At 62.7% G+C, this 110335-nt stretch carries 119 protein-coding genes, 4 tRNA genes and 2 pseudogenes (2 of these 125 cut by a window edge); 96 read left to right on the forward strand and 29 right to left on the reverse strand.

Features of this window, described 5'->3' with window-relative positions:
- The 8 genes from E6C48_RS06090 to E6C48_RS06125 form a co-directional block, all read left to right on the forward strand.
- Positions 1-156, forward strand: partial view of a CNNM domain-containing protein gene (locus E6C48_RS06090; protein WP_136355131.1) — the final stretch only. Its footprint begins 915 nt before the window's first position; 156 of the gene's 1071 nt are visible here — the last part of the coding sequence; its start codon lies off the left edge, out of view; the stop codon is at positions 154-156.
- Between the two features lie 253 nt (positions 157-409).
- Complete coding sequence (locus tag E6C48_RS06095; protein ID WP_136355133.1) at positions 410-949, forward strand: Chromate resistance protein ChrB; 540 nt, start codon at positions 410-412, stop codon at positions 947-949.
- A 15-nt stretch (positions 950-964) separates the two neighbouring features.
- The gene (locus E6C48_RS06100; RefSeq protein WP_136355135.1) at positions 965-1774 is read left to right on the forward strand and encodes an endonuclease/exonuclease/phosphatase family protein; all 810 of its coding nucleotides are present in this window, start codon (positions 965-967) and stop codon (positions 1772-1774) included.
- 166 nt (positions 1775-1940) lie between these two features.
- Complete coding sequence (locus E6C48_RS06105) at positions 1941-2534, forward strand: cation transporter (RefSeq protein ID WP_136355137.1); 594 nt, start codon at positions 1941-1943, stop codon at positions 2532-2534.
- Positions 2535-3278: 744 nt separating this feature from the next.
- A complete protein-coding gene (locus E6C48_RS06110) occupies positions 3279-3650 on the forward strand; it encodes a hypothetical protein (RefSeq protein ID WP_136355139.1) in 372 nt (123 codons plus the stop codon).
- A gap of 735 nt (positions 3651-4385) precedes the next feature.
- The gene (locus E6C48_RS06115; protein ID WP_230978681.1) at positions 4386-4874 is read left to right on the forward strand and encodes a hypothetical protein; all 489 of its coding nucleotides are present in this window, start codon (positions 4386-4388) and stop codon (positions 4872-4874) included.
- A gap of 50 nt (positions 4875-4924) precedes the next feature.
- Complete coding sequence (locus E6C48_RS06120) at positions 4925-6868, forward strand: AAA family ATPase (protein WP_136355141.1); 1944 nt, start codon at positions 4925-4927, stop codon at positions 6866-6868.
- Positions 6869-7113: 245 nt separating this feature from the next.
- Positions 7114-8121 (forward strand): hypothetical protein, encoded by a 1008-nt coding sequence (locus tag E6C48_RS06125; RefSeq protein WP_136355143.1) that lies wholly within the window; start codon positions 7114-7116, stop codon positions 8119-8121.
- 24 nt (positions 8122-8145) lie between these two features.
- Here the strand turns inward: E6C48_RS06125 and E6C48_RS06130 are convergent, their stop codons facing one another.
- Entirely contained in the window at positions 8146-8742 is a 597-nt protein-coding gene (locus tag E6C48_RS06130; protein WP_136355145.1) for a type II toxin-antitoxin system VapC family toxin, read from the reverse strand.
- Between the two features lie 404 nt (positions 8743-9146).
- On the opposite strand from E6C48_RS06130, the gene E6C48_RS06135 reads away from it, so the two are divergent.
- From E6C48_RS06135 to E6C48_RS06145, 3 genes are all read left to right on the forward strand, one after another.
- Entirely contained in the window at positions 9147-9881 is a 735-nt protein-coding gene (locus E6C48_RS06135) for a hypothetical protein (protein ID WP_136355147.1), read from the forward strand.
- A gap of 248 nt (positions 9882-10129) precedes the next feature.
- Complete coding sequence (locus E6C48_RS06140) at positions 10130-10657, forward strand: hypothetical protein (RefSeq protein WP_136355149.1); 528 nt, start codon at positions 10130-10132, stop codon at positions 10655-10657.
- Between the two features lie 630 nt (positions 10658-11287).
- Complete coding sequence (locus E6C48_RS06145) at positions 11288-12022, forward strand: hypothetical protein (RefSeq protein ID WP_136355151.1); 735 nt, start codon at positions 11288-11290, stop codon at positions 12020-12022.
- A gap of 70 nt (positions 12023-12092) precedes the next feature.
- On the opposite strand, the gene E6C48_RS06150 is transcribed toward E6C48_RS06145, so the two are convergent.
- On the reverse strand, positions 12093-12590 hold the full coding sequence (locus E6C48_RS06150) for a hypothetical protein (protein WP_136355153.1): 498 nt from the start codon (positions 12588-12590) through the stop codon (positions 12093-12095).
- Between the two features lie 98 nt (positions 12591-12688).
- A complete protein-coding gene (locus tag E6C48_RS06155; RefSeq protein ID WP_136355155.1) occupies positions 12689-13465 on the reverse strand; it encodes a metallophosphoesterase in 777 nt (258 codons plus the stop codon).
- Between the two features lie 355 nt (positions 13466-13820).
- Here E6C48_RS06155 and E6C48_RS06160 point away from each other — a divergent pair, with 355 nt between their 5' ends.
- From E6C48_RS06160 to E6C48_RS06185, 6 genes are all read left to right on the forward strand, one after another.
- Positions 13821-15497, forward strand: a complete 1677-nt coding sequence (locus E6C48_RS06160; protein WP_136355157.1) for a RecQ family ATP-dependent DNA helicase — start codon at positions 13821-13823, stop codon at positions 15495-15497.
- Positions 15498-15553: 56 nt separating this feature from the next.
- Positions 15554-16345: an NYN domain-containing protein gene (locus E6C48_RS06165; protein ID WP_136355160.1), complete on the forward strand. Its 792-nt coding sequence runs from the start codon at positions 15554-15556 to the stop codon at positions 16343-16345.
- Between the two features lie 697 nt (positions 16346-17042).
- A complete protein-coding gene (gene hxsB, locus E6C48_RS06170) occupies positions 17043-18452 on the forward strand; it encodes a His-Xaa-Ser system radical SAM maturase HxsB (RefSeq protein ID WP_136355910.1) in 1410 nt (469 codons plus the stop codon).
- Positions 18449-19558 carry a His-Xaa-Ser system radical SAM maturase HxsC gene (hxsC, locus tag E6C48_RS06175; RefSeq protein ID WP_136355162.1) on the forward strand — a complete coding sequence of 370 codons (1110 nt, stop codon included), beginning with the start codon at positions 18449-18451 and terminating at the stop codon, positions 19556-19558. Before hxsB ends, hxsC begins: the two co-directional genes overlap by 4 nt.
- On the forward strand, positions 19555-20115 hold the full coding sequence (hxsA, locus tag E6C48_RS06180; RefSeq protein WP_136355164.1) for a His-Xaa-Ser repeat protein HxsA: 561 nt from the start codon (positions 19555-19557) through the stop codon (positions 20113-20115). Before hxsC ends, hxsA begins: the two co-directional genes overlap by 4 nt.
- 84 nt (positions 20116-20199) lie before the next feature.
- Entirely contained in the window at positions 20200-21960 is a 1761-nt protein-coding gene (locus tag E6C48_RS06185) for a TOPRIM nucleotidyl transferase/hydrolase domain-containing protein (RefSeq protein WP_136355166.1), read from the forward strand.
- Between the two features lie 408 nt (positions 21961-22368).
- On the opposite strand, the gene E6C48_RS06190 is transcribed toward E6C48_RS06185, so the two are convergent.
- Positions 22369-24387, reverse strand: a complete 2019-nt coding sequence (locus E6C48_RS06190; protein ID WP_136355168.1) for an AAA family ATPase — start codon at positions 24385-24387, stop codon at positions 22369-22371.
- A 455-nt stretch (positions 24388-24842) separates the two neighbouring features.
- Here E6C48_RS06190 and E6C48_RS06195 point away from each other — a divergent pair, with 455 nt between their 5' ends.
- The 4 genes from E6C48_RS06195 to E6C48_RS06210 all read left to right on the forward strand — a co-directional run bounded on the left by E6C48_RS06195 (position 24843) and on the right by E6C48_RS06210 (position 27299).
- A complete protein-coding gene (locus tag E6C48_RS06195) occupies positions 24843-25556 on the forward strand; it encodes an HNH endonuclease (protein ID WP_136355170.1) in 714 nt (237 codons plus the stop codon).
- Positions 25543-25953, forward strand: coding sequence for a hypothetical protein (locus E6C48_RS06200; RefSeq protein ID WP_136355172.1), 411 nt, complete (start codon positions 25543-25545; stop codon positions 25951-25953). Before E6C48_RS06195 ends, E6C48_RS06200 begins: the two co-directional genes overlap by 14 nt.
- The gene (locus E6C48_RS06205; RefSeq protein ID WP_136355174.1) at positions 25950-26264 is read left to right on the forward strand and encodes a hypothetical protein; all 315 of its coding nucleotides are present in this window, start codon (positions 25950-25952) and stop codon (positions 26262-26264) included. Before E6C48_RS06200 ends, E6C48_RS06205 begins: the two co-directional genes overlap by 4 nt.
- Before the next feature lie 222 nt (positions 26265-26486).
- Positions 26487-27299, forward strand: a complete 813-nt coding sequence (locus E6C48_RS06210) for an HNH endonuclease (RefSeq protein WP_136355176.1) — start codon at positions 26487-26489, stop codon at positions 27297-27299.
- A 27-nt stretch (positions 27300-27326) separates the two neighbouring features.
- On the opposite strand, the pseudogene E6C48_RS06215 reads toward E6C48_RS06210, so the two are convergent.
- A pseudogene (locus tag E6C48_RS06215) lies at positions 27327-27593 on the reverse strand (ATP-binding protein); the annotation flags it as partial.
- Positions 27594-27875: 282 nt separating this feature from the next.
- Between E6C48_RS06215 and E6C48_RS06220 the strand changes: the two are divergent.
- From E6C48_RS06220 to E6C48_RS22495, 3 genes are all read left to right on the forward strand, one after another.
- Positions 27876-28127 carry a DUF982 domain-containing protein gene (locus tag E6C48_RS06220; protein ID WP_136355178.1) on the forward strand — a complete coding sequence of 84 codons (252 nt, stop codon included), beginning with the start codon at positions 27876-27878 and terminating at the stop codon, positions 28125-28127.
- Positions 28128-28247: 120 nt separating this feature from the next.
- Complete coding sequence (locus E6C48_RS22490) at positions 28248-28403, forward strand: hypothetical protein (protein WP_168734462.1); 156 nt, start codon at positions 28248-28250, stop codon at positions 28401-28403.
- 28 nt (positions 28404-28431) lie between these two features.
- Positions 28432-28605, forward strand: coding sequence for a hypothetical protein (locus E6C48_RS22495; RefSeq protein WP_168734463.1), 174 nt, complete (start codon positions 28432-28434; stop codon positions 28603-28605).
- A 141-nt stretch (positions 28606-28746) separates the two neighbouring features.
- Here the strand turns inward: E6C48_RS22495 and E6C48_RS06225 are convergent, their stop codons facing one another.
- Entirely contained in the window at positions 28747-29022 is a 276-nt protein-coding gene (locus E6C48_RS06225; protein ID WP_136355912.1) for a DUF1488 family protein, read from the reverse strand.
- Positions 29023-29075: 53 nt separating this feature from the next.
- Between E6C48_RS06225 and E6C48_RS22500 the strand changes: the two genes are divergently transcribed.
- Entirely contained in the window at positions 29076-29420 is a 345-nt protein-coding gene (locus E6C48_RS22500; RefSeq protein ID WP_168734464.1) for a hypothetical protein, read from the forward strand.
- Between the two features lie 53 nt (positions 29421-29473).
- Here E6C48_RS22500 and E6C48_RS06235 read toward each other — a convergent pair whose 3' ends face one another.
- Together E6C48_RS06235 and E6C48_RS06240 are read right to left on the reverse strand one after the other, a co-directional pair.
- Complete coding sequence (locus E6C48_RS06235; RefSeq protein ID WP_407940962.1) at positions 29474-29812, reverse strand: hypothetical protein; 339 nt, start codon at positions 29810-29812, stop codon at positions 29474-29476.
- A 14-nt stretch (positions 29813-29826) separates the two neighbouring features.
- Positions 29827-30090: a hypothetical protein gene (locus tag E6C48_RS06240; protein WP_136355185.1), complete on the reverse strand. Its 264-nt coding sequence runs from the start codon at positions 30088-30090 to the stop codon at positions 29827-29829.
- A gap of 466 nt (positions 30091-30556) precedes the next feature.
- On the opposite strand from E6C48_RS06240, the gene ftsZ reads away from it, so the two are divergent.
- From ftsZ to E6C48_RS06275, 6 genes are all read left to right on the forward strand, one after another.
- Positions 30557-31549, forward strand: a complete 993-nt coding sequence (ftsZ, locus tag E6C48_RS06245) for a cell division protein FtsZ (protein WP_136355187.1) — start codon at positions 30557-30559, stop codon at positions 31547-31549.
- Positions 31550-31558: 9 nt separating this feature from the next.
- Positions 31559-32311 carry an NYN domain-containing protein gene (locus E6C48_RS06250; RefSeq protein ID WP_136355189.1) on the forward strand — a complete coding sequence of 251 codons (753 nt, stop codon included), beginning with the start codon at positions 31559-31561 and terminating at the stop codon, positions 32309-32311.
- Between the two features lie 254 nt (positions 32312-32565).
- Positions 32566-32775: a cold-shock protein gene (locus tag E6C48_RS06255; protein WP_136355191.1), complete on the forward strand. Its 210-nt coding sequence runs from the start codon at positions 32566-32568 to the stop codon at positions 32773-32775.
- A 110-nt stretch (positions 32776-32885) separates the two neighbouring features.
- Positions 32886-33110, forward strand: coding sequence for a hypothetical protein (locus E6C48_RS06260; protein ID WP_136355194.1), 225 nt, complete (start codon positions 32886-32888; stop codon positions 33108-33110).
- 337 nt (positions 33111-33447) lie between these two features.
- Positions 33448-33708 (forward strand): DUF982 domain-containing protein, encoded by a 261-nt coding sequence (locus tag E6C48_RS06270; RefSeq protein WP_136355197.1) that lies wholly within the window; start codon positions 33448-33450, stop codon positions 33706-33708.
- Between the two features lie 57 nt (positions 33709-33765).
- Entirely contained in the window at positions 33766-34008 is a 243-nt protein-coding gene (locus E6C48_RS06275) for a hypothetical protein (protein WP_136355200.1), read from the forward strand.
- A gap of 155 nt (positions 34009-34163) precedes the next feature.
- On the opposite strand, the gene E6C48_RS06280 is transcribed toward E6C48_RS06275, so the two are convergent.
- The 4 genes from E6C48_RS06280 to E6C48_RS06295 form a co-directional block, all read right to left on the reverse strand.
- Positions 34164-34784, reverse strand: coding sequence for an NADPH-dependent F420 reductase (locus E6C48_RS06280; protein ID WP_136355202.1), 621 nt, complete (start codon positions 34782-34784; stop codon positions 34164-34166).
- Positions 34785-34834: 50 nt separating this feature from the next.
- Positions 34835-35776 (reverse strand): SDR family oxidoreductase, encoded by a 942-nt coding sequence (locus E6C48_RS06285; RefSeq protein ID WP_136355204.1) that lies wholly within the window; start codon positions 35774-35776, stop codon positions 34835-34837.
- A gap of 47 nt (positions 35777-35823) precedes the next feature.
- The gene (locus E6C48_RS06290) at positions 35824-36426 is read right to left on the reverse strand and encodes an NADPH-dependent F420 reductase (RefSeq protein WP_136355206.1); all 603 of its coding nucleotides are present in this window, start codon (positions 36424-36426) and stop codon (positions 35824-35826) included.
- A gap of 69 nt (positions 36427-36495) precedes the next feature.
- On the reverse strand, positions 36496-37230 hold the full coding sequence (locus tag E6C48_RS06295; RefSeq protein WP_136355914.1) for an SDR family NAD(P)-dependent oxidoreductase: 735 nt from the start codon (positions 37228-37230) through the stop codon (positions 36496-36498).
- Positions 37231-37498: 268 nt separating this feature from the next.
- Here E6C48_RS06295 and E6C48_RS06300 point away from each other — a divergent pair, with 268 nt between their 5' ends.
- Entirely contained in the window at positions 37499-38395 is an 897-nt protein-coding gene (locus tag E6C48_RS06300; protein ID WP_136355208.1) for a LysR family transcriptional regulator, read from the forward strand.
- A gap of 123 nt (positions 38396-38518) precedes the next feature.
- Here the strand turns inward: E6C48_RS06300 and E6C48_RS06305 are convergent, their stop codons facing one another.
- The 4 genes from E6C48_RS06305 to gpt form a co-directional block, all read right to left on the reverse strand.
- The gene (locus E6C48_RS06305; RefSeq protein WP_136355210.1) at positions 38519-40909 is read right to left on the reverse strand and encodes a hypothetical protein; all 2391 of its coding nucleotides are present in this window, start codon (positions 40907-40909) and stop codon (positions 38519-38521) included.
- A gap of 420 nt (positions 40910-41329) precedes the next feature.
- The gene (locus E6C48_RS06310; protein ID WP_136355212.1) at positions 41330-45136 is read right to left on the reverse strand and encodes a vitamin B12-dependent ribonucleotide reductase; all 3807 of its coding nucleotides are present in this window, start codon (positions 45134-45136) and stop codon (positions 41330-41332) included.
- 593 nt (positions 45137-45729) lie between these two features.
- Positions 45730-46191 carry an NUDIX hydrolase gene (locus E6C48_RS06315; protein WP_136355215.1) on the reverse strand — a complete coding sequence of 154 codons (462 nt, stop codon included), beginning with the start codon at positions 46189-46191 and terminating at the stop codon, positions 45730-45732.
- 210 nt (positions 46192-46401) lie between these two features.
- Entirely contained in the window at positions 46402-46899 is a 498-nt protein-coding gene (gpt, locus tag E6C48_RS06320; protein WP_136355217.1) for a xanthine phosphoribosyltransferase, read from the reverse strand.
- A 242-nt stretch (positions 46900-47141) separates the two neighbouring features.
- Between gpt and serS the strand changes: the two genes are divergently transcribed.
- The 4 genes from serS to E6C48_RS06340 all read left to right on the forward strand — a co-directional run bounded on the left by serS (position 47142) and on the right by E6C48_RS06340 (position 51558).
- Complete coding sequence (serS, locus tag E6C48_RS06325; RefSeq protein WP_136355219.1) at positions 47142-48464, forward strand: serine--tRNA ligase; 1323 nt, start codon at positions 47142-47144, stop codon at positions 48462-48464.
- Entirely contained in the window at positions 48464-49222 is a 759-nt protein-coding gene (surE, locus tag E6C48_RS06330) for a 5'/3'-nucleotidase SurE (protein ID WP_136355221.1), read from the forward strand. Before serS ends, surE begins: the two co-directional genes overlap by 1 nt.
- Complete coding sequence (locus E6C48_RS06335) at positions 49219-49878, forward strand: protein-L-isoaspartate(D-aspartate) O-methyltransferase (protein WP_136355223.1); 660 nt, start codon at positions 49219-49221, stop codon at positions 49876-49878. Before surE ends, E6C48_RS06335 begins: the two co-directional genes overlap by 4 nt.
- Before the next feature lie 132 nt (positions 49879-50010).
- Entirely contained in the window at positions 50011-51558 is a 1548-nt protein-coding gene (locus E6C48_RS06340; protein WP_136355225.1) for a peptidoglycan DD-metalloendopeptidase family protein, read from the forward strand.
- A 113-nt stretch (positions 51559-51671) separates the two neighbouring features.
- Here E6C48_RS06340 and E6C48_RS06345 read toward each other — a convergent pair whose 3' ends face one another.
- Positions 51672-52547, reverse strand: a complete 876-nt coding sequence (locus E6C48_RS06345) for an ATP-binding protein (protein ID WP_136355228.1) — start codon at positions 52545-52547, stop codon at positions 51672-51674.
- Between the two features lie 228 nt (positions 52548-52775).
- Between E6C48_RS06345 and yajC the strand changes: the two genes are divergently transcribed.
- The 4 genes from yajC to E6C48_RS06365 are packed head-to-tail and all read left to right on the forward strand — an operon-like array spanning position 52776 to position 56950.
- A complete protein-coding gene (yajC, locus tag E6C48_RS06350) occupies positions 52776-53111 on the forward strand; it encodes a preprotein translocase subunit YajC (RefSeq protein ID WP_136355230.1) in 336 nt (111 codons plus the stop codon).
- Positions 53112-53158: 47 nt separating this feature from the next.
- Positions 53159-55714, forward strand: a complete 2556-nt coding sequence (gene secDF / locus E6C48_RS06355) for a protein translocase subunit SecDF (protein WP_136355233.1) — start codon at positions 53159-53161, stop codon at positions 55712-55714.
- Positions 55714-56106, forward strand: a complete 393-nt coding sequence (locus E6C48_RS06360; protein ID WP_136355235.1) for an Mth938-like domain-containing protein — start codon at positions 55714-55716, stop codon at positions 56104-56106. Before secDF ends, E6C48_RS06360 begins: the two co-directional genes overlap by 1 nt.
- Before the next feature lies 1 nt (position 56107).
- Positions 56108-56950 (forward strand): phytoene/squalene synthase family protein, encoded by an 843-nt coding sequence (locus E6C48_RS06365; RefSeq protein WP_136355237.1) that lies wholly within the window; start codon positions 56108-56110, stop codon positions 56948-56950.
- A gap of 6 nt (positions 56951-56956) precedes the next feature.
- Here the strand turns inward: E6C48_RS06365 and trmFO are convergent, their stop codons facing one another.
- From trmFO to E6C48_RS06380, 3 genes are all read right to left on the reverse strand, one after another.
- Entirely contained in the window at positions 56957-58381 is a 1425-nt protein-coding gene (gene trmFO / locus E6C48_RS06370; RefSeq protein WP_136355239.1) for a methylenetetrahydrofolate--tRNA-(uracil(54)-C(5))-methyltransferase (FADH(2)-oxidizing) TrmFO, read from the reverse strand.
- Between the two features lie 525 nt (positions 58382-58906).
- A complete protein-coding gene (locus E6C48_RS06375; protein WP_136355241.1) occupies positions 58907-59050 on the reverse strand; it encodes a DUF1127 domain-containing protein in 144 nt (47 codons plus the stop codon).
- A 46-nt stretch (positions 59051-59096) separates the two neighbouring features.
- The gene (locus tag E6C48_RS06380) at positions 59097-59237 is read right to left on the reverse strand and encodes a DUF1127 domain-containing protein (protein ID WP_136355243.1); all 141 of its coding nucleotides are present in this window, start codon (positions 59235-59237) and stop codon (positions 59097-59099) included.
- A 240-nt stretch (positions 59238-59477) separates the two neighbouring features.
- On the opposite strand from E6C48_RS06380, the gene E6C48_RS06385 reads away from it, so the two are divergent.
- Both E6C48_RS06385 and E6C48_RS06390 read left to right on the forward strand, forming a co-directional pair.
- Positions 59478-60602: a DUF2157 domain-containing protein gene (locus E6C48_RS06385; protein WP_136355245.1), complete on the forward strand. Its 1125-nt coding sequence runs from the start codon at positions 59478-59480 to the stop codon at positions 60600-60602.
- A complete protein-coding gene (locus E6C48_RS06390) occupies positions 60599-61183 on the forward strand; it encodes a GDYXXLXY domain-containing protein (protein ID WP_136355247.1) in 585 nt (194 codons plus the stop codon). Before E6C48_RS06385 ends, E6C48_RS06390 begins: the two co-directional genes overlap by 4 nt.
- Positions 61184-61514: 331 nt before the next feature.
- Here the strand turns inward: E6C48_RS06390 and E6C48_RS06395 are convergent.
- Positions 61515-61590, reverse strand: a tRNA-Thr gene (locus E6C48_RS06395).
- Between the two features lie 150 nt (positions 61591-61740).
- Here E6C48_RS06395 and E6C48_RS22505 point away from each other — a divergent pair.
- Positions 61741-61908: a hypothetical protein gene (locus E6C48_RS22505; RefSeq protein WP_168734465.1), complete on the forward strand. Its 168-nt coding sequence runs from the start codon at positions 61741-61743 to the stop codon at positions 61906-61908.
- 20 nt (positions 61909-61928) lie between these two features.
- On the opposite strand, the gene bhcR is transcribed toward E6C48_RS22505, so the two are convergent.
- Complete coding sequence (bhcR, locus tag E6C48_RS06400; protein WP_136355249.1) at positions 61929-62747, reverse strand: HTH-type transcriptional regulator BhcR; 819 nt, start codon at positions 62745-62747, stop codon at positions 61929-61931.
- A 208-nt stretch (positions 62748-62955) separates the two neighbouring features.
- Here bhcR and gcl point away from each other — a divergent pair, with 208 nt between their 5' ends.
- From gcl to E6C48_RS06415, 3 genes and pseudogenes are all read left to right on the forward strand, one after another.
- Positions 62956-64737, forward strand: coding sequence for a glyoxylate carboligase (gene gcl, locus E6C48_RS06405; protein ID WP_136355251.1), 1782 nt, complete (start codon positions 62956-62958; stop codon positions 64735-64737).
- A 231-nt stretch (positions 64738-64968) separates the two neighbouring features.
- Positions 64969-65760, forward strand: coding sequence for a 2-oxo-tetronate isomerase (otnI, locus tag E6C48_RS06410; RefSeq protein WP_136355253.1), 792 nt, complete (start codon positions 64969-64971; stop codon positions 65758-65760).
- 144 nt (positions 65761-65904) lie between these two features.
- Positions 65905-66801: pseudogene (locus E6C48_RS06415) on the forward strand (2-hydroxy-3-oxopropionate reductase); the annotation flags it as partial.
- Positions 66802-66871: 70 nt separating this feature from the next.
- Here E6C48_RS06415 and E6C48_RS06420 read toward each other — a convergent pair.
- Positions 66872-67789 (reverse strand): TrmH family RNA methyltransferase, encoded by a 918-nt coding sequence (locus E6C48_RS06420; protein ID WP_136355257.1) that lies wholly within the window; start codon positions 67787-67789, stop codon positions 66872-66874.
- Between the two features lie 134 nt (positions 67790-67923).
- Between E6C48_RS06420 and E6C48_RS06425 the strand changes: the two genes are divergently transcribed.
- The 3 genes from E6C48_RS06425 to E6C48_RS06435 all read left to right on the forward strand — a co-directional run bounded on the left by E6C48_RS06425 (position 67924) and on the right by E6C48_RS06435 (position 68495).
- Entirely contained in the window at positions 67924-68091 is a 168-nt protein-coding gene (locus E6C48_RS06425) for a Thivi_2564 family membrane protein (protein ID WP_136355259.1), read from the forward strand.
- 149 nt (positions 68092-68240) lie between these two features.
- Positions 68241-68325: transfer RNA gene (locus E6C48_RS06430), tRNA-Tyr, on the forward strand.
- Positions 68326-68421: 96 nt separating this feature from the next.
- Positions 68422-68495: transfer RNA gene (locus E6C48_RS06435), tRNA-Gly, on the forward strand.
- 13 nt (positions 68496-68508) lie between these two features.
- On the opposite strand, the gene E6C48_RS06440 is transcribed toward E6C48_RS06435, so the two are convergent.
- Together E6C48_RS06440 and E6C48_RS06445 are read right to left on the reverse strand one after the other, a co-directional pair.
- Positions 68509-68898: a lysozyme inhibitor LprI family protein gene (locus E6C48_RS06440; RefSeq protein WP_136355261.1), complete on the reverse strand. Its 390-nt coding sequence runs from the start codon at positions 68896-68898 to the stop codon at positions 68509-68511.
- Positions 68899-68977: 79 nt separating this feature from the next.
- Positions 68978-69433, reverse strand: coding sequence for a YidB family protein (locus tag E6C48_RS06445; protein ID WP_136355264.1), 456 nt, complete (start codon positions 69431-69433; stop codon positions 68978-68980).
- Between the two features lie 140 nt (positions 69434-69573).
- Here E6C48_RS06445 and E6C48_RS06450 point away from each other — a divergent pair, with 140 nt between their 5' ends.
- From E6C48_RS06450 to E6C48_RS06510, 13 genes are all read left to right on the forward strand, one after another.
- Positions 69574-69828 (forward strand): GlsB/YeaQ/YmgE family stress response membrane protein, encoded by a 255-nt coding sequence (locus E6C48_RS06450; RefSeq protein WP_136355266.1) that lies wholly within the window; start codon positions 69574-69576, stop codon positions 69826-69828.
- 210 nt (positions 69829-70038) lie between these two features.
- Positions 70039-71214 (forward strand): elongation factor Tu, encoded by a 1176-nt coding sequence (gene tuf, locus E6C48_RS06455; RefSeq protein ID WP_136355268.1) that lies wholly within the window; start codon positions 70039-70041, stop codon positions 71212-71214.
- Between the two features lie 155 nt (positions 71215-71369).
- Positions 71370-71445 (forward strand) — tRNA-Trp (locus tag E6C48_RS06460).
- A 385-nt stretch (positions 71446-71830) separates the two neighbouring features.
- Positions 71831-72037, forward strand: a complete 207-nt coding sequence (gene secE / locus E6C48_RS06465) for a preprotein translocase subunit SecE (protein WP_136355270.1) — start codon at positions 71831-71833, stop codon at positions 72035-72037.
- Between the two features lie 28 nt (positions 72038-72065).
- Positions 72066-72605 carry a transcription termination/antitermination protein NusG gene (gene nusG, locus E6C48_RS06470; RefSeq protein ID WP_136355272.1) on the forward strand — a complete coding sequence of 180 codons (540 nt, stop codon included), beginning with the start codon at positions 72066-72068 and terminating at the stop codon, positions 72603-72605.
- Between the two features lie 167 nt (positions 72606-72772).
- Positions 72773-73201: a 50S ribosomal protein L11 gene (gene rplK, locus E6C48_RS06475; protein WP_136355274.1), complete on the forward strand. Its 429-nt coding sequence runs from the start codon at positions 72773-72775 to the stop codon at positions 73199-73201.
- Positions 73202-73206: 5 nt separating this feature from the next.
- Positions 73207-73905: a 50S ribosomal protein L1 gene (gene rplA / locus E6C48_RS06480; RefSeq protein WP_136355276.1), complete on the forward strand. Its 699-nt coding sequence runs from the start codon at positions 73207-73209 to the stop codon at positions 73903-73905.
- A 386-nt stretch (positions 73906-74291) separates the two neighbouring features.
- The gene (rplJ, locus tag E6C48_RS06485) at positions 74292-74810 is read left to right on the forward strand and encodes a 50S ribosomal protein L10 (RefSeq protein ID WP_136355278.1); all 519 of its coding nucleotides are present in this window, start codon (positions 74292-74294) and stop codon (positions 74808-74810) included.
- A 52-nt stretch (positions 74811-74862) separates the two neighbouring features.
- Positions 74863-75240 (forward strand): 50S ribosomal protein L7/L12, encoded by a 378-nt coding sequence (gene rplL / locus E6C48_RS06490; protein WP_136355280.1) that lies wholly within the window; start codon positions 74863-74865, stop codon positions 75238-75240.
- 338 nt (positions 75241-75578) lie between these two features.
- A complete protein-coding gene (gene rpoB / locus E6C48_RS06495) occupies positions 75579-79715 on the forward strand; it encodes a DNA-directed RNA polymerase subunit beta (RefSeq protein ID WP_136355282.1) in 4137 nt (1378 codons plus the stop codon).
- A gap of 126 nt (positions 79716-79841) precedes the next feature.
- Entirely contained in the window at positions 79842-84038 is a 4197-nt protein-coding gene (rpoC, locus tag E6C48_RS06500) for a DNA-directed RNA polymerase subunit beta' (RefSeq protein WP_136355284.1), read from the forward strand.
- Between the two features lie 150 nt (positions 84039-84188).
- Positions 84189-84959, forward strand: coding sequence for a 2OG-Fe(II) oxygenase (locus E6C48_RS06505; RefSeq protein WP_136355285.1), 771 nt, complete (start codon positions 84189-84191; stop codon positions 84957-84959).
- Between the two features lie 67 nt (positions 84960-85026).
- Positions 85027-85497 carry a methylated-DNA--[protein]-cysteine S-methyltransferase gene (locus E6C48_RS06510; protein WP_230978682.1) on the forward strand — a complete coding sequence of 157 codons (471 nt, stop codon included), beginning with the start codon at positions 85027-85029 and terminating at the stop codon, positions 85495-85497.
- Here E6C48_RS06510 and E6C48_RS06515 read toward each other — a convergent pair.
- Complete coding sequence (locus E6C48_RS06515) at positions 85488-86438, reverse strand: Gfo/Idh/MocA family protein (RefSeq protein ID WP_136355289.1); 951 nt, start codon at positions 86436-86438, stop codon at positions 85488-85490. The two genes, E6C48_RS06510 and E6C48_RS06515, sit on opposite strands and share 10 nt — an antisense overlap.
- A gap of 209 nt (positions 86439-86647) precedes the next feature.
- On the opposite strand from E6C48_RS06515, the gene E6C48_RS06520 reads away from it, so the two are divergent.
- The gene (locus E6C48_RS06520; protein WP_136355291.1) at positions 86648-86848 is read left to right on the forward strand and encodes a hypothetical protein; all 201 of its coding nucleotides are present in this window, start codon (positions 86648-86650) and stop codon (positions 86846-86848) included.
- Positions 86849-86956: 108 nt separating this feature from the next.
- Here the strand turns inward: E6C48_RS06520 and E6C48_RS06525 are convergent, their stop codons facing one another.
- The 3 genes from E6C48_RS06525 to E6C48_RS06535 are packed head-to-tail and all read right to left on the reverse strand — an operon-like array spanning position 86957 to position 88766.
- The gene (locus E6C48_RS06525) at positions 86957-88081 is read right to left on the reverse strand and encodes a PLP-dependent cysteine synthase family protein (protein ID WP_136355293.1); all 1125 of its coding nucleotides are present in this window, start codon (positions 88079-88081) and stop codon (positions 86957-86959) included.
- Positions 88078-88359 (reverse strand): transcriptional regulator, encoded by a 282-nt coding sequence (locus tag E6C48_RS06530; RefSeq protein WP_136355295.1) that lies wholly within the window; start codon positions 88357-88359, stop codon positions 88078-88080. Before E6C48_RS06530 ends, E6C48_RS06525 begins: the two co-directional genes overlap by 4 nt.
- Positions 88356-88766, reverse strand: coding sequence for a hypothetical protein (locus E6C48_RS06535; RefSeq protein WP_136355297.1), 411 nt, complete (start codon positions 88764-88766; stop codon positions 88356-88358). Before E6C48_RS06535 ends, E6C48_RS06530 begins: the two co-directional genes overlap by 4 nt.
- 68 nt (positions 88767-88834) lie before the next feature.
- On the opposite strand from E6C48_RS06535, the gene rpsL reads away from it, so the two are divergent.
- The 33 genes from rpsL to E6C48_RS06700 all read left to right on the forward strand — a co-directional run.
- Positions 88835-89206 (forward strand): 30S ribosomal protein S12, encoded by a 372-nt coding sequence (gene rpsL / locus E6C48_RS06540; protein ID WP_106775706.1) that lies wholly within the window; start codon positions 88835-88837, stop codon positions 89204-89206.
- A 65-nt stretch (positions 89207-89271) separates the two neighbouring features.
- The gene (gene rpsG / locus E6C48_RS06545) at positions 89272-89742 is read left to right on the forward strand and encodes a 30S ribosomal protein S7 (RefSeq protein WP_136355299.1); all 471 of its coding nucleotides are present in this window, start codon (positions 89272-89274) and stop codon (positions 89740-89742) included.
- A 30-nt stretch (positions 89743-89772) separates the two neighbouring features.
- The gene (fusA, locus tag E6C48_RS06550; protein ID WP_136355301.1) at positions 89773-91863 is read left to right on the forward strand and encodes an elongation factor G; all 2091 of its coding nucleotides are present in this window, start codon (positions 89773-89775) and stop codon (positions 91861-91863) included.
- 76 nt (positions 91864-91939) lie between these two features.
- Positions 91940-93115, forward strand: coding sequence for an elongation factor Tu (gene tuf, locus E6C48_RS06555; protein WP_136355268.1), 1176 nt, complete (start codon positions 91940-91942; stop codon positions 93113-93115).
- Between the two features lie 65 nt (positions 93116-93180).
- Positions 93181-93489 (forward strand): 30S ribosomal protein S10, encoded by a 309-nt coding sequence (rpsJ, locus tag E6C48_RS06560; RefSeq protein ID WP_006205468.1) that lies wholly within the window; start codon positions 93181-93183, stop codon positions 93487-93489.
- A gap of 105 nt (positions 93490-93594) precedes the next feature.
- Positions 93595-94308, forward strand: a complete 714-nt coding sequence (gene rplC, locus E6C48_RS06565) for a 50S ribosomal protein L3 (protein ID WP_136355303.1) — start codon at positions 93595-93597, stop codon at positions 94306-94308.
- Positions 94308-94928 carry a 50S ribosomal protein L4 gene (gene rplD, locus E6C48_RS06570; RefSeq protein ID WP_136355305.1) on the forward strand — a complete coding sequence of 207 codons (621 nt, stop codon included), beginning with the start codon at positions 94308-94310 and terminating at the stop codon, positions 94926-94928. The genes rplC and rplD overlap by 1 nt, the downstream gene beginning before the upstream one ends.
- Positions 94925-95218 (forward strand): 50S ribosomal protein L23, encoded by a 294-nt coding sequence (locus E6C48_RS06575; protein WP_136355307.1) that lies wholly within the window; start codon positions 94925-94927, stop codon positions 95216-95218. The genes rplD and E6C48_RS06575 overlap by 4 nt, the downstream gene beginning before the upstream one ends.
- 23 nt (positions 95219-95241) lie before the next feature.
- Positions 95242-96075 carry a 50S ribosomal protein L2 gene (rplB, locus tag E6C48_RS06580; protein WP_136355309.1) on the forward strand — a complete coding sequence of 278 codons (834 nt, stop codon included), beginning with the start codon at positions 95242-95244 and terminating at the stop codon, positions 96073-96075.
- A 15-nt stretch (positions 96076-96090) separates the two neighbouring features.
- A complete protein-coding gene (gene rpsS, locus E6C48_RS06585; protein ID WP_136355311.1) occupies positions 96091-96369 on the forward strand; it encodes a 30S ribosomal protein S19 in 279 nt (92 codons plus the stop codon).
- Positions 96370-96371: 2 nt separating this feature from the next.
- Positions 96372-96761 carry a 50S ribosomal protein L22 gene (rplV, locus tag E6C48_RS06590; RefSeq protein ID WP_136355313.1) on the forward strand — a complete coding sequence of 130 codons (390 nt, stop codon included), beginning with the start codon at positions 96372-96374 and terminating at the stop codon, positions 96759-96761.
- Positions 96761-97474 (forward strand): 30S ribosomal protein S3, encoded by a 714-nt coding sequence (gene rpsC / locus E6C48_RS06595; protein ID WP_136355315.1) that lies wholly within the window; start codon positions 96761-96763, stop codon positions 97472-97474. Before rplV ends, rpsC begins: the two co-directional genes overlap by 1 nt.
- 27 nt (positions 97475-97501) lie before the next feature.
- On the forward strand, positions 97502-97915 hold the full coding sequence (gene rplP / locus E6C48_RS06600; protein ID WP_136355317.1) for a 50S ribosomal protein L16: 414 nt from the start codon (positions 97502-97504) through the stop codon (positions 97913-97915).
- Between the two features lie 11 nt (positions 97916-97926).
- Positions 97927-98127 (forward strand): 50S ribosomal protein L29, encoded by a 201-nt coding sequence (gene rpmC, locus E6C48_RS06605; protein ID WP_136355319.1) that lies wholly within the window; start codon positions 97927-97929, stop codon positions 98125-98127.
- Between the two features lie 10 nt (positions 98128-98137).
- Positions 98138-98392 (forward strand): 30S ribosomal protein S17, encoded by a 255-nt coding sequence (gene rpsQ / locus E6C48_RS06610; protein ID WP_136355321.1) that lies wholly within the window; start codon positions 98138-98140, stop codon positions 98390-98392.
- A gap of 71 nt (positions 98393-98463) precedes the next feature.
- The gene (gene rplN, locus E6C48_RS06615) at positions 98464-98832 is read left to right on the forward strand and encodes a 50S ribosomal protein L14 (protein ID WP_024924768.1); all 369 of its coding nucleotides are present in this window, start codon (positions 98464-98466) and stop codon (positions 98830-98832) included.
- 12 nt (positions 98833-98844) lie between these two features.
- Positions 98845-99159 carry a 50S ribosomal protein L24 gene (rplX, locus tag E6C48_RS06620; RefSeq protein ID WP_136355323.1) on the forward strand — a complete coding sequence of 105 codons (315 nt, stop codon included), beginning with the start codon at positions 98845-98847 and terminating at the stop codon, positions 99157-99159.
- Positions 99152-99724 carry a 50S ribosomal protein L5 gene (gene rplE, locus E6C48_RS06625; RefSeq protein ID WP_136355325.1) on the forward strand — a complete coding sequence of 191 codons (573 nt, stop codon included), beginning with the start codon at positions 99152-99154 and terminating at the stop codon, positions 99722-99724. Before rplX ends, rplE begins: the two co-directional genes overlap by 8 nt.
- Before the next feature lie 27 nt (positions 99725-99751).
- Entirely contained in the window at positions 99752-100057 is a 306-nt protein-coding gene (gene rpsN / locus E6C48_RS06630) for a 30S ribosomal protein S14 (protein ID WP_136355327.1), read from the forward strand.
- A 12-nt stretch (positions 100058-100069) separates the two neighbouring features.
- A complete protein-coding gene (rpsH, locus tag E6C48_RS06635; protein ID WP_136355329.1) occupies positions 100070-100468 on the forward strand; it encodes a 30S ribosomal protein S8 in 399 nt (132 codons plus the stop codon).
- 37 nt (positions 100469-100505) lie between these two features.
- A complete protein-coding gene (gene rplF, locus E6C48_RS06640) occupies positions 100506-101039 on the forward strand; it encodes a 50S ribosomal protein L6 (RefSeq protein ID WP_136355331.1) in 534 nt (177 codons plus the stop codon).
- Between the two features lie 165 nt (positions 101040-101204).
- Positions 101205-101564, forward strand: a complete 360-nt coding sequence (gene rplR, locus E6C48_RS06645; protein ID WP_136355333.1) for a 50S ribosomal protein L18 — start codon at positions 101205-101207, stop codon at positions 101562-101564.
- 149 nt (positions 101565-101713) lie between these two features.
- Entirely contained in the window at positions 101714-102283 is a 570-nt protein-coding gene (gene rpsE, locus E6C48_RS06650) for a 30S ribosomal protein S5 (RefSeq protein ID WP_136355335.1), read from the forward strand.
- A gap of 18 nt (positions 102284-102301) precedes the next feature.
- A complete protein-coding gene (rpmD, locus tag E6C48_RS06655; RefSeq protein WP_136355337.1) occupies positions 102302-102499 on the forward strand; it encodes a 50S ribosomal protein L30 in 198 nt (65 codons plus the stop codon).
- Between the two features lie 21 nt (positions 102500-102520).
- Positions 102521-102994 (forward strand): 50S ribosomal protein L15, encoded by a 474-nt coding sequence (gene rplO / locus E6C48_RS06660; protein WP_136355339.1) that lies wholly within the window; start codon positions 102521-102523, stop codon positions 102992-102994.
- A gap of 253 nt (positions 102995-103247) precedes the next feature.
- Entirely contained in the window at positions 103248-104588 is a 1341-nt protein-coding gene (gene secY / locus E6C48_RS06665; protein ID WP_136355341.1) for a preprotein translocase subunit SecY, read from the forward strand.
- Complete coding sequence (locus E6C48_RS06670) at positions 104585-105169, forward strand: adenylate kinase (RefSeq protein ID WP_136355343.1); 585 nt, start codon at positions 104585-104587, stop codon at positions 105167-105169. Before secY ends, E6C48_RS06670 begins: the two co-directional genes overlap by 4 nt.
- 202 nt (positions 105170-105371) lie before the next feature.
- Entirely contained in the window at positions 105372-105740 is a 369-nt protein-coding gene (gene rpsM, locus E6C48_RS06675; RefSeq protein ID WP_136355345.1) for a 30S ribosomal protein S13, read from the forward strand.
- A 142-nt stretch (positions 105741-105882) separates the two neighbouring features.
- On the forward strand, positions 105883-106272 hold the full coding sequence (gene rpsK / locus E6C48_RS06680) for a 30S ribosomal protein S11 (protein ID WP_136355348.1): 390 nt from the start codon (positions 105883-105885) through the stop codon (positions 106270-106272).
- Positions 106273-106377: 105 nt separating this feature from the next.
- Positions 106378-107388, forward strand: a complete 1011-nt coding sequence (locus E6C48_RS06685) for a DNA-directed RNA polymerase subunit alpha (protein WP_136355351.1) — start codon at positions 106378-106380, stop codon at positions 107386-107388.
- A gap of 162 nt (positions 107389-107550) precedes the next feature.
- A complete protein-coding gene (gene rplQ, locus E6C48_RS06690) occupies positions 107551-107976 on the forward strand; it encodes a 50S ribosomal protein L17 (protein ID WP_136355353.1) in 426 nt (141 codons plus the stop codon).
- 184 nt (positions 107977-108160) lie between these two features.
- A complete protein-coding gene (gene phoA / locus E6C48_RS06695; RefSeq protein ID WP_136355354.1) occupies positions 108161-109615 on the forward strand; it encodes an alkaline phosphatase in 1455 nt (484 codons plus the stop codon).
- Positions 109616-109746: 131 nt separating this feature from the next.
- A protein-coding gene (locus E6C48_RS06700; protein ID WP_136355356.1) for a DegQ family serine endoprotease crosses the window boundary here: on the forward strand, positions 109747-110335 show its 5' end (the start). It continues 899 nt past the right edge of the window; only the first 589 of its 1488 coding nucleotides appear in the window; its start codon is at positions 109747-109749; its stop codon lies off the right edge, out of view.

Genomic DNA, 110335 nt, shown 5'->3' on the forward strand with positions numbered 1-110335 from the left:
ACGATCGAAGACCTTCTCGAGGCGCTCACAGGCCTCGACATCACTGACGAACCCGATGACGTCGCGGCGCAGAGGGAGACGGCGGAAACGGTGCGCCGGAAACGTGTGGCCAGGCTTCGCAGGCGGACAGGTCGGTGGGTCGACACGGACCAGTAGTCCATTCGTCCTGGATTCTATCGACTATTGATGCGTCACGTATGGGCCTCGCGGCGGCATGGGGATGGACTTGGCCCCCGCCGATTTTAGCTCTCCGCGCCTACGTAGATCTGTGTGGCGAGTTGCCGTTGACATCATGTCCCTCCATGCCCACCGGGATAGACCAGCCGTCGAAAAGCGAGATGACACATATCATCGATATTGCACGAATTGTATGGTTGACATGTAACGACTGTAACATCATAAATTCGCCATGGCGAACACATGGATCCTCCTCACGTACAAGGTTCCCTCGGAACCCGCCGCCAAGCGCATCGCGCTTTGGCGCAAGCTGAAGGGTATGGGAGCCATCTATCTCCAGAACGGCGTGTGCCTGCTGCCGAAGACGGACGACCATCTGCGTCGGCTGAAAATGCTGGAAAACGACGCCGTCGAGATGGGCGGCGAGGCTGTTCTCCTTGAGACGGGGCCACTTGATCGGGCGCAGGAGGAAAAAGTCGTCTCCCGCTTCAAGGCAGATCGTGACGAGCAATACCGCGAATTTCTGGCCAGGTGCGCGGACTTTGAAGCCGAGATCGCAAGGGAGACGGCCGACGAGCATTTCACCTATGCGGAGCTGGAAGAAAACGACGTCGATCTGAAGAAGCTTCAAGGCTGGCTCGACAAGATCAGCAAGCTTGATTTCTACGGCGCCACACTCGCTGCCGAAGCCGCCGAGCGCCTGAATGGCTGCGAGACCCTGCTCGACGCCTACGCCAAGCGTGTCTTCGACGCCCATGACGAAAACAACTGACAGGCGCGCGCTTCCATGACGCTGACCATTCTGACTTGGAATACGCTCTTCGGCGGCCGGGACGGCGCGGACGACCGACGCGCGCAAACGCAAATCAAGGTGATCTCGCGGATCAAGCCAGATGTCTTCCTAATGCAGGAAGCCAAAGGGTTCGACGCCGCGGGGGGAGCGTTGCTGCACGCGTTGGAAGCCCAGATCGGGATGCGCGGCTTTCTGGCCATCGCGCCGCGCACCGGGCAGAACTTGGCGATCTTCATCCGCGAGCCGCTGCGACCGCTCGCCTTCGAGGCGGACGGCGCAAATTTCCATCACGCCTTGGCGACTCTCAAGGTCGCGCTGCCCGGCTCGCATAGGCCGCTGACGCTCATCGGCGCGCATCTGTGCCCATACGGCCCGTCTGTTCGCTGTCGTGAGGCGGCCTATCTCGCCGTTCAAGCTGCTCCTGGCTCGTCTGCACTGCTGGCGGGCGATTTCAATTCGGCCTCGCCACACGACCCCGAACCGGAGGGCTTCGATGTGCTGCCTTCTCACCATCGCGCCCGTTACGTCGCCGACGATCTCAAAGGAGCCGACAGAGGCGTGCTCGCTCATCTGGAAGCGGCCGGGTGGGTCGATATCGGCCATGCGCTCGACAAGGCGATTACGCCGACCGTGCCAACGGCCGCTTTCACCGGCACCGAGTTCGCAAAGATGCGCTGCGACTATCTGCTCGCGACTGCAGCGCTCGCAGTCGGTGCGAAACGCTATGAAGTGATCCGCAACCCTGAAACGGACGCCGCATCCGATCACTATCCGGTTGTCGCCACGCTCGAGGTTCCGGCATGAACAGGGGAGCCTTACCATGTGACTGCCACCGCTGGTCGATTGAGTCGGCCGAGAACGGCGCCGGACATATTGTGGATAGGAAATATCCGGTGGCGACGCCACGCCCCCTGATGCCTCCTGAGTATGCCGATGCCAGGCCCCAGCGCTACAACCTGGGGAAGAATCCATGACCATAGAGATTGCTGGCCTGCGCCGCACCGTTCTGATCGTGGCGCTTCTCAACCTTGGCTATTTCGGGATCGAATTCGCGGTGGCGCTGACCATCGGCTCCGTCTCGCTGTTGGCTGACAGCGCCGACTTCTTCGAGGACGCCGCAGTTAATTTCCTGATCGTTGCCGCATTGGGGTGGAGCGTCGCGCGGCGGGCACAGGTGGGTATGCTGCTATCAGCCATCCTGCTCGCACCAGCGCTCGCCTTCCTGTGGACGCTCTGGCATAAATTCAACGCCCCGGTCCCGCCCGAGGCCATTCCGCTTACCGTCACGGGCCTTGGCGCTCTGGCAATCAACCTTGTCTCGGCGTTCCTGATCGCGAGCTATCGGCACCATGGAGGAAGCCTCGCGAAAGCGGCCTTCCTTTCGGCGCGCAACGACGCCCTCGCCAATGTGGCGATTATTGCAGCTGGCGTCATCACGCTTTACTGGCGCTCCGTCTGGCCGGACGTGATCGTAGGCTTTGGCGTCGCCATCATGAACCTCGACGCGGCTCGCGCTGTTTGGACTGCGGCACGCGAGGAGCATCGGCTGTCCAGGGCTCAATGAAGCATGGTCGATGGGATATGAAGTTGTCGTTTGCACCTCGGTCGGGGCATTCCCTTTTCCTGGGCGGGTGATCAAGATACCGACGAGCATGTTCGGCCTCGGAGGTTCGCTGCCGGGTCTGGCAGTTCTCGTCCAGAATGTAGGAGCATGTCCCGGCTCCAGCGGAGATGGCAGGAGATGAGACGAAGCCCCTGTCCGCCGCACGCCGATAACCGGAATTTCGGTTATCGGCGTGAAGCCGTTCGCTGCCTTCGAAGCGCAGCGCCCATGGAGCCTTTCGGCATGCGAGTGAAGTCCCGCTCGCTTTCCGCAAACAGGGTTGCGCCCGTGCCGCGCGCTTCCACCACGCCCGCCAGCCGCCGCGCCGCCGAAGAAATGGCGATGCCGATCCCATTCCCACAAGCAGCATTCGCGCCATGCCAGCGACGCTTTCCATTTGCGGAAAGCCTCGTGCTGCACCTCTTCGTAAGCTTGGTCTGCCCGTCAAACCGTGCTGGGGCGACGGGTTCTGCGGTGCAGTCCCTCTCGAACCCCGGGCATGTCGGCGGACTAAATTGAACTGGAAGAGTCCGGCCGCGTTGTGGGGGCTGAGAATAACAACCGCCGGAACCTCGACGAGAGATCGATCTGATCGCCGCCGTTCAAGCGAAACGGCCACCAGTTTGAGGTGACGGACGTCTCACGAGGCCATTGACGTCCGCGTACTGGCGCCCGACCCTGAAGCGTCAATGTGGGGTGAAAGTCATGAATACCTATGTACAGGCCGCCGTCGTGTTCAAGCAGAGCGAGGACAAGGAGTTGGCGGTCCTTTCCGGGCTGGCGAAAATGGGAAGCATCAGGGCACTCGATCACTCTATCCGTAACCGCTTCGCCTATCTGGAAACGTCGGCCTCGGAGGAGGTGAGGAAAGAGTTCGTCCACTGGCGAGAAGTCGCGCGAAAGGGAATGGCTATCGAAGCCGAATGGGGTCCCGGCGCACTGTTGGATCTCTCACATCCAGTATATGTGGAATTGCGGGAGAAGGGGCTAATGAACCCCCGCCATGTCCGCAATGCCGAGACTTATGCGTCAGCTCAGCAATCCGTTTCCTCGTCGTCACTCTCTCCGACCTCATGAAGAATCGATCGGGCTCTGGCTTGGTCGGTTCCATAGTAATACTGCTTTCGGTGTTCTCCTTCGTCGGAGGCAACCAGCCATATTCCATCTTCCACGTTGGGGTCCCCGCGGTCGTTTAGTGTCGCTACTAGATACAGGTGAACGGAATTAACTGCCTCCTGGAAGATTTCAACGTCATCGGCAACGTCAACAACAACATCGTCGTCCGGCATAGGATGCTCCATCAAAGGCTCTTACGCCGACGCCCTAAACATGAATCCTTTAGATCCTGTTAGGCGGCATGCCGTGAAGGCGTCTTCCCGCCGTCGACAAAGACCCGAAAGCGCTGTCTGCCTGAATGATTGTTGGATAGCTGTGAATTGACATTATCGAGACAGCGTCATCTGAAGGGTTGCCTCACCTAATAAAGCGTAGACCCGGCACCTCACTCACGTTGGATGCCTGTCATCTGCCCGAAACAATTGATGCGCTCTGCCATTCATTCGAAAACCCTATTGACGCCGAAGTTGATGTTCTCTATTCGTTCCACCAATGAAAACCGCGCACCTCATACGCTGACCGTTCCGCGCCCGAATCCGCCGGGCATGTTTGAACGCGTCCGTAGGTGCTTCCGTGTCTCTTCTCGAATCTCAAGCGAATGACATCCTGGCCGTTGTGCGCTCCCGCGCACAGGCGAACTCATTCTTGCCTAAGGGCACTGTCCGTTGCCAAGGACCGCCGGCGTTCCGGACGCAGTTGGCCAGGGACCTCGGTTGCCTTCTCGATGTCGACGACGAAGTCGATGCATGGTCGTGCCTGCCGGCCTCGCTAGGCGCTGGCGACAGCACGCATGTTCCCGATTTCCTTGTCCGGCGCGGTGACAGGCATTCATTGGTCGACGCCGGAACGCGCCCGGGTCACGCATGGCTCGAAGATGCCGCTCGCGAGTGCGGCTGTGGGTACGAGACCGTGACGTCCGTATCCATCCGTTCGGGTGCGCGCCTCGCCAACGCCCGTGACCTGCTGAGATACTCGAACTGGCAATGTCCTTTAGGCGACCGCGTCCGTCTGCTTGCTGCTCTCGACGAGGTCGGCTCAATGACGGTTGCCGAGTGTCTCCCCGCTTTCCGCGAGACGGCCGCTATAGCTGGGCTGTCGTCGCTGGTCTTGCATCGCTTCGTCACGGTGAATCTCGACGAGGCGAGGATTGGACCGGAAACCATGGTCAGGCGCTGCTGCGCCTGAGATCGCTGCCGCCGCATCAGGCAGGCTCAATTCTCGATACGGACGACACTATGGACAAGTACAAGCTCGTGGGCTTCCGCGGGGAGGGCGGCCAAAACTCTTTCCGCAGCCGGCTTCAGAGATCCTTCCCCCGTTTCCTGGCGTATTGCGGCATGATGCGCGCATGCCGATCGGTGCCACAATTCCGGAGGCGCAAATCGTACGCGATCGGCCTGTCGGTTCCAGGCGACGCCGATTTCGACATCTATAACGCGGCGGCCTCGTATGCGGCACATGGTCGGGCGATCGTTCATGGCGGTGACGACGATACTGAGATCGTTACCAGGAACGGGAGCCGCTGGACGAAAACGAGGGAGATGGAGCTTCTGGCGACGTCCGCCAAGCGCCATCGGGTCCTTGTCGTCGTCGACAAGGGGACCGGGTTTCCAGATTCCTTCCGGCTTGCCGCCGACGGTATCGTCGCAGTCGGGCCAATCCTGCCACGGCATGTCATTGCGGGAGCGAAACTCTGTCTGGGCGCCGATGTCACGCCCGAGCAGGCGGCGTTCATCGCGACCGTGCCGCTGGCCATCATCAGCGCGGCGATGAGGCCGGGCAGATCGATCTCGCATGCCGTCACCCTGATGAAGAAGGCTATTCAGCCGAAGCAGAAGGAGGTTTCCGGCCCCACGTTGGACGATCTCCACGGACTCGGCGAAGCGGGCGCATGGGGCAGGGAACTGGCGACGGATTTGGCCGACTGGCGCGCCGGGAGGATCGGCTGGGAGGACGTGGACAGGGGAGTCCTGCTGTCCGGGCCGCCGGGGACGGGCAAGACCACTTTCGCAGGCGCGTTGGCCAGGAGTTGCGGCGTCCGGCTCGTGCTGGGATCGCTCGCGCGCTGGCAGGCTAAAGGACACCTTGGCGACTTGCTCAAGGCCATGCGCGGGGCTTTCGACGAGGCCCGCGAGAATGCGCCCTCCATCATCTTCCTGGACGAGATCGACGCGGTGGGCGACCGTGAAAGATTCAATGGAGACAACGCTCAGTATTGCGTCGAAGTCGTTTCGGCGCTGCTCGAGTGCATCGACGGCGCCGAATCCCGCGAGGGGATCGTCATCGTTGGAGCTTGCAACCATCCGCATCGATTGGATGCCGCCCTGGTTCGTGCCGGCCGTCTCGACAGGCACGTCCGAATCTCTTTTCCAGACCAAGAGGGTCGAGAGGGAATCTTGCGCTGGCACCTCCAGGGATTGCTGCCCGATGCCGACCTCTCCGCAGTCGCTGTGGCGACGGAAGGTTGGAGCGGGGCCTCCCTGGAACAGCTCGTCCGGCAGGCGAGGCGTCGTGCACGCCGTGGGCGGCGGGAGATGGTCCTCGATGACCTCTCGGCGGAACTGCCGCGCCCTGTTGCCATTCCGGCGGAGATGCGGCGGCGGGCGGCCGTCCACGAAACTGGGCATGTCATCGTCGCGCTTGCACTTGCGTGCGGTGAACTCGTTTCGGTTTCGGTCGAGAGCGCCATCGTCCCGGATCCTCAACGGCTACAGAACGGGGGCGGCGCCTGTTTCAGGGACAAAAGTATCAAAGAACGGACCCACGACGAACTGCTCGACAGCATCGCGGTCCGGCTTGGCGGTATCGCCGCCGAGGAGGTTATCCTTGGACAGCGATCCGCAGGCGGCGGCGGGGGCAGGGGGTCCGACCTGCACACCGCGACGCTCTTGGCGCTCGCTTTCGAAGCCTCCTACGGCTTGGGTGAGGGCCTGGCCTATCTGGCAGGAGATGACGAAGAGGAATTGCTTGCGGCGCTGAAGCTCGACCGCTTCTTGCATGAGCGCGTCGACAGGATCCTGTTGGACCAACTTCGACGGGTTACAGAAATCATCGAACGGCAACGGCTGGACGTCGAGGGAGTTGCGGCGGCGCTCCTCGCGAAAGGAAGTCTCTCGGCTGGAGAGGTTCGGGAGATTGTTGCGGGCCAGTCGGGACTGCAGTTGGTGGAGCAGGGTTAAGAGATTCCGGCGAGATCTGCCATCGAGGAAATGTCTTTGATTGCTGCGGTCCCCCAGATGGAGACTTGGCTCCCAAGAGCAGCGAGCATTGCTTCATCAATCCTTATGGAATTGGGAAAACATTTCCCGGCGTTCTCGCGCATTCCTAAAGGAATTTCCCTTAACTCCTTCATAGGACAGTCAGTCTGACGCGAACCAGCATCGGCCGGGAAGCCGGCAACTACGCATACAGGGAGGTTGAATTGATGGACAATGTCGCACCGCTGAAGGAGGCAGAAGTGCAAGTCGCTGGCTCCTCGCCGCCAAGGGATGCTCGCTCAGAGGCAAGCCGCAGCGGCCGAAAGTCGGCTTCCACTACCGCCGCCGCGACGCCGGCGATCGATTACGCAGAGTTCGGAATTGTCGGTGACGCGATTCCTCTTTTCGAGGAAGCGCGGGAGATGTTCGCGTCTATTGGCCGGAAGAGGACCGACGAGGTTTTCGCCTGCGGGGAGGTGCTTTCCCGGGCCCGCGAACAAGCGCCAGGTCAGGAAGCGTTCGAACGGTGGTCGAAGCGTGCATGCGGGCTCACCAGGAGAGGCGCTGACAACTACATCGCCGTGCACAGGCGGCTGGCAGCACACCGGAAGCTTTTCGTCGAATGCAGCGTTCCCGCGGCTGCGATGTACACCTTGGCACATGCCGAACCCGAAGCCTTGGCATCGGTGGTGGCGGCCTATCAGGCGGGCGAGAGGCCAACGGTACGCGACATCAAAGTTTTGGTCGCCGGAGACGTTGCCCCCGCGAGACCGGAATTGGCGGATGTTTCAGGAGCTGACGGCCTGAAGGCTCTTGCACGCGAAAAATCACGGACAGCCATTCCGGTTCTCGTCGGACGCCTCCAGGCCATGCTCGCAGACGTCCACGAAGCGCTCGAGACTCACTTCGCAGGCAAAAAGGTGGCAAAGGGAGCGCTGATCCAGAAACTGGAACATCCAGCGAGGCGCGCCCGGGCAGAATTGCAAAGCGTGGCGCTGTTCGTCGAGCCTAATTCCTATGGGGATGAATGGAGGGTTCATCCATCGCAATTTCCGCACGGCAGCGGTTGGGCACGCGTTTCCAACATCCTGTTCACCGTCGGCGGACAGGAGAGCTGGCCCGACGCAAACAAGCTCGGCGCCTGGCTAGCCGACGAGGTTCGTCCCGCGCTCGAATTCGCGATCGGGGAAAAAGCTGCGAATGTCACGGCGGCGCAGGACGGAATAGAAGGGTAGGCGGATCAACGGCCTCGGCCGCGCTCAGGCGGCACGCCCGAATGGCTGCCAAGCGTCTGTCTGGTGATGGGGATATTTTCGCTCGGGGAGACGGCTGACATTGTTCCGGGGCCGTCTGCCGCCTGCAATAGGCCGGATGCTCCATTGATCCCTGGCGGGATCGTAGAGTCCCGGTAACCGGAAGTATCGGTTGATGACCAGGAAGTCCTTGGTGTTCATCGTCACCAGAGTGGCCCGGTGGACGATCGCGAATGCCGCCATTTCCAGATCCTGGCGAAGCTTGACCGTTTTGGCTTGGGGCGAATGGATCCATATGTCGTTGAGCTGCGGAACCGCAGTCATGCGCCCGTAGAGCATGGCGACGTCGACGTCAGTGGGGAGAGTGGGCATTGTTGATTTCACGAGAGCGTTGAGCCAATCTTGGAGTTCGACAGCCCTCGCAACGTTCCGCCGTTGAAGCAGCGATATGCCCCTCTGAATCTCGGTGACGCAGCCAACGGTAATGGCAAGCGATTCCTCCTGCCGGGCCATCCAGTTCACCACGTTTGCGTTCGGCCGTGGCTTTATCAGCTCGCTCACCACGTTAGTGTCCAGAATGTATAGTTCGATGCGTGGGCTCACGACGGACATCCGGCTATGATGGTGGAACAGGTTTACGCTGCGGCAGGTTAGGCAAAAGTCACCGGCGAAACGTTAAGGAGCCGCTTTGCGTGCGTACGAGAGGATTCGACATGAGCACCGGGAAACCCAGCGATCAGGACGCTTCGGAAGCCGGATCGGATTCATGGACTCTCTCCGAAGCGAAGGCTCGGGTCGCTGACCTGTTTGATGCAGCCGCGAATCGGGGGCCCCAAACGATCGTCGGCCCGGATCACGAGTTCCGGTTGGTCCTCACAAGGAGCCGCCGGACGCCTGAAGCCAAAGAGCTGCTGTTGAGCGGCGGCCGTCCCACAGAGCCAGGAAGACCAAGCGGCCGAAAGGAGTGATGGCGGCTTTCGGACTGGTTCAAACGAACGGATAGCAACGTGTCTATGCGATCAGCGTGGCGGCGGTGGCTAGGTCAGTTCGAGCAATCGCTTGACCAGCTTGCCATCTCAACAATCGATGTCAGTCATTTCGACGATGCGGAACGTCGCTCCGTTACGCTTGCACTGTTCGCGCGGTTTCGCGCAGAGCTTCGCGCAGCGTTGACGCTGGCGGACGCAGGCCATGACATGGCATTCCGATCCTATTGCCGATCCGCGATTGAGTGCGCTCTGCACCTCCTACATGGCGAAGCGCAAGGCAACTATCTTGAGCAGTTGCGGATGGACGACACGGTAAGCCGCCGCTCTCGAGCCAAGACCTTTCTTAAAAATTCCCACGGACGCCTCGCCGCGAATGCTACAGAGAGCCTTGAGAAATTTCTCCGCGACAGTGCCGGGGCGAAGGGCAAGCTTCTCATCTCTGAAATCGAAACCCCATTTCCACGCTTGAATCATGTCTACCGGGAGATTTCTGCTGATTCAGCCCATGTGACCTGGACATCGCTTCACCGTCAGGTGAATCAGACGAAGATCGGGTGGATCAGTGTGGAGGTCGAGGCGAAAGTCTCCGAGGACGAGATGGAAGAGTCCGCGTCCATTCTCGCGTTTTCGGGATTGGTGGCGACAAAATCGCTACTGGAAATCGTGCCTGAGCTTGATGAGCGATATGATCTTCAAGCAATTTTCGAGAGCTATAAGCCTGTCTACCTCGATGGAAAAGAGAAAAAGGAATAGCTTTCCGCAGAGAGCGAAAGAGAGGGATGAGACGAAAAAGATGATTCTATTTTCTTAAAAATGGAGAAATGGCATTGAATACTCGCTAACCTCCAAATGAATTATCCACTGTTCTGTTAAGGGGGATCTCGACTTTCTAGGGCTGCCTATGTATAGGGCCCCCATGTTCAAGAGCGCCTTTTCTTTCGCACGCATATGACCTCGCTATCGGCGAGAGACTTCATTCGTGCAAAGAAAGGAACAGAATCTTGGATATCACCGCTCGTATCAAGTTGGCCGTTGCCGCGCATGCGCGGCGTGACGACGCTTCCCCCACTGATTTCGATCTTCGCTTCCGCGACGGCATTGCAGCCGGCGGCTGGCATCTCGATGACGAAAGCCTGACGCGCGCAGGATACTACTGTACCTACGCTCGCAAGGCGACGATGGTCGTAGTCAGACCCGGAGCGCCTGCGATCCCCACCTTTTGGAAACCCGCCGTGTTCTTCCTTCCGGACGACCCGGCCCTGAAGCCTGAGATGGCATATGACGGCGATCCGCTGCTGCGCGGCTGCAAGGTCGTCCCGGTCAAGCCTGCTGTCGACACGCCAAGGTCAAAGCTCAAGCGCGAGGTTTTCGGGCACGTCAATCCGGCGCTGGATGCCCTGGCTAGCTTCCATGAACGGACCGGAAAACGCTGGGAGGTGCTCTACCTTCGCGAGCGCGACCGCTGTCGCAATGTGGGCGAGGCGTTCGACTGGTCCGAGATGCCTGTCGATCCGAGGACGCTCTCCTAGCGGTCCGATCTCGCGCAGCCGGCGCAGGCTCATTGCAACGCACAGAAACCAACGCGGCGTCCGGCGACATCGCGGTTGCCAGCGCGTGCCCCGACCGCGGGGAGCGCCGCCACTTCCAACCAAGAAAGGATACCAAGCGTGCCAAATTCGGAATCTTCCCCCAGCTCCGCACCCCGTTTGAGGAAGGCGCTGGTTCCCACCGACGACCAACCGGACTTCCCCGTCAGGTTTCCCGTCCGCCTTCCCGCAGACCTTGCCGAACGCCATTGTGTCGGGGGGGCGCCGTCTTTGTCGTCGACTATATTGTACGGCAGAACCCCGGCCACGACCGCGGCATTCTGCAGCTGAACATGCTGGGCCAGAGCGGGACGCCGTATCTCGTAACCAAAATCTGCTCTCCGGAAACCTGGCCTTGGCAGCGCGAACATGCGTTTCGCTTTCCTGGGGAGGCCGCGGCCGCACTTCTGCAGGAATGGGATCCGACTGGCCCGAAGGTCCAGCAGAACTAGGCGGCTCAATGCGCCACCGAAAGAGGTACCTCTCAGTGTCTCGTAGCCGGCGCCAGAACTATATTGAAACCAGGCCGATCGGCAGAGAGCTTGATCCGGCCCATCAACATAGGAAGCAGTCATGAATCGCAACGCCAGGCGTGCCGCGCAAGCGCAGACACGGACGAGAACCGTTGACCGTGTCACGGCCGTGCACGAAGCGGGGCATGCTGTCGGCCGGTTACTCACCGCCAAAGACATGGGCTTTTCTTTCGACGAGGCGGTGCACAGCATCGAAGTCGGAACCGGGCCTGACTGGCTCAGCTCCGATGCCAGGATTGTGCTGCACTCTCAGGCGATCTGCTACGGACCCGCCGTGTCACGGGAATTGCAGGCAGCGTATCAGCAGGCCTATCCGGGTCGTGAGCCGATTTCCGCGGACGAGCTCAACGCCCGGATGCTCGGCATCGGCACGGCCGAACAGCGAGCCGTTTCAGGGCGTGCGAAGATGGTTGTTACGTCCATGGGAGCGGCGGCCGAAGCGCGGCTGAGCGGTGCTCCGTGGGAGGTAGTTTTCTCAAGCGATGCCTGCCGCGCCGATCGAATGGATTTCAATCGCGAGGCGAGGCTCGTGGGGCTTGGCGATGGCGAGATGGCCGAAGCGCGGGCCGCCGTTGGCTCGATGGTGATCGGACTCGTGGCAATTCCGGACGTCTGGACCGCCATCGGTGCGATCGCCTCGGCGATTAAGGGAAGGCTTTCAGGGAAGCAGGTCGCCTCGCTGGCGGCGCCTTATATCGGCAAACTGCCGCCTGACTACCTTGACCGCCTTTCTCCGTCACGGGCAACCGAACTCTTGTATCGACGATCACTCTGAAATGGATTTCAACCGCCATCGAGTGGTTGAACGGGAAGTCAAGGCCACGGCGTAGGGAGGAACCTAAGCCTCATGCCGGCAAGTTGTCATAATCTCGTTCAAGAGCGACCAGGTCGTCTAACGCTTCGTCATATTCGTAGGCAACGCCGTCGAGCTTGACCCCGCCTTCGTCAGGTGGAAGAGGGGAGGCTCCCTCGGCATGAATCTCACAAGCAACGAAGAGGCGACCCGTGTCCCTCAGACTGCCTGGCCTGCCGCAGGTCTCGCAGTATCGGTAAGAACGCGAGTCGGCGAGAATCTCGGCCTTGTGCAGCGCAAGCCGAGCAGCATCTGACACAGACCGATCAGGCATCGCATCCATCCTCAGGCTTCCATACTTTTCGTAGACCCTTTCGAGGTGAAGGCGCGTTCCGGGCGGCAGGGCGGCTGAGACTTCGCCGAAATACTTGTCCAAAACCACTTCCCACCCCGGCCCGCACTCGAACCGCATCCGTACGGGAATCAGGTCGGGGTACTTTGTCTTCAAATTCGGGAAGTCTGTCATCGGGGCTCTGTCACCGGTTGCCATGGCGCGTCACTTCATAGCGGTACCAAACCTGAGGTGAAGGTTTAGTTCATGTCGACGTGGAGGCGGGCGGACGGAGCGGATGGATAGCATCGCCCATGTCAGTTTTCGCACCTCTCGTAGGCGAGTTCGTCTGCCGCTTCTCGCGTAACCTCAACACGTCCATTGGAGCTGACAGCAAACAGGAAGTGGAGAATGCGTTGATCCGCAGAAACGGCAAGGCAGGTAAGCCTGCCGGAAGCGTATGCCCAGGTATCGATGCCGATGCGGGTGCGTCTCGTCTCGGGCAGGCAGGTCGAGGTCGGTGTGTGGCCGTGGACGACGATATGGGATAGTTCGCCCTCGAACTCGAGGAAGGGCTCCCGGATCATCATCATGACCTTCGGATCCTGCTCCGCAATCGGGCGACTTGGATCGACACCCGCGTGAACATAGGCGAAGCGGTCGTCGACGATGATCGGTACGGATTCCCGCAGTACCTGGACGTGCCGGGCAAAGTTTCCCCTGAACGCGGCGGCGGTCTCGGAGATTTCGCCTTCAGTAAGTAGCCCGTAGGATTCCAGCGTTTCGTAACCACCGAGCCGTAGCAGCCACTTTTCGAATCTTGCCTCGTCGACCGCGTCCGACGTCATGAAATCCAGGAAGTAGGCATCATGATTGCCCCGGATCAGTCGCGACCGAGGCCATCTCTCCAACGTGTGGCAGACAAGGTCGAGCGCCCGCCGGCTCGATGGGCCGCGGTCGATGATGTCTCCGAGGAAGAGCACTCGCGGTTCACTGCCGGATGCGTCAGCCTCTCGGGCGATGGCGTTAAGCAACGGTGTAAGCAGGTCGGCGCGGCCGTGAACGTCGCCTATGGCGTAGGTGGTGTATGGCATCCCAGAAGTCCTTTCGGGACTCAGGTAGCGACGTCACGTTGTCGTTTGATTAAGGCGGGAGGAGGCGGTCAGATCGGTCTTGCTTGGACAGGCAACTTCAATTTGTTTTCGAGGGGCTGGGCTATGCCATGGGACTGATGTGGTGGCGAGCCACCATTGAAGTGATAGCTGCCGGATACGCTTGCTTGCGTCATGCGCCTGTACGATGCGAGACGCCGGAAATCTACAGGGTCGAGCGGCTCTCGTTTTGCAGCCAGTGTTTCCCGGATTCGCGGCGTTCGCGGTCGGTGGTCAGCCTTTCATAAACCTCTTCTGTTACTCCCGTGGTTTTCAGGGACGTGGGCGCAATAGGGAAATGAATCAGCAGCTCGCCACGGATCCGTGGCAGGAAACACGACGGCAAGTCCTTCAGCGTGACGACTACCGCTGCGTCTCGTGCTCGACCTCCGTGAAATCGGCCGAGGCCGACATCCATCACCTGTTGCCGAGGTCGATGGGCGGAACCGACGAACTCTCGAACCTCGTTACGCTTTGCGATGGCTGCCACGCCTCGCATCATCCGAATCTCGCCGGCGGCCTCGCAAGGCGGGTTATCGAAAGATGGGCGGTCAGGCTGGCGCGGTGGCTCGATACGGATGGCCAGGTCGCCGAGGGCGTCGGGAATTTCGGCCCGGCTCTCCGCCTTTTCGGACTGGACCGCTTTCGGCAAGGCCAGTTGCCGATCGTGCTCGCGGCCCTGTCCGGGAAATCGGTGCTGGTCGTCAGCCCGACCGGATCGGGAAAGACCCTCTGCTTCCAGCTCCCCGCCCTGCTTCGCCGGGGCATCACCGTGGTGGTTAGCCCACTCAAGACGCTGATGTTGGAGCAGGTGTCCGATCTTCTCGCGAAGAAGATCCCGGCCACGTTCGTCAACTCCGACCTCAGCGTCGAAGAGAAGCGGACCCGGTTTTCCCTCTTGGGGCGGGGCGCGATAAAGCTCCTCTATCTCGCTCCCGAACGTTTCTTTGTCCGGAGCGAGGACGAACGGACGCGACTGAAACAGACGAAGCCATCGTTCATCGTCGTGGACGAAGCCCATTGCGTCGACCAATGGGGCCGTGACTTCCGGCGGGAATACGGCCGCCTCAAGGAGGTCCGAGAGAAGCTCGGGTCACCGCCTGTCCTGGCGTTTACCGCGACGGCCGGACGCAAGATGCAACAGCGCATCCTGGCCTCCCTCGGCATCGAAAACGCCGAAGTCTTCGTGCGCGACGTCGACCGGCCGAACATCGCGCTCGTCAGGCAGAAATGCTCGCCCGAAAAGCGGCCTGACGAGATCGCGTCCCTTCTGCGGCTGCCGCAACTCCAGGGTCAGAAAGCCATGGTGTTCGTGCCGTCCACCAACGTCGGCGAGGAATTGCAGGCCGCGCTGCGGATTCTTGGGCTGGACGTGCCGCTCTACCATTCCAAGCTTGAGAGCGCATGGGAACGCCAGGAACTCGTCAAACGGTTCCTGGGGCAAAGCAGGCCGGCGGTCGACCGGATCATCTGCACGAACGCTTTCGGCATGGGTCTCGACGTTCCGAACGTCCGCCTCGTGATCCATTGGCAACAATCGGCTTCAATAGAAGACCAGTTGCAGGAATTCGGACGCGCCGGCAGGGACGGGAAACCCTCGGTGGCTGTGATGTTTCACAACGGCTCAAGCATTGGCCGCGACATTTCCCGTCTCCGCTTCATGGCAGAGAAGACGGTCGAGTCTGCGCAGGTTTCCATGTTGGAGCGCCCGCGGATGCTGGAGCAGCGCTATCATCAGATCGATCAGGTCGCCGAGCTGATGAAAACCCAGTCGTGTATTCGGACGGCCATCTCTGAATATTTCCAGGGACCGAAGACGATCAGGCGGCCTGGCCTTTCCGTGCGAATTCTCGATCGGGTGTTCGGCAGCAGGAATAAGCCGCAGCGGCCTCGGGCCTGCTGCGACTATTGCGACAAGGCGGAGATCAGGCGTCGGGGGACGGTCGGGTACGTGTCCAGAATACTGGGCCCATAGCTCGGCGTTGACACCTCGCGCGGTCGTGCGGATGCTGCCGCAGGTTGGAGAACGCAATGGCCTCAGATACCCGGTCGCGAAGACTCGCTGTCTTGATCGACGCCGACAACGCGTCGGCCAAAATTGCCGACGGCCTGTTTGAAGAGATCGCGAAGATCGGCGAGGCCAGCGTCCGCCGCATCTACGGCGACTTTTCGAGCTCGCGTTCGAAGGCCTGGGCCGATCTCCTTTCTAAACACGCCATAATCCCGCAGCAGCAGTTCGCCTATACGACAGGCAAGAACGCATCCGATATCACGCTAGTGATCGATGCGATGGACCTGCTCCACAGCGGACGCTTCGACGGGTTCTGCCTGGTCTCGTCCGACAGCGACTTCACGCGGCTCGCGGCCCGCATCCGCGAGCAGGGCATCGATGTATTCGGTTTCGGGGAGCAGAAAACCCCTGAGAGTTTCCGTCAGGCCTGTCGTCGATTCATCTATACCGAGAACTTGCTACCCTCCGCTCCCGCGAATGTCCCCGAAGCCGCTGCAGGTACGAAGCCTTTGCAGCAGCCCTCGGCGGCGGTGCCAATCATCCGGAGGGTCATCGCGCAAATGGAAAGCGAGGACGGCTGGGTTCCTCTGGGCGCCGTCGGTACCCAACTTGCCAACCTGGCTTCCGATTTCGATCCCCGCACGTTCGGTTTCCGCAAGCTGAGCGACCTTGTACGGAAAACGAACGCTTTCGACATCGAGCATCCTGAGGGCGGCAGCATGCGAATACGTATCAAGTCTCCTGCCAACAACCGTCCCTCGACGAAGAAGTCGTCGCGGCGCGGCCCAAGCACTGAAGGCACGGGTGGGTAATAATGCCATGACTGGCTACCTCGTGTTCCGGATATGGGAGCCGTTTAGGTCAGACTGGTTTGAAAGCCTTTGCGTAGACTTTCGAATTTGACCGAACACGTCGGACGTCTAATGGCAGATGAGGGGCACATGGGCTGGCGGGCGGACAAGGCATACGAAGAAGCGCAAGCAAAGGCCTTTCGAGAATGGAGGGCGTCCCTCAATCGAGTGGAATACTTTCGGTGGCAATGGGATCGTCACCGACACTTCTTGAGCGGGGTTGTCGCGGCCGGTATCGTCGTGTTGGTGATCTGGTGGCTGACGAAGACCTGACGACTAGCGCAAACTCTTTCATCCGAACAGCATCACGAGCGAAGCCCGGATATCCCAAAGTTCAGCATTGATTGTCCGAACTCACCGAGGCATGATCGCCGTGGGTTTGGGAAATGACAAAATTGTCTGACGATAACGAGTCAGGGCTCGTGGTGGAGGTTCCCTCACGGTTCCAAGAACACTTGGACGTGACGCTTGTTCGCCTCCAAGCGCTTTTCCCCGATTGCCAGTTCTCCCGGATTGACTGCACTATATTTGTGCAGGGATCAGAAAGCCGTTCGCAAGATCAAGTCCGCAGAACGATCCTCTACACCGTCTATCGAGAGAAAATCTACGCAGAAACTCTGGGCATGCGTCAGGCACTCGTCGAGGCGGTAACCGCGTGATGAAGGTCTGGCCACTGAAGTTCCGCGAGATGTCGGACGGGTCAATGTTGTTCGCCGATGACGCCGGCGGGTTCTTCAAGGCAGGTGACGACTTTCTGGACAGGTATGCCACCGACGGCCTGTCAGCCGATGACAGTTTGTTCCTGAAGGAAGGAAGCCATGGCTTCGAACGGGAGCGCGATCTTCCGTGGACGTCGTTCGCCTACAGATGGGCACGCCGCCAGTCCAGGCCTCGGAAAATGAACTACGTGATCCTGGTGCCGACGCTCCGGTGCAATCTGGCCTGCGGATACTGCCAGGTTTCCCGCGCGCCCGAGAAAGCGCGTGGATTCGACTGGTCGGACGAAACCTTGACGGGAGTCCTTTCGTTCCTCGGTGACTTGGAAGGACCCGACATCAAGGTCGAATTCCAGGGCGGCGAGCCGATGCTGCGCGTCGATCTGCTGGAAGCCGTTCGCGACTACTGCCGGGAAAAGTTTTCCCAATCCCAATTCGTCGTCTGCACGAATCTGCAGAAACTGGACGCGCGTGCCTGGGCTTTCCTGGATGCCGATGACACGTTCATCAGTACCTCGCTCGACGGTGACCGCCTGACGCACGAGCGCCAGCGTACCCATGACGGCGACGTAACCGACGCATTCTTCCGAAACCTCGAGGCTGTCGTCGCCCGGTATCCGGAAGGAAAGATTTCAGCGCTGCCCACAGTGGACGTTGCCAATCCGCCGGACCTCGACGCGCTGCTCGACAATTACGAGCGCTACGGCGTCCGGTCAGTCTATTTGCGTCCAATAAACCACCAGGGATTCGCGCGAAAATTCCATCAAGGCGACAACGTTGTCGCTCGCTGGAACCGCCTCCATTCGGGATTCATCGACCTGCTGATCGCCCGCAACCACCGGACCGGGCGCTTCATGGAGGAGTACTACTTCAGCCAGTGCCTGAAGCGCGTCCTCCGATTCGACGCCGACAACCATGTCGACATACGGAACCCGAACTTCTTCGCGTCGGACTACGTGGTCGTGGATCACGACGGCCGCTTCTACCCGACGGACGAAGCGCGGATGCTTTCCAGGATCGGGCGTATCGACCTCAGCATCGGCGACGTTGCGACGGGAATCGACCGGGCCAAGGTCGATGTCCTCAACTCCGGAGCGTTCAACCATTTCGATCCGGATTGCATTCACTGCGCCTATCAGCCGTTCTGCGGAACGGACGTCGTGGACGACATCTCCCGGTACGGCAGGGTCGACGTTCCGCGGCCGGACACATGGTTTTGCGGTCGACATCTGGCGCTCTTCGACAAGGTCTTCGAGATCCTATATCGCAATGACGCGCCGACGCGTGCCTCGCTGGCGGCCTGGCTCGGCGTCGCTGCCTGGGACGATGGCATGGCACCGGTGCATTCATGATACCGCTGCGCGTCAAGGTGGAGGTGAATGCTGAAGAGCCTTTCGTCGTTCGGCTTCGCTCCTTCGAGGCTGAGGAGCGGGAGCGAGAGCCAGAGCAATTGAATCATTTCGAGGTGTCGTTGGAGCGAGCCGATCCGGACGGAGCCGACTACGCGGGCGAGGGCGGTCCGATACGAGTCCTTGGGATCGATCCCTCCGAACTCGACGGCGACGTCTTGCTGGTGAATCCACGGCGAGGAACCGCCGACCGCCTCATTCGCAGCACCTCGCCGCACAACACCTTCCTGGTGACCGAGCGATGCGACCAGGTCTGCGTCATGTGCTCGCAACCACCTAAGAAGCACCACGTCGACCTGTTCACTTATTTCGAGACCGCAGCGCTGCTGGCGCCCGAAGGCGCAACGATCGGCATCTCGGGTGGGGAGCCGACGCTGTTCAAAGAGCGGCTTTTCACCTTCCTGAAGCGCGTGCTGGTTGCGCGTCCCGATCTCTTCTTCCATATCCTGACCAACGGCCAGCATTTCGAGGAAGACGATCGGTCCACGATGACTGGTCTCGACCAATCACGGATCGTTTGGGGCGTCCCGCTCTATTCGCACGACCCATCGGTCCACGATCAGGTCGTCGGCAAACAGGGCGCGCAGGAACGGCTCCTGGACAACCTTGCTTTCCTGTGCCGCGTGGGCGCCGCGGTCGAACTCAGAACCGTCCTGATGCAACCCAACGCACCCGGACTGCCCGAGCTTGCCAGGTTCATCACGGCGATGCTCCCGTTCATCCGGACATGGGCTGTGATGCAGACCGAGAACATCGGCTACGGCCGTATGAACTGGAAAACGCTGTTCTACGACAGTTCCGAAGGATTCGACGTGGTCGGGCGTGCAATCGACCTCGTGAGGAGCCGCGGGATTGACGCCCGGCTCTATAATTTCCCGCTCTGCACGGTGCCGGAAGCCTATCGCCATTTGGCTCCGGCCACGATTTCGGATTGGAAGCGGACGTACCGGGAAGAATGCGAAGGATGCTCGTTGAAGGCCGAATGCGGGGGATTCTTCGAGTGGCATCCGCGTGATCATGGCTACGGCAGATTGGGGGCTGTTCAATGAAGAAGCGGTTTTTCGCGATACCGTCTTTGCTTGCGGCAGGATTCCTGCCTGCTTACGCCCATGCCTATCCTACGAAACCAACACTGGACGGCGATCTCGGTAAAGCGAAGTCGCTTTTCGACATATTCAAGATGGACCACGTGTACACGCTGGCCGGGCATCGCAGTCATAGTTCACATAGCAGCCATAGCTCGCATTCGAGCCATCGCTCTTCTACGGGCGGCTATTCGCTTCCTTCGTCAACCTACAGGGCGCCGTCGACATCATCGCCCTTGTATAGCGCACCGTCGAATTCGGCGCCGACCTATCAGGCTCCCGTGGCGCCGAATCCCGCTCCCTTGAAGGTGCTCCCCGGAAACACGGATCGATTCAAGGAGATTGTCCTCGAAGTGCAGTTCGCGATGCTGGCATTCGGATACTATAATGGCGAGTTGGACGGGAAATTCAGCCCGGAGATGAGGGGAGGGCTCCAGCGGCTACAGACCGACTACGGTCTGAAGGTGACAGGAACAATCACGCCGGAGACGCTAGATGCGTTGAAGATTGAGGCGCGGTAGTTGTCGACACATGCATCGCAGAAGATGCGTATTACCGTCTCGAGGCGACATCGTTGCCGCGCCCCATCTGACCGACAAGTGTAGATGGATGCGATGACGACGGAATTGCTGGACATCCCTGCAAATGCCGGTCGCCTGCTTCTGGAGCGAGGTGGGACGTTTCTATGCCCCCTTTTGAAGGCAAACGACTTCGCCAGATACTGCACCGAGCGCGAGCACCCCATCACGCCCGAGCGCCTGCTTGCCTTTGAACGACTTCGGTTATTCTTCCCGATCTTCAGAATCGCTGCGCCGGAAGGCAAACGGATTCAACTGCATCTGCCACTTCGGGACGATACACCCTTTCGCGATGGGGCCATCGTCGACACAGCGAGTCGGCCCGAGTACCCCGTGCCGGACGATGTCCACAGCGGCGGGGAAGCCTACTATTCGATCTTCCAGATTTCGTCACTGACCTTTGTCCTTTCGCAATTCACAGCCAAAGTCTCCCTTGAAGGCTTCCTCGACGAGGTGAAACCAGAAGCGCAATGGACGTCGATAGGCCAGCAGTTAGGCGATGTGGTACGAGCAGGAGTCGATCAGGCGCGTAGGCACGCCTATCGACCTGCCGTTGATCTGCTCTGTCAGTTCATTTCGGATCGCTACTACCCGCATGTGCGCGGTAATCAGCGCAGTATCCTGTTCACTGAGGGGGGCTTCGTATTCGACGAATGGACTGTCCGCAACGCCCGTTCCTGGAGGTGGCACGAGTACGCCAGAAACTGGAGCCCTTGCGATGCAGAGACAGCCTTTGCCTTGACCCCGGCTAAACTACGTCACGCCTATGAAGGCTTGGCCATGCTGCAGTCGCGCGAAGATCCGATTGCTTCATGGCACCAACTCGTTCAGTTCATTGCTGTCGCCGAGCGCGACCGACTGAAGGGCGCGGCGCTTTGCGCCGAGACCATGCGCTATGGAGCGTTGATGCTGCGCCGACTGTACAAGGACCTCTATGGCGAAGACCTTCGCGTTCCCAACGAGGTCCACGGCACGGTGATCACGCACATTCCGGAACTCTCGGTACGCGACGATCCGCTGCGTTACCTAGAGTACGTGGTCAACCGCTATGATCTCAACCCGCGACCCAAGCTGACCTTGTTCGTGGAAGGTCCAAGCGAAGAGATCGCTGTCCGGCACATCTTTGAACGCTACTTCGGTGCGAACGCAGGCGTGCACGGTATCGAGATCATAGTGCTCGGTGGTGTCGATACGGCCACCGGCGGCAAGCAGGACCGCTACCGTGCCATCCTACGTCTCGTCGACTATCTCCATCATCATCAAACTTTCGCCTTCGTCGTCCTCGATACCGAAGGAACGGCCGTGCAACTCAAGCGCAGCACCAGAGAAGCGCTCTCGACCCTGCATCCCGGGCGCTATACGACACGGCCTGATTATGTCCATCTCTGGCGTGTTTCCTTCGAGTTCGACAATTTTTCGAATACCGAGATTGCCTATGCTCTCACCGCCATTTCGGGCGGTGGCGCGCGGTTCCGCAGTGCCGATATCGCGGCCTGCCGAAAGGACAAGGTACCCGGAGCGGCGCTCAAGAAACTTTACGCAAGTCGGCTGGGGTACAAGCCCGACAAGCTTGCGCTCGCGCGGATTCTCGTCGAGGCGATGCTGTCTCCGACCAGCCGTCGTAACGCAGCCAAGCGCCCCATCATGAAAGTGCTGGAGCGCATAACACGACTAGCCGCTTTCAACCCATTCCCTACCATGCAACAGTCCTGGGAATACAACCAGCGATCAAACTATCTCGGCAAACGGCGCGGCAAAAAGGTGCCTCTCAGAGATCTCGAAGGCTGAGGCGTTGGCTGTAGCACAAGCGCGCTCTTGAAATCCTCAAGGGTAAACTCACCTGCAATATGGCGGCGGTGAAGTCGTCGCACCGCTGCGAAGCGCTTGGACGAAGCATCCGGTTCATCACCTTCCGCTTTGCGCCCCCATCTCAGTCGTTCAGACTCTTCTTTTCGGTGCTCGGAAGCTGCCGTTCGACACGGCCGGTAACAATGGCCGGAGAGCAGGAGGCGATCGTTCTCTGCACGGGCGAAGGCATTCCGTCCCCACGTCTGGAGCGGATATTCATCCGTCGACCTAGCCCAAATCCAACTTGCGCCAGCGCATCAACGCTAGCGTAGAAATCCAATTGAATCACCCTTTCGAGATTCTACTACCCCCCAATCACCAGCCTCTCAAAGCGCGAAGACGCCGCCTCTACCTAAGCGCGGAATTGACCGCTTGGATCAGTTTTTTCCATTGTTCGCGTTCGTCCGATGCCAGGTCCTTTGCCGTATGATCTCGGGACCAGCGAACAAAAGCTTTTGCAAGACGATACTTCGAAAAACCCTTAATTTCGCTTTCGAATATGTCGACAAGCGGGCGATCTTTCTGCTTCGCCGCGACGGTAGCTACATCCCAGCCGCAGTGCGACTTGGCAACGTCAATCAGTGTTTCACGGAGCATATCTTCGACTTCCGCAGATTTGACGGGACTGACTAGGAAGTCCTTCGTCCGCATGATGCCCTTGTTGCCGAGCGTGTGAACAAGTGTGTCCTGTTTCGCGGCTTGGTCGCCTGCACTGTCGGAATCCAGGAGCGCCGCCACTTTGAAGCCCTGCGCGTGAAGGATCGTCGCGAAATACACGACCTTGCCAGCGGTGTTCGAAGGTACCAAGGCAATCTTCTCGTTTAGGTCGGCGTCGCCCGAGTCCCGCAGAAGCGCGGCAACGGCATCAACGTACCAGTAATCAGTAAGTCCCTCGAGGACGAGATTCTGCTTCTGCGTGAAGAGGCTCTGAGCGAGGTCGTAACCAAGTGCCTCCTGCAATGGCAGAAGAGCCGCAGGATCATTCGCGGTGACGGATGTGTGGACCTTGGTCCCCGTTTCCCTATTTGCCATCTCGACCACGCGGACAAGATCAAGCTCATCGGGGCCGACAAGGAAGGGCGAATGGGTCGAATAGATCGTCTGATTGTCCGCAGCCAGCCGCGAAATCGTTTTCCTGAATTCGCGCTGTTTTAGGGCGTGAAGACTCATGCCTGGTTCGTCGAGTAGGAGCACGGCGTTCTTGTGATCTCCTTCTGCTTCGGCGAAAAAGACCACGAAGAAGGAAACAAGCCACTGAAACCCCTCTGAGCGCTGGTCTAGCTCGACCTCGACCCCGAGATCGTCTTCAACCGTCACTTTTAGGTATTGACCGTCCGCGCGTAGACGTAGCTTCGCCGCCTCACCCTTGCTTTCATCGGGATTCCAAACCGACCTGATTTCGCGCGTGAGGCTGACTTCGGCTGCGTTGAGCTGGTACTGCCGCTTATCAAGCTTCTCCCGATAGGTTTCCATCGCCTCGGGATTGTTGGGATCGGGATCGGGCGCCGTCCCCATTTCGGATAGCTCGGCGGCAGTGAACCCAAGCAGATTCAGTAGGCAGACATTCCCGTAGTCAAATCGCTCTTCATCAAGTGTGCTGTTCGCGATCCTCGCCGCCAGTTGCTTTAGGTGGATCAGTGGGCGAACACGAAAATAATTGCTGAAGAGGACGAACACGGGAACGCGCTTCCGAAGCGCCTGAACCGCACTGTTGCGCGCGTCGCCGATGCCAATTGCGGCCTTGAGACTGTCGTAGCGGGCCTCTTCCTTCTCATTGCCTTCGTCAACGAAAGGAAGTACCGCGTCAAGCCAAGCTAGGAGCACCTTGGCTTTTTCGCCTAGTATTGGATCCCAAGTTTTCCAATCAGCCGTTATGACGTTCAGCTTTTCAGATGGCTTGCTCTCGGAGCTGCCCTCTGCTGCAGTAAATTGACTGTCAACGTGGGCTGCGAGCCGGAGCAAATCCTTGTTGATGTCTGCAAAGGACTTCCTTACGGGCGCTCCCTCCAGGCGATGCCCGGTCGAGTTGTCAAGATTCCGCCAAAGGACATAGCTTGCGTCTTTCATCCCCTCGGGAAGCAGGGCGCGCTCATCGTCATCAAGTTCGAATTCCGCTTCGACAACTTTTGTTTCGGCGGGATCGACCTCACCCGTTGTGATCTTGCTGTAGCGGGAGCGCGGATAGTCTCGCAGCGCACTGAGGGGCTTCACGCCGCTGGGCGGATTCAAGTGCTGGATCGCTTGCAAAAGCGCAGTCTTGCCCGCTTCGTTGGGGCCGACCAAAATCGTCTTGTTCTTGTCGATTTCGAACTCTTCGCTATCGACTATTGAGCGGTAGTTCTGAACGTGAATTTTCTTAATTCGCATGGTTGTCCTCCCACCGTGCCGCAGACTGCAGGCAATCAATTCTGACTGCAACACTACTTATGCTCGAAGCTCTGACGATGATGCATTATGTGCAGTATTGACCAAGGCGTGAATGGCACTGCACCGCGGCGTTGACTGGAATAACCAACGTCCGCCTTAGTCAGCAGGCGGCGTATCGCTCAAGAATTCGGAATGACCGCCTTTGACGGTCGGCTCCCGGAGGGTGGTGATCCACCATCGGCTCCGAACCGTCGGACGGCAAGACGCGCCTCCATGTCGACCATACAGCTATTGGTGATGCGCCAAAAGCGCCGTGTCGCTTGCGGCCTTTTGCAGGACTGGCTGGGCCTGAATCGACGGGTATTGACATAGTTGGTTGAAGCTCAAAACTATTGCGCAACTTGTTTCGAGAGCGGTTGTTCTCGAGTGTGAGACGTCGGGGACATATTTCGCCAATGGCAATAACGGAGAAATCCATCAAGCTTCTGTGGTCGAACGCAGCAGGCCGCTGCTCATTCGATGGTTGCCGCGTCCGCCTCTCTCAGAGGGAAGCCGAAGGCCGTGCGCCTTACACAATCGGTGAGATGGCCCACATTCGTGGGGACAAACCTAGCGCGAACCGGCATGATAGCTCCCAGATTACTGCAGAGCGCGACGACTACACTAACCTCATCCTACTTTGCCCCAACCACCACACCGAAATCGACAAGAAGCAGAATGAAGAGATCTTCACCGTCGAAATATTGCACGAGATGAAGACCAAGCACGAAAACTGGGTGGATCAGCGTACCGACACAGACGAGGCAACGGAGAGGCAAGCGCTTGCCAAGTCGATCTTGGTCCTCCTTGAGGAGAACCACCAAGCTTGGCAAGCCTATGGCCCCATGTCGGAGCTCGCCTTGAGCGAGCCTCACAACGATGAAGTCTTCTCCATCTGGGTCTCCGAGCGTCTGTCCACCATCGTGCCAAACAACCGGAAGATTACTGGTCTGCTCGAACGACACAGAGGTGTACTCGACCCTCACGACCAGAAGGACGTCTCGGCGTTTCTACTCCATTCGCGTAGCTACGAGAGGTGGGTCAACGACGAAATATCATATGCTGGCGTTCTGCGATTTCCCGCGGAGTTCGCCGATCGGATAAGGAGGGCAGCAAATGGCGGCTCGTAGCGACGTTTTCCCTTGGCCAAGCCATTATGGCCATTTTCGCTTTTTCGAAGAACGGATGAAGGGCCATGGCAGGGTCGCGAATCTTGCCTCCGCAGAATCCGGGGTTTACGAGCTAACGCGGGATACCGGGCAAGTCCTTCGTGTTTTCATCTGCGAATGCTACTCTTTCGGTGTCGCCCAGTTCATCGACGTGCAAAACCAGCTCGGTCATGTGGACGTCGTGATCATTAATTCCAATTGGTGCGGCTACACCAAGGATGCGCGGGAGCATTGCCGCGCTGCGCAAGTTGGTCTGTTCACCATCGCCGAGTTCATGGGGGCTCTGGGACAAGAGGACTTCTGGAACTATCAGACCCCGGCGGAACGCGAGCGCGAGAAGGCCGCGCGGCGCGGATGACGGAGAGCGTTCAAATCTACGGCTTCGGATCACGCTTTCATGGGAAGACGTCGGCGTACGACGTAGACCTCTTGATCGTTCATTCCGACGTCGACTCGGCGTCTTGCCACTTTGCGATCTATTGCAAGCAACTGCTGTCGGCGGCAGTTCTCAATGCCGACATCACAATGTTGTCCCGGGATGAGGAAGCCGACCTGCGGTTCATCACTCAATCGTGCGCCATGTCGCTCGGCCACGTCCGCTCTGGAACCGTAAAAGAGGATGTCGAACGGATCGGAATTATCATCGCCGATGGCGCGCATGCTCAATGACCGAAAAGCGTTGATGCAATGTAAGCGCTGTTTTCCTAGAACGTTGGCCCGTTTCGGACGCTGCGGTTGTGAATGAGGTGGCAAGAATGCGGTCTCATCGTGGACATTCAGCCAAAGTTTGCCTTTGCCGCAGAAGCGGACCTACCGTGAGTGATCTGGAATTTAGCGTAGCGCCTTGGCTCGGCCACTCGGATTACAAGAACTAGTTGCCGAGTTCAGAATATGTCAAAACACATGCGATGCATTTTTTGCAAGAACCCATCCTCTTCTTCGAGAAGCGTTGAGCATGTCATTCCTGAATCATTGGGAAACAAGCGGCACGTTTTACCGAGAGGCATCGTATGCGACGCTTGCAACAACTACTTTTCCAGAAAGGTCGAAAAACCGTTCCTGGATATGCCAGTCGTTCGGCAATTGCGTTTCCAGCAGGACCTTCAAAGCAAGCGCGGCAATCTCCCGTCGATAAGCGGATTGATAACACCGGACATACCGGCGCTGCTTACGCGATATCCAAAGTATGATTTTACGTCGGTCCAAGTGTCCGAATCGGACCTCGCTAGGATTCTCCAGGCTAAGGAGGGTACGATACTGTTTCCGCTGGCCGGAGATCTCCCCGACACGCCAGTTGTCTCGCGATTCTTGGCGAAGATCGCGCTGGAAGCGATGGCCTTGCGCCTTGTCGAGTACCCAGAAGGTATCGCCTACATTTGTGACGAGGTGCAATTCGATGTCCTGCGCGATCATGCCAGGAAGGGTTATGTCAGCCCTTGGCCCGTCCACGTCAGGACCATTTATCATCAAAATGGAAAGACTTTCGGGCCCGAGGGTAATGCAGAACAGATCGTTCACGAGTTCGATTTTCTTGTAACCGATCAAAGCGAATGGTTTTTCGTCCTAGCGATATTTGGGGTAGAGTTCTCGATCAACTTGGGCGGACCCGAAATTTCCGGCTATCGGCGTTGGCTTGAACAAACTGGCGGTCTTAGTCCACTGTACACCGAAAGGCATGGCGGCATGGCCGCGATGCCCAAATAGCAACGCCACCTCCGTTGGCGGACCAAACTACCAATCGAGAAACATTGCGATATCCGGATGTTCGTTCAAGGGGACAACGAACAGAGGGACACTGAGAGCTAACGCCGCACGATAGGCTGCAAGTGCTGACCGCTCCTGATGTTCAGCAAGCTCTTCATGCGATCGGGTCGGTCTCTTTCTGTGGGTGTCACATAAACGTCGCAACGCGATCTTTTCAACGTCATCGACCAGAACAACGAAGCGAGAAACATCGATCGCCGAAAAAACTGAAGGTGAAATTTCCACCAGGCCTTCAGATTTCAGTTCTACGCGGCATCGTTCCTACCATCGTTTCCGAATCAGGTTGCCCCGATATTCCCTTAATGGAATTTTCTCCTTGTAATAGCAAATGAGCTGTTCAGTGAAACGGCAGCTATCGTTTGATTGGCGCTGTAAGCGGTCGTTCCGCTGACGGCCCCGAAATTGTCAGATGCAATGTGCCTCGATGACGGTCGTAGTGACAATGGCGCTCGACCGCCCGGTGAGGATTGCAAGAGCCGAGCTCGCCTTTCTGTGCAATCGAGCATAGGGTGCGCGATGAACCGTAAAAAGTTCCAGGCCCCCGTGGTTGTCTATATCGCCGGTCCGACGGGCTTCACTCTCATCGAAACCATGCAACAGGCCTCGGATTTTCTGTTTGACCATTGGCCTGGAAACGACAGCTTGGCCTGGACCGACGCGATGAAGTGCTGCGCCGAAGAAGGTGCTGCCGATGATGCGAGTGTCGCATTCCTCGCCGCACTGAAGGGTGCTGGGATCAGTTACGATCGCACGGTCAAAATTTACTGACGACGGCCGCTCACAACCGCAGGCTGAGTTGCATGCGCTGGCGGGATCGGAACCCGCCGTTTCAATTTCTGCGGACATTCGCCTGATGAAGCATACCATCTATCCAAACGGAGGGCTCGAATGGCGATGAAGCCGAATTATCGATACGAGCGTAGTCAACGAGACAAGGCCAAGGCGGCCAAGAAAGAAGCGAAGCTTGCCGCGAAAGCAGCAAAAGACAAGCCCTCGTCCATGGCACAGGACGAAGCGCGGGAGCCCGCTGCCGACGAAGGCTGAAGCAGCGTAGAATGGCCTCGGAGTTGCAATGACGAAGCGCGAGACGGACGACTTCGAAATCGATGTGGAATGCCCTCGCTGCCATCATCAGGCAAAGACGCGCGTCGGCTGGATTCGTACGCACACGCAGCTGGAATGCCAGAATTGCGGCGACATCATCGACATCGAGAGCAGGAACTTCAGGTCGCACGAACAGCGCTAGGCTGTCAAAAGATACCGGCTTCTCCCGGGAGGCTGCGATCGCAATCCGGGCCCCCAATACCCGGTTGCTGTCCACCGAGATCGAGATGCTAGGCAGATGGACGTGAGCTGCGAGCCACGGCCTTCGCCGGAGGACGGTACATCAAGGCAAGTCGCCGACCGTTATGACGTAGTTAGTCTGCCGGCCGCGCGAATAGAGCTTGCGGGCAACCTCGTAAATCGAGGAGCGCGCCCGATCGAACGCGGCAAGACAGGCCGCCTCCGTTACCTCTGTCCTGCCCGTCCTGGCGCCGGTTCCTGCCAGCGCATCGGCTTCGATAAAGAATCGGACTTCGAACATGCCGTCGTGGCCGATAAAGCGGACCGCATTGCGTACTTCGTCGAAACTGCGGCTGGAATTGGGAAAGTCGAGCGTCACGGTTGACAAGCCGAGCCCTCCTGGCCGGGCAACCGGCGGGCCAGCGACCTACCATGCTCACGCCGACGGGCCTCGTTGCGACGATTGAGGTAAAGCATGCCTTCGGTGGCCCGACCAAGGCTCATGCCGGTCATGGCAAGGCCCTGGATTTTCGCCGGAATTCCCGTGAAGACGTGATAGATGCTCCAGGAACCGTCCCGTTCGACCCGACGACCATACTGGTAGTCGATGGAGTCATGACAGGTCGCTTCGCTCCTGCTTTCCCGCCTGGTATCTGCCGGGGCGTGCTGTCCGATTTCGTGAGCATTCATGGTGGCGTCCTTTTTCTGCAGACTGTCATCGGCGCGGACCGGCAAAAAAAGGCCGGGACTCGATCCCCACGGCTCATCAGTTCCTGACTTTGCCGTTCGACGTGTTGGCGGCGGGCCTGAGCTGGCTGCCCAAAGGGTTATCAGTCTTTGCCTGTTTCGGTTTCCGGATCTCGCGATTGCTGCGTTTTTGCCCCTTGGCCATGGCCGAACGTCCTTTCGAGCAGGGTTGTTTTTTCGCTATCCGGCGATTCCCGTACCGGTTCGAGGCTGTCCTGCGTGGTCACCCGCTCATAGCGCTCTGCATCGTTGCGGATGCGGTATTGAGGTGAATCACCCCTCGCAGGGAGCGTGCCGGTGATGTGGTAGATTTCCGCGGTCTTCGGGAATGTGCCGAAGCTACCCTTCAGTCGCACGGTCTGACCCACGGCATAAAGGTGGGTTGCAGCCTCGCGGCGGAGTGGGCGGGAATTACGGCGCATGAAACTTGTCGTAGTCATGATTGTTTTCGGTCCGGTTCCAGCGCGGCTTCGAGGAAAGCCGGATCGACCGGCACCATCTGCTGCGTGGTTGTCTTTACCGAGACGGCCGGTAGGTGAATGAAGGTAGCGACACGCCTCCAGGCGAGACTTGAACCGCTCTCGATAGGCTCTTCGTCGAGTTCGATGAGATAGTCGCCTGGCGGCTGCGGCGTATCAAACCCCGGCAGCGAAAACGCCGACAGGAAGCGAACGACCTTCTGCGTGGTGCGGTTGTCCATAGCTGCCACCCTTTCGGAGACGCTGCTGCCCGACCCGCAGACGCAGTCCGCCTGTCAGGTCCATACGCTGTCAGCGCGGCGTTCGTTTCCAGGCTTCGAGCAGACGCGGCCGACTGCGCCCGGTCGGCACAACCATATCGCTATCGAAAATTCGGAATAAACTGGCGGGTCTCTGACACCGCGCAAGCCAAATCGGCCAAATCAACGAGGTCTATCTATGCGCCTTAATTGAGTTGCAAACAAGGCGTTTCCGTTTTTGTTTTTCTCTTGAAGAGAATTCGCAGCTCAGCAGCCAAGGAAGACTTCAAGTATAGACACTTCGACATTGAGACCACTCGGAGGGCAGAGCCGCCGCTTGCGGGCGAGGCCTCGGTCTGGTTCCCTGCTTTCGGCGGGTGTTGTCCTGATTCGCAGCGCGTGGCGCCGGTCCCGGACCGGCAAGCGAGCCTCTGAGAGGAAGACGGCAATGAACGCCAGATCGGCAATCACCGAGATGAAGCCTAAGATCACCGTGATCGGGGTGGGCGGCGGCGGCGGCAATGCCGTCAACAACATGATCGCCGCCGGATTGCAGGGCGCGGAATTCCTTGTCGCCAACACCGATGCGCAGGCGCTTGCCATGTCCAAGGCATCGAAACTGATCCAACTGGGCGCCAGCGTCACGGAAGGGTTGGGAGCCGGCTCCATGCCGGATGTTGGCGATGCGGCCGCGCAGGAGTCGATCGACGAGATCATGGACCACCTTGCGGGAACGCATATGTGTTTCGTGACGGCCGGCATGGGCGGCGGAACCGGAACAGGCGCCGCTCCCGTTATCGCGCAGGCCGCGCGCCAAGCTGGCATTCTCACGGTCGCCGTAGTCACCAAGCCGTTCGTCTTCGAGGGCAAGCGGCGCATGCAGTCGGCCGAGGATGGCATCGAGCGGCTTCGCCAATGCGCGGATACGGTGATCGTCATCCCAAACCAGAACCTCTTCAGGGTCGCCGACGCCAGGACGACCTTCGCGGATGCCTTCGCCATGGCCGATCGTGTCCTCTACGCGGGCGTTGCCTGCATCACCGATCTCATCGTGAAGGAGGGATTGATCAATCTCGACTTCGCCGACGTGCGCGCAGTGATGCGCGACATGGGCCGGGCGATGATGGGGACGGGCGAGGCCTCGGGCGACGGCCGGGCAAAGGCGGCGGCCGAAGCGGCGATCGCAAACCCGCTTCTCGACGAGGCGTCGATGGGTGGGGCGAGAGGTGTGCTCGTCTCGATCTCGGGTGGGCCGGACATGACGCTGTTCGAGGTCGACGAGGCCGCGACCCGCGTCCGCGAGGAGGTCGATGCCGACGCCGACATCATCGTGGGCGCCATATTCGACGCGGCTCTGGAAGGAAGGTTCAGGGTCTCCGTCGTTGCGACGGGATTACGACAAAAGACGCAGGTGACCGAATTCGAACAGAGACTGGCCTAAGGAGCTGCGATGCTATCCGAACCCCGCTCGCCGCGCCTTGCCGTTCTCATCGATGCCGACAATGCCTCGGCCAAGATCGCCGACGGCCTGTTCGAAGAGATCGCCAAGATCGGCGAGGCCAGCGTCCGTCGCATTTACGGCGATTTTTCCAGCTCACGCTCGAAGGCCTGGGCCGACGTGCTATCGAGGCACGCGATCATTCCGCAGCAGCAATTCGCCTATACGACAGGCAAGAACGCGTCCGACATCACTCTGGTCATCGACGCGATGGATCTTCTTCACAGTGGTCGTTTCGACGGCTTCTGCCTGGTTTCCTCCGACAGCGATTTCACCCGGCTGGCCGCCCGCATCCGCGAGCAGGGCATCGACGTGTTCGGCTTCGGCGAGCAGAAGACGCCTGAGAGTTTTCGGCAGGCCTGTCGCAGGTTCGTCTATACCGAGAACCTTCTTGCATCCGCGCCGGCAAACGAGCCGGAGGCTGCACCGAGCGCAAAGCCGTTGCAGTCACCCTCCGCCGCCGTGCCGATCATCCGGAAAGTCATCGCTCAGATGGAAAGCGAGGACGGCTGGGTTCCGCTCGGTGCGGTTGGCACTCAGCTTGCCAATCTGGCCTCCGACTTCGATCCCCGCACCTTCGGCTTTCGCAAGCTGAGCGATCTCGTACGCAAGACCAACGCCTTCGAGATCGACCATCCTGAAGGAGGGATGCTGCGGATAAGGATCAAGCCGGAGGCCGCAAGAAACGGACGGCGGGGAGCGTGAGGGCCTGCGAAGGCGTAGAAATTCCTATTCCGCCGAGATGATCAGTGCTGAGGCAGCAAGTTTTATTCCAGACCCTTGCCTTGTTTCGAACACCGAATAGGTCTATGTTCTAAATATCGATCTTGGCTGTCGAACTTTGTTTCTGACGCGAGCTGCGTCTTCGGCGATCTTCTCCTATCAAAATCGATCTGAACCGTTTGTCACGCATCTTGCGCGGCAAGCAATTTTCTATGGATGATTGAAAGGAAATCGTCATGAATACTGGAACCGTGAAGTTCTTCAATTCGGCCAAGGGCTTCGGCTTCATCGAACTCGGCAATGGCCAGCCGGACGTGTTCGTCCACATCTCCGCCGTCGAGCGCGCCGGCATGCGCTCGCTCGCCGAGGGCCAGAAGCTCAGCTTCGACGTCGTGAAGGACGACCGCAACGGCAAGAGCGCGGCCGAGAACCTGCAGGCAGCATAACGATTGCGCTGGCCTTTGACCACGGATGTACTGGCACTGGCTGCAGAGCGCAGGTGAGAGAGGTCGGGCAAGCCCCGGCCTTTTTTCTTTTCATGATCGGAGACCCGCACATGCGACACCCCGAAATGCCGCAGGGGATATTCAAGCCGAAGCCGACCGCCATCGAAACGAAGCAGGACGCCACCACCAGGGCTGCCCGCCAGATCATCGACGGCGAAGCGGCCGTGCGGGAACAGAAGACCGAGCGGTTGAGGCTGGCCAGGCTGGCCAGCGAAGCGACAAACACGAACACACCGCCCACTCAGAGGCGGATAAACAGGCGCAAACACACCTAGCCGGATTGCACGGTACGATCACAGCAACGGGACAAAAGACGATCGCCGAATTCCAACAGGGAAGGATGATGACTATGCCTTCGACCTATTTCGCTTATCGGCACGCCATGACAAAATTCTGCGACATGCTGCTGGGAAAACCGCCTGTCGTGGCGAAACGCTTCAAACCCACCATGCTGGAAGCGCGGGCTGACGAAGCGCGGCGTCGCAGGCGGAACGATACCGACGGCTCGTCGCGCAGAGCGACCGAAACGAAGCGCAGACACTGGATGCACTGAGGCGTCCGATCCTCACGCGAGCGCGGAACGCGTATGTCGGAAATTCCGATAGGTCTACCATGAACAGCCAGAACTTCAGGGTGCCTTTGGTGATCTACGACGACCGAGCAGGCTTTAGCCTGATCTCGTCGGTGTCCCAGGCGGCTGATTTCCTGTTCGCCCATTGGGGAGAGCATGACAGCCCGGCGTGGTCCGACGCCATGAACTGCTGCTCGAGCGTCAAACTGGGGACCGCCACACCGGAGCAGGTCAGTTCCGCCTTCATCGCCGCAGTGACGGGCGCCGGGATCAGGATCGACTCCACGCTGCGCCTGTATTGACCTCGGCAATAGACCTTCTCGGCCTCAGATCGAGTGCCGTGCCGCCACGGAGCGTAGATGAACAACGTTGTCACCCTTCATGGCGAAAAACGCTGGAAGGCCGTCATCGACTATCGCACCGATGACGGGCCGAAGAGTGTTGAGCACTATTTCGAGGAGATTTCGGATCTCCATCTCATCATCGAGCACGGACCCGACTGGAATTTCCTCATCCGCTGTACGGTCACACTCAATCGACCCGACGATGGCGAAGAGCAGAACAGCACTGGAAAAGCGCTGCGACAAGAGCGGCTGTACTGACTTCCCAGCCTGATTGACGGGCCACTTTCCGCGTCACTTCTAGGGCGACCTTGCAGCGGCTGACGCGAACGTCTGCAACTCCAGCTTGGATGCCAAAACTTGACTGACCGCTCCCGGCCCCTGAGCGGTAGTGCCGCCAATGTCGTTTCGCCGATTCAGCCGATATCGAGGTTCAAGGTGAAGTCCCAGGTGCCGGCGCCATTCTTGGCCAGGCCGACCATCATCAGTCCGAGCGCCTCGAGTGTCTGGGCCATGTGCAGGCCGCCGACATCGAGCGGATGCAGCCCGAGACTTTCGAGGAAAGCCGAGACGCGCGCCTTCGCCTCCGCATCGTCGGCTGCGATGAACGCGTCGAGGTGTCCGCCCTTTGCAAGTACGTGACCGAAGATCGTGTTGAACGCCTTCACGACATGAGCGCCGGCGGGGAGGCCCTTGGCGGTCTCCTGCGCGCCAGAACTGCCATGGGGAGTGACGAGGCCCGAGAGGTCGGGGGCAACCGGGTTGGTAATGTCGATGATCACCTTGCCGTCGAGCGCTTCCCCAAAGTCGGTTACCACCGCCGCCGCGCTGCTGTATGGCACGGCCAGGATGACGATATCACCCGCTGGCACGACGCCGTAGGTCCCTGTGGTCGCCCCGGCTGCAAGTTGGTCGGCCAGCGCCCGCGCCTTGGCGGGGTCGCGAGTGATCACCTCAACGGTATGCCCGGCCTTGGCGATGCGGCCGGCGATCGCCGTGGCCATAGTTCCTGCACCGATGACGCTGATAGTGCTCATGTTCGGTCTCCTGGAGAAGTAGTGGAATGCTGTTCGCGGGCTCTGCGGGGTCAGCCGGCTGGAAAGTAGTGGCCGTTGTCCAGATCGGCGAGAAGGCCGGGCTGAGCGGGTTCCCAGCCGAGGGTCTGGCGGGTGTTGAGGTTGGACGCGGGAACGTCCAGCGTCACCAAATTCGCGAGGAACCCGAAGTGCGCCGGCAGCATCAGGACGTCTGCGGGAATGGGCACGGCGGGCAGGCCCAGACGGCTGCTAATGGCTTCGGCGATCTCGCGGAGTGAGATGCCCTCATCGCCGACCGCGTGCCAATATTTGCCGGCTGGGGCCTTCTCCAGCGTCAAGCGGAACAAGGCGGCGAGATCGCGAGCGTGCACGGCTGACCACCGGTTTGCGCCGTCTCCGGGGTAGCCGACGACGCCCTTCTCGTTCGCAAGCCCGATCAGCAGCGGGAGGAAGCCGGCATTGTCGGTCGCGCTGTGCATGACGGGAGGAATCCGCACGATCGAAGACCGCACGCCCCGTTCCGCAAGGCCGACCGCGGTGGTTTCCACGATGTTGCGTGCCCGCAAGGTCCCTTTGTACCCATCGCCGCCGGGAAGGGTCGGGTCGTCCTCGGTGGCTGGCCGGCCCAGGCCTTCCCATCCGGGCGAGCCAATGCTTCCCGAGACGACAAGCGGCTTTCCGGTCCCCGCCAGTGCCTCGCCGTACGCGAGCATGATCTGGACCTCCGCCGCAGCCACGGCGTCGATACCGCTGGACGCAAGCAGATCCTGCCTGTGCGCGACGTGGATGACCCCGTCGGAGTCCGCAGCCGCCGCCTTGAGCCCATCGAGATCTTCCAAGCTGCCGCGCCGAGCCTTCGCGCCAAGCGTGGTCACCCTGGCCGCGGACTCGTCCGAACGAGCCAGAGCGGCGACCTCGTGGCCGGCGGCGACGAGGTCGGAAATGATGTACGGACCGGAATGGCCGGTCCCCCCAGTGACGAAAACGCGCATGAAACTGCTCCTGTGGACGACGCGAGAAGTGGTGGTCCGGGACGTGCTCAGCCGTCGAACTTGACCAGGTCCTTGAAGATCAATTGACCCCATCTATTTCCGCGTGCCTGGACCAGCAGCCCACCTTCTGAAAGCCTGCCGAGTTTGATCGGTGCGAAACCGAGATTTTCCGCAAGCCCTGAAATCTCCACTGCCGCGGCATCATCATCGCTCGCCAGGAACACGACTCTCCTGCCACCAGGTACGGCCGGGTCCTGACCAAGGTCCGCAGCCGCCAAATGGTTGAAACCCTTGACCAGTCTTGCACCAGAGAAGGCCTGCGCAACGGCCTTTGAAGAAGGCTGTCCGTTCAGTTCCTCAGGGGGCACGCCGTAGGCATTGGTCACATCGACGATGGTCTTGCCCTGCCAGTTAGGAAGTGCCTTCGCCACATGCGGATGCTGTTCGAAACGGACGGCCAAAAAGATGATGTCCGCCTTGATGGCGTCCGCCAATTTTTTGGGAATGATCGTGAGACCGATCGCGTTTGCGGTGGATGCAAAGCTTTCGGGGTCGCGTGTCGTTGCAACGGATACTTCGATCCCGTTGCGGGCAAACGCCCTGGCCAGAGCCTGACCGATATTGCCGAAGCCGATGATTGCGTAGCTCATGTTATTTTCCTCGGTTACGGAGCCCTACGGACTCCAAATGGTTGACTGGAGCTTTCCCGGAGTGGCCCGTCAGATTTGCGCCAGTCCGCCGTCGACAGCGAGTTCGCTGGCGGTCATGAAGCTGCTGTCCGACGATGCGAGAAAGGCGGCCGCCGCTGCGATCTCCGCCGGATCGGCCATGCGCTGGAGCGGGTTCATCGAGGCGAAGGCCTTCAACCCCTCCTCGCCTATTGCTTCCTTCGCGAGTTCAGTCGCCGTCGGCCCGGGCGACAGCACGTTCACACGGATGCCGGTGCCCTTCATGTCCTCCGCCCAGGTCCGCGCCAAGTTGCGCACGGCCGCCTTGCTCGCGCTGTAGGCGCTGAACGCCGGGGCACCGGTGGTGCCGGCGCTCGACCCGGTCAGGATGATTGAACCACCCTGGCCCATCAGCGGTAGCGCCTTCTGGACCGTGAAGATCGTACCCTTCACATTGGTGTCGAAGGTTTCGTCAATGTGCTCGGCGGTGATCTCGCCGAGAGGAAGCAGGCTTCCCGCCCCGGCATTGGCGAAGACTATGTCGAGGGTTCCGCGTTCGGCCTTCACCGTTGCGTAGAGCCGGTCCAGGTCGGCCATATCCGAGACCGAGCCCTTCACCGCACGGGCATTGGGCCCGAGCTCGGCCAGGGCGGCGTCGAGCGCTTTCTGCCGGCGACCGAAGATGAAGACGAAGGCACCCTCCTCGACGAAGCGCTTCGCCGCGGCGAGGCCGATGCCGGTAGCGCCGCCCGTGATGACGGCAACCTTACCCTCAAGCTTTCCCATGACTTTCCCTTTCGTGGTGTCGGGACAGCATCCGTCCCCGAGAACCTCGAAATGGGTCCGCCGGCGTCCGTTGTTGAGTGCGGAAGCGCGCATATCGGTGGTGCGAAATCGATCCGGCCGGGCGACTGTCGCCAGCCGTGACGATCGCTATCCATCGCCCGGAATCGGGCCGCGCTCGTCGACATATGCTATAATGGCCGCCCTTGTTGCCATTCGGCGTGTTAGATGCAGGCTTTGAAGGGCGCACCCAGCGGTGCGGGATTGCACCATGATCGACTGGGACGACGTTCGCTACTTTCTTGCCGCCGCGCGTGGGGGGTCGGTCCGGGCTGCCGCCGAACGTCTCGGAGTGAATCACTCTACCGTGCTGCGACGCATCGCCCAGCTCGAGCAACGGCTGGGAGCGCAGATGTTCGAAAAGCTGCCATCGGGCTACCGCCTGACTTCTGCGGGCGAGGAGGTCCTCGAGTTCGCGGAGCAGATGGAAGCGTCATCACATTTGCTGGAGACGCGCGTCTTCGGCCGCGACCAGAGTGCACGCGGGCTTTTGCGGGTGACGCTTCCGCCGTTTCTCGCCACACACCTGCTCATGCCCGATCTCGCTGACTTCGCACGTCTGCATCCGGACATCGAGATGGAAATCCTGTCATCCGGCGAGGTGGCTAACCTGACCAACCGGGAGGCCGACGTCGCGATCCGCATTGTCGCCGACCGCAAGACCCTGCCGCTCAATCTTCACGGCCTGAAGGGACCGGAGCTGTTCAGCGGCGTCTACATGTCTCGCAATCGACTGGCCGCGTGGCGCGCGGGCGAGCCTGATCCCATCCGGTGGATCGTCATAGACGATCATGGAATTCCGGACTGGGCGCGCGAGGGAGAGGTTCACGCCACGGGAGTTCCGTTCAGGACCCCGGACGCCGAGGCTCAGATCGCTGCAGTGCAGCAAGGGATCGGGATGACGAAACTGCCGTGCTTCGTCGGAGATGCCGACCCCCTGCTGGTGAGGGTGCCGGGCATCAACGTACCCATGCATGGGACGCTCTGGCTGCTCACGCAGGGGGAAACACGCAAGACGAAGCGCGTGCGGCTCTTCACCGAGTTCGTATCCCGCAGGCTCGCCGCTTACGATCCACTGCTGTCGGGCCTATCCGTATCGCGCGACTGATGCCCGACGCTGGCGGCTTTATCCCAAGTCGCTCCCAAAAGCGTCGTTCCGCTTCCGGCCCCAATCAAGACCATTAACTGCACACATCTTACTTGTGGTACCGGAACACGAATCTGATCATGGCTAAGCCGCCTCCCAGACCTGGTTCAGAATCCGCGCAGCAAGCGCCGCCTTGTCCTGTGGCAGGAACCGACCATAGTGCTTGGCGACCATTTCGGGTGTGTCCTGGATCGCATAACTCGCCTGCTCGTAGGAGCCGGTCTTCTTCAGGATGTGAGTGGCCAGCACGTCGCGAATGTTGTGCGGTCCATGCGGCAGAAGGCCCTCAATGACTCCGCGCCCGGTGTAGGGATTGTAGATGCCGTAGCGCTGGATGATCAGTCGCCAAGCCTCGAAGAACGTATTCTGGTCATAGGCCGCCGATGTGCTGGTAACTTTTACGGTCTTGACGAAGAAGGTTCCCGGGTCGGAGGCGCCTTTGAGAAGGCGAGAGCGGTGACGTTCGACGTAGGCGTCGATATATCGGTAGAGGTCGCCGATGTCCGGCAGCACCAACCGGAAGGGCTTGTCGCCGAAATAGGAAGAGTTCGCGTTCTTGAAGGCGACCGATGGTATGAGCACCTCCCAGCCGCGATCCCGTTCGCTCCAGCGTAACTCGCCGACTTTCAGGTCCGCCAGTTGCCGTTCGGACATCGGCAGCTTCCCGCGCGGACAAATGAGTAATTGCCGAAGGTTCTTCTGCCGCAATCCGGTGTGGAGGCCGAACCGGATAAGGAGGAACGAGCGCACGGCCTCGGCGGCAGCCGAGGGATAGCGTCGTTCGTCCGGAAGCATGCGGATGATTTCGTCGGCGATCTTCCGGTATTCGCCGACCGGGCTGTCTGCCTCGAGGATGGGCATGATCGGTTCGAACGGGTCGCGGTGCACCTTCGCCACCCGCTGGATTTCCTTCACACGCCCGGTGCAATGCTTATGACAGATGTCGCAGGCGTCGTTCCAGTTCTCGCGAGCCGCGGCGATCTGGTCTTCCGAAACAAGGCCGGGAACAGCGATAAGGTGCTCGGCAAGCTCAGGATGCTGCCTGAGCCAGCCCGTCTCGACGCGGGTCAATGCCAACGCGATCCGCAGCATATCGACTTCCCAGGCTGTATAGAAGCCGCGACGCCGCTCGCGCCATCGCAGATACCAATCCCAGACTGATGGAAACACCAGCATCGCGAAGGTGAGCGATGCCGCCGGGATCCCGGGGCCACCGACAGCGCTTTTCGGCGGGGCCGCCAGCGCACCGAACAGGAGCCCGAAATGTTCGACTTTCTGGGCGGCTGTCTCTTCTCCCCAGACACCGACGCGCTGGTATCCGAATGCGGTCAGCGTCGTCGTCTTGAAGTCGAGAAGCTGGGCCATCTCTCCCCACAGCCGCTCTGGAGCGTCGATGACGGTATTGGTTGCGCCGGCGAAGTCGTCGTCATCGATGTCAACGACATCGGGTGGGCGTGATGCAGTTCCCGGGAAATTCGATCTGTCTAGAATCCCGGGGAAGCGGACGGCGTATCGATTTCGAAGGGCCAGCGCCTGAAAACGGCGGTAATCCGTGCCACCGGATACGATGACGCGCTGGACCCATTCCAGGATTTCTTCGCGTTCCTCGGGAGGACGTCGGTCGAAATCGTCAGGCAGATGCCAAGCAAGGCGGCGGCGCTGCGAAGGCGTGATGTCCGTCGGTCGGTGTCCGGTAGCGGCGCGGGCCGGGTGAGCCAGCTTCGCTTTGAAGTAGCCTTCGGGCAAACGATAGCGTCTTTCTATCCGGCCCAGAATCTCGAAGCTTGCGACCGAGCGCGGGGCCTTTGTTCCCTTGAGCCAGGTGAGCAAGGTCTTGCGGTCGAAGTTCTCCTCGGATCGGACGATCGCCCGATACAGCTGCCAGCAGCTGTCGCCGTGGCGCTCTATGTGAAGCTTCAGCGCGTCCGTGAAAGTGTCCGGTTCCTCCCACATGGTCCACAGAGGGTCCGGGAACTCAGCGATCGGTTTGGGTTTCATGCCCCGCTTGCGGCGAGGCGCTTCGCTGGCAGGGTCGGCGGCAGGAACAGTCTGTTTGGGTACGTGTTTTCGAGGAGCCTCGGGGGCAAGCGGCGGTTTGGACTCGGTTTCCCTGAAAGCCGAACGATGCCGTCGCGAAGTCGGCCTGACCCTGAGGTTGCGGTCGGCACCTCGCTTCCGGATTTCCTTGCGTTTCGCTGACCTGGAGCCGACGAAGCGGACTATGGCATCGATTGCTGGACCGAGAATGCTGCTCGCACGTTCGAGGGCCTCGACGGCGACGCCGCATTCCTTTGCGATCTCCGGCCAATCCGGCCGGCCGCCGTGTCTTGGAGGCAGCTGGCGGTTGGAGATCAACGAATGAAGATAGACACTAAGCCGTTCGAGTTCCCGCGGAGGAAAAACCTCGGCGACTCGCTGGCGGAGGAATCGATCGATCATGCGGGGAAACGATGCCCGCCCGGCACTTCTGGTCATTGTCGTCTCGTCTGGAAACAACGACCCTGTGCCGCTGCCGGCCAGCATCCGTAGCCGGTTACCGTCCCGGCGTCACCAGCCTATATCGCTGTTCCAAGAGCCTGTGAATAAGCTGCTTCCGAATAAGAAAGCCCGGGCCAGATTCATTGGCCCGGGCTCCTCGAACTAGATGTGAGCAAACTTCGTATGTCGAATGAGCAATCTATCTTGACGCTGAGCGAGATTCAGTGACGCGTCAGGAGAGGCGAGCGGCGCGTCGCGTGATGCGTTGCTCTCGTTGCGCCGCAAGCGCTGCATTTCTCTCACAACCTGTTTCTTCTTACCTTCTTACCTTCTCGGGAGCGGCCGCCTAGCCGCTCCAAGTACAAAACATTGGCTTGTAGGTACAAAACTTTGGGTGTTGCACCAGCGGTCGGCATACTATGAGCAGCCCGAGGTACTTCCGCACGTATCACACTTCTCGCACGTCCCGTTCCGCACCATCGTGAAATTATGGCACTCGGAGCATTCGTTGCCGGTGTAGCCTTGCATCAGCGACTGCTGCCGGCGGGTGGCGGCGAGCGTCTTGGCGGCGGCGGCGTCGGCTTCGGCCTTGTCGGTGAACAGCGCCGTGGTGGCGGACGGCTCGTTGCTTTCGAACAGGTCCGGCGGGCTGTCCTCCTCGATCTCCTCGGCCAGTTCCTTCGCCCGCTCCTCATAGTCGCGCTTGAAGGCGAGTGCGTCTTCCGCCGCCGGCTTCAGCGCCAGCACGTTGGAGCCGGAAAACGCCGCCGTGGGCGCTGCGCGGGCAGGGGTGGTGGTCCCGGAGGGACTCGAACCCCCGCCGAAGCCTTTCGGCTCGCCGGCCGCGCCCGACACCAGCTTCACCGGCGAGGCGCCGCGATAGAGGCCGCGCGAGAACGGCGTCGCCTTGCCTTCCGAAATGCCGCGGCCAAGTGCCGTCTTGTCGAGGTCCGACTGGTCGACATGGGCGAGGTCGTTGCGGCTGAGGTAGGAAACGGCCAGTTCGCGGAACACGTAGTCGAGGATCGACGTGGCGTTCTTGATCGCGTCGTTGCCGATGACCATGCCGGCCGGCTCGAACTTGGTGAAGGTGAAGGCCTCGACATATTCCTCCAGCGGCACGCCGTATTGCAGGCCGAGCGAGATGGCGATGGCGAAGTTGTTCATCATGGCGCGGAAGGCCGCACCTTCCTTGTGCATGTCGATGAAGATCTCGCCGAGCCGCCCGTCGTCGAACTCGCCGGTGCGCAGATACACCTTATGCCCGCCGATGACGGCCTTCTGGGTGTAGCCCTTGCGGCGGTTCGGCAGCTTCTCGCGGTCGCGGTAGAGCCGCTCGACGATGCGCTCGACGATCTTCTCCGTCACCTGCACCGCCTTGGCGGCGGCCGGTGCCGCGACCAGCGTCTCCAGCGCCTCGTCCTCGTCGTCCTCGTCGTCGGCGATCAGCGAGGCGTTGAGCGGCTGCGACAGCTTGGAGCCGTCGCGGTAGAGGGCGTTGGCCTTCAGCGCCAGCTTCCACGACAGCATGTAGGCGTTCTTGGCGTCCTCGACGGTCGCCTCGTTCGGCATGTTGATCGTCTTGGAAATGGCGCCCGAGATGAAGGGTTGGGCGGCCGCCATCATGCGGATGTGGCTCTCGACCGAAAGGTAGCGCTTGCCGATCTTGCCGCAGGGATTGGCGCAGTCGAACACCGGATAATGCTCTTCCTTCAGGAAGGGCGCGCCTTCCAGCGTCATCGCGCCGCAGACATGGATGTTGGCGGCCTCGATCTCCTTGCGGGTGAAGCCGAGCGCCGGCAGCATCTCGAAGGAGAAGTCGTTGAGCTGCTCGTCGGTGAAGCCGAGCGTCGTCTTCACCCAGTCGGCGCCGAGCGTCCACTGGTTGAACACGAACTTGATGTCGAAGGCCGACTTCAGCGCCGCGTTGAGCGCCGCGATCTTCTCGTCGGAAAAACCCTTGGCCTTGAGCGTCGAGGGGTTGATGGCCGGCGCCTGGTTCAGGTTGCCGTGGCCGACGGCATAGGCGTCGATCTCGGCGATCTGGCTTTCGGAATAGCCCAGCGTGCGCAGCGCCTCCGGCACCGCGGCGTTGATGATCTTGAAGTAGCCGCCGCCGGCCAGCTTCTTGAACTTCACCAGTGCGAAGTCGGGCTCGATGCCGGTTGTGTCGCAGTCCATGACCAGGCCGATCGTGCCGGTCGGCGCGATCACCGTCGCCTGCGCGTTGCGGTAGCCGTGCTCCTCGCCGAGCTCGATGGCGCGGTCCCAGGCGGCCTTGGCATGCTCGCCGAGTTCGGCCTGCTTCAGGTCGGCATGGACGAGCGGCACCGGATCGACCGACAGCTTCTCGTAGCCGGCCTTGTCGCCATAGGCGGCGCGGCGGTGGTTGCGCATGACGCGCAGCATGTTCGTGGCGTTGCGGTCATAGTCCGGGAAGGCGCCGAGCTCGGAAGCCATCTCGGCCGAGGTGGCGTAGGCCGTGCCGGTCATGATGGCGGTGAGCGCGGCGCAGATGGCGCGGCCCTCGTCCGAATCATAGGGGATGCCGGAGGTCATCAGCAGGCCGCCGATGTTGGCGTAGCCGAGGCCGAGCGTGCGGTAGTCGTAGGAGAGTTTTGCAATTTCCTTCGACGGGAACTGCGCCATCATGACGGAGACTTCGAGCACGATGGTCCACAGGCGAACGCTGTGCTCGTAGGCGGCGATGTCGAACGTGCCGTCGGCCTTGCGGTAGGGTAGCAGGTTGATCGAGGCGAGGTTACAGGCCGTGTCGTCAAGGAACATGTATTCCGAGCACGGGTTGGAGGCGCGGATGGCGCCGGCCGCCGCACAGGTGTGCCAGTCGTTCATCGTCGTGTTGAAGTGCAGGCCCGGATCGGCCGAGGCCCAGGCGGCGTAGCCGATCTTCTCCCACAGCTCGCGCGCCGGGATTTCCTTGTGCACCTTGCCGTCGATGCGGCGGATCAGCTTCCACGCCTCGTCCTTCTCGACGGCGCGCAGGAAGTCGTCCTTCAGCGAGACGGAGTTGTTCGAGTTCTGGCCCGAGACGGTGAGGTAGGCTTCCGAATCCCAGTCGGTGTCGTAGGTCGAGAACTGGATGGTTGTGTAGCCCTGGCGCGCGAACTGGATGACGCGCTGGACATAGTTCTCCGGCACAGCGTCCTTCTTGGCCGCCTTGATGGCGCGTTTGAGCGCGGTGTTGATGGCCGGGTCGAAGCAGTCGTCGTCGCTGCCTTCGCAGTTGACGCAGGCCTTCATGATGGCGTCGAGGTGCTTCTTGACGATCTTGGAGCCGGTGACGAGGGCGGCGACCTTCTGCTCCTCCTTCACCTTCCAGTCGATGAAGGCCTCGATGTCCGGGTGGTCGGCGTCGACGATGACCATCTTGGCGGCGCGGCGCGTCGTGCCGCCCGACTTGATGGCGCCGGCGGCACGGTCGCCGATCTTCAGGAAGCTCATCAGGCCGGAAGACTTGCCGCCGCCCGAAAGCCGCTCGCCTTCGCCGCGCAGGTGCGAGAAGTTGGAGCCGGTGCCGGAGCCGTATTTGAACAGGCGCGCCTCGCGCACCCACAGGTCCATGATGCCGCCCTCGTTGACGAGGTCGTCGCCGACGGACTGGATGAAGCAGGCATGCGGCTGCGGATGCTCGTAGGCCGACTTCGACTTGGTCAGCTTGCCGGTGAAGGGATCGACGTAGAAATGGCCCTGGCCGGGGCCGTCGATGCCATAGGCCCAGTGGAGGCCAGTGTTGAACCACTGCGGCGAGTTCGGCGCCACGCGCTGGGTGGCGAGCATGTAGGCAAGCTCGTCGCGGAAGGCCAGCGCGTCGTCCTCGCTCTTGAAGTAGCCGCCCTTCCAGCCCCAGTAGGTCCAGGTGCCGGACAGCCGGTCGAAGACCTGCCGCGCGTCGCGCTCGGAACCGTAGCGCTCGGCCTCGGGCAGCTTGGCAAGCTCGGCCTCGTCGGCCACCGAGCGCCACAGGAAGGAGGGGACGTCGTTCTCCTCGATCTTCTTCAGGCGCGCGGGCACGCCGGCCTTGCGGAAATACTTCTGCGCCAGGATGTCGGCGGCGACCTGGGAGAACTGCGCCGGCACGTCGATGTCGTCGAGGCGGAACACCACCGAACCGTCGGGATTCTTGATCTCCGACAGGGCCTTGCGGAATTCGATCTCCGCATAGGGAGATTGACCCGCCTTGGTGAAGTGCCGCTCGATGCGCATCGTCGTCGTGTCCCTTTGTCTATATATAGCGCTTTTTGCGGTGGATTTCCCGTCTTCCGTACCGCAAGGCGCAGGTCCGCCGTTCGCCGGATGTGCCAAGGCTCATCCGACCCTCCATTCGTGCCGGTTCCGGTGCCCTGGCCGTTCGGCGTTTCATCGCCTTTGCGGGGTAGGGCAAGGACCCGGCGGGTCCCTCAAAACTGAAAACTGTGCCCGACGTCATGTCGAAGCCGACTTACTTTATATGGTGTCGAACCTACCCGCAAACACTAAATATAGTGTTAACAGACAATTTATTCCAGTCCGACAATCCTCCTTTTCGCTGTCGCCAAGGCACCAAATCCCCACGCTCTCGCCGGCCTCGTGAAAGGGCGAAAATGCGGGAAAACGCACTGAAATCTGGAAAAAAGACCGGGCTCTGAACTTTCCGGTCGCGTCCTCAACAAGGGCGCGTGACCTATAAAAGGCGACTCGCCACGACTCGTCAAGGAGTCGTTTTTATCGAATTTGTGACCCCAACATATTGTGTGTCACGCATGTGGATAACGGGGATGGAATCTGCCCGCCGCGTCCGCCGGCGGATGGGCCTGGCTCTATGCCGCGAACGCTGCCGGATCGGCCGAGAATCGGGCGATGATCCGGCCGAGGTCCGGTTCCTTGACCATGCCGGCCGCTTCCGGCGCGCCGACCCAGCGCCGCTCGCGCTCGTGGCGTTCCTTCCACTTGTCGGCCATCGCGTCGACCTTGAGCGGAAACACCAGCACCTCGCACGGCACTTCTTCGCCCGAGGCGAGCCCCTTGGCGTAGAAATAGCGCCCGGCCTCGATGTGGGAAATGGTGCCGGTCAGCCCGGCTTCCTCAACAGCCTCGCGGGCGGCGGCTTCGCTGAGCGGCTCGCGCGCTTCCGGCCAGCCTTTCGGCAGCACCCAGCGCCCGGTGTCGCGGCTGGTGATCAGCAGGATCTCGACGCCTTTTCCATTCATGCGCCAGGGCAGGGCGGCGACTTGGAGCCGGCATGGGACCGAGCCGAACAGTTTGCGCACCCGCTCGGCCATCTGGCTTTGCTCTGCTGGCTGACTGTATGTCTGAGGTTCCCGCATGCGAGCTGCCCAGCCCGGAAAATGATTTGCCGTCTTACGAATCGTAGCCGCAATTATATGCAGAGAAAGTAAAAAATTGCACGAATCGCAGGCTTTTCGCAGCATAGGCGACAAGCGTCGCGCTTTTGCGACAGTTCCGTGACGTATCGGGGGTGCGTTGAGGATTTAGCCGGCGTGGTCGTCGGCGATCGGCTTCTGGTAGGTGAAGCCCATGTCCCACGGGAAGTAGATCCACGTGTCCTGGCTGACCTCGGTGACGAAGGTGTCGACCAGCGGCCGGCCTTTCGGCTTGGCGTAGACGGTGGCGAAATGCGCCTTCGGCAGCATGGCGCGCACCACGCCGGCGGTCTTGCCGGTGTCGGTCAGGTCGTCGATGATGAGCACGCCCGCGCCTTCGTCGGCCAGAAGGGCAGGGGTGATCTCCTTCAGCACCTGCATCTGCCCCTGGCTGGTGTAGTCGTGATAGGAGGCGACCGAGACGGTCTCGATGACGCGGATGCCGAGTTCGCGTGAGATAATGGCAGCCGGCACCAGCCCGCCGCGGGTAATGCACACGATCGCCTTCCACTGGCCGTTCTGGCCCGCCAGCCGCCACGCCAGCGCGCGCGCGTCGCGGTGAAACTGGTCCCAGGAAACGGGAAAGGCCTTTTCGGGAAGGGACATCGCTCGGCACTCCCGCGCGGACGCCGCGCGATCAGGTTGGGAATGCGGGCGGAATTAGCCGGAAAGGCAAGCGTTTGGCAAGGTGGCCGCTCGACGAAGCGCCGGCTTCGCATGCAGTTTTCCACTGCGGCGATGCCGGCTTGCGCTTCGCCTCCCGCGGTTGCGCCACGGAATGCTCTGGCTCTTGCATCGCCAGCCGTTGCGGTTTACCCCGCAGGGCGCCAATTCAGGACGGTTTTCTCATGCTCGACATCAAATGGATTCGCGAAAATCCGCAGGCTCTGGCCGACGCGCTGGCCAAGCGCCCGTCCTATGCTGCATCGGCGCAGTCCACCGTCGACGACGTGCTCGCCAAGGACGAGGCGCGCCGCGCGCATCTGGGCGAACTCCAGGCCAAGCAGGAGCGCCGCAACGCCGCCTCGAAGGAGATCGGCAATGCCATGCGCGACAAGAACATGGAGCTGGCCGAGACGCTGAAGGGCGAGGTCAACGAGATCAAGGCCTTCATCCAGAACGGCGAGGCGCGCGAGCGCGAGCTGGACAAGGCGCTGAACGACGCACTCTCCGTGCTGCCCAACGTGCCGCTGGACGACGTGCCGCTCGGCGCCGACGAGCATGACAATGTCGAGGTGCGCCGCTTCGGCGAGGCGCTGATCGCCGAACGCCAGCCGCGCATGGGCAACAAGCCGAAGGAGCATTTCGAGATCGGCGAGCGGCTGGGCATGATGGATTTCGAGCGCGCCGCGAAGCTTTCCGGCTCGCGCTTCACCGTGCTGTCCGGCAAGCTGGCGCGGCTGGAACGCGCGCTCGGCCAGTTCATGCTGGACACCCACACCACCGAGCACGGCTATACGGAAGTGCAGCCGCCGCTGATGGTACGCGAGGAGGCGCTCTACGGCACCGGGCAGTTGCCGAAGTTCGAGGAAGACCTGTTCTTCACGCCGCACGGCGAAAGCCAGCTCGGCCTCATCCCCACCGCGGAGGTCCCGCTCACCAACCTCGTGCGCGAGGAGATCACCGCGCACGACAAGCTTCCCCTGCGTTATACGGCGCTCACGCCGTGCTTCCGCTCCGAGGCCGGCTCGGCCGGGCGCGACACGCGCGGCATGCTGCGCCAGCACCAGTTCTATAAGGTCGAACTCGTTTCGATCACCGACCAGGAAAGCTCGCTCGCCGAGCACGAGCGCATGACCGAATGCGCCGAGGCGGTGCTGAAGAAGCTGGAACTGCCGTTCCGCACGGTGGCGCTGTGCACCGGCGACATGGGTTTCGGTGCGCAGAAGACCTACGACATCGAGGTCTGGCTGCCCGGCCAGAACAGCTATCGCGAGATTTCGTCCTGCTCGGTCTGCGGCGATTTCCAGGCGCGCCGCATGAACGCCCGCTACAAGGACAGGGACGGCAAGGGCAACCTCTTTGTCCATACGCTGAACGGCTCGGGCACCGCCGTTGGCCGCGCGTTGATCGCCGTCATGGAAAATTACCAGAACGAGGACGGCAGCGTAACCATTCCTGAAGCGCTGCGTCCTTACATGGGCGGTCTGGAAAAGATCGAAAAGAACTGATGCGTATTCTGCTCACCAACGACGACGGCATCCATGCCGAGGGCTTGGCCTCATTGGAGCGCGTCGCGCGCCAGCTTTCCGACGACGTCTGGGTGGTGGCGCCGGAAATGGACCAGTCGGGTTATGCCCACTCGCTGTCGCTGTCGGAGCCGCTCAGGCTGCGCCGGGTCGGCGAACGCCACTACGCCGTACGCGGCACGCCGACCGATTGCGTCATCATGGGCGCGAAGAAGGTCCTGCCCGGCATGCCGGACCTGATCCTGTCGGGCATCAATTCGGGCGCCAATCTCGCCGACGACGTGACCTATTCGGGCACGGTGGCGGGCGCCATGGAAGGCGCGCTGCTCGGCATCCGCTCCATCGCCGTCAGCCAGGCCTACACTTATGTCGGCGAGGACCGCCACGTGCCTTACGATACGGCGGAGGCGCTGGCGCCGGCGCTGCTCGACAGGCTGGTTTCGACGCCGCTGCCGGACGGCGTGCTGCTCAACGTCAATTTCCCCAACGTCGCGCCGGAAAAGGTCGCCGGCACCGTCGTCACCTCGCAGGGGCGGCTGGTCCACAGCCTGTGGCTGGACGAGCGCCGCGACGGCCGAGGCATTCCCTATTACTGGATGCGCTTCGGCCGCGAGCCGGCCGAGAGCAAGGCCGGTTCCGATCTGGAGGCGCTGCGCAACGGCTTCGTCTCGGTGACGCCGCTGCATCTCGACCTTACCGCCTATGAAGTGAAGGACCGCTTGGCCAAGGCGCTCTCATGAACCAGGGAACCACGATCGAGGATCGGGAGGGATTTGCCGCGTTGCTTCTGCGGCTGCGCGGCAAGGGCAGCGTGCCCAAGGCGCTGATCGCCGCCTTCGAGGCGACGCCGCGGCGCGGCTTCCTCGACGGGCTCTACCATTCGATCGCCTGGAGCGACCGCATGCTGCCGATCGAGTGCGGCGAGGCGATGGAGGGCGCCGACCTGCAGGCGGCGGTGATCGCCGCGCTGGCGCTGGAGCCGGGCAACCGCGTGCTGGAGATCGGCACCGGCTCGGGTTTCACCGCCGCCGTGATGGCGAGGCTGGCCGGGCGCGTGGTGACCATCGACCGCTACAAGACGCTGGTCGAACAGGCGAGGCAGCGCTTCGAGGCGCTGGGCATCGCCAATGTCGTCGCCCGCCAGGCCGACGGCGCCAACGGCTTGCCGAACGAAGGGCCGTTCGACCGCATCGTCGCCTGGGCGGCGTTCGACAGCCTGCCGCGCTTCCTGCTCGACCAGCTTTCCAGCGGCGGCACGGTGATCGCGCCGATCGGCCCGGAGGAGGGCGAGCAGGTGGTGGCCAAGCTGACCAAGGTCGGCTCGCGCTTCGAGCGCGAGGACATCGGCATCGTACGGCTGCAGCCGATCCTGCCCGGCGTCGCCGCCGTGATCTGACTAACAAGTCGCCGCCGTGATCCGGACAAAACTTTTAAGAAAATTTCGCTCGATTCCGGGCGTTTAACCGACCGGTAACATTAACGCGCTTTAATCATGCCCAGTCTGTACCGGGTATGCGGGTAAAGTGCGATGCGTTTCAGTGTCTTGAGGGTGAATGGACGCAATCTGGCGCGCGGCTGCGCCGTCTTGATGGTCGCCGGCGCGGTTTCGGGTTGCAGTTCGCAGGTGGCGCGGTTCAGCGACGGTCTCGATCCCGTCGCCACGGCCTCGACCCCCAACCAGCGCGCCATAATCGACAAGCAGCCGGCCGCCCAGCCTTATCCCGGCGATACCATCGCCGCCGCGCCCGTCGACGGCAGCTATTCCGAGTCGGTCAGCCGGTCCAGCATTCAGCCCGTCCAGGTCCAGGCGCTGCCGCCGGTCGCCGAGACCGCTCCGGCGGCGGCCAGGCAGGTCAAGGCCGCGGCGACGCAGAAGCTCGACAACACCGTCACCGGCACGGTCGCTCCCGCCAACACGCTGAAGCTGCCGGGCAAAGCCGAGGCGGCGAAGGTGGCTATCGAGGACGGCGAGCCGAAAGGCTGGTCGCGCGCCGGCGGCACCCAGATCACCGTCCGAGACGGCGAGACGGTCTACAACCTGTCGCGCCGCTACGGCGTGCCGGCCAACATCATCATGAAGACAAACGGCCTTGCTTCCGCCGACGGCCTGCAGGCCGGCCAGAAGCTGGTCATCCCGACCTATGTCTATTCGGCCAAGGCGCCGGTTTCCGCTCCCGACAACAATCCGAAGGTGGCGGACGCCAAGTCCTCCAGGGGCGTGAAATCCGATATTCCGGCCGAGAAGCTGCCTGTCCCGGTCAGCGCCCCGACCAAGGTCGCTGTGCTGCCGCAGCAGCCGAAGGTCAAGGACGGCAAGGCGCCGGCCCAGCTCGACGCCACGGCCGCCTCCGACACCAAGGCGAAACCCGTCAAGACGGCCGCTGCCGGCACCTATACGGTGCAGCAGGGCGACACGCTGTCGGCGATCGCCCGCAAGACCGGCGTCGGCGTCACCGCGCTGAAGCAGGCGAATGGCATGAACGACGGCCTGATCCGCATCGGCCAGACCTTGAAGCTGCCGGCCGCGGGCGCCGCCGCAACGACGGTCGCCGCCGCCGCACCCGCCAAGGTCGATCCGGTCAAGACCGGCTCCACGCCGCCGCCTGCCGAGGCGACGCCGAGCGAGAAGGTTGCCGCCTACACGCCGCCGAAGCAGGCCGCCAAGGTCATCAAGCAGGCAGAGAGCGAGGACGTCGACGCGCCTGATTCGACCGGCATCGGCAAAATGCGTTGGCCGGTCCGCGGCCGCGTCATCTCGGCTTTCGGCTCCGGCAAGGACGGCATCGATATCGCCGTGCCGGAAGGAACGCCGATCAAGGCGGCCGAGAATGGCGTCGTCATCTATGCCGGCGACGGCCTGAAGGAATTCGGCAACACGGTTCTGGTGCGCCATGACGACGGCCTCGTCACCGTCTACGGCCATGCCTCGTCGCTCGAGGTCAAGCGCGGCCAGAAGGTCAAGCGCGGCCAGGAGATCGCCCAGTCGGGCATGAGCGGCGACGCCAAATCGCCGCAACTGCACTTCGAGGTGCGCAAGAACTCGGCACCGGTCGATCCCCGCACCCTGCTGGAATAGAACAACAACAACCGTTGCGCAGCGCCTGACCTCCAGTCCGCTGCGCAGGCTTCGCCCGCCCTGCAAGGGGCGGGCCTTTTCGCTTCGTCAGCGGCGGAAAGGGCAGGGAGGTCTCAGCCCTGCAGCGCCTTGCCCAGGCGGCCGGCCAGGTCCTGCGTGAACTGCCAGGCGACGCGGCCGGAACGGCTGCCGCGCGTCGTCGCCCATTCGAGTGCTTCGGCGCGCAGGGCATCCGCATCGATCTCCAGCCCGTAATGCCGGACGTAGCCCGACACCATGTCGAGATAGTCGTCCTGCGAGCATTTGTGGAAGCCGAGCCAAAGGCCGAAACGGTCCGACAGCGACACTTTCTCCTCGACCGCCTCGGACGGGTTGATCGCGGTGGAGCGCTCGTTGTCGATCATGTCGCGCGGCAGAAGATGGCGGCGGTTGGAGGTGGCGTAGAAGATGACGTTCTGCGGCCGTCCCTCTACGCCGCCTTCAAGGGCTGCCTTCAGCGACTTGTAGGACGTGTCGTCGTGGTCGAACGACAGGTCGTCGCAAAACAGGATGAAGCGGAAGGGCGCGGCTTTCAGGATCGCCATCAGCTTCGGCAGCGTGTCGATGTCCTCGCGGTGGATCTCGATCAGCTTGAGCGGCGCTCCGTGTCTGCCCGAGGCGTTGATGGCCGCGTGCGCCGCCTTGACCAGCGAGGATTTGCCCATGCCGCGCGCGCCCCACAAAAGCACGTTGTTGGCCGCATAGCCGGCGGCGAAGCGCTCGGTGTTGTCGACGAGGATGTCGCGGACGTGGTCGACGCCACGGATCAGGTCGATGTCGACCCGGTTCACCCGTTTTACCGGTTCGAGGAAGCCGGTCTCGGCCTGCCAGACGAAGCAATCGGCCGCTTTGAGATCGGTGGCCGGAGGGGAGGGCGGTGCCAGCCGCTCGACGGCATGGATCAGCCGGTCGAGCTTTTCGGACAGCGCTTCAAGGCTTTTGTCTGACATCGTGCCACCCTCGTTCCGCATCGGCGGACAGTCCCTTCATCCGGATATGTACCGTACCGTACGGTTCTGTCACGGTGCCGCCGGTTTGGCAAGGGCGCTTGCAATCGGCGGGCAAACCCTCCACAAGCGTGCGGTAACACGCCGTAGACCGGTTGCAATAGACGCTTTACCGACTATATTCCGGCCAAATTTTCGGCCGGTAGCGGCTTTCCCTCGCAGGAGTTTTCGATGTTTGTCACACCGGCATACGCCCAGGGCGTCGGCGCCTCGCCTGATGTCTTCATCAGCATTCTGCCGTTCGTCCTCATCTTCGTCATCATGTATTTCCTCATCATCCGGCCGCAGCGCACGCAGATGAAGAAGCGCGGCGAGATGCTGGCGGCGATCCGTCGCGGCGACACGGTCGTCACCGGCGGCGGCCTCGTCGGCAAGGTGACCAAGGTGGTCGACGACAACGAGCTGGAAGTCGACATCGGCGGCGTCAAGGTGACGGCGCTGCGTTCCACCATCGCCGATGTGCGCGTCAAGGGCGAGCCGGTGGCGAACCAGAACGCCAAGAAATAACCGCAATATAGGCGGATCGCGCTCGGCGCGGCTGAACGGACACACGTATGCTTTATTTTTCGCGCTGGAAGACGATCGGGGTCTGGGCAGTGGTCCTGCTCGGCTTGCTGTTCGCCGCCCCGAATCTCTTTTCCCAGTCGGTGCTCGACAAGCTGCCGGACTGGCTGCCGAAGAAGCAGATGACGCTGGGCCTCGACCTCCAGGGCGGCTCGCACATCCTGCTCAAGATCGACCAGAACGACCTCATCAAGGACCGGCTGAACACCAGCCGTGACGAGATCCGCACGCTGCTGCGAGACGCCAAGATCGGCTATACCGGCCTGTCCGGCTCGGGCAGAGTCGTGCAGGTGCGCATTCGCGACACCAACCAGGTCGACGCCGCCAAGGAAGCGCTGAAGTCGCTCACCGCGCCGGTTTCGTCGGGCCTGTTCAGCGGCGGCTCCGTCACCGAAATGACGTTGGACGAGCCGGAGCCCGGCCTGCTGCGCTTCACCATGACGGATGCCGGCATCCAGTACCGCACCTCGACAGCACTGGCGCAGTCGATCGAGGTGGTCGGCCGCCGCGTCAACGAACTCGGCACCACCGAGCCGATCGTGCAGAGGCAGGGCAACGACCGCATCCTGGTTCAGGTGCCGGGCCTGCAGGACCCGAAGCGCCTCAAGGACATTCTCGGCCAGACCGCCAAGCTGACCTTCCAGATGGTCGACTCGTCGATGCCGGTACAGGACGCCATCAATGGTCGTCCGCCGGCAGGCTCGACGGTCATGTATTCCAAGGACGATCCGCCGGTCCCGTACCTTATCGAGAACCGGGTGATCGTCTCGGGCGAAAATCTCGTCGACGCGCAGGCGACGTTCGATTCGCGCACCAACGAGCCGGTCGTTTCCTTCCGATTCGATGGCAAGGGCGCGACGCGCTTCGGCCAGGCCACGCAGCAGAACGTCGGCAAGCTGTTTGCCATCATCCTCGACAACCACGTCATTTCGGCACCGCAGATCCGCGAGCCGATCCTCGGCGGCACCGGCCAGATTTCCGGCAACTTCACCCCGCAGAGCGCCAACGACCTCGCCGTGCTGCTGCGCGCCGGCGCCCTGCCGGCGACGCTGACCGTCATCGAGGAGCGCACCGTCGGTCCCGGCCTCGGTCAGGATTCGATCCAGGCCGGCAAGATGTCGGCCATCGTCGGCTCGGTTCTCGTCGTCGCCTTCATGGTCGGCGCCTACGGCTTCCTCGGCTGGCTCGCCAACCTGGCGCTGTTGGCGAACGTCGCCATGATCGTCGCCGTCCTGTCGCTCGTTGGCGCGACGCTCACGCTTCCGGGCATCGCCGGCATCGTGCTGACCATGGGCATGGCGGTCGATTCGAACGTGCTGATCTATGAACGCATCCGTGAGGAGCGACGGGATGGCCGCTCCGTCCTCCAGGCCTTCGACCTCGGCTTCCAGCGGGCGCTGGCGACCATCCTCGATTCCAACATCACCACGCTGATCGCGGCGGCGGTGCTGTTCTTCCTCGGTTCCGGCCCGGTCCGCGGCTTCGCCGTGACGCTGGCAGTCGGCATCCTGACCACCATCTTCACCGCCTTCACCCTGACCCGCTGGTTGTCGGCCGAGTGGCTGCGCCGCCGCCGCCCGAAGGAAGTGCCGAAGGGATATTTCCGGCTCGTTCCGGAAATCACCAGCATCCCCTTCATGCGGGTGCGCCTGCAGGTCTTCATCGTCTCCATCCTGCTGTGCGTCGCGTCGGTCGGGCTTCTGGCGACCAAGGGGCTGAATTTCGGCATCGACTTCACCGGCGGCACGCTGATCGAGGTGCGGGCGAAATCCGGTACCGTCGATGTCGGCGACATCCGCCAGCGGCTGTCGGCGGCCGGCGTCGGAGAAACCCAGGTCCAGGGCTTCGGCGACAAGAGCGATGCGCTGATCCGCATCGGCGCCGTCACCGACACCGGTGAAGGCGAGGGCGACGCCGTCGTCAAGAAGGCGCAGGACAGCCTGGCCTCCGACTACGACATCCGCCGCACCGAGCTGGTCGGGCCGACGGTCTCGGGCGAACTCGCCTGGGCCGCGATCATCGGCGTGCTCGCCGCCATGGGCGGCATCCTGATCTATGTCTGGGTTCGGTTCGAGTGGCAGTTCGCCATCGGCTCCATCGTGGCGACGATCAATGACATCACGCTGACGCTCGGCTTCCTTGTCGTCACGCAACTTCAGTTCGACCTGTCGACGGTGGCGGCGATCCTCACCATCGTCGGCTATTCGCTCAACGATACCGTCGTCATCTACGACCGTGTGCGCGAGAACCTGAGACGGTTCAAGAAGATGCCGCTCGGCCAGTTGCTCGACCTGTCGGACAACGAGATGCTGGCGCGCACGACGATGACGTCGGTGACGACCTTCCTGGCGCTGCTGTCGCTGTTCCTGCTCGGCGGCGAGGTCATCCGCTCCTTTGTCGCCTCCATGCTGTTCGGCGTCTTCATCGGCACCTTCTCGTCGATCTTCATTGCGGCGCCGGTGCTGATCCTGTTCCATCTCAGGCCGACGACACAGAAGGAGATGGTCGAGCAGGAGCGCGCGGCGCATCAACTGCCGGTCAAGTGATGGCCGGCAGCGGCATCGTCATCCGCGCGGCCCACTATCCGGGCCGCGCGCCGATCGAGGCCTACGGCAACGGCGGCTTCCGCTTCGCCGACATGTCGCATCGCGGCTCGCTGCTGTGCCTGCCTTCCGGCATCCATGGCTGGCAGCCGGCTGACCCCATCGCTTTGACGGCGGCCGACTTTGACAAGGTCGTCGCCGAAGCCGAGGGGATAGAAATCCTGCTGGTCGGCACCGGCGAGGAGATCCGGCCGCTTTCGAAGGAATTGCGCGCCGCCTTGAAGGAAGCGGGCATCGCCGCCGATCCGATGTCGACGGGTGCCGCCGTGCGCACCTACAACGTCCTTCTGGCCGAAGACCGCGCGGTCGCCGCCGCCTTCGTCGCCGTCGACTGACATGGCCGCGAACGGCAATCCGGTGGTCGGGGCGGTGCGAGCCGGCGATCCCGACCGTTATCTCTCGGCCCTTTACGCACCTGCCGACAAGCGCGAGGCGCTTTTTGCGCTCTACGCTTTCAATGCCGAGATCGCCGGCGTGCGCGACCGCATCCGCGAGGCGCTGCCGGGCGAGGTGCGGCTGCAATGGTGGCGCGACGTCATCGCGGCCGAGGGCGAGGAGGCCGGCGCCGGCCATCCGCTGGCCGAGGCGCTGCGCCGGGCGATCGCCGCATACGACCTGCCGAAGGAGGCCTTCGACAACTATCTCGAAGCCCGCATCTTCGACCTCTACGACGACCCGATGCCGTCGCGCACCGATCTCGAAGGCTATTGCGGCGAGACCGCTTCGGCGCTGATCCAACTGGCCGCGCTGGTTCTCGATCCGGCGGCGGCGCCGGGCGTCGCGGAGCTTGCCGGCCATGCCGGCTGCGCGCAGGCGGTCACTGGGCTGCTGCAGCTTTTGCCGCTGCACCGGTCACGCGGGCAATGCTACATTCCCGCCGATATCCTGGCGTCCGTCGGCTCCTCGCCGCAGGAATTCCTCACCGGCGACGGCGGTCCGAACGCCGCCCATGCGCTTGCGGCGATGATCGCGCTGGCACGCGATCATCTCGCCGCCTTCGAGCAGGGGGCCGGCGCCTTGCCGGAGAACCTGCGGCCGGCTTTCCTGCCGCTGGCGCTGACGCGCGCCATGCTCGGCCGGGTCGAGCGGGCGGGCGTGTCGGTTCTGCGGGAAAGCCCGCGCCTGCCTCACTGGCGCCGGCACTGGCTGTTGTTTCGCCGCGCCACGCGCGGCTGGTGAGGCGGATTATTCGGCCGCTGTAGCCTGCTGCTCCAGCCCCAGCCAGGCGCGGCAATCCGCCAGCGCGCGCGCCGTCATCGCCTTCTTCTTGGCGACGGCCTTATCCTTGCCGCGGAAACGGCCCTCGAAACCTTCCGGCTTGAGCTTCGTGCCGGCCGTCAGCGGCGGAAACAGACCGAAATTGACGTTCATCGGCTGGAAGGAGCGTTTGCCCGGCTCGTCGTCGGAAACGATGTGGCCGCCGGTGATGTGGCCGAGCAGGGCGCCGAAGGCGGTCGTCGCCGGCGGCGCGGCGAGCGGTTGGCCCAGCCGCGCGGCAGCGGCGAAGCGTCCGGCCAGGAGCCCGATGGCAGCGCTTTCGACATAGCCTTCGCAGCCGGTGATCTGGCCGGCGAAGCGAAGGCCGGGCCGCGACTTCAGTTGCAGCGTGCCGTCGAGCAGGGTGGGGGAGTTGATGTAGGTGTTGCGGTGCAGGCCACCAAGGCGCGCGAACTCGGCGTTCTCCAGCCCTGGAATGGTGCGGAAGACGCGCACCTGCTCGCCGTGCTTCAGCTTGGTCTGGAAGCCGACCATGTTGTAGAGGGTGCCCAGCGCATTGTCTTGGCGAAGCTGCACGACGGCGTAGGGTTTGGTTGCCGGATCGTGGGCGTTCGTCAGCCCCATCGGCTTCATCGGGCCGTGGCGCAGCGTTTCCACGCCGCGCTCGGCCATCACCTCGACGGGCAGGCAGCCGTCGAAATAGGGCGTTCCTTCCCACTGCTTGAACTCGGTCTTGCCGCCCTCCAGCAGCGCCCGCACGAAGGCCTCGTACTGCTCGCGGTTCATCGGGCAGTTGATGTAATCCTTGCCGGTGCCGCCGGGCCCGACCTTGTCGTAGCGCGACTGGAACCAGCAGGTGTCCATGTCGATCGTCTCGAAATGGACGATGGGCGCGATGGCGTCGAAGAAGGCCAGCGCGTCAGCGCCGGTCTCCGTGCGGATCGCCTCGGCCAGCGATGGTGCCGTCAGCGGGCCGGTGGCGACAATCGCCTGGTCCCATTCGGCCGGCGGCAGGCCGGTGACTTCCTCGCGTACGATCTTCACCAGCGGATGCGATTCGAGCTTCGCCGTCACGGCGGCCGAGAATCCGTCGCGGTCGACGGCGAGCGCGCCGCCCGCCGGCACCTGGTGCGCGTCGCCGCAGGCCATCACCAGCGAGTTGCCGAGCCGCATTTCGGCATGCAGCAGGCCGACCGCGTTGGTCTCGGCGTCGTCGGAGCGGAAGGAGTTGGAGCAGACCAGTTCGGCCAGCCCTTCGGTCTTGTGCGCGTCGGTGCCGCGCACCGGGCGCATTTCGTGCAGGATGACGGGCACGCCGCCAAGTGCTGCCTGCCATGCGGCTTCCGAGCCTGCCAGCCCGCCGCCGACGATATGGATGGGATCGATGCTCATGAGCGGGAGATAGTCCGTTGCCGCTGCCGATGCAATCGCCGGGCGTGTCCGGCCGACAGTGGAATATGCGTGAAGGGTCCCTGAAACGACAACACCCGCCGGGGGAGGAGGTCCGGCGGGTGTCGTTTTGCTGGTCGGTCTCAGGGAGGAGGAGGAGACCGACCTATTCGTCGTCGCCGGGGAGGAGGTCGGCTCTGACGAAATTCCTTTCGCCATTTGAAAGGGGGCGAAACCCTTTTCCGGCAACAACGCCCGCCGGGGGAGGAGGTCCGGCGGGCGCCGTTTCGGTGGCCAACCTCCGGGAGGAGGATGAAGGTTGGCCGTATTCGTCATCGCCGGGGAGGAGGTCGGCTTTGACGAAATTCCTTTCGCCATTTGAAAAGGGGCGAAACCCTTGTCCGGTAACAACGCCCGCCGGGGGAGGAGGTCCGGCGGGCGCCGTTTCGGTGACCAACCTTCGGGAGGAGGATGAAGGCTGGTCGTATTCGCCGGGGTCGGGGAGGAGGTCGACCCTGACGAAATTCCTTAGGCTATCGCCTTGCGGGCGACGGTCCTGATCTCGTCACGCAGGATGCCGAGATCATGAAGCTGGCGGTTCGACAGGCGATCCAGTTCGGTCACCGTGTCGCGATAAGCGCGCCAGTTACGGTAATTGCGGATCAGGTTCATCGTTCGTCTCTCAGCTAACTGCCAGGATCGTCGAGGATCCGGTAAATCAGGCGGCCTTGCGGGCCACGAAAGGGATGTCGCCGCGGCTGATGCCGAGATCGCTCAGTTCACGGTTGCTCAGGCGGCTCAGCTCGGAAACGGTGTCCCGGTAGCGGCGCCAGTTGCGGTAGTTGCGGATCAGGTTCATGGTACTAACTCGTTTCGTCTTTGGTTCGGATCGGTTCGTCTGTTTGTGTGACCCGAAGATAGGTGCGCCCATATCGATTTAAAAGCGCCATTGGTGCATGGCAGCAATGCGTTTTGTGCAATGCAATATGGCTACCCTTTGGCGCTTTCGTCACAAAGAAACCCGAATCGGAAAGTGCCGTCGCGTCAACGATTTACACCCGTCCTCTGGTAATTCGACTAAATTTATAGGAAAGACCTCATGGCCAGTTATTCGACCAGGGTCAGGCAGGACATTGCACGCTGGGCAGAAAACGGGCTGATCGACGCCGCGACGGCCGATGTGCTGGCAAGGGACGTCGAGGCCGACGATCGCCGTTCCCTCAGCTTCGGCTCCATCCTGGCGATGATGGCGGCACTTCTGTTCGGCGCCGCGATCCTCATCTTCGTCGCCGCCAATTGGGAGGCGATTCCGCGGCTGGCGCGGGTGGTCGCGCTGTTCGCCGTCATCCTCGCCGGCTATGTCGGCGGCGCGGTCGTCAAGACGCGCGGCCATCCGGCCATCGGCGAGGCGCTGTGGATCGTGGCGGCTGCGGCGTTCGGCGGCGCCATCGCGCTCGTCGGGCAGATGTATCATCTCGCCGGCGACGAATCGTCGGCCGTGCTGACATGGTGTGCCGGCACCGCGCTTGCCGCCGCCATGCTGCGTTCCAGCCCGCTGACGGTGGCGGCGGTAGGCATCGCCGTCGGCTGGCTTTTCCTGATCTTGTTCCATGGCTTCAATCTGTTTGAGTCGACCGAATTCCCGCATTTCTTCGTCGCTATCGTCGCGGCGCTGTTCCTCCTGTCTTATTGGACCCGCAGCCAACCGACGCGTCACCTCGTGCTGTTGTCGCTCATTCTCTATACGGCACTGGTCGTGGCCGATCACAATCTGATCGGAATAGCACTGGCATTGGCGGCGGTATCTGCGGTCTGCTTCGCGGCCGGGGCACTGGCGCCCGGGCCTGTCGATCGCGTCGTGCAAATTGGCGGCCGCCTGCCATTGCACGGACTGATCGGCTTCCTGACCGGAATGCTCATGCTGCAGTTCGATGCAGCCGATGACGCGGGGGGCAATTTCGCCATCGTTTCGGCCGTAGCGCTTGCCGGCATTGCCGCTGCGGTCGTGCTGGCGGGGCGCGAGAGCAGGGGGCTGCGCTGGATCGCTTATCTCGGCTTCGCCTTCGAACTTCTCATGATCTATGTCGTGACCATGCAAAGCATGCTGGGCACCGCCGGCTTCTTCCTCGCCGCCGCCGTCATCCTGGGCCTGCTGGCCTTCATCATCATCCGTATCGAGAAGCGGATGAAACCGGCCATGATCGAAGGAGCAGTGACGCCATGAGCGGCAAACGCCTGATCGCGGCGGCACTTGCAGTCGCAATTCTCCAGATCGGTTTCCTCAGCTGGATCATCGCCGGCCGAGCGGCGATCCTGCGCAACGGTCAGGAAGTCTTGCTCAAGGTCGAACCGGTCGACCCTCGCGACCTGCTGCGCGGCGACTATGTCGTCCTTGGCTACGAAATCTCGAATATTCCCGTAAAGCTGATCGCCAATATCCCGGAGGGCAAGCAATCCAGCGACGAACAGTCCCTGGTCGTACGTGTCAAGAAGGGCATAGATGGCTACTGGCACCCGGAAACCGCCTGGCTCGATGCCGCCCCGGTGCCGACCGGAACCGACGAGGTCGATATCGTCGGCCGTATCGGCCCGGGCTGGGATTTGCGCGAAAGCGCCACGACGACGGTCTCGCCATACTACGGCATCGAGCGCTTCTACCTGCCTGAAGGCGAGGGGCAGGCAATCCAGAACGACATGCGCGTACGGCCTTTCGGCGTGAAGATGGCGGTGACGAAGAACGGCAAGGCACAGATCAAGGCGCTGATGGACGGCGACACGATGCTGTTCGAGGAACCGCTTTACTGAACACAAGGGCTCAATGCCCCGCTCCGCGTTCAGCGGCGGAGCAGGGCATGATGCGCGACGAACAGGCTGCGGTTATTTCGCCGAATCTTCCAGTTCAAGCCTCAATGCGCGAAGCCGCGCAGTCTTGCGCTCGCGTTCGCGTTTCTCGGAAAGGATAAATTCCCTGGCAATCCTGTCGGCTCTGACGTGCCTGTCTTCCGGTTTCTCCCGATGTATTGGCGTGGTCATTTCTGTTCTCCATGTTGCATTATCAACATGGTGATTTTTCTTGCGAATTAAAGCCAAGGCGACGAAAGGTCGCCCCATGCGATGCCTGTATCTGTCTTTGAAATGGTGCCCTCGGCAGGGATCGAACCCGCGACCTTCGGTTTACAAAACCGCTGCTCTACCAGCTGAGCTACAAGGGCACAGCCTCCGGTTAGCACATCTGCCACGGCAGTAAAGACAATTGTCGGAAAGGGAGGGCGTCAATCCGGCCGGAGATTGCCGCCTCCTCTCAAAAAAGGCTGCATCCTTCCTAAATACAAGAAAAGGACGTCGTGCTTGGAGGTCGATCCATGATCCGGCTCGTGGCCGTGGCATTGATTGCCGTTTTCGTCTGGGCGCTGCTGGTCAAGCTGGTTGCCGTCATCCGGCGCGGCAACATCGACTGGACAGGCGTCACCGCCTTCGTCGGCTTTGTCGTTCTGGCCTTCTGGCTGCGCCATGTGACCGGCATCGGCTGATGAAAGCGGCCGGACAGCCGTCAGGGACGCTTGCCGCCGATCATGGCGGTGATCTCGTCGGCCGCCGCCGCGACGCGCGGCCCGATCTCGCCGAGCCGCTCGGGCGTCACGCGCACCGTCGGCCCGGAGACGGAGATACCGCCCACCGGTTCGCCGAATTCGTTGAAGATGGCCGCCGCCACGCAGCGCATGCCCTCGTTGCGCTCCTCGTCGTCGACCGACCAGCCGCGGCCGCGGATCTCGGCGAGATTGCCGGCCAGAGCGGGCAGGGTAGACAGCGTCTTCGTCGTAAAAGCCTCCAGTCCGGCCTTGCGGGCAATGGCCGCCACCCGGTCCGGCTCCAGATGCGCCAGCACCGCCTTGCCGATGCCCGACGCATGGAAGGGGCTGCGCGTGCCCGGTCGGAAGAAGGCGCGGATCGCCTGGTGCGTCTCCACCTGGCTGACGAAGACGACGCAATCGTCCTCCGCGACGCCGAGATTGGCCGTCTCGCCGGTCTTTTCCATCAGGTCCTGCATGACGATGCGGGCGCGGTCCACCAGCTTGCGGCTGCGCAGGAAGGCCGAGCCCATGCGGTAGGTTTCCACGCCGATGGACCAGAGCTGGCCGGTCTTGTCGAACTCGACCATGCCGTGGTTTTCCAGCGTGGTCAGCATCCGGTAGGCGGTCGGGGCAGGGACCCCCGATGCATTGGCGATCTCGCTGAGCGACAGGCCGGCACCCTCCGCGACGATGGCGAGGATGCGCAAAGCCCGGTCGAGAGACTGCACGGAAGCCGTTTCCTGCGGGGCATTGAAGGCGCGCGGGCGGCCGCGCTGGCGCTTTTCGGTCTGGTCCATGGCGGCAGTCTCGCCGAACGGCCGCAAAAGGCAATGAAAAAATTTTCCGTAATTTTTCCGTGGTGTAAATTGAAAAACAGAAAATCGATGAAAATCAAAGCATAATGAGAAAAATACAATAATGAAAAAATATTTTGAAAAAATTGAAAAATAGCCTGCCTGCTGGCACATTGCAGCCATCAACAGACAACCGGCAGGAGGCTGGATCATGGCCAGGATGCGCGCCGTCGACGCGGCAGTTCTCGTTCTCGAAAAGGAAGGCATCACCTGCGGCTTCGGCGTGCCGGGAGCTGCCATCAACGGGCTTTACTCGGCGCTGAAGGCGAGGGGCACCATCCGCCACGTCCTCGCCCGCCACGTCGAGGCCGCCTCGCACATGGCCGAGGGTTACACCCGCGCCGCACCCGGCAATATCGGCCTGTGCATCGGCACGTCCGGTCCGGCCGGCACCGACATGATCACCGGGCTTTATTCGGCTGCCGCCGACTCCATTCCGATCCTGTGCATCACCGGTCAGGCGCCCCGCGCGCGGCTGAACAAGGAAGACTTCCAGGCGGTCGACATCGCGGCCATCGCCTCGCCGGTCGCCAAGTGGGCCGTCACCGTCATGGAGCCCTATCTGGTGCCGATGGCGTTGCAAAAGGCCTTCCACCTGATGCGCTCCTCGCGTCCCGGCCCGGTGCTGATTGACCTGCCGGTCGACGTCCAGCTTGCCGAGATCGAGTTCGACATCGACGCCTACGAGCCGCTCGCCGCCTTCAAGCCGGCGATGACGAAGGCGCAGGCCGAAAAGGCGCTGGCCATGCTCAACGCGGCCGAAAAGCCGCTGATCGTCGCCGGCGGCGGCATCATCAACGCCGATGCGTCCGACCTTTTGATCGAGTTCGCCGAGATCACCGGCGTCCCGGTCATCCCGACGCTGATGGGCTGGGGCTCGATCCCTGACGACCACCGGCTGATGGCCGGCATGTGCGGGCTGCAGACCTCGCACCGCTACGGCAACGCCACCATGCTGGCGTCCGATTTCGTGCTCGGCATCGGCAATCGCTGGGCCAACCGCCACACCGGTTCCGTCGACACCTACACGAGGGGGAAAAAGTTCGTTCACGTCGACATCGAGCCGACGCAGATCGGCCGCGTCTTCGCCCCCGACCTCGGCGTCGTTTCCGACGCGGGCGCGGCGCTGAAGATCCTGCTCGACGTCGCCACCGAATGGAAGACGGCCGGCAAGCTGCGCGACTGGTCCGGCTGGGCCAGGGAGTGCGCCGCGCGCAAGAAGACGATGAAACGCAAGACGCACTTCGATCAGGTTCCGATGAAGCCGCAGCGCGTCTATGAGGAGATGAACAAGGCCTTCCCGCGCGACACCACCTATGTCTCGACCATCGGGCTCAGCCAGATCGCCGGCGCGCAGTTCCTGCACGTCTACAAGCCGCGCAACTGGATTAACTGCGGTCAGGCCGGCCCGCTCGGCTGGACGCTGCCGGCGGCGCTCGGCGTGCGCGCCGCACGGCCGGACGCCAACATCGTGGCGCTTTCGGGCGACTACGACTTCCAGTTCATGATCGAGGAACTGGCCGCCGGCGCGCAGCACAAGCTGCCCTACATCCACGTCGTCGTGAACAACGCCTATCTCGGCCTGATCCGCCAGTCGCAGCGCGGCTTCTCGATGGACTACGAGGTCTCGCTGGCCTTCGAGAACGTCAACACGGTCGGCCATTCCGAAGTCGGTTACGGCGTCGACCACGTCGCGGTCGCCGAGGCGATGGGCTGCAAGGCGGTGCGCGTGCGCCGTCCGGAGGACTGCGCGGCCGGGCTTGCCGAGGCGAAGCGCCTGATGGAGGAGTATCAGGTTCCGGTCGTCGTCGAGTTCATCCTGGAGCGTGTCACCAACATCTCTATGGGAACCGAGATCGACAACATCACCGAGTTCGAGGATCTTGCCGAAAAGAACGAGGACGCGCCGACGGCCATCGTGCTGCTCGATTGACATTTTGCCGTGCGTCCTTCGAGGCTCGCTCCGCTCGCACCTCAGGATGAGGACTGTCGGAGCGAAACTCGGAGGCGCAAGAATACGGCAGACTTGTAAGCTCGAGACGGTTGCAACCTCTCGCCTTGGGGCACAGCACGACTTTCCTCATCCTGAGGTGCGAGCGGAGCGAGCCTCGAAGGACGCACACGGACAAGCCGCACCGTCGATGCGGCACTATGGAGATCATCGATGCCGAAATTTTCAGCCAATCTTTCCATGCTCTTCCAGGAGCACGACTTCCTTGACCGCTTCGATGCCGCCGCCCGCGCCGGCTTCAAGGGCGTCGAATATCTCGGTCCTTACGACCACACGCCCGACGAGGTGGCCGCGCGGCTGAAGAAGAACGGGCTGACGCAGGTGCTGTTCAATGTGCCGTCGGGCAACTGGCCGGGCGGCGAGCGCGGCATCGCCGTGCTGCCGAACCGGGTGGACGAGTTCCGAGCCGGTGTCGACAAGGCGATCACCTACGCCAGGGCGCTGGGCTGCGGCCAGGTCAACTGCCTTGCCGGCATCGCGCCGGCTGGCGCCGATCGCGCAAGGCTGGAGGAAACCTTCGTCGCGAACCTGAAGTTCGCGGCCGAAAAGCTCGGGCAGGCAGGGATAAAGCTGCTGATCGAGCCGATCAACACGCGTGACATTCCGGGCTTCTTCCTGACCAACACGAAGCAGGGGCTCGATATCCTGGAGAAGGTCGGCTCGCCGAACCTCTGCCTGCAATACGACATCTACCACATGCAGATCATGGAGGGGGATCTCGCCCGGACCATCGAGGCCAACCTCAGCCGCATTGCGCATATCCAGCTTGCGGACAATCCCGGCCGTCACGAGCCGGGGACGGGTGAGATCAACTATCCCTTCCTGTACGACTTCATCGACGGCCTTGGCTATTCGGGCTGGGTCGGCGCGGAGTACAAGCCGAAGGCCGGCACCGAGGCGGGGTTGGGCTGGTTCAGGGAACTCGCGGGCAAGGCCGCGGCGTAAGTTTCTGCCCCTCACCCTTACCCTCTCCCCGTGAAGAACGGGGAGAGGGGATCGCCGACGCAACAGCCTCTCTCCTCTCCCCGTTCTCACGGGGAGAGGATGCCGGCAGGCAGGTGAGGGGCGGCACCAACATACGAGAACAGGGATATTGCAATGGACACCATCGGCTTCATCGGACTGGGCATCATGGGGGCGCCGATGGCGGGGCACCTGCTGGATGCCGGCTATAGCGTCGTCACCAGCGACCATCGCGGCAAACCGCCGGCGGACCTCGTCGCCAAGGGGCTGAAGGCCGTGACCGGCTCGAACGCCGTCGCCAGGGCCGCCGACATCATCATCACCATGGTGCCGGACACGCCGCAGGTGGAGGAAGTGCTGTTCGGCGAGAACGGCGTGGCGTCCGGCCTGTCGAAAGGCAAGCTGGTCATCGACATGTCGTCGATCTCGCCGATCGCCACCAAGGAATTCGCCAGGAAGATCAACGATCTCGGCTGCGACTATCTCGATGCGCCGGTTTCCGGTGGCGAGGTCGGCGCCAAGGCGGCCTCGCTGACCATCATGGTCGGCGGCGAAGAGAAGGCGTTCGACCGTGCCAGGCCCGTGTTCGAAAAGATGGGCAAGAACATCACGCTGGTCGGCCCCAACAGCGTCGGCCAGACCACCAAGGTCGCCAACCAGATTGTCGTGGCGCTCACCATCGAGGCCGTCGCCGAGGCGCTGGTGTTCGCCTCCAAGGCGGGCGCCGACCCGGCCAAGGTGCGTCAGGCGCTGATGGGCGGGCTGGCCTCGTCGCGCATCCTCGAAGTGCACGGCGAGCGGATGATCAAGCGCACCTTCGCGCCCGGCTTCCGCATCGAACTGCACAGCAAGGACCTGAACCTCGCGCTGGAGGGCGCAAGGTCGCTCGGCGTCGCACTGCCCAACACCTCGACCACGCAGCAACTCTTCAATGCCTGTGCGGCCAACGGCGGCGGCAAGGACGATCACTCGGGCCTGGTCAAGGCGCTGGAGATCATGGCGGGGCATGAGGTGGGGAAGTAGGGCAGTAAGGCGATAGGACATTAGGGCAGTAGGTGAGCGTTAAACGCCATTCGGCGCCCGACATACTGCCTTACTGCCCTAACGCCTTATTGCCTTCCAGAAACTTCCCCGCCGCATAAAGCGCCACCGCCGCCGCATTGCTGACGTTCAGCGAGCGGATCGCGCCCGGCATCTCCAGCCGGGCGAGCGCCGTCACCGTCTCGCGCGTTTTCTGGCGCAGGCCTTTGCCCTCGGCCCCCAGCACCAGCGCGATTTTTTTGCCCGCAAACGTCTTTTCCAGTTCGTTCGGCCCGTCCGAATCGAGGCCGATGGTCTGGAAGCCGGCATCGTGCAGCGCGCCCAGCGCTTCGGCCAGGTTGCGCACCTCGATATGGTCGATGTGCTCCAGCGCGCCCGAGGCCGATTTCGCCAGCACGCCGCTCTCGGTCGGGCTGTGGCGGGCGGTGGTGATGAGCGCCCCTGCACCGAAGGCGACCGCCGAGCGCAGGATGGCGCCGACATTGTGCGGGTCGGTCACCTGGTCGAGCACCAGCACGAGATTCGTGTCGCCGAGCGCGTCGAGCCGCTTCGGCCTCAAAGGTTCCGCCTCGATCAGCACGCCCTGATGGACGGCGTCCGAGCCGGTGATCCTGTCGATGTCGCGCGGTTCGGTAAATTCGGCTGCGAAGGGCAGGGCAGAAAGATCGGAAATCCCCAGCCGTTCGGCGGCGTTGCGTGTCACCAGCATGTTGCGGATTTTCCGCGCCGGATTGTCGAGCGCGGCACGCACCGTGTGCAGGCCGTAGAGCCGCACCAGCCCGTCGCCGGGTCCTTCGCCGGCGGCCATCTTCGCCTTCGGCCGGAACGCGGGCTTGCCGCCGGCCTTCTGGTCGCCCCCCTTGCGGTCGCGATGCGCCCGCCGCAGCTTGGCGTAATGGGAATCCTTGGGCGTTCCCGCCGGATTCTCGTCCGGCCTGCTTCCGCCGCGCTTGTCTTTTCGATCGACCATGCCGGCTCTATAGCTGCCGCGGGAACGTTTGCCTATGTCCTCCGTTTTTGTTCGCCCAGGGGAATCCATCTTTGGGAGCCGGCCTCGGGATAGGGCCGGCATTGGCCTGGACTTGAAATTGCAAGGAGGACGGCATGGGTGCTTCGGTTCTGGTTGGCATTCTCATCACATTTCTGGTCATCGTTCTGGTGCTTTATCTCGTCCAGCGCCTGCCGCTCGACGCCCGCATGCGGCAGATCGTGCAGATCATCGTCATCATCATCGGCATCGTTTCGCTGCTGAAATACCTGGCCGTCTTCTAGAAGACGCCGCGGATCGGGAAAAAGCCGGGCAGCGTGGTTGACACCGAATTGCCCAGTCGCCATAAGGCGCTGCGCCTGCTCCGAGACGGAAGACGTTTTCCGGCTTGGTGAAGCGCAGATGCCTCGTTGCATGGCTCCGTCGGCAGTACGGAGGGGTGTCCGAGTGGTTAAAGGAGACGGACTGTAAATCCGTTCGCTATGCGTACGCTGGTTCGAATCCAGCCCCCTCCACCACTGCCCGATGAGCCAGCCCGATGGGCAGCAGCGATGATGCAGCAAGGCCGCAAAGGCGCTATCGCTTTTGGCCCGGCCGTGCCACAACAGTGCGGCGCGGGTGTAGCTCAATGGTAGAGCAGCAGCCTTCCAAGCTGAATACGAGGGTTCGATTCCCTTCACCCGCTCCAGTTTTCCGGTCTTTCAGTTGCCTCGGACGCGCTTTTCCAGTTCGAGCGTCCGGCTGCTGAGGTCGTCGAGCTCGAAGGCCTGCGAATCGAGAAAGGCGACCGATCCGTTGTTCGGGTCGGCTGCCAACCGTTCCGTTTCCCTCAGATGATGCTTGAGCCAGTTCCGCTGTTGCCGTTGCAGTTTCGCCCCGGCGGCTCCCTTTTGCCGCTTCAGCAAAGTCTGGTAGGCGCTGTTCAGCCTGCGGTCCCACTTGCCGATTTCGGCGTGACCGCAGTCGAGCATCTTGCTCGAAACGCCTTGCGCCTGCCCCATGCAGGTATCGAATTCGGGGCTGTTCTGCGCCTGCGCGGGAATCGCGATTGCCGCAGACAGCGCCGCGGCCAGGAAGAAAGTTCTGGGCATCCTGCCGCCTCCGCGTGGGGACAAGGCGAAATGCCCGCACGGCTTGCGCCGTGCGGGCCTTCGCGATCGTGCCGACGGCTCAGTCGTTGAAGGCCGACGCCACCTGACGATGAGACGGCACCTGGCCGCCCGGCGTCAGTTTGTCGACCACGCCGGGCAGGGCGGTGGAGAGTTGCTTCAGCAGTTCCTGTTCGTCCATGCCGGTGCGCTGGGCGATCTCGCGGATGACGGCCGGGCCGAGCGCGCGGCCGAGGTCGTTGGCGTCGATGGGCTGGTTCTGGCCGGTTCCCACCCATGAATCGGCGGTGGTGCCGTGGCCGGCCTCCTTCAGCCGGTCGAGCAGGCCGCCGAGTCCGCCGAGCAGGCCGCCGTCGGCGGACGCGCCGCCCGTCGGCGCGGGTGCGGCTTGCGGTTCGGCCGGCGCCGGTTCCGTGCTCTTGCCGGACAGCATCTTGCCGACCAGCAGCGCGCCGAGCGCGATGAGCAGCGGCTTGGTGACGTTACCGCCGGGCACGGCGTTGTCGAACAATCCCATGGCAGACCTCCACTTGGATCAGAAATGCCCTTGCCCGCCGGCAACAATTGGCCTGTCGCGCGCGGATTTCAAGTGCGGCTTGAGCTTGGCCGGTTCCTGTGAAAATGATTGCCGTGTCGGGGGCGATGGAGGAGACGTGCATGTCTATCATCAGCTGGATCATTCTCGGCGTCATCGCCGGCTTCCTTGGCAGCAAGATCGTCAACAAGAGCGGCCAGGGCATCATCATGGATATCGTGCTCGGCATTGTCGGCGCCATCGTCGGCGGCCTGATCTTCAGCGCCTTCGGCGCCTCGGGCGTCACCGGCCTCAACATCTACAGCCTGATCGTGGCGGTGATCGGCGCCATCGTCGTCCTGTGGGCCTACCATGCCCTCGCCGGGCGGCGTGCCTGACGGCCCGGCCGCCCTTGCGGGACCGCCGTAAAGTCCTACATGAGCGGCAATCCACCCCACTGACGTCGAGCCGCATTCGGGATCGGGTCCGGGCCTTGCGATGAAGGTTCGGCCACAAGACACTTGTGTTTTGGGGCCGTAGTCGCTAATCGCCCCGCATCCGATCGAAAAGGTCACGCCGTCACAGGGAAAGCCTCAAGGAAAGAGACTATGGCAAAAGGTAAATTCGAGCGTAATAAGCCTCATGTGAACATTGGCACGATTGGTCACGTTGACCATGGCAAGACGTCGTTGACGGCGGCGATCACGAAGTATTTCGGCGACTACAAGCCGTACGACCAGATTGACGCGGCGCCGGAAGAGAAGGCGCGCGGCATCACGATCTCGACGGCGCACGTCGAATACGAGACGCCGGCTCGCCACTATGCGCACGTCGACTGCCCCGGCCACGCCGACTACGTGAAGAACATGATCACGGGTGCGGCGCAGATGGACGGCGCGATCCTGGTCGTTTCGGCCGCCGACGGCCCGATGCCGCAGACGCGCGAGCACATCCTGCTCGCCCGCCAGGTCGGCGTTCCGGCGATCGTCGTGTTCATGAACAAGGTCGACCTTGTCGACGACCCGGAGCTGCTGGAGCTGGTCGAGCTGGAGGTTCGCGAGCTTCTGTCGAAGTACGAGTTCCCCGGCGACGACATTCCGATCGTCAAGGGCTCGGCGGTTGCCGCCCTTGAGGACAGCAACAAGGAGATCGGCGAGAACGCCATCCGCAAGCTGATGGAAGAGGTCGACGCCTACATCCCGACGCCTGAGCGTCCGGTCGACAAGCCGTTCCTGATGCCGATCGAGGACGTGTTCTCGATCTCGGGCCGCGGCACGGTGGTGACGGGCCGCGTCGAGCGCGGTGTGGTCAAGGTCGGCGAGGAGCTTGAGATCGTCGGCATCCGCCCGACCTCGAAGACGACCTGCACGGGCGTTGAGATGTTCCGCAAGCTGCTCGACCAGGGCCAGGCGGGTGACAACATCGGCGCGCTGCTGCGCGGCGTCGACCGTGACGGCGTCGAGCGCGGCCAGGTTCTGGCCAAGCCGGGCACCGTGAAGCCGCACAAGAAGTTCAAGGCGGAAGTGTACATCCTGACGAAGGAGGAGGGTGGCCGTCACACGCCGTTCTTCACCAACTACCGTCCGCAGTTCTACTTCCGCACGACGGACGTGACGGGCATCGTGACGCTGCCGGCGGGCACCGAGATGGTGATGCCCGGCGACAACGTGTCGGTGGACGTCGAGCTGATCGTGCCGATCGCCATGGAAGACCGCCTGCGCTTCGCCATCCGCGAGGGCGGCCGTACCGTCGGCTCCGGCATCGTCGCCGCCATCGTCGAGTAAGCTCGACGTTCGAAACAGGAAAATGGCGGCCCCGCGCCGCCATTTTCGTCCGCCAGGCAACGGAAGTCACTTGAAGCTTTCGCGCCAAGCGATTAGGAACGGCGCCATCGGGCGCATTGCGGAGCGACTTGCTGCCGCAGCGCACCGAGCGGCCTAGGGGTATAGCTCAGTTGGTAGAGCGGCGGTCTCCAAAACCGCAGGTCGCGGGTTCGAGCCCTGCTGCCCCTGCCATTTCCTTCCGACGCAGCCCTTTTTGCTTCGGACTTGCCCGTCGGAGCCTTGCCGAGGCCTTGAATGCGGCGAAAAGCTTGCCATATGAGGCCTTCTCAGGCATAACGGCACCATAGCCGGGACGGAACGACTGGATGGTTCCGATGCGGCGTTTGGTCATAAAACGGATTGTTCCCACTTGCGTGGAGTGAGAATCGGTTTTATGGAAGCATGACAGACACGCGACGCGTGGAGCTGGGAAACCGGCTTTACGCGTCTGATTTGCATGGACGGAAGGACCGCGCCGATTCGGCGGCACCGGAAGTCCGGCGGCACATCCCGGCCGGTGGCTTTATCGGCTGGATCATCCAGGAGACCCGGTCCAACGGGTCTTGAAAGAGCAGGCATGGCGTCGAAGACATACAATCCTTTCGTCTTCCTCCAGCAGGTGAGGGCGGAAACCGCGAAGGTGACCTGGCCGTCGCGGCGCGAGACGCTGATCTCGACCGTCATGGTGCTCATCTTCTCGTTCCTGGCCATGGCTTTCTTCTTCAGCGCGGATTTCATCATGGGCTTCGCGGTGGAGAAGATCCTCGGGCTCGGTGCCATTTAGTAAGATTGCCACTACGGGGAATTTGTTGATGACTGCGCGGTGGTACATCGTCCATGCCTACTCGAACTTCGAGAAGAAGGTCGCCGAGGACATCGAGAACAAGGCCAAGCAGAAAGGCCTGAGCGACAGGATCGAGCAGATCGTCGTGCCGACCGAGAAGGTCGTCGAGGTGCGGCGCGGCAAGAAGGTCGATGCCGAGCGCAAGTTCTTCCCCGGCTACGTGCTGATGAAGGCGAACCTGAACGACGCGGTGATTTCGCTGGTGAAGAACACGCCGCGCGTCACCGGCTTCCTGGGCGAGGACAAGCATACGGCCAAGCCGATGTACATCACCGAGAAGGAGGCCGAGCGCATCCTTCATCAGGTGCAGGAAGGTGTCGAGCGGCCCAAGCCGTCGGTCACCTTCGAGATCGGCGAACAGGTGCGCGTCTCCGACGGACCGTTCGCTTCCTTCAACGGCTTCGTTCAGGAAGTCGACGAGGAGCGCGCCCGCCTCAAGGTGGAAGTTTCGATCTTCGGGCGCGCCGTGCCCGTTGATCTCGAATTCGGACAGGTCGAGAAGGGCTGATCCGGATCGCCGCCGGGCTTCGGCCGGGCGGACGCGGTGGCGCAAGCCGCCGTATCGAAGGTGGGAGGCGAGACCGGCTTTAGCCGGCCTGTCGGACCAGACCACCGCACTGCAACCGCCGGCGTCGTCCCCAGGACGGACCGGCAAGAACAAAGGCAGGAAAGAGTATGGCTAAGAAAGTAGCGGGCCAGCTCAAGCTGCAGGTAGCCGCCGGCTCCGCGACCCCGTCGCCGCCGATCGGCCCCGCACTTGGTCAGCGCGGCATCAACATCATGGAATTCTGCAAGGCGTTCAACGCTGCCTCGCAGGAGATGGAGAAGGGTTCGCCCATCCCCGTCGTCATCACCTATTATCAGGACAAGTCCTTCACCTTCGTCATGAAGACGCCGCCGGTGACCTACTTCCTGAAGAAGGCGGCCAACCTGAAGTCGGGCTCGAAGGAGCCGGGCAAGGCCAAGGCCGGCACCATCGGCCGCGACAAGGTGCGCGAGATCGCCGAGAAGAAGATGAAGGACCTCAACGCCAACGACGTCGAGGCGGCCATGCGCATGGTCGAGGGCTCCGCCCGTTCGATGGGTCTGGAAGTGGTGGGCTGACGATCATGGCGAAGATTGCAAAACGTGTAGTCAAGTCCCGCGAGGGCATCGACGCGAACAAGGCTTACGGCCTCGGCGAGGCGCTGCAGCTTCTGAAGGACCGCTCGAAGGTCAAGTTCGACGAGACGGTCGAGGTCGCGATGAACCTCGGCGTCGATCCGCGTCACGCCGACCAGATGGTCCGCGGCGTCGTCAACCTGCCGAACGGCACCGGCCGTACTGTCCGCGTCGCGGTTTTCGCGCGCGGCGACAAGGCTGAGGAAGCCAAGGCCGCCGGCGCCGATATCGTCGGCGCCGAGGAACTGGTGCAGACCGTCCAGGGCGGCACCATCGAGTTCGACCGCTGCATCGCCACGCCCGACATGATGGGCCTGGTCGGTCGCCTCGGCAAGGTTCTCGGCCCGCGCGGCCTGATGCCGAACCCGCGCGTCGGCACCGTCACCGCCGACGTCGCCGCCGCCGTCAAGGCGTCGAAGGGCGGCGCGGTGGAGTTCCGCGTCGAGAAGGCCGGTATCGTGCATGCCGGCGTCGGCAAGGTCTCCTTCGACCTCAAGGCGCTGGAAGAGAACGTGCGCGCCTTCGCCGATGCGGTGAACAAGGCGAAGCCCGCCGGCGCCAAGGGCAACTATGTGAAGAAGGTGTCCGTCACCTCGACCATGGGCCCGGGCCTGAAGATCGATCCGGCGACGCTCGTCGCGTCCTGATCGCGAGTTTTCGGGATCGGCCGCCAGACGGCCGGTTCCGCTGAAGAATTCCGGTCCCCTGCGTATCGGGGGCCGGATGCCCGAGGCCGAAAGGCCGACGGCACGTCCTGTCCGAGATTGCGGGCGGCCAGGGGCTTCGGCTCACGGCCTTAATCGAATGGCCTGCATGAGACGGGTGAAGACCCGACAAGGAAGCTCCGGCTTCTTTTGAAAGGTTCGAACCGTGTTTGCCTTTTGGCGCGGCTCCGGGGAACCGGGACCGACGGAAAGGGGGCAGGATCCTCTGAACCGCCGTTCGAGCGATCCGTGAATGGAAAGCTCGCCCGGCAAAAGGCAATCGACGCCTGTTTCCGCGAATGGGGGCAGGGGTCAACTGGAGATAGGCAGTGGACAGAGCGGAAAAACGCGAACTCGTCACGGGCCTGAACGACGCCTTCAAGGGCGCCGGTTCAGTGGTCGTGGCCCACTATGCCGGTATCACCGTCGCGCAGATGAACGATCTTCGTACGAAGATGCGTCAGGCCGGCGGCACCGTCAAAGTCGCGAAGAACCGCCTCGCCAAGATCGCTCTTCAGGGCACGGACTCCGCATCGATCATCGATCTGTTCAAGGGACAGACGCTGATCGCTTATTCGGAGGATCCGATTGCAGCGCCGAAGGTCGCATCCGATTTCGCCAAGGGCAATGACAAGCTTGTCATTCTCGGCGGCGCGATGGGTCAGACCTCGCTCGACGCCGACGGAGTGAAGGCTCTCGCCACGCTTCCGTCGCTCGACGAGTTGCGCGGCAAGCTGGTCGGCCTGCTGGTCGCTCCGGCGACCCGGATCGCCCAGATCGTCAATGCGCCGGCCGGCTCGGTCGCTCGCGTCATTGGCGCTTATGCCCGGAAGGACGAGGCGGCGTGAGGCCGTTCCTCAGCAACAACAACACGTTCGAACTGATTGAAGGAAAACGCAAATGACTGATCTCGCAAAGATCGTTGACACGCTTTCGAGCCTGACCGTCCTCGAGGCGGCCGAACTCTCGAAGCTCCTCGAAGAGAAGTGGGGCGTCTCCGCCGCCGCTCCGGTGGCGGTTGCCGCTGCTGGCGGTGGTGCTGCTGCCGCCGCTCCTGCCGAGGAGAAGACCGAATTCGACGTCGTTCTCACCGCCGCTGGCGACAAGAAGATCGAGGTCATCAAGGAAGTCCGCGCTATCACCGGCCTGGGCCTCAAGGAAGCCAAGGACCTGGTCGAGGGCGCTCCGAAGCCGGTCAAGGAAGGCGCCAACAAGGCTGACGCCGAGAAGATCAAGGCCCAGCTGGAAGCAGCCGGCGCCAAGGTCGAGCTGAAGTAAGTTGCGGTTCCGGCGGACGGTTTTTCCCGTCCGCCGGTCCCCGTAGCGCGGGGGAAGTGGGGAGAACCTCTTTCCCGAGGGCCGGAAAACGGCCTTCGGGAAACGGGTTTTTTCCCGTTCTGGGAACGGCCCCGAAAAGTTGCAGACTTTTCGGACAAGGTCGTTTCCGAAATCGAGAATTTGACTGCATCGGACCCGAATGGGAAACCCGGTTCCGGAAAAGTCCGATGCTGAAGTAGGAACAGGCCCGCTTGCCGAGATGCGGGCCGATGGCAGGGATCGCCGGGCAGGGCGGTCCCCCAGAGATGAAGCCAGACATGGCTGAACAAGGAGCGACGATGGCCCAGACCCAGACTTTCAATGGCCGCAGACGCGTACGCAAGTTCTTCGGAAAGATCCCGGAAGTTGCGGAGATGCCGAACCTTATCGAGGTGCAGAAGGCATCCTACGACCAGTTCCTCATGGTGGACGAGCCGAAGGGCGGCCGTGCCGACGAGGGCTTGCAGGCCGTTTTCAAGTCGGTCTTCCCGATTTCCGATTTTTCCGGTTCCTCGATGCTCGAATTCGTCAAGTACGAGTTCGAGGCGCCGAAATTCGACGTTGACGAGTGCCGTCAGCGCGACCTGACCTATGCGGCTCCGCTGAAGGTGACGCTGCGCCTCATCGTGTTCGATATCGACGAGGATACGGGCGCCAAGTCCATCAAGGACATCAAGGAGCAGGACGTCTATATGGGCGACATGCCGCTGATGACGCTGAACGGCACGTTCATCGTCAACGGCACCGAGCGCGTCATCGTTTCCCAGATGCACCGTTCTCCGGGCGTCTTCTTCGACCACGACAAGGGCAAGTCGCACTCGTCCGGCAAGCTCTTGTTTGCCGCGCGCGTCATCCCCTATCGCGGTTCGTGGCTCGACATCGAATTCGACTCCAAGGACGTCGTGCACGCCCGCATCGACCGCCGCCGCAAGATTCCGGTGACGTCGCTCCTGATGGCGCTCGGCATGGACGGCGAGGAGATCCTGTCGACCTTCTACGACAAGATCACCTACAAGCGTGCTGGCGACCACTGGCGCATTCCCTTCAACGTCGAGCGCTTCAAGGGCCTCAAGGCCGTTGGCGATCTGGTCGACGCCGACACCGGCGAGGTTGTCGTCGAGGCGGGCAAGAAGATCACCGCGCGCCAGGCCAAGCAACTGGGCGAGAAGGGCCTGAAGGCCATCAAGGCGACCGACGAGGACCTGCTCGGCAACTATCTGGCCGAGGACATCGTCAACTACGCCACCGGCGAGATCTTCCTCGAGGCCGGCGACGAGATCGACGACAAGACCCTCAAGGTCCTGCTGTCGACCGGCGAGGACGAGATCCAGATCCTCGACATCGACCACGTCAACGTCGGCGCCTACATCCGCAACACGCTGGCCGTCGACAAGAACGAGTCGCGCCAGGACGCGCTGTTCGACATCTACCGCGTCATGCGTCCGGGCGAGCCGCCGACGCTGGAGACGGCCGAAGCCATGTTCAACTCGCTGTTCTTCGACAGTGAGCGCTATGACCTGTCGGCCGTCGGCCGCGTCAAGATGAACATGCGCCTCGAGCTCGACGCCGAGGACACCGTGCGTGTGCTGCGCAAGGAGGACATCCTCGCCGTGGTCAAGACGCTGGTCGAGCTGCGCGACGGCAAGGGCGAGATCGACGATATCGACAATCTCGGCAACCGCCGCGTGCGTTCGGTCGGCGAGCTGATGGAGAACCAGTACCGCGTCGGCCTGCTGCGCATGGAGCGCGCCATCAAGGAGCGCATGTCGTCGATCGAGATCGACACCGTCATGCCGCAGGACCTGATCAACGCCAAGCCGGCGGCCGCCGCCGTGCGCGAGTTCTTCGGTTCCTCGCAACTCTCGCAGTTCATGGACCAGACCAACCCGCTGTCGGAAGTGTCGCACAAGCGCCGCCTGTCGGCTCTCGGCGCCGGCGGTCTGACCCGCGAGCGCGCCGGCTTCGAGGTGCGCGACGTGCACCCGACGCACTATGGCCGCATCTGCCCGATCGAGACGCCGGAAGGCCCGAACATCGGCCTGATCAACAATCTGGCGACCTTCGCGCGCGTCAATAAGTACGGCTTCATCGAGAGCCCGTACCGCAAGATCGTCGACGGCAAGCTGACCGACGAAGTGATCTACCTCTCCGCCATGGAAGAGGCCAAGCACTACGTCGCGCAGGCCAACGCCGACCTCGACAAGGACGGCCGCTTCGTCGACGAGTTCGTCATCTGCCGCAGCGCCGGCGAGGTGATGATGGCGCCGCGCGAGAACGTCGACCTGATGGACGTTTCGCCCAAGCAGATGGTCTCGGTCGCCGCGGCTCTCATCCCGTTCCTCGAGAACGACGACGCCAACCGCGCGCTGATGGGTTCCAACATGCAGCGTCAGGCCGTGCCGCTGGTGCGCGCCGAGGCGCCGTTCGTCGGCACCGGCATGGAGCCGATCGTTGCCCGTGACTCCGGTGCCGCCATCGGCGCCCGTCGCGGCGGCGTGGTCGACCAGGTGGACGCCACCCGTATCGTCATCCGCGCCACGGAAGACCTCGATCCCGGCAAGTCCGGCGTCGACATCTACCGGCTGATGAAGTTCCAGCGTTCGAACCAGAACACCTGCATCAACCAGCGCCCGCTGGTGAAGGTGGGCGACCGCATCGAGAAGGGCGACATCATCGCCGACGGTCCCTCGACCGATCTCGGCGATCTGGCGCTCGGCCGTAACGTGCTCGTCGCCTTCATGCCGTGGAACGGCTACAACTACGAGGACTCCATCCTTCTGTCCGAGCGCATCGTCGCCGACGACGTCTTCACCTCGATCCACATCGAGGAGTTCGAGGTCATGGCACGCGACACCAAGCTCGGCCCGGAGGAGATCACGCGCGACATTCCGAACGTCTCGGAAGAAGCGCTGAAGAACCTTGACGAGGCCGGCATCGTCTACATCGGCGCGGAAGTGCAGCCGGGCGACATCCTGGTCGGCAAGATCACGCCGAAGGGCGAAAGCCCGATGACGCCGGAGGAAAAACTCCTGCGCGCCATCTTCGGCGAGAAGGCGTCCGACGTGCGCGACACCTCCATGCGCATGCCTCCGGGCACCTTCGGCACCATCGTGGAAGTGCGCGTCTTCAATCGCCACGGCGTGGAGAAGGACGAGCGCGCCATGGCCATCGAGCGCGAGGAGATCGAGCGCCTGGCCAAGGACCGCGACGACGAGCAGGCGATCCTGGACCGCAACGTCTATGCCCGCCTGTCCGACATGCTGGCCGGCAAGGAAGCGATCGCCGGGCCGAAGGGCTTCAAGAAGGGCACTGCGCTCTCGAAGGAGCTGCTGGCCGACTATCCGCGTTCGCAGTGGTGGCAGTTCGCCGTGGAGAACGAGAAGCTCCAGAGCGAGCTGGAAGCCCTGCGCGGCCAGTACGACGACTCCAAGAAGGCGCTCGAGCAGCGCTTCATGGACAAGGTCGAGAAGGTCCAGCGCGGCGACGAAATGCCTCCGGGCGTCATGAAGATGGTCAAGGTCTTCGTCGCGGTGAAGCGCAAGATGCAGCCCGGCGACAAGATGGCCGGCCGTCACGGCAACAAGGGTGTCGTGTCGCGCATCGTTCCGGTCGAGGACATGCCGTTCCTCGAGGACGGCACGCATGCCGACATCGTGCTCAACCCGCTCGGCGTGCCTTCGCGCATGAACGTCGGCCAGATCCTGGAGACGCATCTGGGCTGGGCCTGTGCCGGTATGGGCAGGAAGATCGGCGACCTTCTCGATGCTTATAACGCGGGTGGCGACATCAAGCCGCTGCGCCAGACCATAGAGCAGGTCATTCCGGCCAACGACCGCAACGAGCCGGTGCGCGAGTATGACGACGAGTCCATCGTTCGCCTCGGCGAGCAGATGCGGCGCGGCGTTTCCATCGCCACCCCGGTGTTCGACGGCGCGCATGAAGCCAACATCAACGAGATGCTGGAACAGGCGGGCCTGCATTCGTCCGGCCAGTCGCAGCTTTATGACGGCCGCACCGGCGAGCCGTTCGACCGCAAGGTGACGATGGGCTACATCTACATGCTCAAGCTTCACCACCTCGTGGACGACAAGATCCACGCGCGTTCGATCGGCCCGTACTCGCTCGTCACCCAGCAGCCGCTGGGCGGCAAGGCGCAGTTCGGCGGCCAGCGCTTCGGCGAGATGGAGGTCTGGGCGCTGGAAGCCTACGGCGCCGCCTACACGCTGCAGGAGATGCTGACGGTGAAGTCGGACGACGTCGCCGGCCGCACCAAGGTCTACGAGGCGATCGTGCGCGGCGACGACACGTTCGAGGCGGGCATTCCCGAGAGCTTCAACGTTCTCGTCAAGGAAATGCGCTCGCTCGGCCTCAACGTCGAGTTGGAGAACACCAAGGTCGACGAGGCTCCGGTGCATCTGCCCGACGCTGCCGAGTAAAAGGCGTTGCGCCGCGGGAACTCATTTCCGCGGCGCGCCAAGATTTCCGGCTTCGGCCGGCCCTCGCGGACCGCTGTCCGCAGATGAAATGGAATGGGGTATCGAGGCCCCGATAAGGAGAATGGCATGAACCAAGAGGTCATGAATCTCTTCAACCCGCAGGCGCCTGCGCAGGTGTTCGATTCGATCCGCATCTCGCTGGCGTCGCCGGAAAAGATCCTGTCCTGGTCGTTCGGCGAGATCAAGAAGCCGGAGACCATCAATTACCGCACGTTCAAGCCCGAGCGTGACGGCCTGTTCTGTGCGCGCATCTTCGGCCCGATCAAGGACTACGAGTGCCTGTGCGGCAAGTACAAGCGCATGAAGTACAAGGGCGTCATCTGCGAGAAGTGCGGCGTCGAGGTCACGCTGTCGCGTGTGCGCCGCGAGCGCATGGGCCACATCGAGCTCGCCGCTCCGGTCGCCCACATCTGGTTCCTGAAGTCGCTGCCGAGCCGCATCGGCACGCTGCTCGACATGACCCTGAAGGACATCGAGCGCGTCCTCTACTTCGAGAACTACATCGTCACCGAGCCCGGCCTCACCGACCTGAAGCTGCACCAGCTTCTGTCGGAGGAGGAGTACATGCTGGCCGTCGACCAGTACGGCGAGGATTCGTTCACCGCCATGATCGGCGCCGAGGCCATCCATGACCTGCTGGCAGGCATGGACCTGGAGAACATCGCCGGCGAACTGCGCACCGAACTCGCTTCCACCACGTCGGAGCTGAAGCAGAAGAAGTATCTCAAGCGCCTCAAGGTGGTCGAGAACTTCATGGAGTCCGGCAACCGTCCGGAATGGATGATCATGAAGGTCGTCCCGGTCATCCCGCCGGACCTTCGCCCGCTGGTTCCGCTGGACGGCGGCCGCTTCGCGACCTCCGACCTGAACGACCTCTATCGTCGCGTCATCAACCGCAACAACCGCCTGAAGCGCCTGATCGAGCTTCGCGCGCCCGGCATCATCGTGCGCAACGAGAAGCGCATGCTGCAGGAGGCGGTCGACGCCCTGTTCGACAACGGCCGCCGCGGCCGCGTCATCACCGGCGCGAACAAGCGCCCGCTGAAGTCGCTGTCCGACATGCTGAAGGGCAAGCAGGGCCGGTTCCGTCAGAACCTGCTCGGCAAGCGCGTCGACTATTCCGGCCGTTCGGTCATCGTCACCGGCCCGGAGCTGAAGCTGCACCAGTGCGGCCTGCCGAAGAAGATGGCGCTGGAGCTGTTCAAGCCCTTCATCTACGCCCGCCTCGACGCCAAGGGTTACTCCTCGACCGTCAAGCAGGCGAAGAAGCTGGTCGAGAAGGAGCGTCCGGAGGTCTGGGATATTCTCGACGAGGTCATCCGCGAGCACCCGGTTCTCCTAAACCGCGCGCCGACGCTGCACCGCCTCGGCATCCAGGCGTTCGAGCCGACCCTGATCGAGGGCAAGGCGATCCAGCTTCACCCACTGGTCTGCACCGCCTTCAACGCCGACTTCGACGGCGACCAGATGGCGGTGCACGTGCCGCTGTCGCTGGAAGCGCAGCTCGAAGCCCGCGTCTTGATGATGTCGACCAACAACATCCTGCACCCGGCCTCCGGCGCGCCGATCATCGTGCCGTCGCAGGACATGGTGCTGGGTCTGTACTACCTGTCGATCGTCAACCAGAACGAGCCGGGCGAGGGCATGGCCTTCGCCGACATGGGCGAGCTCCAGCATGCGCTTGAGACCGGCGCCGTGACCCTGCACGCCAAGATCAAGGGCCGCTACAAGGGCGTAGACAAGGACGGCAACGAAGTGTCGAAGATCTACGACACCACGCCCGGCCGCCTGATCATCAGCGAGCTGCTGCCGAAGAACGTCAACGTGCCGTTCGAGACCGCCAACCAGGAGATGACCAAGAAGAACATCTCCAAGATGATCGACACCGTCTACCGCCACTGCGGCCAGAAGGAGACGGTCATCTTCTGCGATCGCATCATGGCTCTCGGCTTCGCCCATGCCTGCCGCGCCGGCATTTCGTTCGGCAAGGACGACATGGTCATTCCGGACACCAAAGCCAAGCTGGTCGCCGACACCGAGGCCTTGGCCAAGGAATACGAGCAGCAGTACAACGACGGCCTGATCACCCAGGGCGAGAAGTACAACAAGGTCGTCGACGCCTGGGCCAAGTGCTCGGAGAAGGTCGCCGACGAGATGATGGGCCGCATCAAGGCGGTCGAGTTCGACAAGGACGGCCGCCAGAAGCCGATGAACTCGATCTACATGATGTCGCACTCCGGCGCGCGTGGCTCGCCGACCCAAATGCGCCAGCTTGCCGGCATGCGCGGCCTGATGGCGAAGCCTAGCGGCGAGATCATCGAGACGCCGATCATCTCCAACTTCAAGGAAGGCCTCACCGTTCTGGAGTACTTCAACTCCACCCACGGCGCCCGCAAGGGCCTGGCCGACACCGCCTTGAAGACGGCGAACTCGGGCTACCTGACGCGTCGTCTGGTCGACGTGGCGCAGGACTGCATCGTCAACTCGGTCGACTGCGGCACCGACAAGGGCCTGACCATGCAGCCGATCGTCGACGCCGGTCAGATCGTCGCTTCGGTCGGCCAGCGCGTCCTCGGCCGTACCGCGCTCGACGACATCAACCATCCGGTTTCCGGCGACCTGCTGGTCAAGGCCGGCAAGCTGATGGACGAGCGCGACGTGGAGCTGATCGAGAAGGCGGGCATCCAGTCCGTCCGCATCCGCTCGGCGCTCACCTGCGAAGTCAGGGTCGGCGTCTGCGCGGTTTGCTACGGACGCGATCTCGCCCGCGGCACGCCCGTCAACCAGGGCGAGGCCGTCGGCGTCATCGCGGCGCAGTCGATCGGCGAGCCGGGCACCCAGCTCACCATGCGTACCTTCCACATGGGCGGTACCGCGCAGGTGGTGGACTCGTCCTTCCTCGAAGCCTCGTACGAGGGCACGGTGCAGATCCGCAACCGCAACGTCGTGCGCAACTCCGAAGGCCATCTCGTGGTGATGGGCCGCAACATGGCGGTGCTGATCCTCGACGAGACGGGCAAGGAGCGCGCCACGCACCGCGTCACCTACGGTTCGCGCATCTTCGTGGACGACGGCGACAAGGTGAAGCGCGGCCAGCGCATCGCCGAGTGGGACCCCTACACCCGCCCGGTGCTGACCGAGATCGAGGGCCGCGTGGCGTTCGAGGATCTGGTCGACGGCATCTCCGTGCAGGAGACGGCCGACGAATCGACCGGCATCACCAAGCGCGAGGTCATCGACTGGCGTTCGACCCCGCGCGGTTCGGACCTCAAGCCGGCGATCGTCGTGCAGGACGCCAAGGGCAAGGTCGGCAAGCTGTCGAAGGGCGGCGACGCCCGCTTCCTGCTCTCGGTCGAGGCCATCCTTTCGGTCGAGCCGGGCGCCCATGTGAAGCCGGGCGACGTGCTGGCGCGTATCCCGATGGAAAGCGCCAAGACCAAGGACATCACCGGCGGTCTGCCGCGCGTTGCGGAACTGTTCGAGGCTCGCCGTCCGAAGGACCACGCCATCATCGCCGAGATCGATGGCACGATCCGCTTCGGCCGCGACTACAAGAACAAGCGCCGCATCATCATCGAGCCGCACGACTCGACGCTGGAGCCGGTCGAATACCTGATCCCGAAGGGCAAGCCGTTCCATCTCCAGGACGGCGACGTCATCGAGAAGGGCGACTACATCCTCGACGGCAATCCGGCGCCGCACGACATCCTGGCGATCAAGGGCGTGGAAGCTCTGGCTTCCTACCTCGTCAACGAGATCCAGGAGGTCTACCGGTTGCAGGGCGTGTCGATCAACGACAAGCACATCGAAGTGATCGTGCGCCAGATGCTGCAGAAGGTGGAGATCACCGAGCAGGGCGACTCGACCTACATTCCGGGCGACCATGTCGACGTGATCGAGCTGGACGAGATCAACGAACGGCTGATCGAGGAGGGCAAGCAGCCCGCCGCCGGCCAGCCGGTCTTGCTCGGCATCACCAAGGCCTCGCTGCAGACGCCGTCCTTCATCTCGGCCGCCTCCTTCCAGGAGACGACCCGCGTGCTGACGGAAGCGGCGGTTGCCGGCAAGACCGACATGCTGCAGGGCCTGAAGGAAAACGTCATCGTCGGCCGCCTGATCCCGGCCGGCACCGGCGGGCAGATGAGCGCGATCCGGCGCATCGCCACGCATCGCGACGAGCTCATCCTCGACGAGCGCCGCAAGGCGTCCGGCGTGGAAGTGGCCGAGCCGATGCTGGCCGACATGACCAGCGCCGCCGAATAAGGTCCTTGCATGGACCTTGGCAAAAAGGGGCCTCCGGGCCCCTTTTTCTTTGGCATTCACTTGGCAAGAAACGGAATGCGCCTGCATGCGGAGCGCCCTAGTTCTATGTCGCGGACGAATTGGCCGCCGGCACAGTCGAGGAGAATCGCCATGCAAGCCACTGACGGGATCGTCCAGGAAAGCCCCCGGAATCGCTCCGCAGTACGGCACCCGGCCTCGGCCGAAGCGCGCGTGGCCGCCTACGACTGGGGTGGGTTGGCCGCGAGCCTCGATGCGCATGGCTGCGCGGTGCTCGAAGGGCTGCTCGGTGCGGAGGAATGCACCGCGATTGCCGATCTCTACGACCAGCCCGACCATTTCCGCAGCCATATCGTCATGGCCCGTCATGGTTTCGGCCGGGGCGAGTACCGCTATTTCGACTATCCGCTGCCCGGCCTGATCGACGGGCTGAGGACGGCGCTCTATCCGCGAATGGCGGTCGTCGCCAACGACTGGAACGCCCGCATGAACGTTGCCGAGCGCTATCCCGACCGCCATGCCGTGTTCCTTGAGCGCTGCCATGAAGCGGGGCAGGGGCGCCCGACGCCGCTTCTGCTGCGCTACCGCGAAGGCGATTTCAACTGCCTGCATCAAGACCTTTATGGCGACCTGGCCTTTCCGATCCAGGTGGCGATCCTGATGTCGGAACCTGGCCGCGACTTCACCGGGGGTGAGTTTGTGCTGACCGAGCAGCGCCCGCGCATGCAAAGCCGCGTCGAGGTCGTCCCCTTGCGCCGCGGCGACGCGGTCGCTTTCGCTGTGCACAACCGGCCGGTGCAGGGCACGAAGGGCAATTATCGTGTCAATCTGCGCCATGGCGTCAGCCGCCTGCGCGGCGGGTTGCGCCATACGCTGGGGATCATCTTCCACGATGCACGATAGTCACGGGCACAAACAAGCACGGCGGCCGGACCTTGTCTTCCGCACCGTCGCAACGCCAATCGGTGACATGACGCTTGCCTTTGACGGCGATGGTACCCTGTGCATGGCCGAGTTTGCCGATTGCGTGGAGCGCACGGAGCGCTGGCTGGAACGCCGGCCGAGCCATTCTCATCCGCAAAGGCTAGGCGGCGGCATGGATGCGGCCTCGGCGTTCGCGGCCTATTTCGCCGGCGATCTGCGCGCGCTGGACGCCATTCCGATTTGCCTCACTGGCACGCCGTTCCAGAACGAGGTCTGGACGGCGCTGCGCGAAATCCGGCCGGGCAGCACCTTTGGCTACGGCGCCTTCGCCGAAAAACTCGGCCGGCCGCAGGCGGCGCGCGCCGTGGGCCACGCCAACGGCACCAATCCGCTCTCCATCGTCGTTCCCTGTCATCGGTTGGTCGGCGCCGGCGGCGCGCTCACCAAATACGGCGGCGGGCTGGAGCGCAAGCGCTGGCTGCTCGACCACGAGGCCCGGTACTCGGCTCAGTCGTAGAAGGCGTCCACGACGTTGCGCTTGCCCAGCATGAAGGCGTCGGCGACATGCTGGAGGGGCGCGAGGTCGACGTCCGACACGCCTGCGCGGACGATTTCGGAAAAGCGCCGGTAAAGCTGCGGATATTCCGTTTCCGGTTCCTCATGCACCGCACGGCCGTCGATGGCGAGCCTGGCGCCGCCGGAAGACAGCACCATTGCGCCGCGATCCGTCTCGGCCATGATGTCCCACGACTGCGAGCCGGTCTGCAGCCAGTCGAGGTCCATGTCGACGGCGATGCCATTGTCGGTGCGGAAGCAAACCCGCGCGGCCACCGGTGCGTCGCGGTTAGCGGGAAAGTCCAGTTCCGCTCGCGCGATGAACATCGGCGGCAGGATATGAGTGGCGATCGACAGCGCGTTGATGCCGGGATCGAAGACGCCGAAGCCACCGGCCTGCCAGATCCATTCCTGGCCCGGATGCCAGCGCCGCACGTCTTCCTTCCAGACGATTTTCGCCGCCTTGAGTTGGGCTGACGCGAGGAAGGTTTTCGCGGCCTCCACCGCCGGCGCGTAGCGCGAATGCCAGCTTGCAAACAGCGACAGGCCGCGCTCGGCGGCCAGCGCCTTCAGATGCTCGACCTCGCTCACCGTCGCGCCGGGCGGCTTTTCCATGAAGACATGCTTGCCGGCCAGAAGCGCGGCGCGCGCCGCATCGTGGCGGAACTGCGGCGGCATGCACAGCGATACCGCGTCGAGGCCGGGCATGGCTTCCAGCATCGCCTCGATGCTCGGGAAATTGGGAATGCCGTCCACCTTGCCGTGCCGGCTGGCGGCCGCCGCCAGCCGAAAGTCCGCATCTTTAGCCAGTGCCGGCAAATGCTGGTCGCGCACGATCTTGCCGACGCCGACGATACCGAGCGCGATGGGGCCGAGCGCGGTGGGCTTGCCTGATGCCGGCATGGGCGATCCTGTCATTTGTCTGATGAAAGAAGCCGACACATAGCGGCGGCGGCGGTGTTCGGCAAGCCGGCTGCCGGTCCCTTGCAAGGGGTGGGTTTATGCACGATAAAGTTGCATTGCAGGTTGTAAGCCGGATTTATCGCCGGCGATGAAACTCTTTAACGACTTGGCCGTAGTGAACGCTGCCGCAGTGATCCCGAGGAGGCGGAATGTCGAAGCAGCAGCCGGACCAGTTCGAATGCCTGTTGGAGCCGACGGGGCGGTGGATGGTCTGGGATGCCGTCCACCAGCGGCCGGCGCAATATATGCGCAACACGCTCGCCGGCCTGCCGCGGGGGAAGGCGCTTTTGATGTGCCGGTTGCTCAACGCGATGGCGGCCGATAGCCGCTTCCGCTCGCTTGCATCCTGACTGGAGCATTTTGCGGCCGGACGGAATCGTCCGCGTCGCACAAATGCGGCTAGAACGAAGAGCTGGATCGTTGCGCGGTTTTCGTGAAACGGTGAAACGATCCAGCCGTTACCGCGCCCAGCTTTCCTCGAAATCCAGATCCAGTTCGCCGCCTGCCAGGAAGGCCTCGATCCGGCCCTCGAAGGGCGAAGGGTCCAGGCCCTTTTCGGCCAGCCAGTCGTCGCAATAGTAGGTGTTGGCGTAGCGTTCGCCGGAATCGCAGATCAGCGTGACGAGCGAACCGCTTTCCCCGGCCTGCCGCATGCGCGCCGCCTGCAGGCACATGCCGGTGAAGTTCGTGCCGGTCGAGCCGCCGACGCGGCGGCCGAGCTTTCGCGACAGAACTCGCATCGCCGCCAGCGACACCGCTTCGGAGATGCGCAGCATGTGATCGATGACGCCCGGCACGAAGGACGGCTCGACGCGCGGCCGGCCGATCCCCTCGATACGCGACGGCTCCTCGCAGCGGCAATCGCGGCTGCCGGTGGCGAAGCCCTCGAAGAAGGCGGAGCGCTCCACATCGACCACGCACAGCCGCGTCGCATGGCGCTTGTAGCGGATGTAGCGGCCGATGGTGGCGGTGGTGCCGCCGGTGCCGGCGCTCATCACCACCCAGGAAGGGCAGGGGAAACGCTCCTGCTGCATCTGGTCGAAGATCGATTCGGCGATGTTGTTGTTGCCGCGCCAGTCGGTGGCGCGCTCGGCATGGGTGAACTGGTCCATGAAATGGCCGCCGAGCCGCGCCGCCAGTTCCGCCGATTCCCCATAGATGCGGCGGCCGTCGTCGATGAAGTGGCAGTTGCCGCCGTAGTGCTCGATGGCCGCGATCTTTTCCGCCGAGGTGGTGCGCGGCATCACCGCATAGAACGGCACGCCGATCATGCGGGCGAAATAGGCCTCCGACACCGCCGTCGAACCGGACGAGGCCTCGATCACCGGCGTGCCCTGCCGGACATGGCCGTTGCACAGCGCGTAGAGAAACAGCGAACGCGCCAGCCGGTGCTTGAGGCTGCCGGTAGGGTGGGTCGATTCGTCCTTCAGGTAGAGGTCGATGCCGGCGAGCGCCGGCACGTCCAGCTTCCACAGATGGGTGTCGGCCGAGCGCCGCTGGTCGGCCTCGATGGCCGCCACCGCCTCGTCGACCCAGCCGCGCGATTGCCCGCAGCCGTACCCGGTCTTCGCTTCTTTGTTCAAAACGGTTCCTCGAAGGTGACGATCGAGACTTCGCCTTCCAGCGCGCCCTGATAGGCCGAAAGATGCGGCTCCTCGTCCGGCTCGCCCTGCATGTCGCCGATCTGGTCGAGTTCGGCTTCCGCATAGCCTTCCGCCGCCAGTGCTTCCAGCGCCCGGCGTACGGCCGAATCGTCGTCGGCGGCGACGAGGAAGATGTGCACCCCCTCCGGTTCGCCGTCCTTTCGCTTCCATACCCGGCCGGTGATGATGGTGACCGGTCTTTCCTCGTTGTCGTTCACGCGCTGATTCCTTGATTCCTGCTCGCAAGGGGACGATGATGGCCTTTGCGCCCCTTTTCGCATGAAGCGGCGGCCGACGACAGCGCAAAGCACGCCACTTTCTTTTTCGCACGTGCGAAAGGACGAAAGAATATTTCATGCGTGCCGCGCATGCCTGCCAAGCCCCGGTCGCGGCGCAATATTTCGGGCGGCGGGCTTGACGCTTGCGGGCGATGCGGATAGATAGCGCGTCGTCTGAGCCGATGTGAGGCTTTCGGTCTGAAGCGACGCGCTTTGGAGTTTGCCTCAAACAGGGTTCGTTTTACGAGCGAAAACACATTGCCGGCGTGCATGAAGCGGATTGCTGCTTCCTCTGCCATTTGTTCGGGCAAGACCGCAAGCAGGCGGTTTGTGGCCCGAATTTGCATATGGAGTCGCTCGAAACGGCCCGGTGACGGGTTATCGACACGAGATTTTGATTGAGAAGGAAGGTTTAATGCCTACCGTTAACCAGCTGATCCGCAAGCCGCGCCAGGCGCCGGCGACGCGCAACAAGGTCCCGGCCATGCAGCAGAACCCGCAGAAGCGGGGCGTCTGCACGCGCGTCTATACGACGACGCCGAAGAAGCCGAACTCGGCCCTGCGCAAGGTCGCCAAGATCCGCCTGACCAATGGCTTCGAGGTGATCGGCTACATTCCGGGCGAGGGCCATAACCTTCAGGAGCACTCGGTGGTGATGATCCGCGGCGGTCGCGTCAAGGACCTTCCGGGCGTGCGCTATCACATCATTCGCGGCGTGCTCGACACCCAGGGCGTCAAAAACCGCAAGCAGCGCCGTTCCAAATACGGTGCCAAGCGTCCGAAGTAAGGGTTTTCCCGGCTTCGGCGCTTTTTGTTTGTGCGTCGGGCCAGAGAGACAAGAGAGACTAAGACATGTCCCGTCGTCACAGTGCAGACAAGCGTGAGATCAACCCGGACCCGAAGTTCGGCGATCTCGTCGTCACCAAGTTCATGAACGCCGTCATGTACGACGGCAAGAAGTCCGTTGCCGAGACGATCGTCTACGGCGCGCTCGACCAGGTTCAGGCCAAGACCAAGCAGGAGCCGGTCACCGTCTTCCATCAGGCGCTCGACAACGTCGCGCCGCATGTGGAAGTGCGTTCGCGTCGCGTCGGCGGCGCCACCTACCAGGTTCCGGTCGACGTGCGCCCCGAGCGTCGTCAGGCGCTGGCCATCCGCTGGCTGATCGCCGCCGCCCGCAACCGCAACGAGACCACCATGGTCGACCGCCTCTCCGGTGAGTTGCTCGACGCGGCCAACAACCGCGGCACCGCCGTGAAGAAGCGTGAAGACACCCACAAGATGGCGGAAGCCAACCGCGCCTTCGCGCACTACCGCTGGTAAGCGCGAAAGAAGACTGAAGAGGCACCTCCCATGGCCCGCGAATATCCCATCCACGACTACCGTAACTTCGGCATCATGGCCCACATCGATGCCGGCAAGACGACGACGACCGAGCGTATCCTTTATTACACGGGCAAGAACCACAAGATGGGCGAGACGCACGACGGCGCCTCGACCATGGACTGGATGGAGCAGGAGCAGGAGCGCGGCATCACCATCACGTCCGCTGCCACCACCACCTCGTGGAAGGGCCGCGACGGCAAGAACCGCCGCTTCAACATCATCGACACCCCCGGCCACGTCGACTTCACCATCGAGGTGGAGCGTTCGCTGCGCGTTCTCGACGGCGCCATCGCGCTGCTCGATTCCAACGCCGGCGTCGAGCCGCAGACCGAGACTGTCTGGCGCCAGGCCGAGAAGTATCATGTGCCGCGCATGATCTTCTGCAACAAGATGGACAAGATCGGCGCGGACTTCTACCGCTGCCTCGAGATGATCAAGTCCCGTCTGGGCGCGATTCCGCTCGCCATGCAGCTGCCGATCGGCGCCGAAAGCGATTTCAAGGGCGTCGTCGACCTCATCGAGATGAACGCGCTGGTCTGGCGCGACGAGTCGCTGGGCGCTGCCTGGGACGTCGTCGAGATCCCGGCCGACCTCAAGGCCAAGGCCGAGGAATACCGTGAGAAGCTCATCGAGACCGCCGTCGAGATGGACGACGATGCGATGAACGCCTACCTGGAAGGCACCATGCCCTCCAACGATCAGCTCCGCGATCTGATCCGCAAGGGCACCATCGACGTCAAGTTCCACCCGGTGTTCTGCGGCTCCGCCTTCAAGAACAAGGGCGTGCAGCCGTTGCTCGACGCCGTCGTCGACTTCCTGCCGGCGCCGGACGAAGTCCCCGCCATCAAGGGCGTCGATGCCAAGACCAACGCCGAGATCGAGCGTCACGCGGACGACAACGAGCCGCTGTCGATGCTGGCGTTCAAGATCATGAACGACCCGTTCGTCGGTTCGCTCACCTTCGCGCGCATCTATTCGGGCAAGCTCACCAAGGGCGTGTCGCTCGACAACACGGTGAAGGGCAAGAAGGAGCGCATCGGCCGCATGCTGCAGATGCACTCGAACTCGCGTACCGACATCGAGGAAGCCTTCGCCGGCGACATCGTGGCGCTGGCCGGCCTCAAGGAGACCACCACCGGCGATACGCTGTGCGATCCGCTGCATCCGGTCATCCTGGAGCGCATGGAGTTCCCCGATCCGGTCATCCAGATCGCCATCGAGCCGAAGACCAAGGGCGACCAGGAGAAGATGGGCCTCGCCCTGCATCGCCTGGCGGCCGAAGATCCGTCCTTCCGCGTCAAGACCGACGAGGAATCGGGCCAAACCATCATCGCCGGCATGGGTGAACTTCACCTCGACATCATCGTCGACCGCATGCGCCGCGAGTTCAAGGTCGAGGCCAATGTCGGCGCGCCGCAGGTGGCCTATCGCGAGACGATCACCCGCACGCACGAGCAGGACTACACGCACAAGAAGCAGACCGGCGGCACGGGCCAGTTCGCCCGCGTCAAGATCGTCTTCGAGCCGAACACCGAGAGCGAAGAGTTCGTGTTCGAGTCCAAGATCGTCGGCGGCGCCGTGCCGAAGGAATACATCCCCGGCGTGCAGAAGGGCATCGACAGCGTCATGGGTTCCGGCCCGTTCGCCGGCTTCCCGATGATCGGCGTCAAGGCGACGCTGATCGACGGTGCCTTCCACGACGTCGACTCCTCGGTCCTGGCCTTCGAAATCGCCTCGCGTGCGTGCTTCAAGGAAGCCGCTCCGAAGCTTGGCGTGCAGTTGCTCGAGCCGATCATGAAGGTCGAGGTGGTGACGCCTGAAGACTACGTCGGCAACGTCATCGGCGACCTGAACAGCCGTCGCGGCCAGATCCAGGGCCAGGAGAGCCGCGGCGTCGCCGTGGTCGTCAACGCCATGGTGCCGCTGGCCAACATGTTCAAGTACGTCGACTCGCTGCGTTCGATGTCGCAGGGCCGCGCCCAGTACACGATGCAGTTCGACCACTACGAGCCGGTGCCGACCGCGGTCGCCCAGGAAGTCCAGAAGAAATACGCGTAACCCCCGGAAACGGTTTGGGATTGCGTCGGTAACTTAATTGAACGCCCGAACGGGCAAGCAGGAATGGAGAGCTCACATGGCAAAAGGTAAATTCGAGCGTAATAAGCCTCATGTGAACATTGGCACGATTGGTCACGTTGACCATGGCAAGACGTCGTTGACGGCGGCGATCACGAAGTATTTCGGCGACTACAAGCCGTACGACCAGATTGACGCGGCGCCGGAAGAGAAGGCGCGCGGCATCACGATCTCGACGGCGCACGTCGAATACGAGACGCCGGCTCGCCACTATGCGCACGTCGACTGCCCCGGCCACGCCGACTACGTGAAGAACATGATCACGGGTGCGGCGCAGATGGACGGCGCGATCCTGGTCGTTTCGGCCGCCGACGGCCCGATGCCGCAGACGCGCGAGCACATCCTGCTCGCCCGCCAGGTCGGCGTTCCGGCGATCGTCGTGTTCATGAACAAGGTCGACCTTGTCGACGACCCGGAGCTGCTGGAGCTGGTCGAGCTGGAGGTTCGCGAGCTTCTGTCGAAGTACGAGTTCCCCGGCGACGACATTCCGATCGTCAAGGGCTCGGCGGTTGCCGCCCTTGAGGACAGCAACAAGGAGATCGGCGAGAACGCCATCCGCAAGCTGATGGAAGAGGTCGACGCCTACATCCCGACGCCTGAGCGTCCGGTCGACAAGCCGTTCCTGATGCCGATCGAGGACGTGTTCTCGATCTCGGGCCGCGGCACGGTGGTGACGGGCCGCGTCGAGCGCGGTGTGGTCAAGGTCGGCGAGGAGCTTGAGATCGTCGGCATCCGCCCGACCTCGAAGACGACCTGCACGGGCGTTGAGATGTTCCGCAAGCTGCTCGACCAGGGCCAGGCGGGTGACAACATCGGCGCGCTGCTGCGCGGCGTCGACCGTGACGGCGTCGAGCGCGGCCAGGTTCTGGCCAAGCCGGGCACCGTGAAGCCGCACAAGAAGTTCAAGGCGGAAGTGTACATCCTGACGAAGGAGGAGGGTGGCCGTCACACGCCGTTCTTCACCAACTACCGTCCGCAGTTCTACTTCCGCACGACGGACGTGACGGGCATCGTGACGCTGCCGGCGGGCACCGAGATGGTGATGCCCGGCGACAACGTGTCGGTGGACGTCGAGCTGATCGTGCCGATCGCCATGGAAGACCGCCTGCGCTTCGCCATCCGCGAGGGCGGCCGTACCGTCGGCTCCGGCATCGTCGCCGCCATCGTCGAGTAAGAGAAAAAAGAGATCTGTCGCGGGCGGGGTAACGCCCGCGCCGCGCCAGAACAAGGAATGACGAGATGAACGGTCAGAATATCCGCATCCGACTTAAAGCGTTCGATCACCGCGTGCTGGATGCCTCGACGCGCGAGATCGTGTCGACCGCCAAGCGCACCGGCGCCAACGTGCGCGGCCCCATCCCGCTGCCGACCCGGATCGAGAAGTTCACGGTCAACCGCTCGCCCCACGTCGACAAGAAGAGCCGCGAGCAGTTCGAGATGCGTACCCACAAGCGCCTGCTCGACATCGTCGACCCGACCCCGCAGACGGTCGATGCGCTGATGAAGCTCGATCTTGCCGCCGGCGTCGACGTCGAGATCAAGCTCTAAAGAGCGGACACATGAGCCCGACGGCCAGCCCGGACGGCTCCTCTGGAAAACAAGCGCCTGCAGCGGCTTCGAGCCCGGCGGGAAGCTCTAAAGGAAGATGAACCGATGCGTTCAGGAGTGATTGCACAGAAGGTCGGGATGACCCGCATCTATAACGATGCCGGCGAGCACGTTCCCGTCACCGTTCTCCGCATGGAGAACTGCCAGGTCGTGGCCCAGCGCACGCAGGAGAAGAACGGCTACACCGCCGTCCAGCTCGGCGTCGGCCTGGCCAAGGTGAAGAACACGCCGAAGGCGATGCGTGGCCATTTCGCCACCGCCTCGGTCGAGCCGAAGGCGAAGGTCGCGGAGTTCCGCGTTTCCCCCGAGAACCTGCTCGACGTCGGCGCCGAGATCACCGTCGATCACTTCGTCGCCGGCCAGAAAGTCGACGTCACCGGCACTTCGACCGGCAAGGGCTTCCAGGGCGTCATGAAGCGCCACAATTTCGGCGGCGGTCGCGCCACCCACGGTAACTCGCTGTCGCACCGCATCGCCGGCTCGACCGGTCAGCGCCAGGACCCCGGCAAGGTGTTCAAAGGCAAGAAGATGGCCGGCCACATGGGCAACGTGCGCGTCACCACGCAGAACGTCGAGGTCGTCTCCACCGACGCCGACCGCGGCCTGATCCTGATCCGCGGCGCCGTCCCCGGCACCAAGGGCGCCTGGATCCTGGTCCGCGACGCCGTCAAGGTGCCGCTGCCGGCCAACGCGCCGAAGCCCGCGGCCATCCGCGCGGCCGGCAAGACCGAGGCTCCGGCCGCTGAAGGAGCGGAATAATGGACATCAAGATCACCACGCTCGCCGGCAAGGACGCCGGCAAGGTCAAGCTCTCGGACGAGATTTTCGGCCTCGACCCGCGCGAGGACATCCTGCAGCGCGTCGTGCGCTGGCAGCTTGCCAAGAAGCAGCAGGGCACGCACCAGTCGAAGGGTCGCGCGGACATCGCCCGCACCGGCGCAAAGATGTACAAGCAGAAGGGCACCGGCCGCGCCCGTCACCATTCGGCGCGCGCTCCGCAGTTCCGCGGCGGCGGCAAGGCGCACGGCCCGGTGGCGCGCAGCCATGAGCACGATCTGCCCAAGAAGGTCCGCGCTCTCGGTCTCAAGCATGCGCTGTCGGCCAAGGCCAAGGCTGCCTCGATCATCGTTGTCGACGATCTGAAGCTGGCCGAAGCCAAGACCAAGGCGCTGGCGGCCAACTTCGCCACGCTCGGCCTCACCAACGCTCTGTTCATCGGCGGCGCCGAACTGGACCAGGGCTTCAAGAAGGCCGCTGCCAACATTCCGAACATCGACGTGCTGCCGATCCAGGGCATCAACGTCTACGACATCCTGCGCCGCGGCACGCTGGTCCTTTCCAAGGCGGCGATCGAGGCCCTCGAGGAGCGCTTCAAATGACCGACCTTCGTCATTACGATGTGATCGTCTCGCCGGCGATCACCGAAAAGTCGACCATGGCGTCCGAGCAGAACCAGGTGGTCTTCAACGTCGCCAAGAAGGCTTCCAAGCCCGAGATCAAGGCGGCCGTCGAAGCGCTGTTCGGTGTCAAGGTCACCGCCGTCAACACGCTGGTGCGCAAGGGCAAGGTCAAGCGCTTCCGCGGCACGATCGGCCGTCAGGGCGACGTCAAGAAGGCTGTCGTGACGCTGGCCGACGGCCAGTCGATCGACGTCGCGACCGGTCTCTGAGCTAGGGCGCTGAGGACAAGAAAATGGCTTTGAAACATTTTAACCCGATCACGCCGAGCACCCGTCAGCTCGTCATCGTCGACCGCTCGGACCTCTACAAGGGCAAGCCCGTCAAGGGGCTGACCGAGGGCCTGACCAAGTCGGGCGGCCGCAACAACTACGGTCGCATCACGGCGCGCTTCATCGGCGGTGGTCACAAGCGTTCGTACCGCATCATCGACTTCAAGCGCCGCAAGCTGGATGTCGTCGGCACCGTCGAGCGTATCGAATACGACCCGAACCGCACCGCCTTCATCGCGCTGATCAAGTACGAGGACGGCGAGCTGAACTACATCATTGCCCCGCAGCGCCTGCAGGCCGGTGATAAGGTTGTGGCCTCCATGGCCGCCGACGTGAAACCGGGCAACGCGATGCCGCTGTCGGCCATGCCGGTCGGCACCATCGTCCACAACATCGAGCTGAAGCCGGGCAAGGGCGGCCAGGTCGCCCGCTCGGCCGGCGCCTACGCCCAGCTCGTCGGCCGCGACCAGGGCATGGCGATCCTGCGCCTCAACTCGGGTGAGCAGCGCATCGTCCACGGTTCGTGCTTCGCCACCATCGGCGCCGTCTCGAACCCCGATCACGGCAACATCAACGACGGCAAGGCCGGCCGCACCGTCTGGCGTGGCAAGCGCCCGCACAACCGCGGCGTCGTGATGAACCCTGTTGACCACCCGCACGGCGGCGGCGAAGGCCGCACCTCGGGCGGCCGCCACCCGGTCACCCCGTGGGGCAAGCCGACCAAGGGCAAGAAGACGCGCTCGAACAAGTCGACCGACAAGTTCATCGTGCGCTCGCGCCACGCGCGCAAGAGCTAAGAAGAGGTAGCTGAAGTGACTCGTTCAGTCTGGAAAGGCCCGTTCGTCGACGGCTATCTGCTGAAGAAGGCAGACAAGGTCCGCGAAGGCGGCCGCAACGAGGTGATCAAGATGTGGAGCCGTCGCTCCACCATCCTGCCGCAGTTCGTCGGCCTCACCTTCGGCGTCTACAACGGCCAGAAGCATGTCCCGGTCTCGGTGAACGAGGACATGGTCGGCCACAAGTTCGGTGAGTTCGCCCCGACCCGTACCTACTACGGCCACGGCGCGGACAAGAAGGCAAAGAGGAAGTAACGATGGGCAAGGCCAAAGCACCGCGCAAGCTCGCCGACAATGAGGCGCGCGCGGTCCTGCGCACGATCCGCATCAGCCCGCAGAAGCTGAACCTGGTTGCCGCCATGATCCGCGGCAAGAAGGTGGCGGCTGCGCTGAGCGACCTCGAATTCTCGCGCAAGCGCATCTCCGGCACCGTCAAGAAGACGCTGGAGTCGGCGATCGCCAACGCCGAGAACAATCATGACCTCGACGTCGACGCGCTGGTCGTGGCCGAGGCCTATGTCGGCAAGTCGATCGTCATGAAGCGCTTCCACGCTCGTGGCCGCGGTCGCGCCAGCCGTATCGAAAAGCCGTTTTCGCACCTCACGATCGTTGTTCGTGAAGTCGAGGAAAAAGGGGAGGCCGCCTGATGGGCCAGAAAATCAATCCGATCGGGCTGCGCCTCGGCATCAACCGCACCTGGGATTCGCGCTGGTACGCCAACACCGGCGACTACGGCACGCTGCTGCACGAGGACCTGAAGATCCGCGAGTATCTTGAGAAGGAACTCAAGCAGGCCGCGATCTCCAAGATCGTCATCGAGCGTCCGCACAAGAAGTGCCGCGTCACCATCCATGCCGCGCGTCCGGGCCTGATCATCGGCAAGAAGGGCGCCGACATCGAGAAGCTGCGCAAGAAGCTGACCGAGATGACGAAGTCCGAGACCCACCTCAACATCGTCGAGGTGCGCAAGCCGGAGACCGACGCCACGCTGATCGCCCAGTCGATCGCCCAGCAGCTTGAGCGCCGCATCGCCTTCCGCCGCGCCATGAAGCGCGCGGTGCAGTCGGCCATGCGTCTGGGTGCCGAAGGCATCCGCATCAACTGCGCCGGCCGTCTCGGCGGCGCCGAGATCGCGCGCATGGAGTGGTATCGCGAAGGGCGCGTTCCGCTGCACACGCTGCGCGCTGATGTCGACTACGGCACGGCCGAGGCACACACCGCCTACGGCATCTGCGGCGTCAAGGTCTGGGTGTTCAAGGGCGAGATCCTCGAGCATGACCCGATGGCTTCGGAGCGTCGTGCCACCGAAGGCGATCACGCCGGCGAGCGTTCGGGCGCACGTCGTCGCGAGAACGCCTGAGCATAGAGAGAATTTGGAGCAAGTAAGATGCTGCAGCCAAAGCGCACAAAGTTCCGCAAGCAGTTCAAGGGCCGCATCCACGGTACCGCCAAGGGCGGCACCAACCTGGATTTCGGCGGCTTCGGGCTGAAGGCGCTGGAGCCGAACCGCGTCACCGCGCGCGAGATCGAGGCGGCCCGCCGCGCGATCACGCGTGAGATGAAGCGTGCCGGCCGTGTCTGGATACGGGTGTTCCCGGACGTTCCGGTCACCTCGAAGCCGACCGAAGTCCGCATGGGCAAGGGCAAGGGCGCGATCGATTACTGGGCCTGCCGCGTCAAGCCCGGCCGCATCATGTTCGAGATCGACGGCGTGCCGGAAGACATCGCCCGCGAGGCCCTGCGCCTCGGCGCCGCCAAGCTGTCGGTCCGCACGCGCTTCGTACAGCGCATCGCCGAATAAGGACGCCGAAGATGAAAGTCGAAGAACTCCGCTCGAAGACGCAGGACCAGCTCTCGGACGATCTGGCGGCCCTCAAGAAGGAGCAGTTCAACCTGCGCTTCCAGAAGGCCACCGGCCAGCTCGAGAAGACCGCGCGCGTCAAGCAGGTCCGCAAGGACATCGCCCGCATCAAGACCATCGCTGCCGAGAAGGCAGCGGCCAAGAAGGCTTAAGGATAAGACCATGCCGAAGCGCATCCTGCAGGGCACCGTCGTCAGCGACAAGAACGAGAAGACCGTCGTGGTCAAGGTCGAGCGTCGCTTCACCCACCCGGTGATGAAGAAGACCGTGCGTATGTCGAAGAAGTACAAGGCGCACGACGAGAACAACGCCCACAAGGTCGGCGACATCGTGTTCATTCAGGAATCGGCGCCGATCTCGAAGGACAAGCGCTGGGTGGTCGTCACCGCCGAGCAGGCCGAACAGGCCCAGGCGTAACGAACGAATTTTGGACAGACCGGGGAAGGGCGATGCGCCCGTCCCGATAGAAAAGAAGAAGGCGGCCAGTCATGATTCAGATGCAAACTAACCTGGACGTTGCCGACAATTCCGGCGCGCGCCGTGTCATGTGCATCAAGGTGCTGGGCGGCTCGAAGCGGAAGTATGCCTCCGTCGGCGACATCATCGTGGTGTCGATCAAGGAAGCCATTCCGCGCGGCCGCGTGAAGAAGGGCGACGTGATGAAGGCCGTGGTGGTTCGTACCGCCAAGGACATCCGCCGCCCCGACGGCAGCGTGATCCGTTTCGACAAGAACGCGGCCGTTCTCGTCGACAACAAGAAAGAGCCGGTGGGCACGCGTATCTTCGGCCCGGTTCCGCGCGAGCTTCGCGCCAAGAACCACATGAAGATCATCTCGCTGGCCCCCGAAGTGCTGTAAGGAGCCGGACAAATGCAGAAGATCCGTAAGGGCGACAAGGTCGTCGTGCTTGCCGGCAAGGACAAGGGCCGCTCCGGCGAAGTCGTGTCCGTGCAGCCGAAGGAAGACACCGCGATCGTTCGCGGCATCAACATCGTGGTCCGCCACCAGCGTCAGACCCAGTCGCAGGAAGGCGGCCTCATTCGCAAGGAAGCGCCGATCCATCTTTCGAACCTTGCTGTTGCCGACCCCAAGGACGGCAAGCCGACCCGCGTCGGCTTCAAGTTCGAGAAGGACGGCAAGAAGGTGCGCTTCGCCAAGCGCTCGGGAGAAACGATCAATGGCTAAGGCAGCGCAGGCAGAAGCCAACAACACGCCGCGCCTGAAGAAGGTCTACAACGAGACCATCCGCAAGGCGCTGCAGGAGCAGTTCAAGTACGACAACGAGATGCAGATCCCGCGTCTCGACAAGATCGTGCTGAACATGGGCGTCGGCGAAGCGACGGGCGATTCCAAGAAGCCTACGGTCGCCGCCGAGGACCTGTCGCAGATCGCCGGCCAGAAGGCCGTGGTGACCCGCGCGCGCAAGTCCATCGCCACCTTCAAGGTGCGCGAGAACATGCCGATCGGCACCAAGGTGACCCTGCGCGCCGAGCGCATGTACGAGTTCCTCGACCGCCTGGTCAACATCGCGCTGCCGCGCGTTCGCGACTTCCGCGGCCTGAACCCGAAGAGCTTCGACGGCCGTGGCAACTACGCCATGGGCATCAAGGAGCACATCGTGTTCCCGGAGATCAACTATGACAAGGTCGATCAGATCTGGGGCATGGACATCATCGTTTGTACGACTGCGAAGACGGACGACGAGGCCAGGGCGTTGCTCAAGGCCTTCAACTTCCCCTTCCGCCAGTAACGGCAGCGAGCAAAGGAAAAATCTGAAATGGCAAAGACCAGCTCAGTTGAGAAGAACAATCGGCGGCGCAAGCTCGTCGCCCAGTACGCTGCCAAGCGTGCGGCGCTCAAGGCCATCGTCATGGATCAGTCCAAGCCGATGGACGAGCGTTTCCGTGCCCAGTTGAAGCTTTCGGCGCTGCCGCGCAACTCGGCCAAGATCCGCATCCGCAACCGCTGCGAAGTGACCGGCCGTCCGCGCGCCTACTATCGCAAGCTCGGCCTGTCGCGTATCGCGCTTCGCGATCTGGGCAATACCGGGCAGGTTCCGGGCCTGGTCAAGTCGAGCTGGTAAGGAGGACACGATATGTCATTGAGCGATCCTCTCGGCGATATGCTGACCCGCATCCGCAACGCCTACGGCCGTAAGAAGTCGAGCGTTTCGACCCCGGCCTCGCGTCTGCGCGCCCGCGTTCTCGACGTGCTGAAGGCGGAAGGCTACATCCGTGACTACAGCCAGACCGATTTCGACAACGGCAAGTCCGAGATCGAGATCGAGCTGAAGTATTTCGACGGCAATCCGGTGGTGCGCGAGATTTCCCGCGTCTCCAAGCCCGGCCGCCGCGTCTATGTTTCGGCCAAGTCCATCCCGCACGTCGCCAACGGCCTCGGCATCGCCATCCTTTCGACGCCGAAGGGCGTGATGGCCGATCATGAAGCCCGCGAGCAGAACGTCGGCGGCGAAGTGCTCTGCCAGATCGTCTGATCTAGAAGAGCGAACTGTAAGAAGCGAGGAGACGAAGATGTCTCGTATTGGAAAGAAACCCGTCGCGGTGCCGCAGGGCGTGACCGCTTCGGTGAACGGCCAGACCGTCTCGGCCAAGGGGCCGAAGGGCGAGCTGAAGTTCGTCGTCAACGACGAGGTTCTGGTGAAGCTGGAGGACGGCAACATCTCCGTCCAGCCGCGTGACGATTCCAAGGACGCGCGCTCCAAGTGGGGCATGTCGCGCACGCAGATCGTCAACATCCTGACCGGCGTGAAGGACGGCTTCGAAAAGAAGCTCGAGATCACCGGCGTCGGCTATCGCGCCGCCATGCAGGGCAAGGACCTGCAGCTTGCGCTCGGCTTCTCGCACGACGTCGTCTACAAGACGCCGGCCGGCATCACCATCTCGACGCCGAAGCCGACCGAGATCAGCGTCGTCGGCATCGACAAGCAGCAGGTTGGCCAGGTCGCCGCCGAGATCCGCGAATATCGCGGCCCCGAGCCCTACAAGGGCAAGGGCGTGCGCTATGCCGGCGAGCGCATCGTGCGCAAGGAAGGCAAGAAGAAGTAATTTAGGGCAATAAGGCAGTAGGGCATTAGGGCAATAAGTTTGGGCAACATACTGCCCTACTGCCTTACCCACCTACTGCCCTACAACTCAACGCCACGGGGAATTGTCGCGGGAGCCAGGCTACCGCACACGGCAAACCCCGGTTTATGAAGGCAGGAACAGACCATGGCAGACAAGGCCACAACCCAGAAGCGCGCGCAGCGCATCCGCCGCCAGATCAAGAAGGTCGCCGGCGACCGCCCGCGTCTTTCGGTGCACCGCACCTCCAAGAACATCTACGCCCAGGTGATCGACGACGCGAAGGGCCACACGCTGGCCGCCGCCTCGACACTGGAGAAGGATTTCAAGGCCGGTAAGAAGACGGGCGCCGACAGCGCCGCTGCCGCCGCGATCGGCAAGCTGGTCGCCGAGCGCGCGGTCAAGGCCGGCGTCAAGGAGGTCGTGTTCGACCGTGGTGCCTACATCTATCACGGCCGCGTCAAGGCGCTGGCCGAAGCGGCCCGCGAGGGTGGCCTGAGCTTCTAAAACCGCTTCTGCAACGGTTGCGGCAAAAAAGTTGCTGACTTTTGCGCCGGGATCGTTCACAGGAAGCGCGATTTCGCCGCCGGCGGCCCGAAAACGGGGCGCCGGCATTTCAGCAGCCAGTGCTACCGGAAAAGAACAAGGACTAGGATATGGCACAGGAACCCAGGGAACGCGGCCGCGATCGTGGCCGTGACCGCGAGGAGCGCGACGACGGCATCGTCGACAAGCTCGTTCACATCAACCGCGTCGCCAAGGTGGTCAAGGGTGGCCGTCGCTTCGGCTTCGCCGCCCTCGTCGTCGTCGGCGACCAGAAGGGCCGCGTCGGCTTCGGCCACGGCAAGGCGCGCGAAGTGCCGGAAGCCATCCGCAAGGCGACCGAGTCGGCCAAGCGCGACATGATCTTCGTGCCGCTGCGTTCCGGCCGCACGCTGCATCATGACGTGGAAGGCCGCTGGGGCGCCGGCAAGGTGCTGCTGCGCGCCGCCAAGCCCGGTACCGGCATCATCGCCGGTGGCCCGATGCGCGCCGTCTTCGAGACGCTCGGCATGCACGACGTCGTCGCCAAGTCGATGGGCTCGTCGAACCCCTACAACATGGTTCGCGCCACCTTCGACGCGCTCAAGAGCCAGATGCATCCCAAGGATGTGGCTGCTGCGCGCGGCATCAAGTATTCGACCCTTCAGGCCCGCCGCGGCACCGCCGTTGCGGCTGAAGAGTAAGCTGGAAGGACCACGAAAATGGCCAAGAAAGCTGCCAAGACCATCACCGTCGAGCAGATCGGCTCGCCGATCCGCCGGCCGAAGGAACAGCGTGCCACGCTGGTCGGCCTCGGCCTGAACAAGATGCACAAGCGGCGCACGCTGGAGGACACGCCTTCGGTGCGCGGCATGATCGCCGCCGTTTCGCACCTCGTCCGCGTCGTCGACGAGGCCTGATAGGCGCGCAGGAGAAAGACCATGAAACTCAACGATCTGCGTGACAACGAAGGCGCGACCCATTCCAAGAAACGTCTCGGCCGTGGCATCGGCTCGGGCTCCGGCAAGACCGGCGGCCGCGGCGTCAAGGGCCAGAAGTCCCGCTCCGGCGTCGCCATCAACGGCTTCGAGGGCGGCCAGATGCCGCTCTACCGCCGTCTGCCGAAGCGCGGCTTCAACAACATCTTCGCGAAGCACTTCGTGACGGTGTCGCTGGCCCGCATCCAGGCCGCGATCGACGCCAAGAAGCTCGACGCCAAGGAAACGGTCAATGCCGAGGCGCTGGTCAAGGCCGGCGTCATCCGCCGCGTCAAGGACGGCGTTCGCATCCTTTCCGACGGCGAACTGAAGGCCAAGGTCGCCTTCGACGTTGCCGGCGCTTCCAAGGCCGCTCTCGAGAAGATCGAGAAGGCCGGCGGCTCCGTCAAGCTGCCCGAGAAGGCGGCCGCCGAGTAAGCGCCGGGGGTAGGGCGCCTGGCGCCCCGATCCGTCCCGTAAACGAGCGGCCGCGTCAGTGCGGCCGCTTGCATATTCGGGACTGCGAGCTTATCTCGGTTTCGCGCGTCGCCTGATCGGGCGCCTTTGCAGCGAGACCTAGAGCAATTTCAGGACAAGCGGGAACCGGTTTTCCGCCCGGAATTGCGAGAAAACAAAAGCGAGCGTTTCCGCGCTTCGAAGGAAGCGGAGATGCCCCGGCGGAGAATCAGGCATGGCTTCGGCTGCTGAACAACTTGCTTCCAATCTGAATTTCGCCACCTTCGCCAAGGCCGAGGAACTCAAGAAGCGTATCTGGTTCACGCTCGGCGCGATGCTGGTCTACCGGCTCGGCACATACATTCCGCTGCCGGGCATCAACCCGGAAGCCTTCGCCCAGGCCTTCAAGCAGCAGAGCGGCGGCGTGCTGGGCATGTTCAACATGTTCGCCGGCGGCGCCGTCGAGCGCATGGCGATCTTCGCGCTGGGCGTCATGCCCTACATTTCCGCCTCCATCATCATGCAGTTGATGACCTCGGTCATTCCCTCGCTCGAAGCCTTGAAGAAGGAAGGCGAACAGGGCCGCAAGATCATCAACCAGTACACCCGCTACGGCACCGTGCTGCTCGCCATCGTCCAGTCCTACGGCATTGCGGTGGGCCTGCAGAGCGGCAACAACATGGTCATCCATCCCGGCCTGTTCTTCCAGCTTTCCACGGTCATCAGCCTGACCGGCGGCACCATGTTCCTGATGTGGCTCGGCGAGCAGGTCACCGCCCGCGGCATCGGCAACGGCGTGTCGCTGATCATCATGGCAGGCATCATTGCCGGCATGCCGCGCGCGCTCGGCGCCACACTGGAGATGGGCCGTACCGGCTCGCTGTCGACCGGCTTGATCCTGGCCATCATCGTGCTCGCCGTCGTCGTCGTGGCGCTGATCGTCTTCTTCGAGCGCGCCCAGCGCCGGCTGCTGATCCAGTATCCGAAGCGCCAGGTCGGCAACCGCATGTTCCAGGGCGACACCTCGCACTTGCCGCTGAAGCTCAACACCTCGGGCGTCATCCCGCCGATCTTCGCGTCTTCGCTGCTGCTCCTGCCGGCGACGCTGGCCGGCTTCTCCAACACCACCAACATGCCGGGCTGGGCGAACACGATCCTGGCCGCGCTCGGCCACGGCCAGCCGCTCTACATGCTCTTCTACGGCGGCATGATCGCCTTCTTCACCTTCTTCTACACGGCCATCGTGTTCAATCCGAAGGAGACGGCCGACCAGCTCAAGAAGCATTCCGGCTTCATCCCCGGCTATCGTCCGGGCGAGCGCACGGCCGACTACATCGACTACGTGCTCACCCGCATCACGGTTGTCGGCGCCATCTATCTGGTCGCCGTCTGTCTGCTGCCCGAATACCTGATCGCCGCAACTGGGATACCGTTCTACCTTGGTGGCACTTCGCTTCTGATCGTCGTCAGTGTAACGCTCGATACGGTCGCGCAGATCCAGGGGCACCTGATCGCGCACCAGTACGAAGGTCTGATCAAGAAGTCGAAGTTGCGCGGGGGTAAGAGAGGCAGATGAGGTTGATATTGCTTGGCCCGCCGGGAGCGGGCAAGGGGACGCAGGCACAGCGCATCGTCGAGAGAAACGGTGTGCCGCAACTCTCCACCGGCGACATGCTGCGCGCGGCGGTGAAGAACGGCACCGAGGTCGGCAAGCGCGCCAAGGCGGTGATGGATGCCGGCGAACTGGTGTCGGACGCCATCGTCAACGCCATCGTCGCCGAGCGGATCGACCAGCCCGATTGCGCGGGCGGCTTCATCCTCGACGGCTATCCGCGCACACTGCCGCAGGCCGATGCGGTGGAAGCGATGTTGGCCGAGCGCGGCCTCAAGCTCGACGCCGTGGTCGAACTGGTCGTCGACGACAAGGCGCTCGTCGGCCGGATCGTGAAGCGGGCGAAGGACGCCGAGGCGGCCGGGCAGCCGGTGCGCAAGGACGACAATCCGGAGGTGTTCGAGGAACGCCTGCGCGAATATTACAAGAAGACCGCCCCGCTCATCGGCTACTACTACGCCAAGGGCAGCCTGAAGAGCGTCGACGGCATGGCTGACATCGATGCGGTGACCCGTCAGATCGAAGGCGTTCTCGCCGGCGCCTGACCTGAAAATCGAAGACCGCCCTTGACGGGGAGGCCGCCGTGGCGTATGGCGGCCCGTCTCCCGATCAGGCACGAGGCTTGCTTGTCCGCACGGACGAGGCAAGACGGCTTTGAACTGGAACCCCCGCAAGGGCCGGGCTCCACCGGACGCGGGACATCTTGGATAGCGCCAGCTTTGCTGGCCCATATGGAGAAGAGAGAAAATGGCCCGTATAGCCGGCGTCAACATCCCGACCAACAAGCGCGTCGTCATCGCGCTCCAGTACATTCACGGCATCGGCAAGAAGTTTGCCCAGGAGATCGTCGACAAGGTCGGCATCCCCGCCGAGCGCCGCGTCAACCAGCTCACCGACGCCGAGGTGCTCGCCATCCGCGAGACCATCGACCGCGACTACCAGGTCGAAGGTGACTTGCGCCGCGAAGTCTCGATGAACATCAAGCGGCTGATGGATTTGGGCAGCTACCGCGGCCTGCGTCACCGCCGCTCGCTGCCGGTCCGCGGCCAGCGCACGCACACCAACGCCCGCACCCGCAAGGGCCCGGCGAAGGCGATCGCGGGCAAGAAGAAGTAATTTAGGGGAATAAGGGAATAGGGGAGTAAGGCAATAGGTTTGGGTTCGCCCTATTCCCATATTGCCCTATTCCCTTACTCCCTCTCCCCAAGGTGTAGCCGCTGGAACTACGGCGGCGTAGAGATCGACTGAAAGGAAAGACATGGCCAAGGAAGCCACCCGCGTTCGCCGCCGCGAACGCAAGAACATTTCGTCGGGCGTCGCCCACGTCAATTCGACCTTCAACAACACCATGATCACCATCTCCGACGCGCAGGGCAATGCGATTGCCTGGTCGTCGGCCGGTGCGCAGGGTTTCAAGGGTTCGCGCAAGTCGACTCCGTTCGCCGCCCAGATGGCTGCCGAGGACGTCGCCAAGAAGGCGCAGGAACACGGCATGCGCACCCTCGAGGTCGAGGTCTGCGGTCCGGGTTCGGGGCGTGAATCGGCGCTGCGCGCGCTGCAGGCGGCCGGCTTCATGATCACCTCGATCCGCGACGTGACGCCGATCCCGCACAATGGCTGCCGCCCGCGCAAGAAGCGGCGCGTCTAACAAGAATAAAGGTCCGTATCGGCGCCCGCGAACAACGGGCGCCTTTGCGGTTTCCAGGTCGCCCGCCACGATTGGATGGTGGCGGGGAAACGGAAGGAAGGCAACATGATCCAGAAAAACTGGCAGGACCTGATCAAGCCGAACAAGATCGAGTTCTCCTCCAAGAACAAGACGCTGACCACGCTGGTCGCCGAACCGCTCGAGCGCGGCTTCGGCCTGACGCTCGGCAACGCGCTCAGGCGCGTGCTTCTGTCGTCGCTGCGCGGTGCCGCCGTCACCGCCGTCCAGATCGACGGCGTGCTGCACGAGTTCTCCTCCATCGCCGGCGTGCGTGAGGACGTCACCGACATCGTCCTCAACATCAAGGAAATCGCCATCAAGATGGAAGGCGACGGGCCGAAGCGCATGGTCGTGCGCAAGCAGGGTCCGGGCGCCGTCACCGCCGGCGACATCCAGACCGTGGGCGACGTCGAGATCCTCAACCCCGACCACGTCATCTGCACGCTGGACGAGGGCGCGGAAATCCGCATGGAGTTCACCGTCGACACCGGCAAGGGCTATGTGCCGGCCGAGCGCAACCGCGCCGAGGACGCGCCGATCGGCCTGATCCCGGTCGACTCGCTCTATTCGCCGGTCAAGAAGGTGTCCTACAAGGTCGAGAACACCCGCCACGGCGAGGAACTCGACAAGGACAAGCTGACCATGTCGATCGAGACCGACGGTTCGATCTCGGGCGAGGACGCGGTGGCTTTCGCCGCCCGCATCCTGCAGGATCAGCTCGGCCTGTTCGTCAACTTCGAGGAGCCGCACAAGGAAGTCGCCACCGAGGCCGTCACCGAGCTCGCCTTCAACCCGGCGCTGCTCAAGAAGGTGGACGAGCTGGAGCTGTCGGTTCGTTCGGCCAACTGCCTGAAGAACGACAACATCGTCTACATCGGCGACCTGATCCAGAAGACCGAGGCGGAGATGCTGCGCACCCCGAACTTCGGCCGCAAGTCGCTGAACGAGATCAAGGAAGTGCTCGCGGCAATGGGCCTGCACCTCGGCATGGAAGTGCCGGACTGGCCGCCGGAGAACATCGAAGACCTCGCCAAGCGTTACGAAGACCAGTACTGAACAGAAGCATTTCCAGCAAAAGTGCAACGCGGTTTTGCGTCCGGAAATGCGGCATAGAAGTAAATAGAACATGGTGCCAAGGACCGGTTCGCCGGTCCGACGGCCATGTGGAAAACCATCAGAGGCCGTGGCCTCTTGAACAATTGAAGAAGGAAAAGACCCATGCGCCACGGTTTCCAGGGCCGCCGCTTCTCCCGCAGCCAGAGCCATCGGAAGGCGATGTTCGCCAACCTCGCCGTCTCGCTCATCGAGCATGAGCAGATCGTCACCACCCTGCCGAAGGCGAAGGACCTGCGTCCCATCGTCGAGAAGCTGGTGACGCTCGGCAAGCGCGGCGACCTGCACGCCCGCCGCCAAGTGATCGCCCAGATCGGCAACGAGGGCGTCGTCAAGCGCCTGTTCGACACCATCGCGCCGCGTTATGCGGAGCGTCACGGCGGCTACCTGCGCATCATGAAGGCCGGCTTCCGCCAGGGCGACAACGCCCCGATGGCCGTCATCGAGTTCGTCGACCGCGACACGTCCGCCAAGGGCGCCGTCGACCGCGCCCGCCTCGAGGCGGAAGGCACGGAGGAAGCCGCGGCCTGACAGGCGCGGTCTTTAACAGAACGGATCAAGGGGCCTTCGGGCCCCTTTTTCGTTGCGCCCGTTGCACCGATGCCGGCTGTGCATCGTCATGGCCCTTTAATCGCATCGTCATCGCACGGTCATGCGTTTGGAACAGAAGGGGAGAGCAAAGAGCGATCCCCAACCCGTTCGAAGGAAAATCCTCATGACCAGACATTCGCGCATTTCTCTGCTGGCCACCGTTGCCGCCGCGACCTTACTCGCCTCCGGCGCCAGCCAGGCGCAGGATGCTGCCGACGCCTATCTCCAGCGCGCCGCCAAGGGCGACATAACCCAGCCCGGCGGCGCCCGCCGGCTTAACGGCGACGCCACCGCTGCCTTGCAAGCCATGATCAACGACGGCGAGGTGAAGAACGTCATCCTGTTCATCGGCGACGGCATGGGCGATTCCGAGATCACCGTGGCGCGCAACTATGCCGAAGGTGCCGGCGGCTTCTTCAAGGGCATCGACGCCCTGCCGATCACCGGCCAGTACACCCACTATGCGCTCGACAAGGAAACCGCCAAGCCGAGCTACGTCACCGATTCGGCCGCTTCCGGCACCGCTTGGGCAACCGGCGTGAAGACCTACAACGGCGCCGTCGGCGTCGATGTCCACGGCAAGCCGCACAAGACGCTGATCGAGCTTGCCAAGGCGGCGGGGCTCGCCACCGGCGACGTCTCCACCGCCGAAATCCAGGATGCCACGCCGGCCGTGCTGCTCGCCCATGTCGCGCAGCGCAAGTGCTACGGGCCGAAGGCCACCGCGGAAAAATGCCCGGCCGACGCGCTGGAGAACGGCGGCCTCGGCTCCATCTCCGAACAGCTCCTGAACACCCGCGCCGACGTCGTGCTGGGTGGCGGCGCCAAGAGCTTCGGCGAGGTCGCCAGGGCCGGCGACTGGAAGGACAAGACCCTGCTCGACCAGGCCAGGGAGCGCGGCTTTGCCGTCGTGATGAACGCGGACGAACTGGCCGCCGTCACGGTGGCCAATCAGGACAAGCCGGTGCTCGGCCTGTTCTCGGAAGGCAACATGCCGGTGCGCTGGAAGGGCCCCAAGGCCGCTCACTACGGCAACATCGACCAGCCGGCCATAACCTGCGAGCCCAACGCCGAGCGCGCCGCCTCGGTGCCGACGCTGGCGGCGATGACCAACAAGGCGATCGATCTGCTGAAAACCAACGACAAGGGCTTCTTCCTGCAGGTCGAGGGCGCCTCCATCGACAAGCAGGACCACGCGGCCAACCCCTGCGGCCAGATCGGCGAGACGGTCGATCTCGACGAGGCCGTGCAGGTCGGACTGGAGTTCGCCAAGACCAACGGCAAGACGCTGGTCATCGTTACCGCCGACCACGCCCACGCCAGCCAGATCATCCCGAACGGCGTGAAGGCGCCCGGCCTCACCCAGGCGCTCAACACCAAGGACGGCACGGTGATGACGGTGACCTACGGGAACTCCGAGGAAGCGGACGACCAGGAACACACCGGCGCGCAACTCCGCGTCGCCGCCTTCGGTCCGCATGCCGCCAATTTCGCCGGCCTGACCGACCAGACGGACATGTTCTACACCATCTCCGATGCGCTGAAGCTCCAGCCCGAGCAGCGCGCCGACGCGCAGTAAGCCGGTTTCCCAGGACGTCGGCCTATCTGGCCGGCGCTTCCTTAGCGGGGCCGCACAGAGATTGCTCTGTGCGGCCTTTCATTTTGCACAATCGTCGCGACAATGGCGCCGGACCGTTGGAGGATTCGTTCATGCGCGCCAGAAGGCCGATGCTCTATCTCGCCTGTGCCCTGATGGCGGCTTTTGCCGCGCTGACGGTCGGCCGCGCGGTGGCTGAGGACAAGAACAACGAACCCGGCCTGACCGAGGTGCTGACCGACCTGCTGCACGGTGCCGAAGGCGACGACGCCACCGCCGGCCCCGACCGCCGTGTGCCCTTCGGGCGCGAGGAGGTGCAGCTTTCCTTCGCTCCGCTGGTCAAGCAGACCGCGCCGGCCGTGGTCAACGTCTATGCCTCGCAGACCGCCAAGGTGGTTTCGCCCTTCGAGGGCGACCCATTCTTCGAGCAGTTCTTCGGCCGTTCGCAGCCGCGCGCCCAGTCGTCGCTGGGCTCCGGCGTGCTGGTCGACCCGAGCGGCATCATCGTCACCAATTTCCACGTCATCAAGGGCGCCGACGAGGTCAAGGTCGCGACTTCCGACGGCCGCGAATTCACCTCCAAGATTCTCCTGAAGGACGAGACGCTCGACCTCGCCGTGCTCAAGATCGAATCGGACAAGCCGTTCCCGACGGTGCCCATCGGCGATTCCGACGCGCTGCAGGTCGGCGATCTGGTGCTGG

It is taken from the genome of Ollibium composti (genome assembly GCF_004801285.1).
Taxonomy (GTDB): domain Bacteria; phylum Pseudomonadota; class Alphaproteobacteria; order Rhizobiales; family Rhizobiaceae; genus Mesorhizobium; species Mesorhizobium composti.

Coding starts and splice junctions, on each gene's coding strand:
- surE (WP_136355221.1), top strand. CDS start 48,464: ATGCGTATTCTGCTCACCAACGACGACGGCATCCATGCCGAGGGCTTG.
- rplE (WP_136355325.1), top strand. CDS start 99,152: ATGGCTAAGGCAGCGCAGGCAGAAGCCAACAACACGCCGCGCCTGAAG.
- ftsZ (WP_136355187.1), top strand. CDS start 30,557: ATGAACGCCAGATCGGCAATCACCGAGATGAAGCCTAAGATCACCGTG.
- E6C48_RS22495 (WP_168734463.1), top strand. CDS start 28,432: ATGACGAAGCGCGAGACGGACGACTTCGAAATCGATGTGGAATGCCCT.
- rplV (WP_136355313.1), top strand. CDS start 96,372: ATGGGCAAGGCCAAAGCACCGCGCAAGCTCGCCGACAATGAGGCGCGC.
- rpsK (WP_136355348.1), top strand. CDS start 105,883: ATGGCCAAGGAAGCCACCCGCGTTCGCCGCCGCGAACGCAAGAACATT.
- E6C48_RS06260 (WP_136355194.1), top strand. CDS start 32,886: ATGCGACACCCCGAAATGCCGCAGGGGATATTCAAGCCGAAGCCGACC.
- E6C48_RS06295 (WP_136355914.1), bottom strand. CDS start 37,230: ATGGGAAAGCTTGAGGGTAAGGTTGCCGTCATCACGGGCGGCGCTACC.
- E6C48_RS06450 (WP_136355266.1), top strand. CDS start 69,574: ATGTCTATCATCAGCTGGATCATTCTCGGCGTCATCGCCGGCTTCCTT.
- hxsB (WP_136355910.1), top strand. CDS start 17,043: ATGAAGGTCTGGCCACTGAAGTTCCGCGAGATGTCGGACGGGTCAATG.
- E6C48_RS06220 (WP_136355178.1), top strand. CDS start 27,876: ATGAACCGTAAAAAGTTCCAGGCCCCCGTGGTTGTCTATATCGCCGGT.
- E6C48_RS06275 (WP_136355200.1), top strand. CDS start 33,766: ATGAACAACGTTGTCACCCTTCATGGCGAAAAACGCTGGAAGGCCGTC.
- E6C48_RS22490 (WP_168734462.1), top strand. CDS start 28,248: ATGGCGATGAAGCCGAATTATCGATACGAGCGTAGTCAACGAGACAAG.
- E6C48_RS06335 (WP_136355223.1), top strand. CDS start 49,219: ATGAACCAGGGAACCACGATCGAGGATCGGGAGGGATTTGCCGCGTTG.
- E6C48_RS06345 (WP_136355228.1), bottom strand. CDS start 52,547: ATGTCAGACAAAAGCCTTGAAGCGCTGTCCGAAAAGCTCGACCGGCTG.
- rpsL (WP_106775706.1), top strand. CDS start 88,835: ATGCCTACCGTTAACCAGCTGATCCGCAAGCCGCGCCAGGCGCCGGCG.
- E6C48_RS06250 (WP_136355189.1), top strand. CDS start 31,559: ATGCTATCCGAACCCCGCTCGCCGCGCCTTGCCGTTCTCATCGATGCC.
- otnI (WP_136355253.1), top strand. CDS start 64,969: ATGCCGAAATTTTCAGCCAATCTTTCCATGCTCTTCCAGGAGCACGAC.
- rplR (WP_136355333.1), top strand. CDS start 101,205: ATGGCAGACAAGGCCACAACCCAGAAGCGCGCGCAGCGCATCCGCCGC.
- rpmC (WP_136355319.1), top strand. CDS start 97,927: ATGAAAGTCGAAGAACTCCGCTCGAAGACGCAGGACCAGCTCTCGGAC.
- E6C48_RS06420 (WP_136355257.1), bottom strand. CDS start 67,789: ATGGTCGATCGAAAAGACAAGCGCGGCGGAAGCAGGCCGGACGAGAAT.
- tuf (WP_136355268.1), top strand. CDS start 91,940: ATGGCAAAAGGTAAATTCGAGCGTAATAAGCCTCATGTGAACATTGGC.
- E6C48_RS06125 (WP_136355143.1), top strand. CDS start 7,114: ATGGACAATGTCGCACCGCTGAAGGAGGCAGAAGTGCAAGTCGCTGGC.
- E6C48_RS06270 (WP_136355197.1), top strand. CDS start 33,448: ATGAACAGCCAGAACTTCAGGGTGCCTTTGGTGATCTACGACGACCGA.
- E6C48_RS06110 (WP_136355139.1), top strand. CDS start 3,279: ATGAATACCTATGTACAGGCCGCCGTCGTGTTCAAGCAGAGCGAGGAC.
- E6C48_RS06670 (WP_136355343.1), top strand. CDS start 104,585: ATGAGGTTGATATTGCTTGGCCCGCCGGGAGCGGGCAAGGGGACGCAG.
- rplX (WP_136355323.1), top strand. CDS start 98,845: ATGCAGAAGATCCGTAAGGGCGACAAGGTCGTCGTGCTTGCCGGCAAG.
- E6C48_RS06155 (WP_136355155.1), bottom strand. CDS start 13,465: ATGCCATACACCACCTACGCCATAGGCGACGTTCACGGCCGCGCCGAC.
- tuf (WP_136355268.1), top strand. CDS start 70,039: ATGGCAAAAGGTAAATTCGAGCGTAATAAGCCTCATGTGAACATTGGC.
- E6C48_RS06360 (WP_136355235.1), top strand. CDS start 55,714: ATGGCCGGCAGCGGCATCGTCATCCGCGCGGCCCACTATCCGGGCCGC.
- E6C48_RS06685 (WP_136355351.1), top strand. CDS start 106,378: ATGATCCAGAAAAACTGGCAGGACCTGATCAAGCCGAACAAGATCGAG.
- E6C48_RS06160 (WP_136355157.1), top strand. CDS start 13,821: ATGAATCAGCAGCTCGCCACGGATCCGTGGCAGGAAACACGACGGCAA.
- E6C48_RS06315 (WP_136355215.1), bottom strand. CDS start 46,191: ATGGCCGAGCGGGTGCGCAAACTGTTCGGCTCGGTCCCATGCCGGCTC.
- E6C48_RS06105 (WP_136355137.1), top strand. CDS start 1,941: ATGACCATAGAGATTGCTGGCCTGCGCCGCACCGTTCTGATCGTGGCG.
- trmFO (WP_136355239.1), bottom strand. CDS start 58,381: ATGAGCATCGATCCCATCCATATCGTCGGCGGCGGGCTGGCAGGCTCG.
- serS (WP_136355219.1), top strand. CDS start 47,142: ATGCTCGACATCAAATGGATTCGCGAAAATCCGCAGGCTCTGGCCGAC.
- E6C48_RS06280 (WP_136355202.1), bottom strand. CDS start 34,784: ATGAGCACTATCAGCGTCATCGGTGCAGGAACTATGGCCACGGCGATC.
- rplD (WP_136355305.1), top strand. CDS start 94,308: ATGGACATCAAGATCACCACGCTCGCCGGCAAGGACGCCGGCAAGGTC.
- rpsH (WP_136355329.1), top strand. CDS start 100,070: ATGTCATTGAGCGATCCTCTCGGCGATATGCTGACCCGCATCCGCAAC.
- rplQ (WP_136355353.1), top strand. CDS start 107,551: ATGCGCCACGGTTTCCAGGGCCGCCGCTTCTCCCGCAGCCAGAGCCAT.
- rpsJ (WP_006205468.1), top strand. CDS start 93,181: ATGAACGGTCAGAATATCCGCATCCGACTTAAAGCGTTCGATCACCGC.
- rpsM (WP_136355345.1), top strand. CDS start 105,372: ATGGCCCGTATAGCCGGCGTCAACATCCCGACCAACAAGCGCGTCGTC.
- hxsA (WP_136355164.1), top strand. CDS start 19,555: ATGAAGAAGCGGTTTTTCGCGATACCGTCTTTGCTTGCGGCAGGATTC.
- E6C48_RS06210 (WP_136355176.1), top strand. CDS start 26,487: ATGTCAAAACACATGCGATGCATTTTTTGCAAGAACCCATCCTCTTCT.
- rplN (WP_024924768.1), top strand. CDS start 98,464: ATGATTCAGATGCAAACTAACCTGGACGTTGCCGACAATTCCGGCGCG.
- rplA (WP_136355276.1), top strand. CDS start 73,207: ATGGCGAAGATTGCAAAACGTGTAGTCAAGTCCCGCGAGGGCATCGAC.
- E6C48_RS06150 (WP_136355153.1), bottom strand. CDS start 12,590: ATGGCAACCGGTGACAGAGCCCCGATGACAGACTTCCCGAATTTGAAG.
- secY (WP_136355341.1), top strand. CDS start 103,248: ATGGCTTCGGCTGCTGAACAACTTGCTTCCAATCTGAATTTCGCCACC.
- nusG (WP_136355272.1), top strand. CDS start 72,066: ATGACTGCGCGGTGGTACATCGTCCATGCCTACTCGAACTTCGAGAAG.
- E6C48_RS06310 (WP_136355212.1), bottom strand. CDS start 45,136: ATGCGCATCGAGCGGCACTTCACCAAGGCGGGTCAATCTCCCTATGCG.
- E6C48_RS06575 (WP_136355307.1), top strand. CDS start 94,925: ATGACCGACCTTCGTCATTACGATGTGATCGTCTCGCCGGCGATCACC.
- E6C48_RS06440 (WP_136355261.1), bottom strand. CDS start 68,898: ATGCCCAGAACTTTCTTCCTGGCCGCGGCGCTGTCTGCGGCAATCGCG.
- secE (WP_136355270.1), top strand. CDS start 71,831: ATGGCGTCGAAGACATACAATCCTTTCGTCTTCCTCCAGCAGGTGAGG.
- rpsG (WP_136355299.1), top strand. CDS start 89,272: ATGTCCCGTCGTCACAGTGCAGACAAGCGTGAGATCAACCCGGACCCG.
- fusA (WP_136355301.1), top strand. CDS start 89,773: ATGGCCCGCGAATATCCCATCCACGACTACCGTAACTTCGGCATCATG.
- E6C48_RS06380 (WP_136355243.1), bottom strand. CDS start 59,237: ATGAACCTGATCCGCAACTACCGCAACTGGCGCCGCTACCGGGACACC.
- E6C48_RS06165 (WP_136355160.1), top strand. CDS start 15,554: ATGGCCTCAGATACCCGGTCGCGAAGACTCGCTGTCTTGATCGACGCC.
- rpoB (WP_136355282.1), top strand. CDS start 75,579: ATGGCCCAGACCCAGACTTTCAATGGCCGCAGACGCGTACGCAAGTTC.
- E6C48_RS06205 (WP_136355174.1), top strand. CDS start 25,950: ATGACGGAGAGCGTTCAAATCTACGGCTTCGGATCACGCTTTCATGGG.
- bhcR (WP_136355249.1), bottom strand. CDS start 62,747: ATGGACCAGACCGAAAAGCGCCAGCGCGGCCGCCCGCGCGCCTTCAAT.
- hxsC (WP_136355162.1), top strand. CDS start 18,449: ATGATACCGCTGCGCGTCAAGGTGGAGGTGAATGCTGAAGAGCCTTTC.
- E6C48_RS06290 (WP_136355206.1), bottom strand. CDS start 36,426: ATGAGCTACGCAATCATCGGCTTCGGCAATATCGGTCAGGCTCTGGCC.
- E6C48_RS06100 (WP_136355135.1), top strand. CDS start 965: ATGACGCTGACCATTCTGACTTGGAATACGCTCTTCGGCGGCCGGGAC.
- E6C48_RS06305 (WP_136355210.1), bottom strand. CDS start 40,909: ATGACCAGAAGTGCCGGGCGGGCATCGTTTCCCCGCATGATCGATCGA.
- rpoC (WP_136355284.1), top strand. CDS start 79,842: ATGAACCAAGAGGTCATGAATCTCTTCAACCCGCAGGCGCCTGCGCAG.
- E6C48_RS06365 (WP_136355237.1), top strand. CDS start 56,108: ATGGCCGCGAACGGCAATCCGGTGGTCGGGGCGGTGCGAGCCGGCGAT.
- E6C48_RS06505 (WP_136355285.1), top strand. CDS start 84,189: ATGCAAGCCACTGACGGGATCGTCCAGGAAAGCCCCCGGAATCGCTCC.
- E6C48_RS06300 (WP_136355208.1), top strand. CDS start 37,499: ATGATCGACTGGGACGACGTTCGCTACTTTCTTGCCGCCGCGCGTGGG.
- E6C48_RS06240 (WP_136355185.1), bottom strand. CDS start 30,090: ATGGACAACCGCACCACGCAGAAGGTCGTTCGCTTCCTGTCGGCGTTT.
- E6C48_RS22505 (WP_168734465.1), top strand. CDS start 61,741: ATGATCCGGCTCGTGGCCGTGGCATTGATTGCCGTTTTCGTCTGGGCG.
- gcl (WP_136355251.1), top strand. CDS start 62,956: ATGGCCAGGATGCGCGCCGTCGACGCGGCAGTTCTCGTTCTCGAAAAG.
- E6C48_RS06445 (WP_136355264.1), bottom strand. CDS start 69,433: ATGGGATTGTTCGACAACGCCGTGCCCGGCGGTAACGTCACCAAGCCG.
- E6C48_RS06145 (WP_136355151.1), top strand. CDS start 11,288: ATGAATCGCAACGCCAGGCGTGCCGCGCAAGCGCAGACACGGACGAGA.
- E6C48_RS22500 (WP_168734464.1), top strand. CDS start 29,076: ATGCTCACGCCGACGGGCCTCGTTGCGACGATTGAGGTAAAGCATGCC.
- rplC (WP_136355303.1), top strand. CDS start 93,595: ATGCGTTCAGGAGTGATTGCACAGAAGGTCGGGATGACCCGCATCTAT.
- E6C48_RS06375 (WP_136355241.1), bottom strand. CDS start 59,050: ATGAACCTGATCCGCAATTACCGTAACTGGCGCGCTTATCGCGACACG.
- E6C48_RS06285 (WP_136355204.1), bottom strand. CDS start 35,776: ATGCGCGTTTTCGTCACTGGGGGGACCGGCCATTCCGGTCCGTACATC.
- E6C48_RS06515 (WP_136355289.1), bottom strand. CDS start 86,438: ATGCCGGCATCAGGCAAGCCCACCGCGCTCGGCCCCATCGCGCTCGGT.
- rplP (WP_136355317.1), top strand. CDS start 97,502: ATGCTGCAGCCAAAGCGCACAAAGTTCCGCAAGCAGTTCAAGGGCCGC.
- rplK (WP_136355274.1), top strand. CDS start 72,773: ATGGCTAAGAAAGTAGCGGGCCAGCTCAAGCTGCAGGTAGCCGCCGGC.
- rpsQ (WP_136355321.1), top strand. CDS start 98,138: ATGCCGAAGCGCATCCTGCAGGGCACCGTCGTCAGCGACAAGAACGAG.
- E6C48_RS06185 (WP_136355166.1), top strand. CDS start 20,200: ATGGATGCGATGACGACGGAATTGCTGGACATCCCTGCAAATGCCGGT.
- rpsE (WP_136355335.1), top strand. CDS start 101,714: ATGGCACAGGAACCCAGGGAACGCGGCCGCGATCGTGGCCGTGACCGC.
- rpsN (WP_136355327.1), top strand. CDS start 99,752: ATGGCAAAGACCAGCTCAGTTGAGAAGAACAATCGGCGGCGCAAGCTC.
- E6C48_RS06425 (WP_136355259.1), top strand. CDS start 67,924: ATGGGTGCTTCGGTTCTGGTTGGCATTCTCATCACATTTCTGGTCATC.
- E6C48_RS06195 (WP_136355170.1), top strand. CDS start 24,843: ATGGCAATAACGGAGAAATCCATCAAGCTTCTGTGGTCGAACGCAGCA.
- E6C48_RS06120 (WP_136355141.1), top strand. CDS start 4,925: ATGGACAAGTACAAGCTCGTGGGCTTCCGCGGGGAGGGCGGCCAAAAC.
- phoA (WP_136355354.1), top strand. CDS start 108,161: ATGACCAGACATTCGCGCATTTCTCTGCTGGCCACCGTTGCCGCCGCG.
- E6C48_RS06340 (WP_136355225.1), top strand. CDS start 50,011: ATGCGTTTCAGTGTCTTGAGGGTGAATGGACGCAATCTGGCGCGCGGC.
- rpmD (WP_136355337.1), top strand. CDS start 102,302: ATGGCCAAGAAAGCTGCCAAGACCATCACCGTCGAGCAGATCGGCTCG.
- rplF (WP_136355331.1), top strand. CDS start 100,506: ATGTCTCGTATTGGAAAGAAACCCGTCGCGGTGCCGCAGGGCGTGACC.
- yajC (WP_136355230.1), top strand. CDS start 52,776: ATGTTTGTCACACCGGCATACGCCCAGGGCGTCGGCGCCTCGCCTGAT.
- E6C48_RS06200 (WP_136355172.1), top strand. CDS start 25,543: ATGGCGGCTCGTAGCGACGTTTTCCCTTGGCCAAGCCATTATGGCCAT.
- gpt (WP_136355217.1), bottom strand. CDS start 46,899: ATGTCCCTTCCCGAAAAGGCCTTTCCCGTTTCCTGGGACCAGTTTCAC.
- E6C48_RS06255 (WP_136355191.1), top strand. CDS start 32,566: ATGAATACTGGAACCGTGAAGTTCTTCAATTCGGCCAAGGGCTTCGGC.
- rplO (WP_136355339.1), top strand. CDS start 102,521: ATGAAACTCAACGATCTGCGTGACAACGAAGGCGCGACCCATTCCAAG.
- E6C48_RS06510 (WP_230978682.1), top strand. CDS start 85,027: ATGACGCTTGCCTTTGACGGCGATGGTACCCTGTGCATGGCCGAGTTT.
- E6C48_RS06385 (WP_136355245.1), top strand. CDS start 59,478: ATGGCCAGTTATTCGACCAGGGTCAGGCAGGACATTGCACGCTGGGCA.
- secDF (WP_136355233.1), top strand. CDS start 53,159: ATGCTTTATTTTTCGCGCTGGAAGACGATCGGGGTCTGGGCAGTGGTC.
- E6C48_RS06535 (WP_136355297.1), bottom strand. CDS start 88,766: ATGCAAATTCGGGCCACAAACCGCCTGCTTGCGGTCTTGCCCGAACAA.
- E6C48_RS06235 (WP_407940962.1), bottom strand. CDS start 29,812: ATGCGCCGTAATTCCCGCCCACTCCGCCGCGAGGCTGCAACCCACCTT.
- rplL (WP_136355280.1), top strand. CDS start 74,863: ATGACTGATCTCGCAAAGATCGTTGACACGCTTTCGAGCCTGACCGTC.
- E6C48_RS06390 (WP_136355247.1), top strand. CDS start 60,599: ATGAGCGGCAAACGCCTGATCGCGGCGGCACTTGCAGTCGCAATTCTC.
- rpsC (WP_136355315.1), top strand. CDS start 96,761: ATGGGCCAGAAAATCAATCCGATCGGGCTGCGCCTCGGCATCAACCGC.
- E6C48_RS06520 (WP_136355291.1), top strand. CDS start 86,648: ATGTCGAAGCAGCAGCCGGACCAGTTCGAATGCCTGTTGGAGCCGACG.
- E6C48_RS06095 (WP_136355133.1), top strand. CDS start 410: ATGGCGAACACATGGATCCTCCTCACGTACAAGGTTCCCTCGGAACCC.
- E6C48_RS06190 (WP_136355168.1), bottom strand. CDS start 24,387: ATGCGAATTAAGAAAATTCACGTTCAGAACTACCGCTCAATAGTCGAT.
- rplB (WP_136355309.1), top strand. CDS start 95,242: ATGGCTTTGAAACATTTTAACCCGATCACGCCGAGCACCCGTCAGCTC.